Genomic DNA, 111,191 nt, shown 5'->3' on the forward strand with positions numbered 1-111,191 from the left:
TCCGACTCTATCAGATCTTTCCGATCCGATTTCCTCGGTGCTTTCCAGTTCTTCGCTTTCGCGTTTCCCTTTCCGGCGGTTCCGACTCTATCAGAAGCTTTCAGCGTCTGATTCCCAGTCGAAGGGGGATTGTCCTGGGCTTTTCGACTTTCGTCGTCCGGCCTTTCGACATTCACTACGCTAACCGATCTCCGCTGCTACTCATAATCGAGTCTCGCGGAGTCGGATTCGGACGTGCGGGCACGTCGAAATCGTCCCCGCCAGGGGAAGTCGTAGGTAGTGGGTGGCCGCTTCCGGCTGCAGGCGATTGCCGTACCCGGTTCAAGCGACTCGGGCTACATTACGCACCCGGCCGGGACGAGTCAACGTGACCTGCGTCTCGGGACGTGGGCCCGGTAGGGGCTCACGGTGGGGTCGTCCGCTACCCAGAAGCGCCAGGGGTGGACGCCGCCGTCGCCGGCCACTCCGGTCCGCGGGCCGCTGCGTACCTGCTCGGGCAGGACCGGCGTACCCGCGAGGACGCGGATCGCGGTGTCCCCCGTGGCGCAGGCGTCGGTGCCGTCAAGGGAACGGTCGACGTCCAGGGCGGTCGCCAGCCGGGCCGGGCCCTTGGCCAGTTCCTTGTCGTTGCGGGCCGAAACCCGGCGCTCGCGGGCCGGCTCGGCACCCTCGACGATCTCCCCTGCGCGCAGCAGCACACCGCTCGCGGTGCCCTCGGGGCCGCAGACGAGGTTCATGCAGTGCCACATGCCGTAGGTGAAGTAGACGTACACATGGCCGGGCGGGCCGAACATCACCTCGTTGCGGGGGGTGCGGCCCCGGTAGGCGTGCGAGCCGGGGTCGTTCGGGCCGTCGTACGCCTCCACCTCCGTGATGCGGAGGGATATCGGACCGTCGGGGGTCGTACGGACGACGAGGCGGCCGAGGAGGTCGGGGGCGACCTCCAGTACGGGACGGTCGAAGAAGTCCCGTGGCAGTGGCGTACGGTCCGGGGGCGTGATCATGCCCTCCGAGGGTAGTGCAGCCGAACTGTCGTCCCGGCGGAACCGGTCGCGGCCGGCTCGCGTTTGTACGGGTCGAGGGTCCATACGTAAAGGGAGAGTCAATGGCGTTCAAGAAGCTGCTCGCGAGCCTGGGGGCCGGGGGCGCCTCCGTCGAGACGGTGCTGACCGAGGTCAACGTGGTGCCCGGTGGCGTCGTCCAGGGTGAGGTCCGGATTCAGGGCGGCTCGGTCAACCAGAACATCGAGGGCCTGTCCGTGGGCCTCCAGGCGCGGGTCGAGGTGGAGAGCGGCGACCAGGAGTACAAGCAGGACGTCGAGTTCTCCAAGGTGCGGCTCGGCGGTGCCTTCGAGCTGCAGGCCGGTGCGGTGCACGCGGTGCCGTTCGGGCTGGAGATCCCCTGGGAGACCCCCGTCACGGTGATCGACGGGCAGGAGCTGCGCGGGATGCACATCGGGGTGACGACCGAGCTGCAGATCGCCCGTGCGGTGGACTCCTCCGACCTGGACCCGATCCGGGTGCACCCGCTGCCCGCCCAGAAGGCGCTGCTGGACGCCTTCATCCAGCTCGGCTTCCGCTTCAAGAACGCCGACATGGAGCGCGGCCACATCCGGGGCACCCGGCAGAAGCTCCCCTTCTACCAGGAGATCGAGTTCTACCCGCCGTCGCAGTACCGGGGCCTGAACCAGGTCGAGGTCAGCTTCGTGGCGGACGAGAGCGCGATGGACGTCGTGCTGGAGATGGACAAGAAGCCGGGGCTGTTCAGCGAGGGCTCGGACACCTTCCGCTCCTTCCAGGTGGGCCTGCACGACTTCCACGCCACCGACTGGGCCGGTTACCTCAACCAGTGGCTGTCCGAGGTCGGAAGCAAGCGGAACTGGTTCTAGGCTCGGAAGTCACGAACGGAACGATCAGCAGGAGGTATCGACGTGACCGAGCACAAGCGGCGGCCGCTCCCCCATGAGTTCCATCCGCCCGTGCCGTCGTTCACGGTGACGAGTGAGGACATCACCGAGGGCGCGACGCTGAAGGACGCCCAGGTGCAGTCGGAGGGGAACACCTCTCCCGAGCTGAGCTGGTCCGGCTTCCCCGCGGAGACCAAGAGCTTCGCCGTGACCTGCTTCGACCCGGACGCGCCGACCGGCAGCGGATTCTGGCACTGGGTGGTCTTCGACATCCCGGCCTCGGTGACCCAGCTGCCGGCGGGTGCGGGCAGCGGTGACTTCGCCGGGCTGCCCGAGGGTGCCGTCCAGGTGCGCAACGACTACGGCGAGCCGGGGTTCGTCGGCGCCGCCCCGCCGCCCGACGACGGTCCGCACCGTTACGTGTTCACGGTGTACGCGGTGGACGAGGACAAGCTGAGTGTCGGTCCGGACGCCACTCCGGCGGTCGTGGGCTTCAACCTGCGCTTCCACGCGCTGGCGCGTGCCCAGCTCATCGGGGAGTACGAGATCCCCGCGCGGGGCTGAGTGCCCTTTCGGTGTTTGCCCGCCCCTGGTCTTGGAATTGATCAGGGGCGGGCGCTTTTTATTTCGTTGTCCATCTCGATGCGTCCGTCCAGAGTTGATCCAGGTCCGCCGGGGGTGCGGACAGGCGCACGGGAGGTGGGCGGGATGCGTGGCACGTTGGTCCTGAACGCGAGTTTCGAGCCGCTGTCGACGGTGACGGTGAACCGCGCTGTGGTGCTGGTGCTCCAGGACAAGGCGGTGGTGGAGCAGGCGCACACCGGGCTGCGGATGCGCGGCACGGCGGTGGACATGCCGGCGCCGAGGGTGATCCGGCTGTGCAGATACGTAAGGGTGCCGTTCCGAAGACAAGCGCCGTGGTCGCGGCGGGGTGTGCTGGTGCGGGACCGGCACCGCTGCGCGTACTGCGGGCGGACGGCGACCACGGTGGACCACGTGGTGCCGCGGGCGCAGGGGGGTGCGGACTCCTGGCTGAACACGGTGGCGTCCTGCGCGGAGGACAATCACCGCAAGGCGGACCGGACGCCGCAGCAGGCGGGGATGCCGTTGCTGCGGCAGCCGTTCGAACCGACTCCGGCGGACGCGATGCTGCTGGCGCTGGGGTCGGCCGACTTCGCGTCGCTGCCGGAGTGGCTGGCGCCGCCGACGGCCGCGTAGACCGGTGGACGACAGTGGGGCCCGCTTTCCCTGGCCGGGAGAGCGGGCCCCTTGTCGTGCGGGGGTGGGCTCAGTCGATGGTCGGCCGCTCGCGGCGGTCGGTGCCGGTGGCCGTGCCCTTGTTCTGCTGGGGCACCGCGCCGCCGCCCCCGCCGAAGTTGCCGAAGTTGCCCATGGCGCCGGAGAGGCCCTTGAGGGCGTCGCCGATCTCGCTGGGGACGATCCAGAGCTTGTTGGCGTCGCCCTCGGCGATCTTCGGGAGCATCTGGAGGTACTGGTAGGAGAGCAGCTTCTGGTCCGGGTCGCCCGCGTGGATGGCCTCGAAGACGGTGCGTACAGCCTGGGCCTCGCCCTCGGCGCGGAGGGCTGCGGCCTTGGCCTCACCCTCGGCGCGCAGGATCTGGGACTGCTTCTCGCCCTCGGCGGTGAGGATGGCGGCCTGCCGGGTGCCCTCGGCGGTGAGGATGGCGGCGCGCTTGTCGCGGTCGGCGCGCATCTGCTTCTCCATCGAGTCCTGGATGGAGGTGGGCGGTTCGATGGCCTTGAGCTCGACGCGGTTGACGCGGATGCCCCACTTGCCGGTGGCCTCGTCGAGGACGCCGCGCAGGGCCGCGTTGATCTCCTCGCGGGAGGTCAGGGTCCGCTCCAGGTCCATGCCGCCGATGATGTTGCGCAGCGTGGTGACGGTGAGCTGCTCGATCGCCTGGATGTAGCTGGCGACCTCGTAGGTGGCGGCGCGGGCGTCGGTGACCTGGTAGTAGATGACCGTGTCGATGTTGACCACCAGGTTGTCCTGGGTGATCACCGGCTGGGGCGGGAACGGCACGACCTGTTCGCGCAGGTCGATGCGGTTGCGGATGGTGTCGATGAACGGGACGACGATGTTGAGGCCCGCGTTCAGGGTGCGCGTGTAGCGGCCGAAGCGCTCGACGATGGCGGCGCTGGCCTGTGGGATGACCTGGATGGTCTTGATCAGGGCGATGAAGACCAACACCACCAGAATGACCAGGACGATGATGACCGGTTCCATCGTGTTCCCCGTATCCCCTCTCCGCTTCGGTGCGCGCGGCGGATGCCGTGGCCTGTGAAAGATCTTGCCGGTCGAGTCTGACAGACCGTCCGGCAAGTCGTGTGCTGTTCGGTTCAGTTGAGTCGTGCGAGGTCAGATGACGAGCGCGGTGGCCCCGTCGATGTCGACGACGTCCACCTCCTCGCCGACGTCGTAGGCGCGGGCGGTGTCCAGGGCGCGGGCCGACCAGATCTCCCCGGCGAGCTTGACGCGTCCGCCGGTGCCGTCGACCCGTTCGAGGACGACGGCCTGTCTGCCCTTCAACGCGTCGATGCCGGTGGGCAGATGGGGGCGACGGCTGCTGTGGCGGGCCGCGATGGGGCGGACCACCGCGATGAGCGCGACCGAGACGATCACGAAGGTGAGGACCTGGACGACGATGCCGAAGCCGAGTCCGGCCGCGCCCGCGGCGACCACGGCTCCGACGGCGAGCATGCCGAACTCGGGCATGGCCGTGACGACGAGCGGGATTCCGAGGGCCACGGCGACGACGAGCCACCACACCCATGCGTCTATGGCGTTCACCCGGTCATGGTAGGTCCGGGGGCCGGGCCGCCGACAGGGTGCGGACGGACCGGTGGTGGCCGAAAGGGGCGGGTCAGCCCAGCGGGAGACCGCGCGCGGTCCAGCGCTCGCCGGCCTGCTCGACGACGAGCGGGAGGCCGAAGCAGCGGGAGAGGTTGCGGGAGGTCAGCTCCAGCTCGATGGGTCCGGCGGCGAGCACCTTGCCCTGGCGGATCATGAGGACGTGGGTGAAGCCGGGGGCGATCTCCTCGACATGGTGGGTGACCATGATCATGGAGGGAGCGATGGGGTCGCGGGCGAGCCGGCCGAGGCGGCGGACGAGGTCCTCGCGGCCGCCGAGGTCGAGTCCGGCGGCGGGCTCGTCCAGGAGGAGCAGCTCGGGGTCGGTCATCAGGGCGCGGGCGATCAGGGTGCGCTTGCGCTCGCCCTCGGAGAGGGTGCCGAAGCGGCGGTCGAGGAAGTCGCTCATGCCGAGACGGTCGAGGAAGGCGCGGGCGCGCTGCTCGTCGACGTCCTCGTACTCCTCCTGCCAGCCGGCAGTCATGCCGTAGGCGGCGGTGAGGACGGTCTGGAGGACGGTCTGGCGCTTGGGGAGCTTCTCCGCCATGGCGATGCCGGCCATGCCGATACGGGGGCGCAGGTCGAAGACGTCGACCTTGCCGAGGGTGTCGCCGAGGATGGTGGCGGTGCCCGTGGAGGGGAAGAGGTAGCTGGACGCGACGTTCAGGAGGGTGGTCTTGCCGGCGCCGTTGGGGCCGAGGATGACCCAGCGCTCGCCCTCCTTGACCGACCAGGAGACCTGGTCCACCAGAGCCCGGCCCTCACGGACCACGGATACGTCCTGAAGCTCCAGAACATCGCTCATGAGCGGCTTGTCTCCCCTTGCGTTGTGGCCGGTCTCGGCTGTCGCGTACGCCTGTGGCTCGGTCCGCCGCGCCGATGGGCGCAGCCCATATGAAATCTACGCCACGAGTGCCCCGCTCCATTCCATCGGTCCGGTCCTTAGGGTGGGGGCATGCTCACGGAACCGCGTTCAGGACGCCTCGCCGCTTGGGGAAATGCCCTATTGGCCGGACTTGTCTCGCCGGATGACGCCGTACTGGCCGCTGTCGGTGACGACGCGGTGCACCGGGTGGCCGGGCTGCCGGGCGAGAACGGGGTGGTGGGTCTCACGTTGGCGCTGGGCCGGCTGCGGGCGCTCGGGGTGACCGGACTGCGGGTGGCGCTGCCCGCGCCGGGGCATCCGCTGGGGCTGAGCGGTCCGCCGGACTTCAATACGCGCGCGCTGGCCGCCGGGGAGGCGGTGGTGTGCACGGGGGCCGCCTTCGGGCTGGTGCCGGAGGTCGCCGAGGCGGGCCCGGCGGGCGATCGGCACGTGGAGGTGGTGTGGCACGTGCTCCCGGTGCGGGAGGCGCCGCCGGCCGATGTGCCCTCCCTCGGTGAGGCGGAGCGGGAGCTGGCGGAGGCGCTGCGGGAGGCCACCGAGGTGCTGTCCCGGCTGGACGTGGCCGGGTCGGGGCCGGTGGCCGCGGCGGCGATCGACGCGTACCGGGCGCGAGCCGAGCGGGACGGGGAGGTGCTGGCGCCGGGGTATCCGCCGCGTGCGGCACGGGTGCTGGAGCTGGCGGGGCGGGTGGGGCTGCTGGTCTCGCTGGCCCAGGAGCGGGGGCACGGCGGGGCGGTGAGCGCCTCGGAGATGGGAGCCCGTACCGAGGCGCTGCGCCCGGTGGAGCGGACGGCGCGGCGGGCGCGGGTGGCGGCGTACAACTCGGTGGTGGAGGAGCGCGAGCGGCGCTGAGCTCCGGTTCAGTCGGTCATGCCGTGGCGTACGGCCCACAGGGCGGCCTGGGTGCGGTCGGCGAGGTCGAGTTTCATCAGGATGTTGGAGACGTGCGTCTTGACGGTCTTCTCGGAGAGGACCAGGGCGCGGGCTATCTCCCGGTTGGAGCGGCCGTCAGCGATGAGGCCGAGCACCTCGCGTTCCCGGTCGGTGAGCGAACCGCCCCTGCCCTGGCCCGAGTTGGCTTCTTCCTGGGTGAGCAGGGCGTCGGCGACCTCGGGCTGGAGCAGGATGTGCCCGGCGTGCACGGAGCGGATGGCGGCGGCGAGGGCGTCGGGGTCGACGTCCTTGTAGACGTACCCGGCGGCGCCCGCGCGCAGGGCGGGTACGACGGTACGGCGCTCGGTGAAGCTGGTGACGATCAGGACGCGGGCGGGGTTGCCCCGTTCGCGGAGCCTGCGCAGGGCTTCGATGCCGTCGGTGCCCGGCATGAGGACGTCCATCAGGATCACGGCGGGCCGCAGTTCCTCGGCGCGGGCGACCCCCTCGGCACCGTCGGCCGCCTCGCCGACCACCTCGATGTCGTCCTGCACCTCCAGGAACGTGCGCAGGCCGCGGCGGACGACCTGGTGGTCGTCGACGAGCAGCACCCTGATCGGCTCAGCCACCGGGCACCTCCATTTCGATCGCGGTGCCCTTGCCGGGCGCCGATTCCACGGTGAGCGTGCCGCCCGCGCCGTCGGCCCGGTCCCGCATGGAGACGAGGCCGAGGTGGCGGCCGGCCCGGCGGACGGCGGTGGGGTCGAAGCCGCGGCCGTCGTCGGTGACCCGCAGCACGGCTCCCCGGCCGCGCCGTGCCAGGTCGACGTGGACGTTGTCGGCGCCGGAGTGGCGCAGGGCGTTGTGCAGGGCTTCCTGGGCGACGCGCAGCAGGGCTTCCTCCTGGGCGGCGGGCAGGGCGCGCAGACCGTGGCCGGTGAAGGTGACGCGGGCGGTGTGGGCGCGGTCGAGGACCTGGATCTGGGTGCGCAGCGTGGCGAGCAGGCCGTCCTCGTCCAGCGCGGCGGGGCGCAACTCGACCACGGCGGCGCGCAGTTCGTCGGCGGCTTCGGCGGCGAGGGCGGCGACCTGGTGGAGTTCGTCCTTGGCGCGGGCGGGGTCGCGGTCGACGAGGGTGGCGGCGGCCTGGGCGGTCAGGCGCAGGGAGAACAGCTTCTGGCTGACGGCGTCGTGGAGTTCGTGGGCGAGGCGGGAGCGTTCCTCGGCGATGGTCAGCTCGCGACTGCGTTCGTAGAGGCGGGCGTTGGTGAGGGCGATGGCGGCGTGCTGGGCGAGGATGCCGAGCAAGTCCTCGTCCTCGGCCGTGAAGCCGCAACGACCCGGCGACCGGGGGCAGTTCTTGTTGGCGAGGAACAGGGCCCCGATGGTCTCGTCCCCGTCGCGTACGGGCAGGCCCAGGAAGTCGGCGAGTTCGGGGTGGGCGTCCGGCCAGCCCTCGAAGCGGGGGTCGTCGCGCACGTCGCCGAGGCGGACCGGGCGGCCCTCGCGCAGCATCGCGGCGAGGATGCCGTGCTGGCGGGGCAGCGGGCCGATGGCCTTCCACTGGGCGTCGCTGACGCCGTCCACGACGAACTGGGCGAAGCCCCCGTGGTCGTCCGGGACGCCGAGGGCCGCGTACCGGGCGTCGAGCAGTTCGCGGGCGGAGGCGACGATCGTCTTGAGGACGTCGCGCACCTCCAGGTGTCTGCTCATGGCCAGCAGCGCGGCGCTCACCGCGGCGAGACCGGACCGGGGACCTGGGTGCATGCCCTCACGGTACCGGCGTGGCGCGGGAAGGCCGCACGAGGAGGTACAACGCGCGCGCGGGCGGGCGGGCACGCACAGACATCAGGGTGTCCGATGCGTTTGCTAACGCAGAGAAGCGCGTGATGACCTCCGCGTGACATCGGCCCTGTACCGGTGTGAGCCCCCGCATAGGGCGCACATCACTTACGAACGGACATAGGAGACAGAGCACCCCGGTTTGAACGGGGCGGATATGCTGATCTGTCCCGTTTTACGTGGACCTGATCCACTACCCGGCTTCGTACGTCACATCATTGCCAGGGCATTTTGCGGCCGCTAAGAATTGCTCATGTCGCTCAGCGCCGCGGTTCACCCCGCGGCGTTCGTGCTGGAGGAACGGATTTCCCCGGCGGACGCGAGAGCGACCTCCGCGCAAACGAAGAGGTCCATCAAGCCATGCCCAAGAACGCCCTGAATCGTCGTCTCAGTCGCCCGCTCGAGAAGTTCTCCGCGCTGAACAAGCAGCACAAGATCGCCATCGCGGGTGTCAGCACCCTCGGCGCCGCCGCCATCGCCCTGTCCGCCGTTCCCGGCGGTGCCACGACCGTGGCCGGTGGTACCCCGGCCGTGGCCGCCAAGCCGGTGGCCGCCGAGCAGAGCCAGACCCGCGACCTGCACGCCACGCTCAGCAGCCCGCTGACGAGCGACAAGGTCAAGCTCGACGCCATCGCGGCCAAGCAGAAGGCCGCCAAGCAGAAGGCCGCCGACGCCGCGAAGAAGGCCGCCGCCGAGCGCAAGGCCGCCGAGTCGCGCTCCGCCAAGAAGGCCGCCGACCGGTCGGCGAAGCGTCCCCAGATGGAGACCGTCGCCGCGAAGACCTACAAGAACAACCTCGACGGCTGGATCCGCCAGTCGCTCGACATCATGCACGCCAAGGGCATCCCGGGCAGCTACCACGGCCTGCACAAGAACATCATGCGGGAGTCCTCCGGCAACCCCCGCGCCATCAACGGCTGGGACATCAACGCCATCAACGGCGTCCCGTCCAAGGGCCTGCTCCAGGTGATCCCGCCCACGTTCGCCACGTACCACGTGAAGGGCACCTCGAACGACATCTACGACCCGGTCGCCAACATCACCGCCGCCGCCAACTACGCGGCGCACCGGTACGGCTCGATCGACAACGTGAACAGCGCGTACTGAGGTCGGCGCGGACCTCTGAGACGACGCGGAAGGGCGGCACCCGAACGGGGTGCCGCCCTTCACGTGCGTCATCGGACAGCGAGCGCCGCTACTTGCGCATGACCTCGGGCTCGTGCCGCCGCAGGAAGCGCGAGACGAGGAAGCCGCAGGCCACCCCGAGCGCGATCAGCACGACCATGTCCAGACTCCAGGCCGCCGCCGAGTGGTTCCACAGCGGGTCGGTGCTGGTCGGGTCGTCGGTGTTCGGCGCGATGTTGTTGAAGTCCAGCGTGGTGCCGGCCGCGGCCACCGCCCAGCGGGACGGCATCAGGTACGAGAACTCGTTGACACCGGGCGTGCCGTGCAGGGTGAACAGGCAGCCGGTGAACACGACCTGGATGATCGCGAACATCACCAGCAGCGGCATGGTCTTCTCCGCGGTGCGCACCAGCGACGAGATGACCAGGCCGAACATCATCGAGGTGAAGCCCAGCGCCATGATCGGCAGGCACAGCTCGAACAGCGCAGAGCCGCCGAGGACGAGGCCCCGGTCCGGGATCTCCCGGCTGGCGAAGCCGATGAGGCCGACCATGAGGCCCTGGAGCACCGTGACGGCGCCCAGCACGACCACCTTGGACATCAGGTACGCCGAGCGCGACAGGCCGGTCGCGCGCTCGCGCTCGTAGATCACCCGCTCCTTGATCAGCTCGCGGACCGAGTTCGCCGCGCCCGCGAAGCAGGCGCCGACCGCGAGGATCAGCAGGACCGTCGTCGCCGTGCCGTTGGGCACGTGCAGACCGGTTCTGGGGTTGAGCGGGTTGACCAGCAGCCCCTTCTCGTGGTCGATGAGCAGGCTGACCGCGCCGAGCACGGCCGGCAGGATCACCGTCAGCGCCAGGAAGCCCTTGTCGGAGCCGATGACCGCCACGTACCGCCGGACCAGCGTCAGCAGCTGCGAGCCCCAGCTCTGCGGCTTGGGCGGCTTGACCGCCTGCGGCGGGGGCGCGGTGACGGACTGGGCGGCGACCGCGTCGAGGTCGGCGGCGTACATCTGGTAGTGCTGCGAGCCCTTCCAGCGGCCCGCCCAGTCGTAGTCGCGGTAGTTCTCGAAGGCGGAGAAGACGTCGGCCCAGGTGTCGTAGCCGAAGAAGTTCAGCGCCTCCTCGGGCGGGCCGAAGTAGGCCACCGCGCCGCCCGGCGCCATCACCAGCAGCTTGTCGCAGAGCGCCAGCTCGGCGACGGAGTGCGTGACGACCAGGACGGTGCGGCCGTCGTCGGCGAGACCGCGCAGCAACTGCATCACATCGCGGTCCATGCCCGGGTCGAGGCCCGAGGTCGGCTCGTCCAGGAAGATCAGCGAGGGCTTGGTCAGCAGCTCCAGGGCGACCGAGACGCGCTTGCGCTGGCCGCCGGAGAGGGAGGTGACCTTCTTGTCCTTGTGGATGTCGAGCTTCAGCTCGCGCAGCACCTCGTTGATCCGTGCGTCGCGCTCGGCGGGCGTGGTGTCGGCGGGGAAGCGCAGCTTGGCCGCGTACTTCAGCGCCTTCCTGACGCTCAGCTCCTTGTGCAGGATGTCGTCCTGCGGGACCAGGCCGATGCGCTGGCGCAGCTCGGCGAACTGCTTGTACAGGTTCCGGTTGTCGTAGAGCACCTCGCCCTCGTTCGCGGGGCGGTAGCCGGTGAGCGCCTTGAGCAGGGTGGACTTGCCGGAGCCGGACGGGCCGATGACCGCGATCAGGGACTTCTCGGGGGCGCCGAAGGAGACGTCCCGCAGGATCTGCTTGCCGCCGTCGACCGTGACGGTGAGGTGGCGGGCGGAGAAGGACACCTCGCCGGTGTCGACGAACTCCTCCAGGCGGTCGCCGACGATGCGGAAGGCCGAGTGGCCGACACCGACGATGTCGTCCGGGCCGAGGACCGCGGTGCCGCCCTTGGCGATGGGCTGGCCGTTGACGTACGTGCCGTTGTGCGAGCCGAGGTCGCGGATCTCGAAGCGGCCCTCGGAGGTGGTCTGGAACTCGGCGTGGTGCCGGGAGACCTGGAGGTCGGAGACGACGAGGTCGTTGTCGAGCGAACGGCCGATGCGCATCACGTGGCCGAGGGCGAACTGGTGGAACGTGGTCGGGCTGCGGTCCCCGTGGGCCGGCTGCTCCGGCCCGGCGGGGGTGCCGCCCTGCTGGTGCGGGAAGGCCGGGGCCTGCTGCGGGCCGCTGTGCCACTCGGCGCCCTGCGGCTGCGGCTGCGCGGCCTGCGGAACGGCCTGCGTCTGCTGGGCCCACGCGGCGGACTGGGCGGCGTACGGCTCGGCCTGCCGCGCGTCGGCCGCGGTCAGGTTCAGCCGCGGGCCGTCGGTCGCGTTGCCCAGGTGTACGGCCGTGCCGGCGCCCAGTTCCGTCCGGCCGACGCGGTGGCCCTGCACGTACGTGCCGTTGGTGCTGCCGTGGTCCTCGATGACCCAGGTGTGCCCGTCGAAACGGACCGTGGCGTGGCGCCACGACACCCTGGCGTCGTCGAAGACGATGTCACCCTGCGGATCACGTCCGAGGGCATAGGACCGGGACGGCTCCAGCGTCCAGGTCCGTCCGTTTGTTTCCAGTACGAGTTCCGGCACTCCATGCCCCACTGAGTTGTCCCCCGAATTGCCCCCGACACGGGGAGTCTAGGGATGTCGAACATCGTGGGGAACTATTCCAGGCGGGACCGCCCAACTGTTAGTCGGGCGGCCGCGCGCACCGGAGTTGGGGGTCCTATACCGGTGCGGAGGGGTCCAATCGACCGCGAGCGGGGCGGGCCGGGGTGCTGTCCGGGTGGCGGACCTGTCGGGCGGGGGGTCGTGGGGGGCGGATACGGTGGTGGGACCATGAGCGCTTCGCAGATCGTCGCTTCGCGGACCGGTGAGGTCCCCACTCTTCTCGTCAAGGTGTTCGGGAAGGACCGGCCCGGCATCACGGCCGGACTGTTCGACACCCTGGCCGCCTTCCAGGTCGACGTGGTCGACATCGAGCAGGTCGTGACGCGGGGCCGGCTGGTGCTGTGCGCCCTGGTCACGCAGCCGGCGGAGGGGCTGGAGGGCGACCTCCGGTCGACGGTCCACAGCTGGGCCGAGTCGATGAAGATGCAGGCCGAGATCATCTCCGGCCATGGCGACAACCGCCCGCGCGGTGTCGGCCGCTCCCTGGTGACGGTGCTCGGGCACCCGCTGACCGCCGAGTCGACAGCGGCCATAGCGGCGCGGATAGCCCAGGCAGGCGGCAACATCGACCGTATCTTCCGGCTCGCCAAGTACCCGGTGACGGCTGTGGAGTTCGCGGTGTCCGGGGTGGCGACGGAGCCCCTGCGCAGCGCGCTGGCCGCGAGTGCCTCGGCACTCGGTGTCGACATCGCCGTGGTCTCGGCGGGCCTGCACCGGCGGGCGCAGCGGCTCGTGGTGATGGACGTGGACTCGACCCTGATCCAGGACGAGGTCATCGAGCTGTTCGCCGCGCACGCCGGCTGCGAGGCGGAGGTCGCCGCGGTGACCGAGGCGGCGATGCGCGGGGAGCTGGACTTCGAGCAGTCGCTGCACGCGCGGGTGGCCCTGCTGAAGGGGCTGGACGCCTCCGTGGTGGACAAGGTCCGCGAGGAGGTCCGGCTGACGCCGGGCGCGCGGACGCTGATCCGTACGCTGAAGCGGCTCGGCTATCAGGTCGGGGTGGTGTCCGGTGGCTTCACGCAGGTCACGGACGCGCTTCAGGACCGGCTGGGGCTGGACTTCGCGCACGCCAACACGCTGGAGATCGCGGACGGGAAGCTGACCGGCCGGGTCACCGGTGAGGTCGTGGACCGGGCGGGCAAGGCGCGGCTGCTGCGCCGGTTCGCCGCCGAGGCGGGGGTGCCGCTGTCGCAGACGGTGGCGATCGGTGACGGGGCCAATGACCTGGACATGCTGAACGCGGCCGGTCTGGGCGTGGCCTTCAACGCCAAGCCGGTGGTCCGGGAGGCCGCGCACACGGCGGTGAACTTCCCCTTCCTGGACACCGTGCTCTACCTGCTGGGCGTCAGCCGGGAAGAGGTCGAGGCGGCGCAGACGCACGACGAGGACTGAGCCGGACACGCGCGGGGCCCGGAACCGAGGCGGTTCCGGGCCCCGCGCGTGTCCGGGCAGGTCACTCCGAGGGCGCCCAGTAGTCCACCAGCGTCGCCTTGCCCGGCTCCAGGTCCTTCCAGTCGCCGTCGAAGGTCAGCACGGCGAAGGCGGAGGTGGGGAAGCCGCGGCGGTTCATCCGCTCGCCGGCGTCGCCCTCCGCGGTCCCGGCGAGGATCTCGACCAGATGGTGCACGCCGGGGTTGTGGCCGATGAGGATCGCGTCGCGCACGTCGTCCGGCGTCTCGTTCAGCACGGCGATCAGCTCGCCGGGCGAGGCGTTGTAGACCCGGTCCTCGTAGACCGTTTTCGGCCGGTGGTCCAGCTCCGGCACGGCGAGTTTCCACGTCTCGCGGGTGCGTACCGCGGTGGAGCAGACGGCCAGATCGAAGGAGATCCCGGTGTCGGCGAGCCTGCTGCCGGCGACGGGGGCGTCCGTGCGGCCCCGGTCGGCGAGGGGGCGCTCATGGTCCGAAACCTGGGGCCAGTCGGCTTTCGCATGGCGGAAGAGGACGATCCTGCGGGGTTCAGCGACGCTCATGTCACCCAGCTTCGCATGAAACAGGCCACCCGGCGCAGGGAGTTGACATGCGGATTCACCGGTACGAGGAGGCCGGCCCTCAGTGGGCGGCGAGCTGCCGGGCGCGCTCGAGTATGTGCGCGAGCGCGGGGTCGCCGCTCGCCGCGTGCGCGTCGGCGGGGTTCATGATGAGCAGCAGCAGCGCGACGAACGCCAGTACCGGCAGGGCCAGCGCCCACCAGGGCAGCCGGGCACCGGCGGGGTGGGGCCGGGTGTGGGCGGGAACCGGCATGATCGCCTCCGTCGCTCGTGGGACCGCACGGGAATCCTTCTCCCGTACCCCTCGAAGCTACGCGGTCACCGGCCGTCAACCCATCCGGGCTTCCACCCACTTGACCCTGATCCCCGCCCCCTAGGGGATGGGGGGTAAACCCCCGCCGCCGGAGCGGACGCGGGTCAGGAGGGGGCGAGCAGCATCGCGACGATGCCGATGACGACGAAGATGGCGAAGAAGGAGCCGAAGACGATCAGCATCTTCTTCTGGCCGTTCTGGGGGTTCGGATCGAGCACAGGCTGCATGCGGCCAGTCTCCCACCCCCGCCGGGGCCGGAGGCCGCCGCCCCCGGCTTCAGCGCGCCTCGTCCTCCACGATCCGGTCGCGCCCGGCGAGGAACCCGACCGCCATCTGCGGCAGCATCAGCGCCGCCATGAGCGCGATCGGCACGCCCCAGCCCCCGCTGCGCTGGTAGAGCACGCCGACCAGCAGCGGGCCGGGGATGGAGAGCAGGTACCCGGTGCTCTGGGCGAAGGCGGACAGCTGGGCCACGCCCGGCCCGGTGCGGGCCCGCATGCCGACCATGGTGAGCGCGAGCGGGAAGGCGCAGTTGGCCACGCCCAGCAGCACCGCCCAGGCCCAGGCCCCGGCGGCGGGCGCGAGGTACAGCCCGGCGTAGCCGGCGAGGCCGCAGGCGCCGAGGACCAGCACGATGGGCCCCTGGTGGGGCAGCCGGCTCGCCACGCGCGGGATGACGAAGGCCAGCGGGACGCCCATCACCATGGTGACCGCGAGCAGCACGCCCGCCGTACCGGCCGGGACCCCGGCGTCGCGGAAGATCTGCGGCATCCAGCCCATGGTGATGTAGGCGGCGGTGGCCTGGAGGCCGAAGAAGACGGCGAGCGCCCAGGCGGTGCGGCTGCGGGCGATGCGCAGCCGGGGGCCCGCCTCCGCGCCCGGCACCGGCACCGGCGCGGGCACCCGCTCGCGGACCAGCGGCAGCCAGGGCAGCACGGCGATGGCCGCGAGGACCGCCCAGACCGCGAGCCCGGACTGCCAGTGTCCGCCGAGGGCGCCGGTCACCGGCACGGTGACGGCGGCGGCGACGGCGGTGCCGAGGGCCAGCGCCATCGAGTACAGGCCGGTCATGGTGCCGACGCGGTCCGGGAACCAGCGCTTGACGATGACCGGCATCAGCACGTTGCTCACCGCGATGCCCATGAGGGCGAGCGCGCTGGCGGCCAGGAACCCGGCGGTGGAGCCGATGTACGGGCGGATCAGCAGACCGGCGGTGATGGCGGTCATGCCCGCGCAGACCACCGCGCCGGGGCCGAAGCGGCGGGCGAGGCGGGGCGCGGTGGCGCCGAAGAGGGCGAAGCACAGCGGTGGCACGGAGGTGAGCAGTCCGGCGACGCCGCCGCTCATGCCGAGCCCGTCGCGGACCTCCTCCAGGAGCGCGCCCAGGCTGGTGATGGCCGGGCGGAGGTTGAGCGCGGCCAGCACGATGCCGACGATCACCACGCGCACGGCCCAGGCGGGCGGGGCGACGGCGGGCGTCAGGGGGGTGGTTGTCTCGGGGACGGCGGGCTTCCGCGCGGTCCGGGTCTCCTCAGCCATGAGACCCATCATAGAATCATGGGATGATTGGTTGTCCATTCCGGGGCAGGCTCCGTACGGGGCGTCCCGGTCCGGTCCGTTGGTACGGGCCGGAACTCACGTGCCAAGGTGGGCCATGCCTTTGAGCCACCCGCGCCGGTCGGCGCTGTCCGAACAGGTCATCGCGGAGCTGCGTGCGCAGATCACGTCCGGCGAGTGGCCGGTCGGCTCCCGCATCCCCACCGAGCCGGAGCTGGTCGAGCAGCTGGGCGTGGCCCGCAACACCGTCCGCGAGGCGGTACGGGCGCTCGCGCACAACGGTCTGCTGGACATCCGCCAGGGTTCCGGCACCTATGTGGTCGCCACCAGTGAGCTGGCCGGGGTGATGCACCGCAGGTTCGCCGACGCCGACCCCCGGCACATCGCGGAGCTGCGCTCCACGCTGGAGTCGTCGGCGGCGAAGCTGGCGGCGGAGCGGCGTACCGAGAAGGACCTCAAGCAGCTGGACGCGCTGCTGACCCGGCGCGAGGAGGCGTGGGAGGCCGGGGAGGCGGAGGCGTTCGTGGCGGCCGACGCCACCTTCCATCTGGCCGTGGTGTCCGCCTCGCACAACGACGTGATGACGGCGATGTACGCGGACCTCGGCGAGGTGCTGCGGGAGTGGCTGCGCGCGGACGTGGGCACCGAGCTGGAGCAGCGGGCGTACATGGACCACACCCGGCTGGTGGACGCGATCCGCACCGGTGACGCGCGGGCGGCGGCCACCGAGGCGGCCGGCTACCCCTTCCAGTGCCGTCCGGAGCGGGTCAGCCCGCCTTCTGGTGACTGATCCACACCACCCGGATCTCCTTCCAGCACCGCCCGGTCAGCTTCACCGTCAGCGCGGGCCCCGTGGCCACGGGCGCGCTGTCGGTGTCGATGTCCCACCACCGGGCGCACTCGACGTGCAGCCGCACCCGGTCGACGTGCACATACGGGTTGTGGCAGTAGGCCACCACCTCGGACCCGTCCACCTTGGTACGGCAGGACGCCCCGAAGAGGTCGGGGGCGTGCGGCTTGCCGTCACCGGCGCGCGCGACGCCGCCGGGCGGGGCGAGGACGAGTACCGCGGCCGCGGTCGCCGGGGTCAGGCTGCGGGGAAGACGCACGTAGGGGGACCTCCTCGGCCACGGCTGCGGAGGGGACGCGTACTACGAGGGTGCACCGCGGGAGCCGGGGCGGCCCGGCCGGTGATCCGAACGGTGGACGGAGCAGGGAGGAGGTTCACCCCCCTGCCACGGCGGGGGCCTCCCGCTCAGGTCGCGTCGCGGAGCATCGGGGCGTGCGGGGCCGTGACCACGCCGAGAGCCAGGACCGCGGTGGCCGCGAAGGCGGCGGGCAGGTGGTCCGGGGGCAGGAGGACGACCGTCCAGGGGTGGGGCCGGCCGGTGCCGCCGGTGTTGCCGATGAGCATCATCGTGATCACCCAGGCGACGGGGGTGAGGGCCGCCACCTGAAGACCCGCCGTCCGGCGGGCACAGAGCATCAGGCCGGCCAGGAAGGCGGTGTTGCGCCCGGCGGTGTTCGCGGTCGGGGCGTCGAGGAGCACGGCGACGGCGTACGCCACGACGACCGTGGCCAGGACGGTGGCGAGGATCAGCGCCTGGTCGAAGCGGGCCACCGGACGGCTGCCCGACGCCTCGGCGGCGGGGAGCCTGCTGCCGAGGCAGACCGCCAGCCCCATGCAGATCAGGAGCGGGGCGAAGAGCACCAGGGGCCGGGCGGCGTCGCCGCCCAGGGAGGGAAGGTCGACCAGCGTGTCACCGGCCGCCGCGGTCAGCGCGGTGTAGGCCGCGAGAGCGGCGGCGAGGACCGTGATCCATCGCGTTCTCAGCCAGATGCGCATCGGGTCACTCCCCTTCCGCGGCGACGGTCGGCAGGGTCTCCGGAGCGGGGCGGCACCGCTGGAGCAGCGCGACGTTGCGGGTGAACCACGAGAGCTGCTTGGCGGAGGACAGTTTCGTCTCCCTGTCCACCACGGACATCACCCGGGGGTCGGCTGCCAGTTTCTGGCTCCGCTGGCTCTGGATCTCGTCGACGCCCATGCCGGCCTTGACCATGAGCCAGGCGGCGAGCGTGCCCGCGTGGCCGGTGCGGACGTCGGAGGTCTCGGGGCACGGCGGCATCGTCGGCAGCGCCGACGCGGCGATGCTGGCCTTCAGGTCGACGTCGGTCATGTCGCGGTAGAGGAACAGCTTCCAGGTCCGGGCGTCGGTGCGGGCGGCGTCGGAGACGAACGCGAGCTCCTCCGGTGGCCGCATGCCCGCGTCGACCAGGCGCGGTACGACCTCCTTCGCGGCGCCGGACAGCGGCTTCAGGCTGGCGGCCGCTTCGACGGGCACGCAGATCCGGGGTGCGGCGCCCGCGCACACGGGCGGATCGGCGCGGGGGCGCGGCGGCGGGTCACCGTTCCAGTCGCGGACGGGCAGTACGGCCGAGACGGTGAACACGCTCAGACAGACCAGGGATGCGGCGGCCGCGGCGCCGACGCGTACGGCACGGGGGCGGCGCCACCGGGCGATCTCGGCACTGACCAGCACGGCGGCCAGGATGCCCGTGGCCAGCACCATCGGGACGGCGAGCGCCACCGGGTTCATGGTGATGGTGAGGTCGCCGTAGGGGGCGTCCAGCCAACCGGTCAGTTCCCGCAGCCACATCGGGTCGACGACCGTGACCGGCATGACGAGGCACAGGTAGTCGACGACGAGGATCAGCGGGGTCGCCAGGATGCGCGGGAGCAGCATGCCCAGCCCGTAGCCCACGACGGTGTGGACGGCGATGAGGTACCCGGCCATGGCGAGGACGCCCGGGTGCGGCCAGTCGTGTGCCGCGCCGGTCTCCAGGCGCACGGTCAGCAGGCAGGCCACGACCGCCGTCACCCCGAGGGCCACCACGGGCCACAGGGCGCCGAACGCGATCGCGTACCTGCCGCGCACCGGTGCCAGCCGGTGGACGCCCGCCCTTTTCAGCCGCCCGGCCTCCCATGCCGCGAAGGCCGCGCAGGCCGGGGCGTAGAAGGGCAGGGTGTGCCCGACCAGGGCGGTGTTGCCGGCCCAGTAGGCGGGTTCGTTCGCCGCCTCGTGGCTGCTGACCAGCCACACCCATGCGAGGACCAGGGGCGCGACCCAGACGACGCTGGTGGTGCGCAGCGCTGTCGTCACGCGCATGCGGTCTCCTCCTGCACCGTCTGGTAGTACGCGGCTTCCGCCAGACGGCCCGGCGCGGTGCCGGGCGGTGCCATGGCGTGGAACTCGCGCACGGCTCCGGCGAACCGGACGGTCCCGCCGTTGAGGACCACGACGTGGTCGTAGGTGTCCTCCAGGTCGGCGACGTCGTGGGTCGAGAGCAGTACGTGCTGGTCGAGTCCGGCGAGGATCTCGTGGAAGACACGCCGCTGGCGCGGGTCCATGCCGGCCGTCGGCTCGTCCAGGAGGAGGACTTCGGCCTGGTGCACCAGGGACTGCGCGACGCCGACCCGGCGCTGCTGCCCACCGGACAGCCGGTGCACCTTCCGGTCGGCGAAGTCCGCGAGTTCGACCCGCTGGAGCGCACCGAGGGAGGCGTCCCAGGCGTCCCTGCGGTTCATGCCCTTCAGCCAGCCGACATAGGCCACCTGTTCGCGGGCGGTCAGCCGGGGGACCGACTCGATGCGCTGCGGCAGCCACGCGATGCGCCGACGGTACTCGGCGAGGTCACCGCGCCGGCCGGTCCTCCGCCTCCCGTACGCGACGGTGCCGGAATCCGGCAGCAGCACGGAGGCGGCCAGGGACAGGACCGTCGACTTGCCCGCCCCGTTCGGGCCGAGAAACACGGTCCGACCAGTCGGAAAGACGAAGGTGAAGTCGTGGATGACCGGACTGCGGCGTCGATAGCCGAAGGCAGCCGAGTGGAAGCCGATGGGCATGGCGCGTGCTCTCTGACGGGGAAGTGGCCCAGCTTCACCTGTCGTTCACAGCGAGCGAAAGCGGATCGTGGTCGACGTGATCCAGTTGTGATCGACTTCTGGTCGCAACGACCGCGAGGCCCGCGCCCCTTGGAGGGGTGCGGGCCTCGGGTGTGGGCGGGGGGCGTCAGGCGCCGATGGCGTGGAGGCCGCCGTCCACGTGGATGATCTCGCCGGTGGTCTTGGGGAACCAGTCGCTGAGGAGGGCGACGACGCCCTTGCCGGCGGGCTCCGGGTCCTTGAGGTCCCACTCCAGGGGGGAGCGGGAGTCCCAGACCGAGGCCAGGTCGGCGAAGCCGGGGATGGACTTGGCGGCCATGGAGCCGATCGGGCCCGCCGAGATGAGGTTGCAGCGGATGTTCTGCTTGCCCAGGTCGCGCGCCATGTAGCGGTTGGTGGCCTCCAGCGCGGCCTTGGCCGGGCCCATCCAGTCGTACTGCGGCCAGGCGTACTGCGCGTCGAAGGTGAGGCCGACGACCGAGCCGCCGTTCTGCATCAGCGGCAGGCAGGCCATGGTCAGCGACTTCAGGGAGAAGGCGGAGACGTGCATGGCGGTGGCGACCGACTCGAACGGGGTGTTCAGGAAGTTGCCGCCGAGGGCGTCCTGCGGGGCGAAGCCGATGGAGTGGACGATGCCGTCGAGGCCGCCCAGCTCCTCACCGACGATGTCGGCCAGGCGCGCGAGGTGCTCCTCGTTGGTGACGTCCAGCTCGATGACCTTCGCCGGCTTCGGCAGCTTCTTGGCGATGCGCTCGGTCAGCGTGGGCCGCGGGAACGCGGTCAGGATGATCTCGGCGCCCTGCTCCTGGGCCAGCTTGGCGACGTGGAAGGCGATGGAGGACTCCATCAGCACGCCCGTGACCAGGATGCGCTTGCCCTCGAGAATTCCGCTCATGGTGTTCAGTGACCCATTCCCAGTCCGCCGTCAACGGGAATGACGGCTCCAGTGATGTACGAGGCGTCGTCCGAGGCGAGGAACTTCACCGCCGCGGCCACCTCCTCCGGCTCGGCGTACCGGCCGAGCGGTACCTGCGACACGATGCCCGCGCGCTGCTCGTCGGTGAGCGCCTTGGTCATGTCGGTGTCGACGAAGCCGGGGGCGACGACGTTGAAGGTGATGTTGCGCGAGCCCAGCTCACGGGCGAGCGAGCGGGCGAAGCCGACCAGCGCGGCCTTGGACGCGGCGTAGTTCGCCTGTCCCGCCGACCCCAGCAGGCCGACGACCGAGGAGATCAGTACGACGCGGCCCTTCTTGGCCCGCAGCATGCCCCGGTTGGCCCGCTTGACCACCCGGAAGGTGCCGGTGAGGTTGGTGTCGACGACCGAGGTGAAGTCCTCCTCGGACATGCGCATCAGCAGCTGGTCCTTGGTGACACCGGCGTTGGCGATCAGGACCTCGACGGGGCCGTGCCGCTCCTCGATCTCCTTGTACGCCTGCTCGACCTGCTCGGCGTCGGTGATGTCGCACTTGACGGCGAGGAAGCCCGCCGGGGGCTCGCCCGAGCGGTACGTGACGGCGACCTTGTCGCCGGCGTCGGCGAAGGCGCGGGCGATGGCGAGGCCGATGCCCCGGTTGCCTCCGGTGACGAGAACCGAGCGGCTCAACGGATCACCCTTTCATCAGCGGTCTACAACGTTCCGACAATCCGCCCGGACAGCCTGGTGACGGGCCTGACAGGCGGCTTCCCAAGAAACCTATCGGTCCGTCCGCGACCACGGACAATCGGGCACCGACAGTGACACATCCCTGCTCCTGTCGGATTCCTACAGATCAGGACTCCCCCGCCCCGCACTCCGCCCACACCGTCTTGCCGGGGCCGCTGCGGGGACTGGTGCCCCAGCGGGTGGCCACGGCGTCGATCAGGAGCAGCCCCCTGCCTCCCTCGGCGGTGGGATCGTGGGCCGGGAGCGCCGGATAGGCGGGGTGGGTGTCGGAGAGCTCGACGCGTACGATGCCGTCCCGGTGCCAAAGGCGCAGCTCGAAGTCCCTTCCCGGTACGCGGCCGTGCAGGACGGCGTTGGCGGCGAGTTCGGCGACGATCAGGGCGACGGCCTCGGAGAGGGGGGTGCCGTAGGGGTGGCCCCACTCGTCCAACTGGTGCACGGCCAGCATCCGCGCGAGGCGCGCACCCCGCCGGGTGGCGGAGAACCGCTGAGCGAACGTACGTACGGTGACTGCCTCTTGGGCGGGTGACGGCGACATGCGTCCAGCGTGGGGAGTCCCTCCGGGGGCCCAACAGGAACGAAGCCCATACAACTCCGCTTGTATCAGTGCACACTCTGGACTGGGTGGGTTACTCACCGTGACGATGAGCGGATCGGCCGGGTTGAGCGGGGTGCGTGAAAGGTGGGCGGCGATGGTGGCAGAGCACGGGGCGGAAACCTCCGGCAGCCTCAAGATGTTCGGCGCGGTACTGAAGTCACTGCGCGACCAAGGGCACCTGACTCAGGAGGAGTTCGCCCTCCGGATGCAGTATTCGGCGCCCTACATCGCCAAGATCGAGCAGGGGAAGCGGTTTCCTCCGGCGGACCTGCCCGCACGAGTGGCGGGCGTCCTGGGTGAGGACGCGGCGAAAGTCCTCACGGCGGCGGCCAAGACGCTGACGAGGCGGTCGGGGCTGGCGACCTGGTTTCAGCAGTGGGCGGGGATCGAGGAGGAGGCGATCTCGCTGTGGGCTTACGAATGCCGAGTGATTCCGGGGCTGTTACAGCCCGAGGGATACATCCGGGCAGTGTTCGACCAGCAGATCCCGCCCCTGTCCGAGGAGCAGTTCGAGCGGCAGGTGGCGGCTCGGCTGGAGCGGCAGCGAATCCTGGACGAGCGCCCGAACACCGCGTTCTCCTTTCTCATCGAGGAGGCAGTGCTGAGGCGCGGTCTCGGTGGCGTGGAAGTGACGCGAGACGTCGTCGCAAACCTTTTGGAGCAGGGCAGCCGACGGAACGTAGAGATCCTCCTCATGCCACTCCAGCAGGTGGACCACTGCGGTGTCGACGGCCAGATGTACCTCGCCGAACGCGACAGTCACCAGTGGGTCGGCTACATCGAAGGGCATGAGTGCAGCACCCTGCTCACCCAGCCCAAATTGGTGAGTTCCATGCTCCAGCGCTATGGAAAGATGCGCTCACAGGCCCTGAGTCACCTGGCCACCGCGGACGTTCTGAGAGACGTGCAAGGAGCGCTATGAGCACCGAACTGACATGGTTCAAGAGCAGCTACAGCGGCACCGGTGGCGGCAACTGTGTCGAGGTCGCCGTGCGCCCCGGTGCCATCCACATCCGCGACTCCAAAGACAAGCGCATGCGCCCCCTCGCCGTCACGCCGCAGGCATGGGCCGCGTTCGTGGGTCGTATCGTGCCCTCATGCCCGGTCACCTGATTCGCATCGTCTCCCGCAACTCCCCCATGGCGCTCGCCCAAGTCGAGCGGGTCAGAGCGGAGCTGGCCGTGCTCCACCCCGACGTCCGCACCGAGGTACTGCCGGTCACGACCACCGGCGACCGCTGGATGGGGGACCTTGCCCAGGTCGAGGGCAAGGGGGCCTTCACCAAGGAAGTGGACGCCGCTCTGCTGCGCGGCGACGCGGACCTCGCCGTGCACTGCATGAAGGACGTGCCCGGCGACCGCCCCATCCCGGCAGGGACCCGCTTCGCGGGATACCTCGCGCGGGACGACATCCGGGACGCCCTGGTCGACCCGCAGGGCCGCACCCTGGACCAGCTTCCGGCGGGGACCCGCATCGGCACCTCCTCCGTGCGCCGGGTCGCGCAGCTCGCCGCGTCCCACCCGCACCTGGACTGCGTGCCGATCCGGGGCAACGCGAACAAGCGGCTGGAGAAGATGGCGGCCGGGGCGGCGGACGCGCTGATCCTGGCCGCGTCGGGGCTGGAGCGCATCGGGCGGATGGACGCCGTCACCGAGATCCTGACCCTGGAGACCATGCTCCCCCCGATCGGCGCGGGTGTCCTCGCCCTCCAGTGCCGGGAGGACGACACCGAGACCGTCGACATCGTCAGCGACCTGGGCGACCCCGCCACCCACCGGGAGACCACTGCCGAGCGGATGCTGCTGCACGTCCTCCAGGGCCACTGCAACTCCCCCATCGCCGGGTACGCCCGTACCGAGCGCTCGGGTGAACTCTCGCTGCGCGCCGCCGTGTTCACGCCCGACGGCAAGACCGTGCTGCACGCCCACGAATGGGCCGGCCGTCTCGACCCGGCCACGCTCGGCACGTCCGTCGCCGTCGCCCTGCTCCGGCAGGGCGCGCGGGAGCTGATCGACGGCATCGCCCACTGACCCGAGACGGGCCGGGCCCCCGGGCGACGTATCCTCCTGAGCACCCCACCCCCGTGCAGGAGGAGCCCGCCCGTGGCCCGAGACATCGATCCTTCCTTCCTGGCGCTCCCCCTGCGGGCTCTCGCCGACGCGGCTCTCGCCCGTGCGCGCGCCCTCGGGGCCGAGCACGCCGACTTCCGGCTGGAGCGGGTGCGCAGCGCGTCCTGGCGGCTGCGGGACGGACGCCCCTCGGGGTCCTCGGACACCACCGACCTGGGGTACGCGGTCAGGGTCGTGCACGGGGGCAGCTGGGGGTTCGCCTCGGGGGTGGACCTGACGATGGACGGCGCCGCCAAGGTCGCCTCGCAGGCGGTGGCGATGGCCAAGCTGTCCGCGCAGGTGATCAAGGCCGCCGGGTCGGACGAGCGCGTGGAGCTGGCCGACGAGCCCGTGCACGCCGACAAGACGTGGATCTCGTCGTACGACATCGACCCCTTCACCGTGCCCGACGCGGACAAGTCGGCGCTGCTCGCGGAGTGGAGCGGGCGGCTCCTCGCGGCGCAGGGCGTCGACCACGTGGACGCCTCGCTGACCACCGTGCACGAGAACAAGTTCTACGCCGACACCGCCGGGACGGTCACCACCCAGCAGCGGGTCCGGCTGCATCCCGAGCTGACGGCCGTCTCCGTGGACGACTCCAGCGGCGAGTTCGACTCGATGCGCACCCTCGCCCCACCGGCCGGGCGGGGCTGGGAGTACCTGACCGGCACCGGCTGGGACTGGGACGCCGAACTCGAACAGATCCCCGAGCTGCTGGCCGAGAAGATGCGCGCGCCCAGCGTGGAACCGGGCCTGTACGACCTGGTCGTCGACCCCTCCAACCTGTGGCTCACCATCCACGAGTCCGTCGGCCACGCCACCGAGCTGGACCGCGCCCTCGGCTACGAGGCCGCCTACGCGGGCACCTCCTTCGCCACCTTCGACCAGCTCGGCAAGCTCAAGTACGGCTCCGAGCTGATGAACGTCACCGGCGACCGCACCGCCGAACACGGCCTGGCCACCATCGGTTACGACGACGAGGGCGTGGCCGCGCAGTCCTGGGACCTGGTGAAGGACGGCACCCTCACGGCGTATCAACTCGACCGCCGTATCGCGAAGTTGACCGGCTTCGAACGCTCCAACGGGTGTGCCTTCGCGGACTCCCCCGGCCATGTCCCGGTGCAGCGCATGGCCAACGTCTCGCTGCGGCCGGACCCCGCCGGGCTGTCCACCGAGGGGCTGATCGGGGGCGTCGACCGGGGCATCTACGTGGTCGGCGACCGTTCATGGTCAATTGATATGCAAAGGTACAATTTTCAGTTCACCGGCCAGCGCTTCTTCCGCATCGAGAACGGGCGGATCACCGGGCAGCTCAGGGACGTCGCCTACCAGGCCAACACCACCGACTTCTGGGGCTCGATGGCCGCTGTCGGCGGCCCCCAGACCTATGTGCTGGGCGGCGCCTTCAACTGCGGCAAGGCCCAGCCCGGCCAGGTCGCCGCCGTCTCCCACGGCTGCCCCTCCGCCCTGTTCCGGGGCGTCAACATCCTCAACACCACGCAGGAGGCCGGGCGATGAGCTCGCGGACCAGCAAGCCGTACGAGATCGTCGAGCGGGCTCTCGCGCTGTCCCGCGCGGACGGCTGTGTGGTCATCGCGGACGAGGAGTCCAGCGCCAACCTGCGCTGGGCGGGCAACGCGCTCACCACCAACGGCGTGACCCGCGGCCGTACCCTCACCGTGATCGCCACCGTGGACGGGCAGCAGGGCACCGCCTCCGGCGTGGTCTCGCGGTCGGCGGTGACGGCGGCCGAGCTGGAGCCGCTGGTGCGGGCCGCCGAGGCCGCCGCGCGGGCGGCCGGACCCGCCGAGGACGCCCAGCCGCTGGTCAGCGGGGTTCCGGACTCCCCCGACTTCCGCGACGCGCCCGCCGAGACCTCCTCCGCCGTCTTCGCGGACTTCGCCCCGGCGCTCGGCGAGGCGTTCGCCCGCGCGCGGGCCGGCGGCCGGGAGCTGTACGGCTTCGCCAGCCACGAGACCGTCTCCACCTACCTCGGCACCTCCACCGGCCTGCGCCTTCGGCACGACCAGCCGACCGGCACCCTGGAGCTGAACGCCAAGTCCCCGGACCACACCCGCTCGGCGTGGGCCGGCCGCTCCACCCGTGACTTCAAGGACGTCGACCCGGGCGCCCTGGACAGCGAGCTCGCCGAGCGCCTCGGCTGGGCCGAGCGCCGCGTGGACCTGCCGGCCGGGCGGTACGAGACCCTGCTGCCCCCGTCCGCCGTGGCCGACCTGCTGATCTACCAGCTCTGGTCCGCCTCCGGCCGGGACGCCGCCGAGGGACGCACGGTGTTCTCCAAGCCGGGCGGCGGCACCCGTACCGGTGAGCGGCTCAGCGAGCTGCCGCTGACCCTGCGCAGCGACCCCGACGAGCCGGGCCTCGGCTGCGCGCCCTTCGTCGTCGCGCACTCCTCCGGGGGCGACCGCTCGGTCTTCGACAACGGGCTGCCGGTGCGCGCCACCGACTGGATCAAGGACGGTGTCCTGGACCGCCTCACCACCACCCGGCACAGCGCGGCCCTGACCGGGCTGCCGCTCGCCCCGGCGATGGACAACCTGATCCTGGACGGCGGCGGCGACCGCTCGCTCGCGGAGATGGTCGCGGCCACCGAGCGCGGTCTGCTGCTGACCTGCCTCTGGTACATCCGCGAGGTCGACCCGGCGACCCTGCTGCTCACCGGTCTCACCCGCGACGGCGTCTACCTGGTGGAGAACGGCGAGGTCACCGGCCAGGTGAACAACTTCCGGTTCAACGAGTCGCCGGTCGGCGTGCTCGGCCGGGCCGCCGAGGCGGGCCGCACCGAGCAGACCCTGCCCCGCGAGTGGAGCGACTGGTTCACCCGGGCCGCGATGCCCGCGCTCCGCGTCCCGGAATTCAATATGAGCTCTGTCAGCCAGGGCGTATAACCTCGTACTCGGCTGTCATCCGACCGCCGCATGATCATCTAGGAGACACGAGAACCGTGACGGACATCGTCGACGAACTGAAGTGGCGCGGGCTGATCGCCCTCTCCACCGACGAGGACGCATTGCGCAAGGCGTTCGCGGACGGTCCTGTCACGTTCTATTGCGGCTTCGACCCGACCGCGCCCAGCCTGCACCTCGGCAACCTGGTCCAGATCCTCACCATGCGCCGCATCCAGGACGCGGGCCACCGCCCACTGGGCCTGGTCGGCGGTGCCACCGGTCTGATCGGCGACCCCAAGCCCACCGCCGAGCGCACGCTGAACGCGCCGGAGATCGTCGGCCAGTGGGTGGAGCGGCTGCGCGCGCAGATCCAGCCGCTGCTGGACTTCGAGGGTCCGAACGCGGCCGTGATGGTCAACAACCTGGACTGGACCCAGGGGATGTCGGCCATCGAGTTCCTGCGGGACATCGGCAAGCACTTCCGGGTCAACAAGATGATCGCCAAGGAGGCCGTCTCCCGCCGGCTGAACTCCGACGCGGGCATCAGCTACACCGAGTTCAGCTACCAGATCCTCCAGGGCATGGACTTCCTGGAGCTGTACCGGCGCTACGGCTGCACGCTCCAGACCGGCGGCAGCGACCAGTGGGGCAACCTCACCTCGGGCACCGACCTGATCCACCGGGTCGAGCCGGACGCGGTGGTCCACGCGCTGGGCACCCCGCTGATCACCAAGGCGGACGGCACCAAGTTCGGCAAGACCGAGTCGGGCACGATCTGGCTCGACCCGGAGATGACCACGCCGTACGCCTTCTACCAGTTCTGGCTGAACGCGGACGACCGGGACGTCTCCAAGTTCCTGCGGATCTTCAGCTTCAAGTCCCGCGAGGAGATCGCGGAGCTGGAGCGGCTGACCGAGGAGCGTCCGCAGGCGCGTGCGGCGCAGCGCGCGCTGGCGGAGGAGCTGACGACGCTGGTGCACGGCGCCGAGCAGACGGCTTCCGTGGTGGCCGCGTCCAAGGCGCTGTTCGGCCAGGGCGAGCTGTCCGAGCTGGACGAGGCGACGCTCGCCGCCGCGCTCTCCGAGCTGCCGCACATCCAGGTCGCGGAAGCGGGCCCGGTGGTGGACCTGCTCGCCGAGGTGGGTCTCGTGGCCAGCAAGTCGGCCGCGCGGCGCACGGTGAAGGAGGGCGGGGCGTACGTGAACAACGTGAAGGTCGCCGGCGAGGACGCCGTCCCGGCCGCCGAGGAGCTGCTGCACGGGCGCTGGCTGGTGCTGCGCCGGGGCAAGAAGAACCTGGCGGCGGTCGAGGTCACGGGCGCCTGAGGCACGGAGAGAGGGCGGCTTCCCTTCGCCGGGAGGCCGCCCTCGGTCGTACCCGCCGTGTCACACCCGTTCGTCGTACTTGCGCTTGCGGCGCTTGCCGAGCGTCGCGGTGTAGAGCTGGTCGACGAAGAACACGATGATGATCGCGGCGACGAGCTGGAAGATGTGCCTGCTCCAGTCGATGCCGCGTGTCTCCGCCACCCCGAGACCGCGCGCGATGGCGTTGCCCGCGAGGGCGCCCAGGATGCCGCAGATGGTGGTCAGCCACAGGGGGCTGTGCTGCTTGCCGGGGATGATCGCCTTGGCGAGCAGGCCCAGCACGAATCCCACGATGATCGCCCACAGCCAGCCCATGGCGGCCTCCTCGTCCGGTCCGACCTGATCGATCCGCTCGTCCTGGCCAGTCTGGGCGCGCCGTGGCCGCCCCGCATGCCGGAGCCATCCGGACGGTGGACGTTCCCGCAGGCCGGACGGCGCCCCGGTATCGAGCGCGGCGGCCCGGCGGCGTACCGTTGTGGGGTGTCCCGGTCCGGTTCGGGCCCGGACGCGGCTTTCGGGCCGGGGTCGGACCCATGCGGGCGGATGGTGGACTGATGGGCAAGCAGCGTGGCGAGGTTTTCCGGATCACCGGTGCCCGGACCGGCCTGGCCGAGGACGTGCGGGGCCGGCAGCGGCGGTACGTGATCTCGATGTCGATCCGGACGGTGTCCGTGATCCTGGCCGCCTCCCTGTGGAACGTGGAGCGGTACGTCGCCATCGTCGCGCTGGTGCTGGGCGCCGCGCTGCCGTACATCGCGGTGGTGATCGCAAACGCGGGGCGGGAACGGCCGCAGTCGCTGCCGTCGACCTTCGTCGTCACGCCATCCAAGCCGATGATCACACCGCCCCGTGACGAAGAGTCAGCGGATCGGTCGGATTCCGGCCCGGAACAGGCATCGTCGGGGCCGGGGGCGGAGTCGCGGGAGAAACGTTCCGACCGAGCCTGAGCAGCGTGGAAGCGGGAAAAGCGGAAGGCGACTTCCCGCCAAGCTCAGGAAAAGCTCAGTTCAATCATGCTGTTCTTGTGCCGGTCGGCCAGTGGTGCGTGACATACTTCGTACGCGCTCCGCATCCCCCGTCGGAGCGACAGACCGACGCCGGGCAGCTCCCCCCGTGGCTGCTCGGCGTCGCCTTGTTCGCAGCCGTTTCCGCGTGAATTCCCTCCGCTCCCGCCACGGCGATTCCCCTCCGGCCTCCTCCGCGAGACCTTCTGCTCGCCTCTGCGAGAATCTTTCCGTGAGTGAGACACCGATCTGTTCCGCGAAGGGCTGCCGGGCCGACGCCATCTGGGTGCTGGCGTGGAACAACCCGAAGATCCACACCCCGGAGCGGCGCAAGACCTGGATCGCCTGCGAGGAACACCGCGAGCATCTGTCGCAGTTCCTCGGCGTGCGCGGTTTCCTGAAGGACGTGGTCCCGCTCCGGGAGTGGGAGGACTCAGCCGCCGATCGCTGACATGGGGCGGTCCGGCTGGACGAAGGACGGGTCGTCGAGGCCCGCGCCCGCCTTCTTTCCCCACATCGCCTTGCGCCACAGCTCGGCGATCTCCTCGTCCGGTGCGCCGGAGCGCAGCAGGGCGCGCAGGTCGGTCTCCTCGGTGGCGAACAGGCAGGTGCGTATCTGGCCGTCGGCGGTGAGCCGGGTGCGGTCGCAGGCCGCGCAGAACGGACGGGTCACCGAGGCGATCACGCCGACCCGCTGCGGGCCGCCGTCCACCAGCCAGCGCTCGGCCGGGGCCGAACCGCGCTCGCCCTCGCCCTCCGCGGTCAGCTCGAAGCGGGTGCGCAGGGAGGCCAGGATGTCCTGGGCGGTGACCATGCCCTCGCGCTTCCAGCCGTGCTGGGCGTCGAGCGGCATCTGCTCGATGAAGCGGAGTTCGTACTCGTGCTCCAGTGCCCAGGCCAGCAGGTCCGGGGCCTCGTCCGCGTTCAGTCCCGGCATCAGGACCGAGTTGACCTTGACCGGGGTGAGGCCCGCGTCGGAGGCGGCGCTCAGGCCGTCCAGTACGTCCTGGTGGCGGTTGCGCCGGGTGAGGGTCTTGAAGACGTCGGGGCGCAGGGTGTCCAGCGAGACGTTGACCCGGTCGAGTCCGGCCTGCTTCAGGGCGGCGGCGGTGCGTTTGAGGCCGATGCCGTTGGTCGTGATCGACATCCGGGGACGCGGCCGAAGCGCCGCGACGCGCTCCACGATGCCGACCAGGCCGGGCCGGAGCAGGGGCTCGCCGCCGGTGAAGCGGACCTCCTCGATCCCGAGGCGGGTCACCGCGAGGTCGATCAGGCGGACGATCTCGTCGTCCGTGAGCAGATCCGGCTTGGCAAGCCACTGCAGGCCCTCCTCGGGCATGCAGTAGGTGCAGCGCAGATTGCACCGGTCGGTCAGCGAAACCCTCAGGTCGGTGGCCACCCGGCCGTAAGTGTCGATGAGCACGTGGGCCCCCTCCCTCGTCTCGGACCGCTTGTCTCCTGTCACCTGCGAGCCTACGCGAGACCTCGGACATCGACAGCGGCTGGTTTGCGGCCCGGTACGGACGCGGCCGCGCCGCGCGGGGGTCCTGCCCCCGCGCGGCGCGGCCGTGAGGTGTGCCGGGCGGGCGGCTCAGTGCGCCCCGGTGCCGGTCAGGGACCGTACCTCCAGCTCGGCGTACTTCTCCGCGTCCGGGACCTCCTTGGACAGCAGGGTGCCGACCGCTCCCAGCAGGAAGCCGACCGGGATGGAGATGATGCCGGGGTTCTCCAGCGGGAACCAGTGGAAGTCGGCGTCGGGGAACATCGAGGTCGGCCTGCCGGAGACCACCGGGGAGAACAGCACCAGGCCGACCGCGGTGACCAGACCGCCGTAGATCGACCACAGGGCGCCCGAAGTGGTGAACCGCTTCCAGAACAGGCTGTAGAGGATGGTCGGCAGGTTCGCCGACGCGGCGACCGCGAAGGCCAGCGCCACGAGTCCGGCCACGTTCAGGTCGCGGGCGAGGGCGCCCAGCACGATGGAGACGGCGCCGATGCCGACGGTGGCGTACCGGGCGGCGTTGATCTCCTGCTTCTCGGTGGCCTGGCCCCTCTTGATGACGTTGGCGTAGATGTCGTGGGCGAAGGACGAGGAGGAGGCCAGGGTGAGGCCGGCGACGACCGCGAGGATCGTGGCGAAGGCGACGGCGGAGATGCTGGCCAGCAGGATGGCGCCCCAGTTGGAGTCCACTCCCCCGAGGTGCAGGGCGAGCAGGGGGGCCGCGGTGTTGCCCGCCTTGTTGGAGGCGATGATCTCCTCCGGCTTGATCAGCGCGGCGGCGCCGAAGCCCAGGGCGAGGGTCATCAGGTAGAAGGCGCCGATCAGGCCGATGGCCCAGATCACCGACTTCCGGGCCGCCTTGGCGGTGGGCACCGTGTAGAAGCGGATCAGGATGTGCGGCAGGCCCGCGGTGCCCAGGACCAGGGCGATGCCGAGGGAGATGAAGTCCAGCTTGGAGGTGCCGGTGGCGCCGTACTTCAGGCCGGGCTCCAGGAACGCCTTGCCCTTGCCGCTGTTGTCGGCGGCCGAGCCCAGCAGGTCGGAGACGTTGAAGTCGAACTTGAGCAGCACCAGGAAGGTCAGCAGGATGGCGCCCGCGATGAGGAGGACGGCCTTGACCATTTGGACCCAGGTGGTGCCCTTCATGCCGCCGATGGTGACGTACACGATCATCAGGACGCCGACCAGGGCGACGATGCCGATCTTGCCGCTGTCGCTGGTGATGCCGAGCAGCAGGGAGACCAGGACGCCGGCGCCGGCCATCTGGGCGAGCAGGTAGAAGATCGACACCACGATGGTGGAGGTGCCCGCGGCGGTGCGCACCGGGCGCTGGCGCATCCGGTAGGCCAGCACGTCGCCCATGGTGTAGCGGCCGGAGTTGCGCAGCGGCTCGGCGACCAGGAGCAGGGCGACCAGCCAGGCGACCAGGAAGCCGATGGAGTACAGGAAGCCGTCGTAGCCGAAGAGGGCGATGGCGCCCGCGATGCCGAGGAAGGACGCGGCGGACATGTAGTCGCCGGAGACGGCGAGTCCGTTCTGGAAGCCGGTGAACTGGCGGCCGCCCGCGTAGAAGTCGGCGGCGTCCTTGGTCTGGCGGCCCGCCCAGACGGTGATGACCAGGGTCGCGGCGACGAACACCGCGAACAGGGAGATGATCAGACCTCTGTGCTCACTGGCCTCGCCGGCCGCGAGCCAGGTGTGCTGCGCGGCGATCGTGTGCTGAGCGGACATCATGCGCCGCCCTCCATCCGGGACTTGATGGCCTCGGCCCTGGGGTCGAGCTTGGCGGCCGCGTGTCGCGCGTACCACCAGGCGATGAGGAACGTGGTGAGGAACTGGGCGAGGCCCAGCACGAGGGCCACGTTGATGTTCCCGGCGATCTCGGTGCCCATGAAGCCGCCCGCGTAGCAGGAGAGCAGCACGTAGAGCAGGTACCAGGCGATGAAGGCGATCGTCAGGGGGAAGGCGAACGAGCGGTGGGCGCGGCGCAGTTCACCGAACTCCGCGCTCGCCTGCGCCTCGGTGAACTCCTCGGGGGAAGGAAGTGGGTGCTTCGCGGGGGGCGGTGTCTCGGTCGCCACTCAAGGTCTCCTCGCGTCACGGACGGGCGGTTGCCGACCTCACTGGAACGGAGATCACGTTACCGGGCGTCAACGCGTGACTCCCCGTTGTGATCATCCGGGGGGCGCGATCCGGCCGCGCCCCCTAGTTGACGCACACGGGCCGGCGCGGTCTCCGGTTCACACGGGTGCGGGCCTTTCGGAGTTCCGTGCCACCGGGATAGCTTCACCTTGTTCCACCCGTCATGTACCTGCCCGAGCGCCACCCGTGCCTCGGGCGGTTTCGTTTCCGGATGATGTGGAGATCCCATGGCTCATCTGCGCTCCCGGCGCCGGTTCGCGCCGGCCGTCCCGGTCGTGCTGTCGCTGACCGCCTCGCTCGGCTTCCTGCCGACGGCGGCTTCGGCGGCCCCGTCCACGGCCTCGACGACGCGGGCGGCGGAGGGTTCGGCCACCACGTACGACGGCCCGAAGCTGTCCTACGTGGTCAACACGAGAACGGACCATCGCACGATCGAGTCGGTGCGCCGCGCGATAGGACGCAATGGCGGCACCGTCGTGGCCAGTTACGACCGTATCGGCGTGATCGTGGTGCACTCCGCGAACCCCGACTTCGCCACGTCGATCCGCAAGGTGTCCGGTGTCTCCTCGGCCGGGGCCACCCGCAACGCGCCGCTGCCCGCGCAGTCCACCACCGACCTGGGCGCGCCGAAGCCGCTGACGGCGGCGGAGGTGTCCAGGGCCAAGGCGGCGGACGGGCAGGACCCGTTGGAGCCGCTCCAGTGGGACCTGCCCGCCATCAAGGCGGACAAGGCCCATGAGAAGACGCTCGGCAGCAGCAAGGTGACGGTCGCCGTCATCGACACCGGCGTGGACGACACCCACCCGGACATCGCGCCCAACTTCGACCGGGCGGCCTCCGTCAACTGCGTCTCCGGCGCGCCGGACACCACCGACGGCGCCTGGCGGCCGAGCGCGTCGGAGTCCCCGCACGGCACGCATGTCGCGGGTGAGATCGCGGGCGCGAAGAACGGCGTCGGCATCACGGGCGTGGCGCCGGGCGTGAAGGTGTCGGGCATCAAGGTGGGCAACCCGGACGGCTACTTCTACACCGAGGCCGTGGTCTGCGGGTTCGTCTGGGCGGCCGAGCACCACGTGGACGTCACCAACAACAGCTATTACACCGACCCGTGGTACTTCAACTGCACCGGTGACCCGGACCAGAAGGCCCTGGTGGACGCCATCACGCGGGCCACCCGGTACGCGGAGAGCAAGGGCGCGGTCAACGTCGCGGCGGCCGGCAACGAGAACTACGACTTCGCCGCCGACTCGATCACCGACCCCTCCTCCCCCAACGACGGCACGCCCTCGGACCGGACCGTCGACCCGCGCGAGTGCTTCGACATACCCACCCAGCTCCCCGGTGTGGTGACGGTCGCGGCGACCGGCGCGAAGGGCATCAAGTCGTCGTTCTCCAACTACGGCCTGGGCACGATCGACATCGCGGCGCCCGGCGGCGACTCGACCGCCTACCAGACCCCGGCCCCGCCCGCGGTCAGCGGCCTCATCCTGGGCCCGCTGCCCGGCGGCAAGTGGGGCTACATGGCCGGTACGTCGATGGCCTCCCCGCATGTCGCGGGCGTCGCCGCGCTGATCAAGTCGACCCACCCGCACGCCTCCGCCGCCGCGGTCAAGGCACTGCTGTACGCGGAGGCGACGGCCACGCCGTGCACCGACCCGTACGACATCAACAGCGACGGCAAGGTCGACGCGGTGTGCGAGGGCACGAAGAACCGCAACGGCTTCTACGGCTGGGGGATCGCGGACGCGCTGGCGGCGGTGAGCCACTGAGCCCTGGCGCCTCCTTGTCGGGGCAGGGCGGCTCATGCATAGTGCGGCCATGATCGATCCCATGATCAAGTCCGCCTGGGTCGCGCTGGGCGGCGATCGCGCGCTGCTCACCCGGCTGGTCTGCGTCGAGCGGCCGGGGGCCCTGATCGCCCGCCTTCCCGTGCAGCGGCTGGCGCGCGCGTGCGTAGGCACGTGCGCGCTGGCCGCCGCCGAGCTGGGCGCGGTGCGGGCCGGCCTCGGCACCGTGCCGCGCGCCGTGGTGGACGACGGCGCGGTCGCCACCGCCTTCCACAGCGAGCGGGTGCTGCGGATCGACGGCCGCGCCCCGGTCAACTTCGCCCCGTTGTCCCGCTGGTGGCGGGCGGCGTACGGCTGGGTGCGCACCCACGCCAACTACCCGCACCACCGGCAGCGCCTCCTCGGTGCGCTGGGCCTGCCCGACGACGCCGGCCCCGAGGACGTGGAGCGGCTGCTCCTCGAACGCTCCGCCCTGGAGATCGAGGAGGCGGTGTACGCCGCCGGGGGCCTTGCGGTGGCCCTGCGCACCCCCGGACAGTGGGCGGCACATCCGCAGGGTGCCGAGGTGGCCCGGCGGCCACTGGTGGAGCGCGGCCCGCTCGGCGCGCCCTCGGCACGCCGACTCCAGCCTCTGGAAAGGGAGTCGGGCCCCTTGCTGCCCGCCGCCGGGGTACGCGTCCTGGACCTCACCCGCGTCCTCGCCGGGCCCGTCGCCACCCGCACCCTCGCACTGCTCGGCGCCGACGTGCTGCGTGTGGACGCCCCCGGGCTGCCCGAACTGCCCGACCAGCACGCGGACACGGGCTTCGGGAAAAGGTCGGCCACCCTCGAACTCGGCGCCGACGAGACGGCGTTGAACGACCTGCTGGCCTCCGCCGACGTGGTCGTCACCGGCTATCGCCCCGGCGCCCTGGACCGCTTCGGCCTCTCCCCCGAGGCCCTGGCCGAGCGGTGTCCCGGCCTGATCGTCGCCCAGGTCTCGGCGTGGGGCGCGTACGGGCCCTGGGGCGGCCGGCGCGGCTTCGACAGCCTGGTCCAGGTCGCGACCGGTATCGCGGCCACCGAGGGCTCGACCATGGAGCCCGGCGCGCTGCCCGCCCAGGCCCTGGACCACGGCTCGGGCTACCTGCTGGCCGCGGGCGTCCTGCGGGCCCTGGCCGAACGCTCCCGCGACGGCCGGGGCCGCCTGGTGCGGCTCGCGCTCGCCCGTACCGCGCACTGGCTGACCGACGAGGCGGGACGGGACCCGCGTCCGGGCGGCCCGGAGCACGAGGGCCCGGACGCGTGGCTGGCCGAGCGGGACAGCCCGCTCGGCCGGTTGCGGTACGCCCGGCCCCCGGTGTCGTTCACCGGCGGGCCGGCCGACTGGGCCACCCCGCCCGTCCCCTGGGGGTCGAGCCCGGCCGCGTGGAGCTGACCGTTCAGCCGTTGGTGACGAGGACCTTCAGCGCGGTGCGCTCGTCCATCGCCCGGTAGCCGTCCGGGACGCCCTCGATGTCCACGGTCATGTCGAACACCGGGGAGGGGTCGACGGTGCCGTCCAGGACGTCGGGCAGCAGCTCGGGGATGTAGGTGCGGACCGGGGCCACGCCGCCGCGCAGGGCGATGTTGCGGTCGAACATGACGCCGAGGTCCAGCCCGGTGCCGCTGCCGTGGGGAACGCCGACGAAGCCGATGGCGCCGCCGTCACGGGTGATGTTCACGGCGGTGCTCATGGACTGCTCGGTGCCGACCGCCTCGACGACGGCGTGCGCACCCTGGCCGCGGGTCAGCTCGCGGACGGCCGCGACCGCCTCCTCGCCGCGCGCGGCGACGACGTCGGTGGCACCGAAGCGGCGGGCGATGTCGGTGCGCGCCTCGTGGCGGCCGAGGGCGATGATCCGCTCGGCGCCGAGCCGCTTGGCGGCCAGCACCGCGCAGAGGCCGACCGCGCCGTCACCGACGACGGCGACCGTGGCGCCGGGGCGGACGCCCGCCCCGAGGGCGGCGTGGTGGCCGGTGCCGAGCACGTCGGAGAGGGTGAGCAGTGCGGTGAGGAGGTGGTCGTCGGAGGCCGCCTCCTTGGGCAGCTTGACGAGGGTGCCGTCGGCGAACGGCACCCGTACCGCCTCGCCCTGGCCGCCGTCGTAGCCGACGGAGCCCCAGAAGCCGCCGTGCACGCAGGAGGTGGTCAGGCCCTCGGCGCAGTACTCGCAGGTGCCGTCGGACCACATGAAGGGGGCGACCACGAGGTCCCCGCGCCGCAGCGTGCCGACGTCGGAGCCGGTCTCCTCCACCACGCCGAGGAACTCGTGCCCGATCCGCTGCCCCGGCTGCCGGGCCGCCTCGCCGCGGTAGGCCCACAGGTCGCTGCCGCAGATGCAGGCGCGCAGCACGCGCACGACGGCGTCGGTCGGGAGCTGCACGATCGGCTCGGGCACGTCCGTCACCCGCATGTCGAACGGGGCGTGGATGGTGGTGGCGCGCATGACGGGGTCCTTCTCGTACCGGGAGGCGGGGGTGCCCGGAGATGTGCCGAGCGCACCCACGGTACGCCGTCGCGGAGCCGGTCCGCGCCGCGAGGGGGCCCGGACCAGCGGCGACACCGCCAAGGGCGTTTCCCCCGAACGGCCTTGGGGACGCACACCCGTGCGAGGTCCAACCCGGCCGGTGGTGCGGGAGCCCCTGGGCGGCCCGGCTGTCGGCGGTGACCCGTATCCTCATTGACCATGCTCGAAGACCCCGCGACCGCAGTGTCCTCGCCCACCCCGTGGCCGGCCGTGTATCCGAAGGGATACGCGGTCGTCGACGTCGAGACCACCGGGCTGGCCCGCGACGACCGGATCATCTCCGCGGCCGTGTACCGGCTGGACGCGCGCGGTGAGGTCGAGGACCACTGGTACACGCTGGTCAACCCCGAGCGGGACCCCGGCCCGGTGTGGATACACGGGCTGACGAGCGACGTGCTCGAAGGGGCGCCGCTCTTCGCCGAGGTGGCCGAGGAGTTCGCGGCCCGGCTGGCGGACCGCGTACTGGTCGCGCACAACGCGGTCTTCGACTGGCAGATGATCGCGCGGGAGTACGCGCGCGCCCGGCGGGAGCCCCCGGTGCGCCAGCGGCTGTGCACCATCGCGCTCTCCAAGGAGCTGCGTCTGCCGCTGCCCAACTTCAAGCTGGAGTCGCTCGCCGCGCACTTCGGGGTCGTGCAGCAGCGCGCGCACCACGCGCTGGACGACGCGCGGGTGCTGGCGGAGGCGTTCCGGCCGAGCCTCAGGGCGGCCGCCGCGGGCGAGGTGCGGCTGCCGCTGCTGGAGTGCCGTCCGCTCACCGAGTGGTCGGACGCCCCGCTGATCGGCCGTCAGGCGACCGGCGGTTACGGCGGCGGGCGCGGTCCCGGCTGGCGCCCGGCGCGCAAGCGGCCCGCGTGCCCCTACCCCAACCCGGGCCGGTACGAACCGGGCAAACGCCTCAAGCAGGGCATGCGGGTGGCCTTTTCGGGTGACACCTCCACGGAGCGCGAGCTGCTGGAGGACCGGGCCACCGAGGCCGGGCTGCACGTGGCCACCAGCCTCTCCCGGCTGACCAGCCTGCTGGTCACCAACGACCCCGACTCGGGCACCTCCAAGACGGCCAAGGCCCGCCAGTTCGGCACCCCGGTCATCGACGAGGCCGCCTTCGGACAACTGCTGCGCGACGTCGAGGCGGCCGGCTGACAGCCGTACGGACGGGTGATTCCCCGCGATTCGCGCCCGCGCCCGCTCGCCCGGCGGCCGGGTACGGCTCACCCTGAGGCGCATGGCGAGATGCGAAGTTTGCGGCAATGACTACGGAATGACCTTCGAGGTCCACGCACAGGGCGCGGTGCACGTCTTCGACTGCTTCTCCTGTGCCATCCACCGCATGGCACCCATCTGCGAGCACTGCCGGGTGCAGATCATCGGGCAGGGCGTGGAGGTGGAGGGCCACTGGTACTGCGGCGCCCACTGCGCCCGCGCCGAGGGGAAGGCGGGGGTGGTGGACCGGGTCTGACCCGGTACCCGCCCGAATGCGCCCCACGGCCCGGAGGTACCGTCGTGGGGTGCACCGTTACCGCTTCCTGCTCACCCGCCAGTGGGTGATCCTCACCCTCGTCGTGATCGCGCTGATCCCGACGATGATCAGGCTCGGTTTCTGGCAGCACCACCGGTACGAGGAGCGCACCGCCCGCAACGACCTGGTCGCGCGGGCCCTGCACGCCGATCCGGTGCCGGTGGAACGGCTGACCTCACCCGGCCGCGCCGTCACCCACGCCGACAAGTACCGCACGGTCACCGCGACCGGCACCTTCGACACCGCCCACGAGGAGGTCGTCCGGCGCCGCACCAACGCCGACGACGAGGTGGGCTTCCACGTCCTGACCCCGCTGAGGCTGGCCGACGGCCGGGTGCTGCTGGTCAACCGGGGCTGGATTCCGGCGAGCGGCGCCCAGACCGAGTTCCCGAAGGTCCCCGCGCCCCCGGCCGGGAAGGTCACGATCACCGGCCGGCTGAAGGCCGACGAGACCACCGCGGCCAGCGGCATCAAGCAGATCGCCGGCCTCCCGGACCGCCAGGTCATGCTGATCAACAGCGCCGACCAGGCGAAGCGCCTCGGCGCGCAGGTGCTCGGCGGCTATGTGGAGCAGACCGCGCCGGAGCCCAGGGGCGACACCCCGGAGCAGATCTCCAGCCCGGGGAAGGAGGACGCCCCGCTGAACTACGCCTACATGATCCAGTGGTGGCTGTTCGCCGCCGCCGTGCCCGTCGGCTGGTGGTTCCTGGTCCGGCGCGAGCTGCGCGACCGGGTGGCCGCGGCGGAGCAGGAGAGCGCGGCCGAGGCGGAGCCCGCCGCCGTGTGAGCCGGGTGTCACTCCCCCGGCGCACCACCTGATTGGCCGTCAGGCCACACGGGGAATCGCCAATCCGTGAACCCGCGCATCGAGGACTACGCCGTCATCGGCGACGAGCAGACCGCCGCCCTGGTCGGCCGGGACGGCTCGATCGACTGGCTCTGCCTGCCCCGCTTCGACTCCGGCGCCTGCTTCGCCCGGCTGCTGGGCGACGAGGACAACGGCTACTGGCGGATCGCGCCGAAGGGCGCCGGCACCTGCACCCGGCGCGGCTACCGCCCCGACACCCTCGTGCTGGACACCGAGTGGGACACCCCCGAGGGCACCGTGCGCGTCACCGACCTGATGCCGCAGCGCGAGAAGGTCCCGGACGTCGTACGGATCGTGGAGGGCGTCAGCGGCCGGGTCACCGTGCGCAGCAGGCTGCGGCTGCGCTTCGACCACGGCTCCATCGTGCCGTGGATGCGCCGCGCGGACGGTCACCGGGTGGCGGTCGCGGGCCCGGACTCCACCTGGCTGCGCTCCGAGCCGCATGTGCGGACCTGGGGCGAGGACCTGGGCACGCACTCGGAGTTCACCCTGGGCGAGGGCGAGCGGGTGGCGTTCGTGCTCACCTGGCATCCCTCGCACCAGCCGCGCCCCCGGCTGATCGACCCGTACCAGGCGCTCAGCTCCAGCGTCCACGACTGGCGGCGCTGGAGCGGGCGGTGCCGCTACGACGGGCCGTACCGGGACGCCGTGGTGCGCTCGCTGATCACCCTGAAGGCGCTCACCTACCGGCCCACGGGCGGGATCGTCGCGGCGGCCACCACCTCGCTGCCGGAGAAGCTCGGCGGGGTCCGCAACTGGGACTACCGGTACTGCTGGCTGCGCGACTCCACTCTCACCCTGAACGTGCTGCTCGCCGCCGGGTACCACGAGGAGGCGGAGGCGTGGCGCGACTGGCTGCTCAGAGCGGTCGCGGGCAGCCCCGAGGACCTCCAGATCATGTACGGGGTGGCGGGCGAGCGCAGGCTCCCGGAGACCGAGCTGCCCTGGCTCGCCGGGTTCGCGGGCTCGGCGCCGGTCCGTATCGGCAACAGCGCGGTGGACCAGCTCCAGCTCGACGTGTACGGCGAGGTGATGGACTCCCTGTGGCTGGCCCGGAAATCGGGGCTGTCGGCCCGCCCGCACATGTGGGCCCTGCAGTGCGCGCTGATCGACTTCCTCCGGGAGCAGTGGCGGCAGCCGGACGAGGGACTGTGGGAGGTGCGCGGCGGGCGCCGCCAGTTCACGCATTCCAAGGTGATGGCCTGGGTGGCGGCGGACCGCGCGGTACGCACCCTGGAGGAGCACCCCGAGCTGGAGGGCGACCTTGCCGGCTGGCGGGAACTGCGCGACGAGATCCACGCGGAGGTGTGCGCCAAGGGCTACGACCCCGAGCGCAACACCTTCACCCAGTACTACGGCTCCCGCGAGCTGGACGCCTCGCTGCTGCTGATCCCGCGCGTGGGCTTCCTGCCCCCGGACGACCCCAGGGTGATCGGCACGGTCGACGCGATCGCCGCCGACCTGGGCGACAGGGGCCTGGTGCGCCGCTACGACACCGAGGACCCCGAGGGCCCGGTGGTCGACGGGCTGCCCGAGGGCGAGGGCGCCTTCCTCGCCTGCTCCTTCTGGCTGGCCGACGCCCTGCACCTGACCGGCCGCACCGAGGAGGCCCGCGCACTCTTCGAGCGGCTGGCCGGGCTGGCCAACGACGTGGGGCTGCTGGCCGAGGAGTACGACGAGGAGGCCGGCTGCCAGCTCGGCAACTTCCCGCAGGCCTTCAGCCACATCGCGCTGGTGAACACCGCCCTCACACTGTTCGGCACCGAGGAGGCAGGATAGGAGCATGGATCTTGGACTGAAGGACCGGGTGTACATCGTCACCGGCGCGTCGCGGGGCCTGGGCAACGCGGCCGCGCGGCAGCTGGTCGCGGACGGGGCGAAGGTGGTCGTCACCGGCCGGGACGAGCAGCGGGTGGCGGACGCCGCCGCCGAACTGGGCCCGGACGCGCTGGGCGTGGCCGTCGACAACTCCGAGGCGGACGCTCCGGAGCGGCTGATCGCGCTGGCCCGCGAGCGCTTCGGCCGTTTCGACGGCATCCTCGTCAGCGTCGGTGGCCCGCCGCCCGGCTTCGTCGCGGACAACAGCGACCAGCAGTGGCGGGACGCCTTCGAGTCGGTGTTCCTCGGCGCGGTGCGCCTGGCCCGCGCCGCGGCGGCGGAGCTGGAGCCGGGCGGGGTCATCGGCTTCGTGCTGTCGGGCTCGGTCTACGAGCCGATCGCGGGGCTGACCATCTCCAACGGGCTGCGGCCGGGCCTCGCCGGGTTCGCCAAATCCCTCGCCGACGAGCTGGGCCCGCGCGGCATCCGGGTCGTCGGTCTGCTCCCGGCGCGCATCGACACCGACCGGGTGCGCGAGCTGGACTCCCTCTCCGCCGACCCGGTGGCCACCAGGGCGGCCAACGAGTCCCGCATCCCGCTGCGCCGGTACGGGGCGCCGGAGGAGTTCGGGCGGGTGGCCGCGTTCCTGCTGTCCCCGGCCGCGTCCTATCTGACGGGCGTGATGGTGCCCGTCGACGGGGGCATGCGGCACGGGTTCTGAGTCCTTCGCGAAGGCGGACCGTCAGCTCACCCGGTCCGCCTTGTGCCGTACCGCCCGCAGCCGCACCACGGTGGGCAGCGTCTCGATGCCCGTCGAGTCGCGGGCCGCGCCCAGGGGATGTGCGGCGAAGTCGGCCAGGGCGGCGGCCGGGGAGGCGCCGGGTTCCAGCCGGAGCCCGGCGCGCAGCGCGGGGGACGTACGGCGGCCGCTGAGCTGGGCGTCGGCCCCGGCCACGCCCGGCCGGCGGGCCGCATCGTCCGCCACCGCGGACTCCAGCGCACCGCCGCGCACCAGGGCGCCCCTGCCGTCGCCGCTGTCGAGGAGGATCTCGGAGAGCCGGTGCCTGCGCAGCACCGACACCAGCCACCACAGCCCGACGAGGAACAGCACGGCCAGCAGCGCGATCAGCGCGGGCCACCACCAGTCCTGGTCCCGCCACGCGGTGCGCTCGGCCCGGCTGAGCAGCACGTCGTGCCGGCCGGAGTGCGGCCACCAGGAGGGCGGGGGCGCGCCCAGGCCGACGGCCAGCACCGACCCGCCGAGCACGAACAGCACCAGTCCGGCGAGCGCCAGCAGGACGCGGTTGACGGCTCCTGAACGCATGCCGCTCATCCCTTCTTCCCTGGTCCCCTGAGGCGTACCGAAAGCTTGGGGCGCCGGGCCATGCCGAGGTCGGTCACGGCGCCGGCCAGCGCGGTGTCCAGGTCGCTCCGCACCTCGGCGGGGTCCCGGAAGTGCGAGATCACCCGCACGTCGGCCCGGCGGCGGCGCATCCTGACCCGCGCCTCGCGCACCCCGGAGACCTCCACGGCCCGGTCGCGCAGTACCTGGGCGGCCGCGTCACGGGTGAGCGCGGCGCGTACGTCGTAGCGCGGACGGAGCATGGGGAGCAGGTTGCGCAGGCCGGGGGTGACCGCGAGCAGGATCAGCCACAGGCCGAGAGCGGTGACGAAGGCGGCGCCCGCGAGCACCGGGATGTCGTCGAGGGGGCGCTCGGCCAGCTGGCGGGCGAGTTCGCGGCGCCAGTACATCGCCGGGTACCCGGCGCGGACGGCCACGATGTCGTAGAGCAGCAGGCCGGCGCCGCCCAGCGTGAGCAGGGCGACGAGCGCCGAGGGGACGCGGCGGGCGGACCAGAAGCGGCCGCTGCCGCGGGCGTCCGGGGAGAGGGCGGGTTGCCGCTCGGCGCCGGGGTGCTTCTCGGCGTCGGGGTGCCGCTCGGTGTCGGGGTGCTTCTCGGTGTCCACCACGGGCATCGGCCGGGTGGCGTCCTGCGGCGGCTCGCTCATACCGTCCTCCCCTGACGCTCACCGGGCAGCCGCAGCCGCTCCACCTCGACGACCACCTCGGGCACCTCCATGTTCGCCAGCTCGCCCACCCGCTCGGTGACCCGGCGTCGTACGGCCGCGCAGCGCGCGCCGATGTCACCGGGGTACTCCAGCTCCAGCGCCACCCGCACCCGGGCCGTGGCGAAGGGGCTGTCCTCCACCGGGCCGGTGCCGCGTGCCCGGGGACGGACGTTCACCGTGGCGTGCGGCGGGTCGAGATCACGGGGCAGCGGGGCGAGCGCCTCCCGCGCGGCCCGCGCGGCGATCTTGGCGACGACCCGGTCCGCGATCCGGGTGAACCCGCGCTCGCCCGGCGGGGTGCGGTCCCAGACAGCCGGCGCCGCCGCGCCGGTGTCCGTGCTCATCGCGGTCACCGGCGCCAGTCGCGCCGGTCGCCGCCGGTGCGGAACCGGTCGTCACGGGTGCGGTCGTCCCGGCGGCGGAAGAAGTCGCCGAGCTCCAGTTCACCGTCCATGAAGCGGCCGGCGAAGAATCCGACGGCCCCGAGGGCCGCCACCAGCACGAAGGCTCCGAAACCGCCGTAGAACCCGGCGAAGCCCAGCGCCATTCCGGCGATCATGCCGACTGCTGCCATGCTCATCTCTGCAGCGCTCCTTCAAGCGGGTCGGCTCGTCCGACCGAGTGATGTCAGCCGGTCCGGCCTCTTGTACGGGTACCCCCCGGCTCACTGAATACGGGGCTGCTCCGGCTCCACGTCGTCCTCCTCGTCGGGGAGGTGGACGTCGCTGACCGCGATGTTGACCTCGACGACCTCAAGGCTGGTCATCCGCTCCACGGCGGCGATCACGTTCTCCCGGACCGCGCGGGAGACATCGCCGATGGGATAGCCGTACTCCACGACGATCTCCAGGTCGAGAGCGGTCTGCACCTCGCCGACCTCGGCCTTCACACCCCGGGTGACGGCCTTGCCGCCGCCCGGCACCCGGTCGCGCACGGCGCCGAAGGTGCGGGAGAGGCCGCTGCCCATGGCGTGCACGCCCTCCACGTCACGTGCCGCCATTCCAGCGATCTTCTCGACGACCCCGTCCGCGATGGTGGTACGGCCTCTGGTCGCCGGGTCGCCGCCGCCGGACCGGGTCTGCCTGCGGGCCGAGGTCTGCGGCTCGTTGTCGCCGCCGTGGGTTGCCATCTCGCTCATCGCCACTGCTCCCCTTTTCGGTCGTCGTTCTCCGACCACGGTAAGCACGCCTGCGCCGTTGCGCGCCGTGGAGAGGGCAGGGTGGAGGAATGACGGCGGACTGGACACAGGCGGTACGGCAGCGACTGGCGCCCGGCAGACTGCTGCCGCTCGGCGGCAGCCGGGACGGCGCGTGGATGACGGAGCGGGCGGCCACCTCGGTGCTGGCCGGGGCGGCGGCGGCCGAGGTGCCGGGGGCGTGGCTGGGCACGCTGCGGATCGGTCCGGCCGATCCGCGTCAGGTGAGCGAGCCGGTCGTACCGGCTCCGCCGAGCGCGCTGTGGCCGGGGCCCCTCCGGGTGACCGCGGACTTCGCGGCGACCGCCGCCCGGCCGCTGCCGGTGACGGCGGAGCGGCTGCGGGAGGTGCTGACGGCGGCGGCCGGCCGGCTGGGGCTCACGGTGACGGAGGTGGACCTGCGGGTGACGGATCTGCTGGAGCCGCCCGCCGAACCGCCCCCGGTGTCCCGGGCGCAGCGGGCGCCGGACGCCGAGCGGACCACCGACCCCGACGAGGCGGCGGTGGCCGCGGCCGTCCTCACGGTGGCCGGGGTGGCCCGGCTGACGGCGGCCTTCGGCGACCGGGGTCACGCGGTCCGGGTCCAGCGGCGCGAGTCGGACGCGGCCCTGCCGCACCGGCATGTCTACGTGGAGGTCGCCACGGACTCCGCGCACCGGGCCACCGAGGTGGCCCAGCGGGTGCGCGCGGCGGTACGGGACACGCTGGAGGACCGCCCGACGGTGGCGGTCCTGGTGACCGGTGTGGAGTGAGCGCGACCGCGAGGGGGCTGCGGTGCGCTCAGTCCCCGATGCCCGCGAGGTCGCGCAGTCGGCGGGCCTGGGCGGCGCGCTCGGCGACGACCTGCTCGTCGAAGGAACGGCCGACGGCACCGCGCAGCAGCGCCTTGGTCTCCACCACGGCGTCGCGCGGCGCGGCCAGCACTGCGGCGGCGAGGTCGGTCGCGGCGCCGTCGAGTTCGGCGGCGGGCACGGCGACGCTGGCGAGGCCGGAGACGACCGCCTCCTCCGCGTGCACGAAGCGGCCGGTCACACAGATCTCCAGCGCGCGGGCGTAGCCGACGAGGCCGACCAGCGGGTGGGTGCCGGTGAGGTCGGGGACCAGGCCGAGGCTGGTCTCGCGCATGGCGAACTGCACGTCGTCGGCGACGACGCGCAGGTCACAGGCGAGGGCCAGCTGGAAGCCGGCGCCGATGGCGTGTCCCTGCACGGCGGCGATGGACACGATGTCGTTGCGCCGCCACCAGGTGAACGCCTCCTGGAACCCGGCGATGGCGGAGTCGACCCCGGCGTCGTCCCGGCGCGCGAGATCGACGAAGCTCGGCTCGCCCTCGATCCCCTCCGGCGTGAACATCTGGCGGTCCAGTCCGGCGGAGAAGGACTTGCCCTCGCCCCGCAGCACGACGACGCGGACGGAGCCCGGCAGCGCCCGGCCCGCCTCGGCCAGCGCCCGCCACAGAGCGGGGCTCTGCGCGTTGCGCTTGGCCGGGTTGGTCAGGGTCACCGTGGCGAGCGCGTCATCGACGGTGAGCCGTACGCCGTCCTTGTCGAGTACAGGAGCGAGGTCCTGGTCGGGCGAAGCCATGGGGCGCCTCCGGTGGGTGCGGTCATCGCGCGGTGCCGTACGGCACCGCGAAGTGACTGCACAGTAACCACCCGGACGATCAGGGGACCGACCGGGTGGCCACCATCGAAGCCGATGGGCCGCCCGGAGTCAGGACGACGCGGCCTTCTTGCCCCGCGTCGCACCCCCTCGCCCACGGAGCGTGACGCCCGACTCGCTGAGCATCCGGTGCACGAAGCCATACGAGCGACCGGTTTCCTCGGCCAGCGCCCGGATGCTCGCACCGGAGTCGTACTTTTTCTTCAGGTCTGCCGCGAGCTTGTCGCGCGCGGCGCCGGTAACCCGGCTGCCCTTCTTCAGAGTCTCGGCCACCCGGTCCTCCTCATGGGAAGTGCGCTCTGGTCTTCTCATGATCACCCCTTCTCGTCAGGTTGGCCACCCATTCGGCAAGGTCCGTGAGACGAGGTTGTGACGACAGGAGCGGGTCCGCACATACGGAATCAATGATTCCGAAGCGGCGCGCGCGTACCGCCGAACGGGTGGAATCGGGAAGTCCCAGGTCAGCGACGCGAGACGGCCGGTCCCCCGGTACCGCTCGGGTACGGGGGGACCGGCCGGAAAATCCGTGTAGGACACACCTCGGTATGAGGAGATCTCACTCAGATGGTGGATCACCGCTGGGCCGAATGATCGGGCCGAATGATCGCGCCGGGGTCAGGCGAGGGCCACCAGGTCGGCGTAACCGGAGCCCCACAGGTCCTCCACGCCGTCCGGAAGCAGGATGATCCGCTCCGGCTGGAGCGCCTCGACGGCGCCCTCGTCGTGGGTGACCAGGACGACGGCGCCCTTGTAGGTGCGCAGCGCGCCGAGGATCTCCTCGCGGCTGGCGGGGTCGAGGTTGTTGGTGGGCTCGTCCAGCAGCAGCACGTTGGCCGAGGAGACGACCAGGGTGGCCAGCGCGAGGCGGGTCTTCTCGCCGCCGGAGAGGACCCCGGCCGGCTTGTCGACGTCGTCGCCGGAGAAGAGGAACGAGCCGAGCGTCTTGCGGACCTCGACCAGGTCCAGGTCCGGCGCGGCCGAGCGCATGTTCTCCAGGACCGTGCGCTCGGGGTCCAGGGTCTCGTGCTCCTGGGCGTAGTAGCCGAGCTTGAGGCCGTGACCGGGGACGACCGAGCCGGTGTCGGGCTGCTCCGCGCCGCCGAGGAGGCGCAGCAGGGTGGTCTTGCCGGCGCCGTTGAGGCCGAGGATGACGACGCGGGAGCCCTTGTCGATGGCCAGGTCGACGTCGGTGAAGATCTCCAGCGAGCCGTACGACTTCGACAGGCCCTCCGCCATCAGTGGCGTCTTGCCGCAGGGGGCCGGCTCCGGGAAGCGGAGCTTGGCGACCTTGTCGGACTGCCGGACGGCCTCCAGGCCGGAGAGCAGCTTGTCGGCGCGCTTGGCCATGTTCTGCGCGGCGACCGTCTTGGTGGCCTTGGCACGCATCTTGTCGGCCTGCGAGTGCAGGGCGGCGGCCTTCTTCTCGGCGTTCTGCCGCTCGCGCCTGCGGCGCTTCTCGTCGGCCTCGCGCTGCTGCTGGTAGAGCTTCCAGCCCATGTTGTAGACATCGATCTGGGAGCGGTTGGCGTCCAGGTAGAACACCTTGTTGACCACCGTCTCGACCAGGTCGACGTCGTGGGAGATCACGATGAAGCCGCCGCGGTAGGTCTTGAGGTAGTCCCGCAGCCAGACGATCGAGTCGGCGTCGAGGTGGTTGGTCGGCTCGTCGAGCAGCAGGGTGTCGGCGTCCGAGAACAGGATGCGGGCCAGCTCGATACGGCGGCGCTGACCACCGGAGAGGGTGTGCAGCGGCTGGCCGAGCGCGCGGTCGGGCAGGTTGAGCGCGGCGGCGATGGTGGCGGCCTCGGCCTCGGCGGAGTACCCGCCCTTGGTGAGGAACTCGGTCTCCTGGCGCTCGTACTGGCGCAGGGCCTTCTCGCGGGTGGCGCCGGAGCCGTTGGCGATGCGCTGCTCGTTCTCCCGCATCTTGCGGATGAGCACGTCGAGGCCGCGGGCGGAGAGGATGCGGTCGCGGCCGAGGACGTCGAGGTCGCCGGTGCGGGGGTCCTGCGGGAGGTAGCCGACCTCGCCGGAGCGGGTGATGGTGCCGGCGGCCGGGATGCCGTCACCGGCCAGGCACTTGGTGAGGGTGGTCTTGCCCGCGCCGTTGCGGCCGACGAGGCCGATGCGGTCACCCTTGGCGACGCGGAAGGTGGCGTTCTCGATGAGGACGCGCGCACCGGCGCGCAGCTCGATACCGGAGGCGGAGATCACGGACATACTCCTGGGCGTACGTGGTTGACGGATGGGCGGCTGTCGAGGGCGTTCCCGCCGTCTAATGCGCGAGGAGAATGGCCATGGGCCCAGTCTAACGGGGGCGGGCAAGGCCTTTTCCTGCCCCGGGTGGCAGGTGTGCGGGCTTCCGGGGTACAGATGCCGCGTGAGCTGCGAGCCACGGTGCGACGGGGCGGCCGGAAGCTCGCGAAAGCCGATGGAAGCCGACAGAAGGTGACGGGCTGTGCAGTTCGACGACGACGCGAATCTGGACACCTCCGAGGTGCGGGACGTGCGCGGGAGCCGGCTGCCGGGCGGCCGGGCGACGATCGGCGGGGGTGTCGTCGGGCTGGTGGGGCTGCTGCTGGCGCTGTTCCTGGGCGTCGGCCCGGACCAGCTCGGGCTCTCCTCGGGCGGTGACGAGACCTCGTCCCAGCCCTCCTCGGTGAGCGAGGTCCAGCAGTCCTGCCGTACCGGCCGGGACGCGAACAGCCGCGAGGACTGCCGGGTGGTCGCGGTCGTCAACAGCGTGCAGGACTACTGGGCGGGCGAGTTCCGGCAGCAGGGCAAGCGGTACGCCCCGGCGGAGACGTATCTCTTCAGCGGGCAGATCCGTACCGCCTGCGGGGCGGCGACGGCGGCCGTGGGGCCGTTCTACTGCCCGGGTGACCAGCGGGTCTACCTGGACCTGGGCTTCTTCGACGAGCTGCGCACGAAGTTCGGGGCGAGCGGGGGCCCGTTCGCCCAGGCGTACGTGATCGCGCACGAGTACGGCCACCATGTGCAGGACCTGACGGGCACGCTGGGCCGGACCCAGGACGGGACGACGGGCGAGAACAGCAGCTCGGTCCGGGTCGAGCTGCAGGCGGACTGCTATGCCGGGGTGTGGGCGCACCACGCGACGACGGCGCCGGACGCCTCGACGGGCAAGCCGCTGATCACCAGGCTGACCCCGGCGGACATCAAGGACGGCCTGAACGCGGCGGCGGCCGTGGGCGACGACCGCATCCAGCAGGAGTTCCAGGGGAAGGTCACGCCCGAGACCTGGACGCACGGGTCCTCGCTGCAGCGGCAGCAGTGGTTCGACCAGGGCTACCGGACGGGCGATCCGGACCGGTGCGACACGTTCGGCTGAGGCGTTGCCTTACCGGCTGCGAGACTGAAGGGGACGAAGCGGGACGGAACCGTGCACGAGGGAGTGATCGGCATGGCGGACACCGGCGGGCGCCCCAGCGTGTACCCGACGCTGCTGTACGCGGACGCGCGGGCGGCGATCGCGCAGCTCACGCAGGCGCTGGGCTTCACCGAGCTGGCGGTGTACGAGTCGGAGGACGGTACGGTCCTGCACGCCGAGCTGACCCAGGGGAACGGCGCGGTGATGCTGGGGTCCAAGGGACGCGGCGGTGTCTTCGCCGAGGCGATGGGCGGCGGAGGCCCGGCGGGGGTGTACGTGGTGGTGGACGACGTGGACGCCCATCACCGGCGCGCGGTGGAGCACGGGGTGGAGATCCTGATGCCCCCGACGGACCAGGACTACGGCGCGCGGGACTACCTGGCGCGGGACGCCGAGGGCAACCTCTGGAGCTTCGGCACGTACGCCCCCGCGCTGCCTTCCTGAGCGGCGGGGGCGTTCCGGCGGGGGCCGCTCAGCCTCCGGTGTGCACCTGGAAGGCGGCCCGGCGCACGGCCTTGGCGAGGGCGGGGTCGGGGTGGGCGGCGGCGAGCGCGACCAGGACCTGCACGGTGCGGGGGTGTCCCACGGCCCGGACCTCCTCCAGCAGGGCGGGGACGGTGGGCTGGACCGCCGCCTCCAGGTGCCTGACGAGCATGTCGGTCTCACCGTGGTCGGCGACGGCGGCCGCGGTGTCGACCCACAGCCAGGTGGCCTCCTCGCGGGTGAGGACCTCGTGGGCGTCCTCCGGGTCGACGCCGTCGTACTCGGCGAGCCACAGCAGGGCGTAGGGGCGCAGCGCGGGTTCCGCCACGACGGCGCGCACCTCGTGCTCGGCGGGGGCGCCGACCACGCGGAGCGCCTCGAAGGCGAGGCCGCGCAGCAGGGCGTCGTCGCCCCGGGCGGCCTCCAGGAGCTGGCCGACGGCTCCGCCGACCGTGCGGGCGGCGAGCCAGGCGCGGTACTCGGCGCGGGCGGCGTTGGGACGGAGCTGGGCGCAGCCGCGCAGCATGTCCTCGGCGGACTGCTCGATGTTCCCGGCGGGGCTCTGCGCGGCGACGCAGATCTGCTCCAGCTTGACCCAGACCGCCCAGCTTCCCAGGGGGGTGAGGGTGGCGTGGCCGCCGCCGTGGGTGAGCGCGCCGACCGCTGCCAGCGCCTCCACGGCCCAGTCCAGGAGGGGGGCGAGGGGGACGTCCGGCGCGGGTGCGGTGAGGACGGGGGCCTCGACGGCACCGGGGGCGTAGGTGACCTCGCAGCGTTCGGTGCGCAGTTCGGTGACCCGCTGCTGGAGCAGGTCGAGCAACTGCTCCACCGGGACGGGTCCCGCGGAGAGCTGGAGGAAGGAGAGGACCTGGGGCATGGCCGAGACGACCTCGGCGACCGTGGCCGGCTCGTGGCCGTGCGGCTCGGGGCAGGCCAGCGACCAGGCGTCGAAGAGGGCGACCCAGCCGCGCAGGACGGCGCTGTCGTCCCGGTCCCAGGCGCGCAGGCGCCAGCCGGGGCGGGCGCTGTCGCCGTGCACCTCGACCAGGCCGGAGAGGCGGGCGGTGTCCCAGTCGGCGCGGATCTGCGCGGGGGTGAGGCCGAGGTCGGCGGCGGCGCGCTCGGCGGTCGCGTCGGAGAGGGTGGCCTTGCCGTCGGCGGTGGCGGCGTCGCTGCCGGGCCCCAGGGCGAGGTCGGCCCACCGGGCCACCCGGACCGCCCCGGCGAGGACGGTCCGGGCGAGTCTCGCCAGTTCGGCGGGGGCCGGCGTCCCCTCGGGCGGCCGGGGCACGGTGCGGCGCGTGCGCCGCTGGTTCACAGCTCTGGGGGCGGCGGCCAGGGGTCGCGGTCGGACGAGTCGAAGCCTGGAGTCGCGCGGGATACGGGACGTCACGGGTGCAGTCTTCCGGTTGACGGTCCGAAAACCCAAACGGGAAGTCACACGCGGCTACGGAGAGGGCCAGAACCGGGGGCTCCGGCGGGGGCCCGCGGGGCCGAGCCGCTACAGCAGCGGGGTCAGGAAGCGGCGCAGGAGGTCCTCGTACGGGGTGGGGTCCGTGTTCCACATGGCGGCGTGCGGGGCCTTGGGGACGGGGTGGAGGGATATGAGGCCGGGCTGGCGGGCGGCCAGGCGGCGGGAGTCGGCCCAGGGGGCGATCTGGTCGTCGGGGCCGTGGATGATCAGGGTGGGGACCTTGAGGGGTTCGACGCCCACGGCGTGGCGGGCCGTGCGCATGCCGGCCCGGCCCTGGGCGGCGCGTACCGCGAGGGGCAGCAGGGGGCCGGGGACGTGGCGGGCGCGGGCCAAGGCGCGCAGGGTGGTCTCCCAGCCGAGGACGGGCGAGTCGAGGATCAGCCCGGCGATCCGGTCCCGTACCGAGGAGCGTTCGGCGGCGTGCAGTGCCATGGTGGCGCCGGTGGACCAGCCGAGGAGGACGACCCGGCGGGCGCCGTAGCGGACCGCGTACCGGATCGCCGCGTCCACGTCCCGCCACTCGGTCTCGCCGAGGTGGCTCAGGCCGTCCGGGGAGCGCGGGGCGCCGATGTCACCCCGGTAGGCGAGGGCCAGTACGGGCAGTCCGAGCGCGTGCAGCATCCCCATGACGTTGAGGGTCTGCTCGCGGGTGGTGCCGAGACCGTGCACGGCGATGACCCAGGTGTCCCGGGGACCGGGCACGAACCAGGCGGGGAGCGGGCCGAGTTCGCCGGGGATGTCGATGTCGGCGTACTCGAGACCGAGGGCGGACCCGGGGTCGCCCACATACGCGTTGGGGGTGAGCCAGGCGGGGTCGCCGGGGGCGAAGGCGCCGTGGGTGAGGCGTTCGAGACGGCGTACGACGGTGTCCGGGCTCGGCTCCGCCCCCTCCAGCACCTCCCCGACGACCGCGTGCGAGCCGTTGCCCGCGAGGCCGTAGACGCCGGGGCGCCGGGAGGCGAGGTCGCGGGTGAGGGTGATCCGGCCGCCCTGAAGGCCGTGCACGGTGAGCCGGGGTTCGGTGGGCAGCGGGCGGCCGGGCGGCAGCTTCAGCGCGGCGCCGCTGGCCAGCCTTCCGACGGCCACGGACGCGGCGCCCGCGGCCAGCACGGCACCGATCGCGGCGGCGACTACGTGGACTTTGCGCACGCGTCCAGTGTCACGGGACGGGCGCGTCCCGGCCAGTGGAGTCCCCGCGCTCAGCGCTGCCCGTACCCCCGCAGCCGCTCCCCCGCCTCCGCCAGCTCCGCCTCCGTGAGCAGCGACGGGCTCAGCCCCGGCACGGAGGACGCCGCGAGCCAGACACGGCACATCCACTCCAGCTGGGCGGTGCGGTCGTAGGCGCGGTCCAGGGTCTCCCCGTGGGTGAGCGTGCCGTGGTTGCGCAGCAGGCAGCCGGAGCGGTCCTCGAGGGCCCGGAGCACGTGGGCGGCGAGTTCGGGGGTGCCGTAGGGGGCGTAGGGGGCGACCCGTACGGGGCCGCCGAGGGCGCCGGTCAGGTAGTGGACGGCGGGCAGCTCGGTGACCAGGGTGGAGACGGCGGTGGCGTGCACGGCGTGGGTGTGGACGATCGCGCGGGCGCCGGTGGTGCGGTACACCGCGAGGTGCATGGGGAGTTCGCTGGTCGGCACCAGTGACCCGAGCACCTGGCGGCCGGTGAGGTCGACGCCGGTGACGTCGGCCGGGGTGAGCCGGTCGTAGGGCACACCGGAGGGGGTGACCAGCACGGTGTCGCCCACCCGTACGGAGACGTTCCCGGAGGTGCCGACGACCAGCCCGTCGGCCACGGTCCGCCGGGCGGTGGCCACCAGCTCGTCCCAGGCCCGCGCCTCGTCGCCGTCCGCGTCCCGCCGCTGTTCCGCCATGCCGCGATCCTGCCAGGAGGCGGTCGCCCGCGTGCCCGCTTCGACCTCTTCCACGCGCCGCCGAACGGGCGAAACCGGCTGGAAACGCACGAAATAGTCACACTTCTGACGACCTCCCGGCTTTCACTGATCCCTCTTGCCCGCTGGACCACGTCTCGCCGGGGGACCGCATGGCCCGTGACCGCTCATCAACCCGTCGCCGCGCGGGCGTCCTCGCGGCGGCCCTGACGGCCCTCACCCTCACCGGGGCCCTCACCGCCGCCCATGCCCCCGTGGCCACCGGGTCCGACCTGCGCCGGACCCAGCCCAAGGGCCACGACGTCTCCTCGCACCAGCGGAGCGTCGACTGGCACACGGCCCGCGCCGAGGGCGCCCGGTTCGCGTACGTCAAGGCGACCGAGGCCACGACCTACCGCAACCCCTATTTCACCGGCCAGTACAAGGGCGCCCGCCGGGCCGGCCTGATCCGGGGCGCCTACCACTTCGCCCTGCCGAACCGCTCCTCCGGCGCCGCGCAGGCCGCGTACTTCGTCCGGAACGGCGGCGACTGGCGGGCGGACGGGATGACGCTGCCGCCCGCGCTGGACATCGAGTACAACCCGTACGACAAGCACCACAAGTGCTACGGGCTGAGCCGGACGCGGATGGTGCGCTGGATCAGGTCCTTCAGCGACGAGGTGCGCCGGGAGACCGGCCGCCGCCCGGTCATCTACACCACCACCCACTGGTGGACCGCGTGCACCGGGAACAGCCGCGCCTTCGCCGCCGACCACGCGCTGTGGATCGCGAGCCACGACTCCTCCGGCCCCGGCAGGCTGCCCGGCGGCTGGCGGTACTGGACCTTCTGGCAGCACGGCACCAAGGGAAGACTGCCGGGTGACCAGGATCTCTTCGGCGGCTCCACCACCCGGCTGCGGGCCTTCGCGCGCGGGCGCTGAACAGGCCCCGCAAGGCCCCCGCAGGCCCCCGGAATCCGGACCCCCGCTTCCGGCACCGAGGCGTCCGGCCCAGTTCACCTTCCGTTCACCCAGGTTGCCTACGTTCATGCTGCCAACGACTTCGAACGATTGCCTGGGTAAATGGAAAGCTTCTCGCTGATCCTCGCGATAGTGGTGATAACCGCACTCGCGTTCGATTTCACGAACGGTTTCCACGACACCGCCAACGCGATGGCCACCACCATCTCGACCGGCGCTCTCAAGCCCAAGGTCGCGGTGGCCATGTCCGCCGCGCTCAACCTGGTGGGCGCTTTCCTCTCGGTGGAGGTCGCCAACACGATCTCCAAGGGTCTCGTCGACGAGACCGGCATCCGTCCCGAGGTCATCTTCGCGGCCCTGACCGGCGCGATCCTCTGGAACCTGCTGACCTGGCTGGTGGGCCTGCCCTCCAGCTCCTCGCACGCCCTGATGGGCGGCCTGGTCGGTGCCACCGTCGCCTCGGCGGGCTTCGGCGCCGTCCACGGCGAGGTGCTGGTGACCAAGGTCCTGCTCCCGGCGGTGGCCGCGCCGATCGTGGCGGGTCTCGCCACGATGGTCGCCACCCGCCTCTCCTACGGCATCGGCCGGGACGGCGACACCCCGGCGACCCGCAAGGGCTACCGCGCCGGCCAGATCGCCTCGGCCGGCCTGGTCTCGCTGGCGCACGGCACCAACGACGCGCAGAAGACCATGGGCATCATCACCCTCGCGCTGATCGCGGGCGGTGCCCTCTCCCCCGGTTCCAACCCTCCCACCTGGGTGATCCTCTCCGCCGGCCTGGCCATCGCGCTCGGCACCTACATCGGCGGCTGGCGGATCATCCGCACCATGGGCAAGGGGCTGACCGACCTGGAGCCCCGTCAGGGCTTCGCCGCGCAGACCAGCGCCGCGACCGCGATCCTGGCCTCCTCGCACCTCGGCTTCTCGCTCTCCACCACCCACGTCGTCTCCGGCTCGGTGATGGGCGCGGGCCTCGGCCGCAAGGGCGGAGTGGTCCGCTGGTCCACCGCGACCCGGATGTTCGTGGCCTGGGCGCTGACCCTGCCGGCCGCCGCGCTGGTCGGCGCGGGCGCCGAGGCCGTGACCGGCCTGGGCGACTGGGGCACCGGGCTGGTGGCGCTCTTCCTGATCGGCTCCAGCTTCGCCATCTGGAAGATCTCCCGCCGCGAGGTCATCGACCACACCCACGTCACCGCCGAGGAGTACACCGAGCCGGCCGGTGTGGTGACCACCGCGATGGCCATGGTCACCCCGCCCCCCGTGGGCATCGTCGCGGAGGACCTCACGGCCACCATCCCGGCCGCCCCCGCCGAGTCCGCCCCCGCCACCACCGCGCCGTCCGCCCGGGTCTGACCCCCCGGCAACTGGAGGAACATCCCCATGAAGATCGACTGGGCGGCCCTCGGCTCCGTCTTCGGCGTCAGCCTCGTGGCCACGGTGGCCCTGGTGGGCCTGTTCACCCTCGGCGTGAGCGGGCTGGCCCGCCGCGAGCGCGCGGCGGCCACCGGCGGCTCGGCCCCGCTCGCGGTGACCGGCGCCTACGCCTGCTTCGCCGCCTGCGCGGCGGCGGTGGCGTACGGCTTCTACCTGATCGTCGCCTAGGGCCCGTCACTCGGAAGGCCCCCGCCCGGCATGTGCCGCGCGGGGGCCTTCCGCTGTTCCCACCGGTGCCGGTGTGGGGCTCCACACACTCTTCTCCCGCAGGTCACAGGCAGGTTGACGACCCTTCCGGGCACGTGGTGGACTTCGCGGGCCATGTACGGCGACAGCAGAGGAAGCCGGTGCGAATCCGGCGCGGTCCCGCCACTGTCACCGGGGAGAAGTCCCCGGGAGCCAGGAACTCTCGTCGCCGGTCTCGTCGAACCAGGGCGTGGACACCCTGAGTGAGGACTACCGTGATGCCCGGCCGCCGCCCGAGAACCCGCACCAGGAACACCGGCACGCCCACGGCGAGCTAGCCGATGGGCGCCGATCGCTCGTACGCGTACGGTGCCGCCGCCGGCCTCCTCGGTGATCTCCTCCTGGGCGATCCCCAGCGCATGCACCCCGTCGCCGCCTTCGGGCGGGCCGCCGGGCGTGTGGAGCGCGTGCTGTGGCACGACCACCGCGGCTGGGGCGCGCTGCACACCCTGGTGTGCGCCGGCGGGGCCACCGCGCTCGGTGCGCTGGCCGCACGCGCCGTACGTCCTCACCCCGCCGCCTCCGCCGCGCTGACCGCCGCCGCCACCTGGGCCGTCGTGGGCGGTACGTCGCTCGCCCGCGAAGCGTCCGCCGTCGGCCGCGCCCTGGAGCGCGGCGACCTCGCGGCCGCGCGCGCCCGGCTGCCGCACCTGTGCGGCCGGGACCCCGAGGCGCTGGACGCCGACGCGATCGCGCGCGCCGTCGTGGAGTCGGTCGCGGAGAACACCTCCGACGCCGTGGTGGGCGCCCTGGTGTGGGGCGCGGTGGCCGGGGTGCCGGGGCTGCTGGGCTTCCGGGCCGTGAACACGCTGGACGCGATGGTCGGGCACAAGTCGCCCCGGCTGCGCCGCTTCGGCTGGGCCTCCGCCCGGCTGGACGACGCGGCCGGCTGGCCCGGCGCCCGGCTCACCGCCGTACTCGCCGCGCTCGCCGGGGACGACCCGCGCGGGGCGGTACGGGCCTGGCGGGCGGACGCGCACCGGCATCCGAGCCCCAACGCGGGCCCGGTGGAAGCCTCGTTCGCCGGCGCGCTCGGCGTCCGGCTGGGCGGCACCCTCTCCTACGGCGGCCGCATCGAGCACCGGCCCGTGCTCAACGGCACCGGGCGGCCGGTCGAGGTCGCCGACATCGGGCGGGCCGTACGGCTCTCCCGACGGGTCGGTCTGCTCGCGCTCGGCGTCACCGTCGCCGGGCGCCTCATCGGAAGGGGACGGAGCAGGTGAGCGGTGGTCTGCTGGTCGCGGGGACGACGTCCGACGCGGGCAAGAGCGTGGTGACGGCCGGGATCTGCCGGTGGCTGGTCCGGCAGGGCGTCAAGGTGGCGCCGTTCAAGGGGCAGAACATGTCCCTCAACTCCTTCGTGACCCGGGAGGGCGCGGAGATCGGGCGGGCGCAGGCCATGCAGGCGCAGGCGTGCCGGGTCGAGCCGACCGCGCTGATGAACCCCGTGCTGCTCAAGCCCGGCGGCGAGCGCAGCAGCCAGGTGGTGCTGCTGGGGAGGCCGGTGGGTGAGCTGAGTGCGCGCGGCTATCACGGTGGGCGCCAACAGGCTTTGCTGGGAACGGTGCTGGAGTGCCTCGAGGAGTTGCGGGGCACGTATGACGCGGTGATCTGTGAGGGCGCGGGTTCGCCCGCCGAGATCAATCTGCGGCGCACCGACATCGTCAACATGGGCGTCGCGCGGGGCGCGGGGCTGCCCGTCCTCGTGGTCGGCGACATCGACCGGGGCGGGGTGTTCGCCTCCTTCTTCGGCACGGTCGCCCTGCTCTCCCCCGAGGACCAGGCGCTGGTCGCCGGGTTCCTGGTGAACAAGTTCCGGGGCGATGTGACGCTGCTGGAACCGGGCCTGGACATGCTGCGCGACCTCACCGGGCGGCACACCTACGGGGTGCTGCCGTTCCGGCACGGCCTCGGCATCGACGAGGAGGACGGGCTCCGGGTGTCCCTGCGCGGGACCGTGCGGGAGTCGGCCGTCGCTCCGCCGCACGGCGAGGACGTGCTGCGGGTCGCCGTGTGCGCCGTCCCGCTGATGTCCAACTTCACCGACGTGGACGCCCTCGCCGCCGAACCCGGCGTGGTGGTCCGCTTCGTGGACCGGCCCGAGGAACTGGCCGACGCCGACCTCGTGGTGGTGCCGGGCACGCGCGGGACCGTACGGGCGCTGCGATGGCTGCGCGAGCGGGGTCTCGCCGACGCGCTGGCGCGCCGGGCCGCCGAGGGGCGCCCCGTGCTCGGGATCTGCGGCGGCTTCCAGGTGCTCGGCGAGCACATCGAGGACGACGTCGAGTCCCGCGCCGGAAGCGTGCCGGGCCTCGGACTCCTCCCGGTACGGGTGCGGTTCCATCCCGAGAAGACGCTCGCCCGGCCCGTAGGGGAGGCTCTCGGCGAACCCGTCGAGGGGTACGAGATCCACCACGGCGTCGCCGAGGTGCTGGGCGGGACGCCCTTCCTGGACGGCTGCCGCACCGGCCAGGTCTGGGGCACCCACTGGCACGGCTCGCTGGAGTCGGACGGCTTCCGGCGCGCCTTCCTGCGCGAGGTCGCCACCGCCTCCGGGCGCCGCTTCGTCCCGGCCCCCGACACGTCTTTCGCCGCGCTGCGCGAGGAACAGCTCGACCTGCTCGGCGACCTGATCGAACACCACGCGGACACGGACGCGCTCTGGCGGCTCATCGAGTCGGGCGCGCCCGCAGGACTGCCCTTCATTCCACCGGGAGCGCCCGCATGAGCACAGTGTTGCTGCTGTCCACCGCCGACACGGACCTGCTGGCCGCCCGCGCCAGCGGCGCCGACTACCGCATCGGCAACCCGTCCCGCGTCGACGCGGCGGCCGACCTGCCCGCCCTGCTCGACGGCGCTGATCTCGCGGTCGTCCGGCTGCTGGGCGGCAAGCGGGCCTGGGAGGAGGGGCTCGCCGCGCTGAAGGCGTCGGGGGTGCCGACGGTGCTGCTCGGCGGCGAGAGCGTGCCGGACGCCGAGCTGATGGCCGAGTCCACCGCCCCGGCCGGGGTCGTCGCTGAGGCGCTGCGCTATCTGGTCGAGGGCGGCCCGGCCAACCTGCTGGAGCTGTCCCGGTTCCTCTCCGACACCGTCCTGCTGACCGGCGAGGGCTTCGAGGAGCCGCACCGGATGCCGGAGTTCGGAGTCCACGGCACCTACGAGCAGCGGCCCGGCCGACCCACGGTGGGCGTGCTCTTCTACCGGGCCCACGAACTCAGCGGCAACACCGCCTTCGTGGACACCCTGTGCGCGGCCATCGAGGAACGCGGCGCCAACGCCCTGCCGGTGTACTGCGGTTCGCTGCGCGACGCGGACGCCGGGCTGTACGAGCTGCTGGGCCGGACCGACGCCCTGGTCGCCACCGTGCTCGCGGCCGGAGGGGCGCACGCCTCGGCCGCCTCGGCGGGCGGTGACGAGGAGGCGTGGGACATCGGCGCCCTCGCCGACTTGGACGTGCCGGTGCTGCAAGGGCTGTGCCTCACCTCCACGCGGGCCGCCTGGGACGCCTCCGACGCGGCTCTATCCCCCATGGACGCCGCGATGCAGGTCGCCATCCCGGAGTTCGACGGCCGCCTGATCACCGTGCCCTTCTCCTTCAAGGAACCCGGACCCGACGAGGTCCCGGTCTACGTCGCCGACCCCGAGCGGGCGGCCCGGGTCGCCGGGATCGCCGTGCGGCACGCGGCACTCCGGCACAAGCCGAACGCCGAGAAGCGGATCGCGCTGGTCTTCACCGCCTATCCCACCAAGCACTCCCGCGTCGGTAACGCCGTCGGCCTCGACACCCCCGCGTCGGCGGTCCGGGTGCTGGACGCGCTGCGCGACGCCGGGTACGGGGTGAGCGAACACCCGACCGAGGGCGACGAGTTGATCCACCGGCTGATCGCGGCCGGCGGTCACGACGTGGAGTGGCTGACCGAGGAGCAGCTCGCCGCCGCACCGGCGCGGGTGCCGCTCGCGGACTACCGGGCCTGGTTCGACACCCTGGACCCCGAGCTGCGCGCCGCCATGCTGGAGGCGTGGGGCGAGCCGCCGGGCAGCCTGTACGTGGACGGCGACGACATCGTGCTCGCCTCCCTGCGGTTCGGGAACGTCGTCGTGATGATCCAGCCGCCGCGCGGCTTCGGCGAGAACCCCATCGCCATCTACCACGACCCCGACATGCCGCCCTCGCACCACTACCTGGCCGCCTACCGCTGGCTGGAGAACAGTTTCGGCGCCGACGCGGTCGTGCACATGGGCAAGCACGGCACCATGGAGTGGCTGCCGGGCAAGGGCCTCGGCCTCTCGCGCGGCTGCGCCCCGGACGCCGTGCTCGGTGAACTCCCGCTGATCTACCCGTTCATCGTCAACGACCCCGGCGAGGGCACCCAGGCCAAGCGGCGCGGGCACGCCACGGTGGTCGACCACCTGGTGCCGCCGATGGCCCGCGCCGACACCTACGGCGACCTCGCCAAGCTGGAGCAGCTGCTGGACGAGTACGCGCTCGTCTCCGACCTGGACCCGGCCAAGGCGCCGGCCGTGCGCGCCCAGATCTGGACGCTGGTCAAGGCCGCCGAGCTGCACCACGACCTGCGCGTGGACGAGCAGCCGGAGGACGACGACTTCGACTCCTTCGTCATGCACATCGACGGCTACCTCTGCGAGATCAAGGACGTGCAGATCCGCGACGGACTGCACATCCTGGGCGGCGGCCCGGAGGGCGAGCCCCGCGTCAACCTCGTCCTCGCCGTGCTGCGCGCCTCCCAGGTGTGGGGCGGCCAGGCCGATGCCCTGCCGGGACTGCGGGCCGCGCTGGCGCGGCACTTCGGGCTGGTGGAGAAGGAGCTGCTGGCCGAACCGGGCGCCCCGGTGAAGGTGCCGGTGGAGCTGACCGACCTGGCCGAGGGGCCGGCCCGCACCGGGGCCGACGCGGTCGACCTGCTGGAGAAGCTGTGCCGCGGCATCGCCGAGGGCCTGGAGGCGCGGGACTGGGACCGGGCGGCCGTACCGGCGGTGCTGGACGAGGTGCTGGGCTTCGAAGTGGCCGACGCCACGGCCGTGCTGGAGTTCGCCTGTACGGAGGTCGTGCCCCGGCTCGCCCGGACCACCGACGAGATCGGGCACATCCTGCGCGCGCTGGACGGCGGTTACGTCCCGGCGGGGCCCTCCGGGTCGCCCACGCGGGGTCTGGTCAACGTGCTGCCGACCGGCCGCAACTTCTACTCCGTCGACCCCAAGGCGATCCCGTCGCGGCTCAGCTGGGAGGTCGGGCAGTCGCTCGCGGACTCGCTGGTGCAGCGGTACCTGGCCGACACCGGGGAGTACCCCAAGTCCGTGGGGCTCACCGTGTGGGGCACCTCCGCCATGCGGACCCAGGGCGACGACATCGCGGAGATCCTCGCGCTGCTGGGCTGCCGCCCGGTGTGGGACGACGCCTCGCGCCGGGTCACCGGCTTCGAGATCGTGCCGCTCGCCGAGCTGGGGCGCCCGCGCATCGACGTCACCGTCCGCATCTCCGGCTTCTTCCGGGACGCGTTCCCGCACGTGGTCGGGCTGATCGACGACGCGGTGCGCGCGGTGGCCGGGCTGGAGGAGCCGGGCGAGTCCAACTACGTCCGGGCCCATGTGGAGGAGGACACCGCCGAGCACGGTGACCGCCGCCGCGCCACCGCCCGCGTCTTCGGCTCCAAGCCGGGCGCGTACGGCGCGGGCCTGCTGCCCCTGATCGACGCCCGCAACTGGCGCTCCGACGCCGACCTCGCCGAGGTGTACGCGGTCTGGGGCGGCTACGCCTACGGCCGCGGTCTTGACGGGCGAGCGGCGCGGGGGGACATGGAGACGGCCTTCCGGCGGATCGCGGTGGCGGCGAAGAACGTCGACACCAGAGAGCATGACATCGCGGACGCCGACGACTACTTCCAGTACCACGGCGGCATGGTCGCCATGGTCCGCCACCTGACCGGCAGCAGCCCCGAGGCGTACGTGGGCGACTCGGCCGTCCCCGACCAGGTCAGGACCCGCACCCTCGGCGAGGAGACCCACCGCGTCTTCCGCGCCCGCGTGGTCAACCCGCGCTGGATGGCCGCGATGCGCAGGCACGGATACAAGGGCGCCTTCGAGATGGCGGCGACCGTGGACTACCTCTTCGGGTACGACGCCACGGCGGGCGTGGTCGACGACTGGATGTACGAGAAGCTCGCCGGCGAGTACGTATTCGCGCCGGAGAACCGGGACTTCATGAAGCGCTCGAATCCGTGGGCCCTGCGGGGCGTGACGGAGCGACTGCTGGAAGCGGCGGATCGAGGGATGTGGGCCGAGCCGGACCAGGAGACCCTGGACCGGCTCCGCGCGACCTACCTCGAACTTGAGGGAGATCTGGAGGGAGACGAGTGAGCACGCGATTCCCGTTCACCGCGGTGGTCGGGCAGCAGGATCTGCAACTGGCCCTGCTGCTCAACGCCGTCGCGCCGAACATCGGCGGGGTGCTCGTGCGGGGCGAGAAGGGCACCGCCAAGAGCACCGCCGTACGCGCCCTCGCGGCGCTGCTGCCCCAGGTCGAGGTGGTCGCCGGGTGCCGGTTCTCCTGTGATCCGGCCTCCCCCGACCCGACCTGCCCGGACGGGCCGCACACCGGGGCGGTGGCCGGGGCGCGGGACGCGCGGATGGTCGAGCTGCCGGTGGGGGCGTCGGAGGACCGGCTGGTCGGGGCCCTGGACATCGAGCGGGCACTCGCGGAGGGGGTCAAGGCCTTCGAGCCCGGACTGCTCGCCGCCGCCAACCGGGGCATCCTCTACGTCGACGAAGTGAACCTGTTGCACGACCACTTGGTGGACGTGCTGCTGGACGCGGCCGCGATGGGGGCCTCCTACGTCGAGCGCGAGGGTGTCTCCGTACGGCATGCCGCGCGGTTCCTGCTCGTCGGGACGATGAACCCCGAAGAGGGGGAACTGCGGCCGCAGTTGCTCGACCGGTTCGGGCTGACCGTCGAGGTGGCCGCCTCGCGGGAGCCGGATCAGCGGGTGGAGGTCGTGCGGCGCAGGCTGGCGTACGACGACGATCCGACCGCCTTCGCGGCGCGCTGGGCGGACGAGGAGAGCGCCGTACGGCAACGTGTCGTCGCGGCAAGGGAGTTGCTGCCCAAGGTGCGGCTGGGCGACGGGGCGCTGAAGCAGATCGCGGCGACCTGCGCGGCCTTCGAGGTGGACGGCATGCGGGCCGACATCGTGATGGCGCGTACCGCGACCGCGCTGGCCGCGTGGGACGGGCGGAGCGACGTGCTGGCCGAGGACGTGCGGCAGGCCGCGCTGCTGGCGCTGCCGCACCGGCGGCGGCGCAACCCCTTCGACGCCCCGGGTCTGGACGAGGACAAGCTCGACCGGACGCTGGAGGAGTCGGCCGGGGACGACGACGATCCCGGTCCGGACGGTCCCGGTGGCGGCGGGCAGCCGTCGCCGGAGGAGGGGCCGCAGGGCGGGGACGCCGGTGCGCAGGCCGGGACCGGAGAGGACGGGGAGCCGCAGCCGGCCGCCGGCGGTGCGGGTGAGCAGGCGCCGGCGCGGGCGGCGGAGCCGTTCCGCACCAAGGCGCTGACCGTGCCCGGTGTCGGGGCGGGTGCGGCCGGGCGGCGTTCGCGGGCGCGGACCGAGCGCGGGCGGACCACCGGCGCGCTGCGGCCGCGCGGGGCGCTGACCAAGCTGCACCTGGCGGCCACCGTACGGGCGGCGGCGCCGCACCAGCGGGCGCGGGGCCGGTCGGGGCCGGGGCTGGTGCTGCGCCGGGACGATCTGCGGCAGGCGGCGCGGGAGGGGCGCGAGGGGAACCTCGTGCTGTTCGTCGTGGACGCCTCCGGTTCGATGGCGGCGCGGCAGCGGATGAGCGCGGTGAAGGGTGCCGTGCTGTCGCTGCTGCTGGACGCCTACCAGCGGCGGGACAAGGTCGGTCTGGTGACCTTCCGGGGCACGGCCGCCGAGGTGGCGCTGCCCCCGACCTCGTCGGTGGACGCGGCGGCGGCCCGGCTGGAGTCGCTGCCGACGGGTGGCCGTACGCCGCTGGCCGCGGGGCTGCTGAAGGCGCACGACGTGCTGCGGGTGGAGCGGCTGCGGGACCCCTCGCGGCGGGCGCTGCTGGTGGTGGTGACGGACGGCCGGGCGACCGGCGGGCCGGAGCCGGTGGCGCTGGCGGGACGCGCGGCGCGGCTGCTGGGTGCGGAGTCGGTGGCGTCGGTGGTCGTGGACTGCGAGTCGGGGCCGGTGCGGCTGGGGCTCGCGGGACGGCTCGCCGACGAGCTGGGGGGTGCGGCGGTGACGCTGGAGGAGCTGCGGGCGGACGCCATCGCCGGGCTGGTCAGGGATGTGCGGGGGACGACGTCGAGGAGGGCCGCGTAGTGCCGCAGGGGCAGCCGAGTGTGGTGCCGGACGACGGGTTGACGACGCGGCAGCGGCGCAATCGTCCGCTGGTGGTCGTGCACACGGGGATCGGGAAGGGCAAGTCGACGGCCGCGTTCGGGCTGGCGTTGCGGGCCTGGAACCAGGGGTGGCCGATCGGGGTGTTCCAGTTCGTCAAGTCGGCGAAGTGGAAGGTAGGCGAGGAGAACGCGCTGCGCGTGCTCGGTGCCTCCGGCGAGGGCGGGACCGTCGACTGGCACAAGATGGGCGAGGGGTGGTCCTGGGTGCAGCGGGACGCCCAGCTCGACAACGAGGAGAAGGCGCGGGAGGGGTGGGCGCAGGTCAAGCGGGACCTGGCCGCCGAGACGTACCGGCTCTATGTGCTGGACGAGTTCGCGTACCCGATGCACTGGGGGTGGGTGGACACCGAGGAGGTCGTCTCGGTGCTGCGGGAGCGGCCGGGGAATCAGCACGTGGTGATCACCGGGCGTAACGCGCCTGCCGCCCTGGTGGAGTTCGCGGATCTGGTGACCGACATGTCCAAGGTGAAGCACCCCATGGACGCCGGGCAGAAGGGGCAGAGGGGCATCGAGTGGTGATGTCCGTTCCTCGGCTGGTCGTCGCCGCGCCCTCGTCGGGATGCGGGAAGACGACCGTCGCCACGGGGCTGATGGCCGCGTTCGCCGCGCGGGGGCTCGCGGTGTCTCCGCACAAGGTGGGGCCGGACTACATCGATCCCGGCTATCACGCGCTGGCCACCGGGCGGGCGGGGCGGAACCTCGACGCGTATCTGTGCGGGCCGGAGCTGGTCGCTCCGCTGTTCGCGCACGGTTCTGGGGGCTGTGATCTGGCCGTGGTCGAGGGTGTGATGGGGCTGTACGACGGGGCCGCGGGGCAGGGGGAGCTGGCGTCCACGGCGCAGGTCGCCAAGTCGCTGCGGGCGCCGGTGGTGCTGGTGGTGGACGCGTCGTCGCAGTCGCGGTCGGTGGCCGCGCTGGTGCACGGGTTCGCGTCGTGGGACCCGGGGGTGCGGATCGGGGGTGTGATCCTCAACAAGGTGGGGTCCGACCGGCACGAGGCGCTGCTGCGGGAGGCTCTGGACGAGGCGGGAGTGCCGGTGCTGGGCGCGCTGCGGCGGGCTGAGCAGGTGGCCACGCCGTCTCGGCATCTCGGTCTGGTGCCGGTCGCCGAGCGGGGTGCTGCCGCGGTCTCGGCTGTGGCGGCGATGGGGGCGCAGGTTTCCGCCGGGTGCGACTTGGACGCGCTGATGGCGCTGGCCCGGAGTGCGGGTGCGCTGCCGGGTGGCGGGTGGTCTCCGGCTGAGGCCCTTTCTTTGCACACCCACGACCACCCGTCTCGGTTGGCCGGGCGGCGGGATGAGGGGTCCGGGCGGTCGGGCGGGGTGATGGACCGCGGATCTGCCACGCGCGAGCACTCCGTCGGCACCGTCGCCGCGGGTCAGCAACCCGCGCACGCCGCCGCCGGTGGGGCCACTGCGAACGAGCGTCCTGTCGTCGCCGGCGCCGAGAGCTCCTCCGCGAGCGAGCGTCCTGTCGTCGCCGTCGCCGGCGGAGCCGCGTTCACCTTCTCCTACGCCGAGCACGCCGAGTTGCTCGACGCCGCCGGGGCGGAGGTCGTCACCTTTGACCCTCTGCGGGACGAGCGGCTGCCCGAGGGGACTCGGGGGCTCGTCATCGGCGGGGGGTTTCCCGAGGTGTACGCGAGTGAGCTGGGGGCCAACCAGGCGCTGCGCGAGGAGATCGCGGAGCTGGCCCTCTCCGGGGCGCCCGTGGCCGCCGAGTGCGCGGGGCTGCTCTACCTGTGCCGGGAGCTCGACGGGGTCCCCATGTGCGGGGTGCTCGACGCGTCCGCGCGGATGGGCGAGCGGTTGACGCTCGGGTATCGGGACGCCGTGGCCGTGGGGGACAGCGTGCTCGCGGTGGCCGGGACCCGGATGCGGGGGCACGAGTTCCACCGGACCGTGGTCGACCCGGGGGCCGGCCCCGCGCCCGCGTGGGGGGTCGTCTCGCCCGCCCGGCGGGTGGAGGGATTCGTGCGGGGGGGCGTGCACGCGAGTTATCTGCATACGCACTGGGCGTCGGAGCCCGGGGTGGCCCGGAGATTCACGGAGAGGTGCCGGACTTCATGAGCAGCAGGCTGGTCGGGGTCGGAGTGGGTCCCGGGGACCCGGAGCTGGTGACGGTGAAGGGGGTCAACGCGTTGCGGGCCGCCGATGTGGTGGTCGTACCGGTGATGGACACCATGGAGCGGGGCCGGGCGGAGGCGACGGTGCTGCACCACGTGTCCGGGCAGAAGATCGTCCGGGTGGTGTTCGCGCTGAACGAGCGGACGGACCGCGCGCGCCGGGAGGCCGCGTGGGACGCGGCGGGCGCGCGGGTCGCGGAGCTGCTGCGGGAGCACGCGTCCGTGGCGTTCGCGACCATCGGTGACCCCAACGTGTACTCGACCTTCACCTACCTCGCGCAGACGCTCACCGCGCTGGTGCCGGAGCTGGTCGTCGAGACCGTCCCCGGCATCACCGCGATGCAGGACCTCGCGGCCAGGTCGGGCGCGGTCCTGACCGAGGGCACCGAGCCGCTGACGCTGGTCCCGGTGACGGCGGGCACCGCGGCGCTGAAGGAGGCGCTGGCCGGTCCGGGGACCGTGGTGGCGTACAAGTTCGGGCGGCACGCGGCCGAGGTGGCCCGGGCGCTGCGGGAGGCCGGGCGGCTGGAGGACGCGGTGTGGGGGTCGGCGCTGGGCCTGCCGGAGGAGTCCGTACGGCCCGCCGCCGAGCTGGACGGCGACGCGCTGCCGTATCTGTCGACGCTCATAGCGCCGCCCCGGCGCGAGGGCGGCCGGGGCGGGAAGCTGTGAGGGGGTCAGCCGCCGGAGAAGCCGACCACCAGCCAGATGAAGGCCGCGCCCGCGACGGTGCACAGCACGGTGGAGCGGGCGGGGTGGTCGTGGTGGGCCTCGGGGAGGATCTCGGCGGCGGCGAGATAGAGCAGCGCGCCGCCGAAGAGGCCGAGGTAGCCGCCGAGCAGCTTTTCCGGGATGTGCACGAGCATCGTGGACAGCGCGCCCAGCATCGGCGCGCAGGCGTCGGCGAGCAGCATGGCGACGGCCCGGCGGCGGGCGTTGCCGTACAGGCTGGTGATGGTGAAGGTGTTGAAGCCGTCGGCGAAGTCGTGCGCGATCACGGCGAGGGCGACGGACAGGCCCATGCCGTCGCCGATCTGGAAGGCGGCGCCGATGGCGACGCCGTCCATGAAGCTGTGCCCGACCATCGCGGCGGCCGCCGTGAGGCCGACCTCGGGCGCCCGGTGCGTGTGCTCGCCGGCGCCGTGGGCGGCCTGGCGGCCGGCGAGGAGACGTTCCACCAGATGGGCCAGCAGGAATCCGGCGACGAACAGCACGAGCGCCGCGGGTACGCCGAACACTTTGTGACCGGCCGCCTCCAGCGCCTCGGGAAGCAGGTCGAGGCCGACCACGCCCAGCATGAGGCCGCCGGCCAGGCCCAGGACCAGGTGGCGACGGTCGGTCACGCGCTGTGCCGTCCAGCCGCCGGCCAGCGTCATCAGGAACGCGCCGAGCGCGACAAGGACCGCCATAGGCCCTTGCTATCCGATGCGGGCCCCTGTGCGCACATCCTGCGGCCCGCGAACCACATCAGACCCTGACATTCACCACCGTTCCCCAGACCCCTCCCGGACCACGACCACGTGTCCGGGCCACCCCGTAGGAGAGGACCCTTCCCATGGCCGATGCCCCCGCCGGCAAGGTGACGTTCGTCGGTGCCGGGCCCGGTGCCGCCGATCTGCTGACGTTCCGCGCGGCCCGCGCGATCGCGGAGGCGGACGTGGTGATCTGGGCGGCCAGTCTGGTCCGCGCCGAGGTGCTGGAGCACGCCCGCGCGGACGCGGAGGTCCTCGACTCGGCGGCCCTCTCCCTGGAGGACGTGGTGGCCGTGTACCGGCGTGCCCGGGCGGAGGGCCTGAAGGTCGCGCGGGTGCACTCCGGCGACCCCTCGCTGTGGGGCGGCACGCAGGAGCAGGTGGACCGGTGCGCGGAGGTCGGGATCGCCACGGAGATCGTGCCGGGGGTGTCGTCGTTCTCGGCGGTGGCCGCGCTGGCGGGGCGGGAGCTGACCATCCCGGAGGTGGCCCAGTCGGTGATCCTGACCCGGCTCGGCGGCGGCAAGACGCCGATGCCGCCCGGTGAGGAGGTGCGCGAGTTCGCCCGGCACGGCACCACGATGGCGGTGTTCCTGTCGGCGGCGCGCAGCGGCCAGTTGGTGCGGGAGCTGCTGGAGGGCGGCTACCCGACGTCCACCCCGGTGGTGGTCGCCCATCAGGTGACCTGGCCGGAGGAGCTGGTGGTGCGGTGCACGATCGGCACGCTGGAGGAGACGGTCAAGGAGCACCGGCTGTGGAAGCACACCCTGTTCCTGGTCGGCGCCGCGCTGGACGCGCACGGCACCCGCTCGCACCTGTACCACCCCGGCCACTTCCACGGCTTCCGCAAGGCCGACCCGGAGGCGCGGCGGGCGCTGCGTGAGCGGGGGGCGAGCAGTTGATCACCGTCGTCGGCGCGGGGACGGGCGCTCCGCTCCCGCCGGACGCGCTCACCGGGGCGGAGCTGGTGGTCGGCGGGCAGCGCCATCTGGACGCGGCGCCGGTGCCCGAGGGAGCGGCGCGCGTGGTCCTCGGCCCGCTGGCGCCCGCCCTGGACGCGATCGGGAAGTACGTGGCCGAGCGGCGGCCGGTGGTGGTACTGGCCTCGGGTGATCCGGGCTTCTTCGGCATCGTGCGGGTGCTGGCGGAACGCTTCGGCGCCGGGCTGCTCGATGTGCGGCCGGGCGTGTCCTCGGTGGCGGGCGCCTTCGCCCGGCTGGGGCTGACCTGGGACGACGCGGTGGTGGTGAGCGCGCACGGACGGGACCCGCGTACGGCGGTGAACGTGTGCCGGGCGCGCCCGAAGGTGGCGGTGCTGACCGGGCCGGGCTCGGGTCCGGCCGAGCTGGGCGCCCGGCTGGACGGTACGGGCCGGACGCTGGTCGTGGTGAGCGCGCTCGGCGATCCCGAGCGGGAGCGGGTGGAGCGGGTGACGCCCGCCGAGGCCGCCGCGCGGGACTGGGGTCCGGCGGTGAGCGTGGTGCTGTGCCTGGACGGGACGCGGGACGGGGACGGTCCGCGCACGGTCGCCGGTCCGGGTGCCGGGCCCGCGCGATGGGCGCTCGCCGAGGGCGAGTTCGCGCACCGGGACTCGATGATCACGAAGTTCGAGGTGCGGGCGCTGGCGCTCGCCCGGCTCGGGCCGCGCCTGGGCGACCTGGTGTGGGACGTGGGCGCGGGGTCGGGCTCGGTGGCCGTGGAGTGCGCGCGGCTCGGCGCGGCCGTGATCGCCGTGGAGAAGACCGAGGACGGCGCCGGGCGGGTACGGGCCAACGCCCGCGCCCACGGTGTCGACGTGAGCGTGGTGCACGGCACCGCCCCGGAGGCGCTGGCCGGTCTCGACGAGCCCGACGCGGTGTTCGTGGGCGGCGGGGGGCGTGACCTGCCCGCCGTGGTCGGCGTCTGCGCGGAGCGGGCGCGGCGGACGGTCGTGGTGGCCGTGGCCGCGCTGGACCGGGTCGGCCCGGTGCGCGAGGCGCTGACGCGGGCCGGGCTGAGCTGTGACGGTGTGCTGTTGCAGTCCTCGCGGCTGGCGCCGCTGCCGGGTGACGTGACCCGGCTGGCGGCCGGCAACCCCGTTTTCCTGCTGTGGGGCGACCGCCTCCCGGCACGGAGTGAAGGAGGAGTCCAGTGATCGGCCTGATTTCCGCCACCGCGGCGGGGGCGGCGGCCCGCGACCGGCTGGCCGCGGCCTGGCCGGACCGTACGCGGGTGTACGAGGGCCCGGCCGGGGAGGCCGTACGGGCGGCGTTCGCGGAGTGCGACCGGCTGGTGTGCTTCCTGGCCACCGGTGCCACGGTCCGGCTGCTGGCCCCGCTGCTCGGGGACAAGGCCGCCGATCCGGGTGTGGTGTGCGTGGACGAGGGCGGCCGGTTCGCGGTGTCCCTGGTCGGCGGACACGGCGGCGGCGCCAATGAACTGGCGTACGAGGTGGCCGAGTTGCTGGGGGCGGAGCCCGTGGTGACGACGGCGACGGACGCGGTGGGCCTGGCCGGTCTTGACACCCTGGGCCTGCCGGCGGAGGGCGCGGTCGCGGCGGTGTCGCGGGCGCTGCTGGACGGTGAACCGGTGGCGCTGGAGGCCGAGTCGGCCTGGCCGCTGCCGCCGGTGCCCTTCGCCGCCCAGGGCGCGTACACGGTGCGGCTGACCGACCGGGCCGTACGACCGGGCCCGGACGAGGTGCTGTTGCGTCCGCCGTCCCTGGTGGTCGGGGTCGGCGCGTCCAGGGGTGCGCCCGTCGAGGAGGTGCTCGGGCTGATCGAGGAGGCGCTGCGCGAGGCGGGGCTCTCGGTGCGGTCGGTCGCCGAACTCGCCACCGTGGACGCCAAGTCGGAGGAGCCCGGCATCGTGGCAGCCGCGGAACGGCTGGGCGTGCCCCTGGTGGCGTACCCGGCCGGCGAGCTGGCCGCCGTGGCCGTGCCGAACCCCTCCGACGCGCCCCTCGCCGCGGTCGGCACCCCGTCCGTGGCCGAGGCAGCCGCGCTGCGGAGGGGCGGCGAACTCCTCGTGCCCAAGCGGAAGTCGGCCGCCAGCCCCGCCATGGCGACCTGCGCGGTCGTACGGCGTCCCGGCCGGGGGCGGCTCGCGGTGGTCGGGCTCGGGCCCGGCGCCCGCGACCTGCTGACCCCGCGCGCGGCCGCCGAACTCCGGCGCGCCTCGGTGCTGGTGGGCCTGGACCAGTACGTCGACCAGATCCGCGACCTGATCCGGCCCGGCACCCGGGTGCTGGAGTCGGGACTCGGGGCGGAGGAGGAGCGGGCCCGTACGGCGGTCGCGGAGGCCCGGAAGGGGCACGCGGTGGCGCTGATCGGCAGCGGGGACGCGGGCGTGTACGCCATGGCCTCCCCCGCGCTCGCGGAGGCGTCCGACGACATCGACGTGGTCGGCGTACCCGGTGTCACCGCCGCGCTCGCGGCCGGGGCGGTGCTGGGCGCGCCGCTGGGCCACGACCACGTCTCGATCAGCCTCTCCGACCTGCACACCCCGTGGGAGGTCATCGAGCGCCGGGTGCGCGCGGCCGCCGAGGCGGACATCGTGGTGACCTTCTACAACCCCCGTTCGCGCGGCCGGGACTGGCAGCTCCCCAAGGCGCTGGCCGTCCTGAGCGGCCACCGGGAGCCGGAAACGCCGGTCGGTGTGGTGCGCAACGCCTCCCGGCCGGACGAGTCCGCCCGGCTGACCACGCTCGCCGGACTCGACCCGGCGACCGTCGACATGATGACGGTGGTCACCGTCGGCAACACCGCCACCCGCAACATCGCCGGGCGCATGGTGACCCCGCGCGGCTACCGCTGGCAGCACGCCCCGGAGGGAGCCCGGTGAACCGTGTCGTCCACCCCATCGAGCAGGAGTCGTTCCGGCGGCTGCGCGCCCGCCTGGACACCTCCGGCTTCCCGCCGCTGACCCGTGCGGTGGTGGAGCGGGTCATCCACTCCGCCGCCGACCTCGACTACGCCACCGACCTCGTCACGTCCGAGGCCGACCTCCGGCGCGGGCACGCGGCGCTGCACGCCGGGGCGCCGGTCGTCGTGGACGTGGAGATGGTCGCGGCCGGCATCACCCGCCGCGCCACCGTCTGCCGGCTGCGGGAGGCCAGGTCCGGCCCCGGCCTGACCCGTTCGGCGCACGCCGTGCGGCTCGCCCACGAGCAGGTCGGTCCCGGCGCGCTGTGGGTGATCGGCTGCGCGCCGACCGCGCTGGAGGAGCTGCTCACCCTGGACGCCGACCCGGCGCTCGTCATCGGGCTGCCGGTCGGCTTCGTGGGGGCCGCCGAGTCCAAGGAGGCGCTGCGCGCGAGCGGGCTGCCCGCCGTGAGCAACATCTCCGAGAAGGGCGGCTCGGCGGTCGCCGCCGCCGCGCTCAACGCCCTGCTGTACCACCCGACCCACCCCGAGGAGACATCGTGACCACCCAGCCGCCCGCCCTGCTCATCGCCGGACACGGCACCCGTGACGAGGCCGGGGCCGAGGCGTTCCGCGACTTCGTGAAGGAGCTGGGCCGCCGCAACCCCGAACTGCCCGTCGCGGGCGGCTTCATCGAGCTGTCCCCGCCCCCGCTGGCCGAGGCCGTCACCGAGCTGGTGGAGCGGGGCGTACGCCGCTTCGCCGCCGTGCCGCTGATGCTGGTGTCCGCCGGGCACGCCAAGGGCGACATACCGGCCGCGCTGGCCCGCGAGAAGGAGCGCCATCCGGGCGTCACCTACACCTACGGCCGCCCCCTCGGCCCGCACCCCGCCCTGCTGCGGGTGCTGGAGCGCCGGCTGGACGAAACCCTCGCCGGTACCCCCCGCGAGGACGTGACCGTGCTGCTGGTCGGGCGCGGCTCCACCGACCCGGACGCCAACGCCGAGGTGTGCAAGGCGGCCCGGCTGCTGTGGGAGGGGCGCGGATACGCGGGCGTGGAGACGGCGTTCGTGTCGCTGGCGGCGCCGGACGTGCCGAGCGGCCTGGACCGGGTCGCCCGGCTGGGGGCGCGGCGGGTCGTCGTGCTGCCGTACTTCCTGTTCACCGGCATCCTCCCCGACCGGGTACGGCGGCAGACCGAGGAGTGGGCGGCCGCGCACCCGGAGGTGGAGGTGCGCTCGGCAGACGTGATCGGGCCCGAGCCGGAGTTGCTGGACCTGGTGATGGAGCGGTACGCGGAGGCCGTCGACGGTGATCTGCGCATGAACTGCGACTCGTGTGTGTACCGGATCGCGCTGCCGGGCTTCGAGGACAAGGTGGGCCTGCCCCAGCAGCCGCACTTCCACCCGGACGACGACGGCCACGACCACGGACACGGGCACGGGCACCACCACCACGGCGGCCACTCCCCCAGTCATGCGCACTGACAGCGGGCCCGATCTGCGCCACCACGGGGACGCCGAGGTCCGCGACGCGGGTGCGGGCCTGGTGGACCTCGCCGTCAACGTCCGCGCGGACACTCCCCCGCGCTGGCTGCGCGAGGAGATCGCCGCCTCGCTGACCACGCTCGCGGCCTACCCGGACGGGCGGGCCGCGCGGGCGGCGGTGGCGCGGCGGCACGGGCTGCCGGTGGAGCGGGTGCTGCTGACGGCGGGCGCGGCGGAGGCGTTCGTGCTGCTGGCCCGTGCGCTTCGGGTGCGGCGGGCGGTGGTGGTGCATCCGCAGTTCACCGAGCCGGAGGCGGCGCTGAGGGACGCGGGGCACCCGGTGGATCGGGTGCTGCTGAGCGGGCGGGACGGCTTCCGGCTGGACCCGGCCTCGGTGCCCGAGGACGCCGACCTGGTGATCGTGGGCAACCCGACCAACCCGACCTCGGTCCTCCACCCGGCCGAGGCGCTCGCCCGACTGGCGCGGCCGGGGCGGACGCTGGTCGTGGACGAGGCGTTCATGGACGCGGTGCCGGGTGAGCGGGAGGCGCTGGCCGGGCGGACGGACGTGCCCGGCCTGGTCGTGCTGCGCAGCCTCACCAAGACCTGGGGCCTGGCCGGGCTCCGGGTCGGCTACGTCCTCGCGTCCCCGGAGACGGTGACCGCCCTGGAACGCGCCCAGCCCCTGTGGCCGGTGTCCACCCCGGCGCTGACCGCGACCCGCGCCTGCGTGGCGCCCCGCGCCCTCGCCGAGGCGGCCCACGCGGCCCACCGCACGGCCGCCGACCGCGCCCATCTCCTCACCGGCCTGGCGGAGCTGGCGCCGTACGGTGTCAAGGTCACCGGTCCCGCCGAGGCCCCCTTCGTCCTGCTGGAGCTGCCGGACGCGCAGCGGGTACGGCACCGTCTGCGGGAGCTGGGCTACGCGGTGCGGCGCGGCGACACCTTCCCCGGACTGGGCCCGGACTGGCTCCGGGTGGCGGTGCGGGACCGGACGACGACGGCGGGGTTCGTCCGGGCGCTGGGCACGGCGCTGACTCAGGAGGGCTGAGGTGCCCACGGCCGCAGCTTCTCCGGGTTGCGCACCACCCAGATCCGGGTGACGCGGTCACCGTCGCCCTCGAAGGCGGCGACGGTGACCACCGCGCCGTCCCGACGGGCCACCAGGCCGGGCAGGCCGTTGACCGAGCGTTCCAGGAGTTCGAGGCCCGGGGCGCGGTCGGCGATGGCGGCCAGGTAGCGGGCGATGCGCGGGCCGCCCTCGACCGGCCGCAGGACGGTGCCGACCATGCCGCCGCCGTCGGCGGTCATCACGGCGGCCGGGTCGAGGAGGCCGACGAGGGCGGGGATGTCCTTGCTCTCCCACGCCTCCTTCACCCGCCGCACCACATCGGCCCGCACCGGTGCCGGAGCCCGCGCGGCGCTCACCCGCCGCCGCGCGGAGGCGGCCAGTTGCTTGCAGGCCGCCGGGGTCCGGCCGAGCACCTCGGCGATCTCCGCGAACGGGTACCGGAAGACGTCGTGCAGCACGAACGCGACCCGCTCGGCCGGTGTCATCGCCTCCAGCACGACCAGGAACGCCATCGCCACCGACTCGTCCCGCTCGATCAGGTCCGCGGGGTCGTCGTCGCCCGTACCCTCCCACTCGGCGCGGTCGGGCAGCGGCTCCGGCAGCCAGGCGCCGACGTAACGCTCCCGGCGGGCCCGCGCGGAGCCCAGCAGGTCCAGGCAGATCCGGCCGGTCACCGTGGTCAGCCAGGCGCCGGGGAGAAGGACCTTCGCCCGCCTACTGCACGACCCGCCCGTTCAGCACCACCCGGCGCGGCGCCGCGAGCACCCGGACGTCGGCACGCGGGTCGGACTCGTAGACCACCAGGTCCGCCGGGGCGCCCTCCTCCAGGCCGGGACGGCCCAGCCAGGCGCGGGCGGCCCAGGTGGTGGCGGCCAGCGCGTCGACGGGCGGGATGCCGGCGGTGACCAGTTCGGCCACCTCGGCGGCGACCAGCCCGTGCGGCAGCGAGCCGCCCGCGTCGGTGCCGACGTACACCGGGATGCCCGCGTCATAGGCGTCGCGCACCGTGTCGTAGCGCCGCTCATAGAGGCGGCGCATATGTGCCGACCAGCGGGGGTACTTGTCGTCGCCGCCCGCCGCCAGGTCGGGGAAGGTGGCGATGTTGACCAGGGTCGGCACGATGGCGACCCCGCGCTCCGCGAACAGCGGGATCAGCTCGCCGGTGAGGCCGGTGGCGTGCTCGACGCAGTCGATGCCGGACTCCACCAGGTCCCGCAGCGAACTCTCCGCGAAGCAGTGCGCGGTGACCCGCGCGCCCAGCCGGTGGGCCTCCGCGATCCCCGCCTCGACCGCCTCGCGCGGCCAGCAGGGCGCGAGGTCGCCGACGCCCCGGTCGATCCAGTCGCCGACCAGCTTGACCCAGCCGTCCCCGCGCCGCGCCTCCCGGCCGACGTGGGCGACGAGGTCGGCGGGCTCGATCTCGTGGGCGTAGTGACGGATGTAGCGGCGGGTACGGGCGATGTGCCGCCCGGCACGGATGATCTTCGGGAGGTCCGCGCGCTCGTCCACCCAGCGGGTGTCGGAGGGCGAGCCGGCGTCCCGGAGCAGCAGGGCGCCGGCCTCGCGGTCGGTGAGCGCCTGCTTCTCGGCGGTGTCCGCGTCGACCGGGCCCTCCGCGCCGAGGCCGACATGGCAGTGGGCGTCGACCAGGCCGGGCAGCGCCCAGCCCTGGACGGTTCGGATGTCACCGGCGCCGGCGGGGCGGTCATAGGTGATGCGGCCGCCGACCACCCACAGCTCGTCGCGGACGTCGTCGGGCCCGGCCAGGACCCGCCCCTTCACGTGCAGCACCGCGTGATCGCTCATGCACCGCACCTTAGTGAGGCGGCCCCGCGGGCTGAAGCCCCGGCCTACTTCTCCGTCTTGCCGGGTGCGTCCTCCACCTCGGCCATCGCCGGGTCCAGGACGCGGGAGAGGAAGTGCCGGGTCCGCTCGTTCTTCGGGTTGCCGATGACCTCCTCCGGGGTGCCCTGCTCGACGATGACGCCGCCGTCCATGAAGACGACCCGGTCCGCGACCTCGCGGGCGAAGGTCATCTCGTGGGTGACGACCATCATGGTCATGCCCTCCTCGGCGAGCCCCCGCATCACCGCGAGCACGTCACCGACCAGCTCGGGGTCGAGCGCGGAGGTGGGCTCGTCGAAGAGCATCACCTCGGGGCCCATGGCGAGCGAGCGCGCGATGGCCACCCGCTGCTGCTGGCCGCCGGAGAGCGAGGACGGATAGGCGTGCGCCTTGTCGGAGAGCCCGACCCGGGCCAGGTTCTCCGCCGCGACCTTCTCCGCCGCCGCCTTGTCCCGCCCGAGCACCCGGCGCTGGGGCAGCGTGAGGTTCTCGGTGACGTCGAGGTGCGGGAAGAGGTTGAACTGCTGGAACACCATGCCGATGCGCCGGCGTACGGCGTCGATGTCCACGTCCGGGTCGGTCAGCTCGGTGCCGCCGACCACGATGGTGCCCTGCTGGGGTTCCTCCAGCAGGTTGACGCAGCGCAGCAGGGTGGACTTGCCGGAGCCGGACGGCCCGATGACGCAGACCACCTCGCCCTGGCCGATCTCCAGGTCGACACCGCGCAGGACGTGGTTGTCGCCGAAGGACTTGTGCAGCCCCTCGACGCGGATCTCGGGAGTGCTCACCGGATCGCCTCCTGGGACTTGGACTCCATCCGGCGTACGACGAAGCCGAGCGGGATGGTGACCAGCAGATAGCACAGGCCGGCCACGAGGATGGGGGTGGAGTTGGCGGTGGTGCTGGCCAGGTCGTTGCCGAACTTGGACAGCTCGCGCTCCTCCAGCGTGACGCCGAGGAACAGCACCAGCGAGGAGTCCTTGAAGAGCAGGACGAGCTCGTTGGTGAGCGGCGGCAGGATGATGCGGAACGCCTGCGGGATGACGATGGAGATCATGGCCCGCGCGGGCGAGAAGCCCAGCGAACGCGCCGCCTCCATCTGCCCCTTGGGCACCGCCTGGATGCCCGCCCGGATCGTCTCGGCCATGTAGGCGGCCGAGACCAGGCCGAGGGCGACGGCGACCTTGCCGTAGGTGCCGCCCGGATACTGCACGTCCGGGAAGGCCAGCGGCACGCCGACGCCGACGAAGATGAAGATCAGCAGGGCGGGCAGGCCCCGGAAGATCTCGATGTAGATGCCGGCGAGCCAGCGGTACGGCCCCACGGAGGACAGCCGCATCAGGGCGACGACGACGCCCAGCACGAGTCCGACCACGAAGCCGGACAGCGTGTAGAGCACGGTGTTCTTCAGCGCCAGCGTGATGATGTCCGGGAACATCTGCTCGGCGATGGGCAGTTGCGCGAACTGGTTCTTCAGCCGTCCCCAGTCCGCGGAGAACGCGAAGGCGAGGACGGCGGCGACGAAGACGACGTACTGCGCGCCGCGTGAGAGCCTGCGCCGCTGCCTGCGGGTCAGGCCCTTCTTGCGGGGCTGGATGCGGGTGTCCGTGTCGGCCATCGGGTCAGGAGCCCGCGGAGGGGGAGGCGGCGGACGGGTCGTAGGGGCCGATCCACTTCTCGTAGATCTTCTTGTACTCGCCGTCGGACTTGGCGTGGGCCAGCGCCTTGTTGATCGCGGTGCGCAGGGCGGTGTTGCCCTTCTTCACCGTGAAGCCGTACTGCTCGCCGGTGTTGATGTTCTCCACCACCTGGAAGGCGGAGGCGTTGGCCTTGTCCTTCAGCCAGCCCTGGACCACCGGGTAGTCGATGACCACGGCCTGGACCTGCCCGGTGCGCAGGCCGTTGAGGACCGCGTCGGAGGAGTGGAAGGAGACCGGGTCGAGACCCTTGCTCTTGGCGAGGTCCTCACCGGTGGTCTGCGCCTGCGCGCCGAGCTTCTTGCCCTTGAGGTCCGCGAGCGACTTGATGCCGCTCTTCTTGTCGGCCAGCACGGCCTGGGTGGCCTCGAAGTAGGGGTCGGAGAAGTCGACGTTCTTCTTGCGCTCGTCGGTGATCGTCATGCCGGCCGCGGCGAGGTCGCACTGGCCGGAGTTGAGGAAGGCGCCGGTCTTGAAGTTCTCGAACGGCGTGTCCACGATCTTCTGCTTCACCCCCAGATCCTTGGCGACCAGGTCGATCAGGGAGACGTCGAAGCCCTGCACCTTGCCGTCGATCACCGACTGGAACGGCGGGTAGGGCAGGTGGGTGCAGACGGTCAGCGCCCCGGCGTTGGCGAGGTGGACCCCCTTGACGGTGGTCTTCCCGCCCCCGCCGCCCGAGGAGGAGCAGCCGGCGACGAGCGCGATCGCGGCCGTCGCGGTGATGGCTGCCAGCACACGCGGCCGGCGCCGAAGAAGGGTCTTCATGGGGGGAATCTCCCGATCGGGGGAACTGTGGGTTCCGATTATAAGGAGAGGTTTGGGCCTCTCAAATCAAACTGATGGCTTCGCGGCCGTCCAGCCTAAGATGTCGCCGGTCAAAACGGCACGGAGGCCGCCAGTTACCCTCGTCACCGTCGGCCCGCCGGGGCCGGCCCCGTGGACCTCGTGAGCGAAGAAGGCACCCGCCGTGACTCATCCCCTCCTCGACCTGCCCCCGCTGACCGCCGCGCGGTTCGCCGCCATCGAGGACCGGGTGGCCCGGCTGCTGGACACCCGGCAGGACGTGCTGGTCACCCAGGGCGAGGCGCTGCTGCCACTGGAGGGCGCGATCCGCGCGGCCGCCGGTCCGGGCACCGTGGCGCTGAACGTGATCACCGGCCCGTACGGCCAGACCTTCGGGGACTGGCTGCGCGACTCCGGCGCCACCGTGCACGACCTGGCGGTGCCCTTCGACTCGGCGGTCACCGCGGACCAGGTCCGGGCGGCGTTCGCCGAGCACCCGGAGATCGACTTCGTCTCCCTGGTCCACGCGGAGGCGGCCACCGGCAACACCAACCCGGTCGCGGAGATCGGCGAGGCGGTGCGGGAGCAGGGCGCCCTCTTCTACCTGGACGCGGTCGCCTCGGTCGGCGCCGAGCCGGTGCTGCCGGACGCCTGGGGCGTGGACCTGTGTGTGATCGGCGCCCAGAAGGCGATGGGCGGCCCCGCCGGGGTCTCGGCGATCTCGGTGAGCGAGCGGGCCTGGGAGCGGATGGCCGCCAACCCCGACGCGCCGCGCCACTCCTACCTCTCCCTGCTGGACTGGAAGGAGCGCTGGATCGACGGCGGCCGCAAGGCGCTGCCGCACGCCCCGGCGCAGCTGGAGATGCTGGCGCTGGACGCCTGCATGGAGCGGATCGAGGCGGACGGCCTGGACACGGTGATGGCCCGGCACCGCGACCTCGCGCGGGCCACGCGTGCGGGCGCGCTCGCCCTGGGCGGCGGGCTCGAGCCGTATGTGCGCGAGGAGCGGGACGCGGCGCCGGTGGCGACCACGCTGCGGGTGCCGGCGGGCACGGTGGCCTCGGAGCTGGTCGCGCGGGCACTGGAGAGCGACCCGGGGCTGCCGCTGGCCGCCGGTGGCGGGGCGCTGGCCAAGGAGATGATCCGGGTGAACCACTACGGGCCCGACGCCACGCCGCAGGTGGTGCGCCGCGCGCTGGTGGCGCTGGGCACGGCACTGGCCGGACAGGGGCTGGCGGTGGACCCGGAGGCGGCCGTGGCAGCGGTCGAGGCGTTCGCGCTCTGACCTACGGCAGCGACGAGCGGCCCGCGCGATCCCGCGCGGGCCGTTTTCCTTTCCGGCCCCCACTTCAGCCGCTTATCCATATGACGTAAATTCCCCTTGAATTCAGTCGAAGAAGCTCAGCCCTTTTCTCCTGCCCGGTTTTTGCAGAGCTAAACAACTTCGATTTCCAACGGGTTTCCATTCTGTGACACACTCCACACGGGGGGCTTTTTGTCCCGCTTTGACCTAGGTCAAAGCCGACATACCGCCGAGCGGTCCGGGCCCTACCGAGATCACCCCCGTGCATTTCGCAATTCACCTCGCTAAATTCAGGCCGCATGACTTCCGCATCCGCCGACCTGCTCATCGACAGACCCGCGGTCACCGACGGCGCCGCACTCTGGCGTCTCGCCAGGGACTCGAAAACGCTGGACCTGAACTCCTCGTACAGCTATCTGCTGTGGTGCCGTGACTTCGCCGGCACCTCGGCGGTGGCCCGTGGGGCGGACGGGGAGCCGGTCGGGTTCGTCACCGGCTACGTCCGCCCGGACCGCCCGCACACGCTGCTCGTCTGGCAGGTGGCCGTGGACGGCTCCCAGCGGGGCAGGGGCATCGCCGCCGCGCTGCTGGACGGGCTGACCGCGCGGCTCGCCGACGAGCAGGGCGTGACGGATGTGGAGACGACCATCACTCCCGGCAACACCGCCTCCGAGCGGCTGTTCACCTCGTTCGCCGAGCGCCACGGCGCCGGGCTGACCCGCGAGGTGCTGTTTCCCCGGGAGCTGTTCCCCGACGGCCCGCACGACCCCGAAGTGCTGTACCGCATAGGCCCGCTGACCCACGTCCCGGCGCACTGACGTCCCCCGAGGAGCGAATCACCGTGACCATCACCCAGCCCGACCTGAGCGTCTTCGAGACCGTGGAGTCCGAGGTGCGCAGCTACTGCCGCGGCTGGCCCGTCGTGTTCGACCAGGCGCGGGGCAGCAGGATGTACGACGAGGACGGCCACGCCTACCTCGACTTCTTCGCCGGGGCCGGCTCACTCAACTACGGCCACAACAACCCCGTGCTGAAACGGGCGCTGATCGACTATCTGGACCGCGACGGGGTGACCCACGGTCTGGACATGTCGACCACGGCCAAGCGGACCTTCCTCCAGACCTTCCAGGACCTGGTGCTGCGGCCGCGCGACCTGCCGTACAAGGTCATGTTCCCGGGCCCGACGGGGACCAACGCGGTGGAGTCCGCGCTGAAGCTGGCCCGGAAGGTGAAGGGCCGCGAGGCGATCGTGTCCTTCACCAACGCCTTCCACGGCATGTCGCTGGGCTCGCTCGCGGTCACCGGCAACGCCTTCAAGCGGGCCGGCGCCGGCGTCCCGCTGGTGCACGGCACCCCGATGCCCTTCGACAACTACTTCGACGGCACCGTGCCGGACTTCCTGTGGTTCGAGCGGCTGCTGGAGGACCAGGGCTCCGGCCTGAACAAGCCCGCCGCGGTGATCGTGGAGACCGTGCAGGGCGAGGGCGGCATCAACGTGGCCCGGCCCGAGTGGCTGCGCGCGCTGAAGGAGCTGTGCGAGCGGCAGGACATGCTGCTGATCGTCGACGACATCCAGATGGGCTGCGGCCGTACCGGTCCCTTCTTCTCCTTCGAGGAGGCGGGCATCACGCCGGACATCGTCACGGTCTCCAAGTCGATCTCCGGATACGGCCTGCCGATGTCGCTGTGCCTGTTCAAGCCGGAGCTGGACATCTGGGAGCCGGGCGAGCACAACGGCACCTTCCGCGGCAACAACCCGGCGTTCGTCACCGCCACGGCCGCGCTGGAGACGTACTGGGCCGACGGCGCCGCGATGGAGAAGCAGACCCGCACGCGCGGCGAGCAGGTCGAGCGCGAGCTGATCTCCATCACCGAGGAGAACCTGGCCGACGTGAAGGAGTACCGCGGGCGCGGGCTGGTGTGGGGCCTGGAGTTCCACCACGGCGACCGAGCCTCGCGGGTCGCCAAGCGCGCCTTCGAGCTGGGGCTGCTCATCGAGACGTCCGGTCCGCAGGGCGAGGTCGTCAAGCTGCTGCCCGCGCTGACCATCACCCCGGAGGAGCTGGACGAGGGGCTGAGCATCCTCGCCCGCGCCGTCCGCGAGACCGCCTGACACTACGAGGGCCAGACCGCCTGACCCGACAGACCGCCTGACCAGCTAGACCGCCTGACCAGCCAGACCGTCTTACCGGCTGGTGAAGAGGAGGAGACACCGTGATCGTCCGTTCGTTCAGGGACATCGAGGGCACCGACCGGCATGTGAAGGCCAAGTCGGGTACCTGGGAGAGCAAGCGCATCGTGCTCGCCAAGGAGCGGGTCGGCTTCTCCGTGCACGAGACGGTCCTGTACGCCGGGACCGAGACGTCGATGTGGTACGCCAACCACATCGAGGCCGTCGTCTGCACCGAGGGCGAGGCCGAGCTGACCGACCACGAGGACGGGCAGGTGTACACCATCACGCCCGGCACCATGTACCTGCTGAACGGGCACGAGCGCCACACGCTGCGGGTGAAGGAGGACTTCCGCTGCATCTGCGTGTTCAACCCGCCCGTGACCGGCCGGGAGGACCACGACGAGAACGGCGTCTACCCGCTGCTCACCGAGCCCGAGGAGGTGTGAGGACCATGACCACGCTCACCACCACCCCCACCGACCTCTACCCGAGCCGGGGCGCGACCGAGGTCCGCGTTCCGCGCCAGGACCCGGTCGTCTGGGGTTCCCCGGACACGCCGGGCCCGATCCGGGCGGCCGAGCTGGAGGGGTTCGAGCGCGACGGCTTCCTCACCGTCGACCAGCTCATCACCCCCGCCGAGGTGCAGGTCTACCGGCGCGAGCTGGACCGGCTGGTCGGCGACCCGGCGATCCGCGCCGACGAGCGCTCGATCGTGGAGCCGCAGTCCGGGGAGATCCGTTCCGTCTTCGAGGTGCACCGGCTCAGTGAGCTGTTCGCCAACCTCGTGCACGACGAGCGGGTGGTCGGCCGCGCCCGGCAGATCCTCGGCTCGGACGTCTACGTCCACCAGTCGCGGATCAACGTCAAGCCCGGTTTCGGTGCCAGCGGCTTCTACTGGCACTCGGACTTCGAGACCTGGCACGCCGAGGACGGCCTGCCCCACATGCGTACGGTGTCCGTCTCGATCGCGCTGACCGAGAACCACGACACCAACGGCGGCCTCATGATCATGCCGGGGTCGCACAAGACCTACCTGGGCTGCGCGGGCGCCACCCCGAAGGACAACTACAAGAAGTCGCTCCAGATGCAGGACGCGGGCACCCCATCCGACGAGGCGCTGACCGAGATGGCCGGCGAGCACGGCATCCGCCTGTTCACCGGCGCGGCGGGCTCGGCCACCTGGTTCGACTGCAACTGCATGCACGGTTCCGGCGACAACATCACGCCGTTCCCGCGCAGCAACGTCTTCATCGTGTTCAACAGCGTGGAGAACACGGCGGTGGAGCCGTTCGCGGCGCCGGTGCGCCGGCCGGAGTTCATCGGGGCGCGGGACTTCACTCCGGTGCGGTAGCCCCCGCCCGACCCCCTGTCACCGGGCCGGTGCCTCTTCGTGTGGGACGGGAGGCACCGGCCCGGTCATGTCCGGGCTCAGCCGGCCAGCGCGTCCAGCAGGCGGTCGACGTCCGCCTCGGTGTTGTAGAGGTGGAAGGACGCCCGCAGATTGCCCGCCCGGTCGGACACCTCGATGCCGGCGCGGCCCAGCTCCGGCTGGCGGGAGCCGAGGCCCGGCACCGAGACGATCGCGGAGCCCGGGGCGGGCAGCGCCTCGTGGCCCAGCGCGGCGAGCCCGGCCCGGTAGCGGTCGGCCAGCGCCGTGTCGTGCGCGTGGATCTCGGGCACCCCCAGCTCCTCGATCAGCTCCAGGGAGCGGCGCAGCGCGGGGTAGCAGAACAGGGCGGGGCTGAGGTCGAACCGCCGTGCGGAATGGGCGAGTTCGGCGACGGGGCCGTAGCAGCTGTCCCACGGCCGCTCGCCCGCCACCCAGCTGGCCAGCAGCGGGGTGAGGCCGCCGAAGTCCTCCGGGAGGACGAGGAAGGCGACGCCGTGCGGGCCGAGCAGCCACTTGTAGGACACCGACGCGGTGAAGTCCCACTCCCCCGCCTCCATCGGCAGCCACCCGGCCGCCTGGGAGAAGTCGACGTAGGTACGCGCGCCGTGGCCGGCGGCGGCCTCGCGCAGGGCGGGCAGGTCGGCCACCTTGCCGTCGGCGGACTGCGCGGCGCTGACGGCGACGAGCGCGGTGCCGGGACGGACGGATTCGGCGATCCGCTCCACGGGCACCGCGCGCACCTTGAGATCGCCCCGGACGTGGAACGGGGTGGGCACGGAGGCGAAGTCGTCCTCGGCGGTGAGGACTTCGGCGCCGGACGGCAGCGAGGCGGCGATCACCGCGCTGTGGGCGGCGACCGAGGCGCCGAGCGCGACCCGTTCGACCGGGACCCCGGCGAGCCGGGCGTAGGCGGCCCGGCACACCTCCACCTCGTCCCAGAGCGCGGTCAGCGGCTGTCCCTGCGCCCGCAGCAGCGCCGATTCGTGCAGGGCGGTGACGGCGCGGGCGGGCAGCAGGCCGTTGCTGGCGGTGTTGAGGAAGGTGCCGACCGGGGCGAACTCGGCGCGGACGAGGCTCTCGAACGTCTCCGTGGTCTCCATGACTCCACTGTGCGGCGCCCGGGTGCCGTCGTCCATCACGCATCTCTACAGGGTGTCCCCAAGCAACCCTTATGCGTCAGCCCTGCTGGGGCACCGCGCAGCCGTCGGGGCCACAGGTGCCGGCGTCGTCCCCGGTGACCGTCCTGAGCGGGGAGCGGTCGCCCCACGCCTGGGCGAGGGCCTGGGTGAAGACCTCGGCGGGCTGGGCGCCGGAGACGCCGTAGGTGCGGTCGAGGACGAAGAAGGGGACGCCGTTCGCGCCGAGCTGGGCGGCCTCGCGTTCGTCGGCGCGGACCTCGTCGGCGTAGGCGGTGGGGTCGGCGAGGACCGCGCGGGTGGCGTCCGCGTCCAGGCCGGCCTCGGCGGCCAGCTCCACCAGGTGGTCGTCGCCGCCGGTGAACACGGACTGCTCGTCGGCGAAGTTGGCCCGGTAGAGCCGGTCCAGCAGCGCCTCCTGCCTGCCCTGCTCCTTGGCGAAGTGCAGCAGGCGGTGCAGGTCGAAGGTGCTGCCGTGGTCGCGGCCGCGGGTGCGGTAGTCCAGGCCCTCGGCGGCGGCCTGGGCGCCGAGGTTGTCCTCGCCGGCCTCGGCCTGGGCCGCGCTCATGCCGTACTTGCGGGTCAGCATGTCGAGCACCGGCTGTACGTCGCCCTTGGCGCGGCCGGGGTCCAGCTCGAAGGAACGGTGCACGACCTCGACCTCGTCCCGGTGCGGGAACGCGGCGAGCGCCTTCTCGAAGCGTGCCTTGCCGACGTAGCACCAGGGGCAGGCGATGTCGGACCAGATCTCGACGCGCATCTTCAGGGCTCTCTTCCGCTCGTACCGGACGGGGACTCTCTCCGCCCGGTACGTGAACGTTCAAGCAGCTTGGTTCATTCCCCCGGCGGGGTCCAGCGCAGGAACAGGTGGTGGTCGTCCTCGGCGGGCGGCTTCGCCGGGTCGGGGACCCAGCCCTGGCGGGCGTAGAACGCCTGGGCGCGCCGGTTGTCGACGTGCACGTCGAGCACGGCGGCCCGCACGCGGTCGGCCAGCCAGCGCTCGACGCAGGCGGCGTGCAGGGCGGCGCCGAGGCCCGCGCGCCAGTGGTCCGGGGACACATGGAACTGGTACAGCTTCACCGTGTCCACCGGCTCGCCCTCCGGGGTGCGGAAGGAGGCGACGGCGACGATCTCCCCGTCCCGCACCCCGCACAGCACCTGGCCGTCGGGGCGCTCGATGGAGCCCCGCCAGGCATCCGTCCAGTCGAAGTCCGACGGAGGCAGCCCGTCCGGGTAGTACGTCGCACGGGCCCGCGCGTGCAGGGCGGCGATGATCTCGGCCTCCCCCGGCTCGGCCGGACGGATCACCAGGGCGTCCGCTGTCTCGTCACTGATCATGAGGTTCAGGACGTACGGGGCACACGCGCGGTTCCGCCCTCAGCTTCCGTCGCGCAGGTCCGCGGGCCAGGTGGGCCGGAATTCCAGGTGGTCGTAGGTCACCACGCAGCCCTCGCCGAGCGGTGACTGGGTCATGAAGCCGATCAGGGCGGCGCCGGTCTCCTTCTCGTCGCCGAGGGTGAAGAGGCGGACGAAGGTCCAGCGTTCGCCGTCGCGGGAGGCGTGGAACGCCAGCGCCCGGCCGGTGCGGCTCACCCGGAGCCAGACCGAACTGCCGGGCACGGTGAAGGAGTTGGCGTCGTCGGAGTGGCCCCGGGTGACCACCGTGCAGATGGTGGGCACGTCCGGGGAGTTCTCCAGGCAGAGCTTGGCCCAGTTCCGGTCGCCGACGTGGACGTAGAGCACCCCGGCGTCGAAGGCCGCGTTGAAGCCGACCGTGACGCGGGCGATCAGCTGGAAGTCGCCCTCGGGCGAGCCGAGCAGCCGGGGCGCGTCGGCGGCCGGGTCCAGCGCCTCTCCGGTCGGCGTGACGAACCGGTCCTGCCGGGGCCCGGCCCAGCCGGTGAGCACTCCCTTCTCGTACGACCAGTGGCCGTCCGGGCCGTACGTCCGCAAAGGGAAGGGGAGTTCGGGAAGCTCTATGTCCATCGGGCGATTCTCGCAGCCTGTTCGCGTCAGCGTTCGAGCACTCCGTCGTAACGCCGGGGCAGACGCAGCGGGTTGTCGTCCCGCAGCTCGGGCGGGAGCAGGGGCTCGGGGGTGTTCTGGTAGGCGACCGGGCGCAGCCAGCGTTCGACGGCGGTGCCGCCGACCGAGGTCGAGGTGGAGGTGGTGGCGGGGTAGGGGCCGCCATGGTGCTGGGCCGGGGCCACCGCGACCCCGGTCGGCCAGCCGTCGACCAGGACCCGGCCCGCCAGCGGGGTCAGCCGGGCCAGCAGCGCGGCCGCGTCCCCGGCCCCCGCCGCCTCGGCCGGGGAGAGCTGCACGGTCGCGGTGAGACTGCCCGGCAGCCGCTCCAGTACGGCGGTCAGCTCGTCCTCGTCCGCGTAGCGGGCCACCACGGTGACCGGGCCGAAGCACTCCTCCAGCAGCGGTTCGTACGCGTCCTCGGTGAGCCGGGCCGCGGGGACGGTGAGGAAGCCCGCGCCGACCGTGTGGGCTCCGGCCGCGCCCGGCGTGACGGGGGACTCCACCTCGGGCAGGGCCGCGCGTGCGCCGACACCCGCGAGGAAGGCGTCCCGCATGCGGTGGTCGAGCAGTACGCCGGGCTCGGTGTCGCTGACGGCGTCGGTGAGCGCCTTGACGAGGCCGTCGCCGTGGGTCCCGGCGGGCACCAGCACCAGGCCGGGCTTGACGCAGAACTGGCCGACACCGAGGGTCATGGAGGCGGCGAGTCCCGCGCCGATGTCCTGGGCCCGCTCGGCGGCCGCGTCCTCGGTGACCACGACCGGGTTGAGCGAGCCGAGTTCGCCGTGGAACGGGATCGGCACCGGGCGGGCGGCGGCCGCGTCGAACAGGGCCCGGCCGCCGCGCACCGACCCGGTGAAGCCCGCGGCGGCGACCAGGGGGTGCTTGATCAGGTCGACGCCCGCGGTGAAACCGTGCACCAGGCCGACGACGCCCGCGGGCAGCCCGTGCGCGGTGGCGGCCCGGCGCAGCACCTTGGCGACCAGCTCGGACAGCGCCGGGTGGTCGGGGTGGGCCTTGACCACGACGGGGCAGCCCGCCGCGAGCGCGCTCGCGGTGTCGCCGCCCGCGACGGAGAAGGCGAAGGGGAAGTTGGAGGCCGCGTAGACGGCCACCACGCCGAGCGGGATCTTCCAGCGGCGCAGGTCCGGCACGGGCGGGGTGGCGGCCGGGTCGGGATGGTCGATGACGACGTCCAGGAAGCCGCCCTCGTCGACCAGGCCGGCGAAGGCCCGCAACTGGTAAGCGGTGCGGGCGAGTTCGCCGGTGAGCCGGACCGGGCCGAGAGCGCTCTCGGCGTCGGCCACCTCGATCAGCAGCGCGCTCACCGTCTCCAGGCCGGTGGCGGCCTCGCGGAGGAAGGCGGCGCGCACCGCGCGGTCCGCGAGGGCACCGCGCGCGGCGTGCGCCTGGCGGACGGTGGCGTCCACCTCGTCGGCGGTGGCTTCCACCGCGACCTGCTCCCGGTGCTTCCCCGTACGCGGGTCGACACTCCAGACTGGTGCTGCTGTCACCGCGGTTCCCTCCAGACAAGGCCGCACTGCGGGGATTCGGCCATCGGCTCGTTCGATATGCTGAACGCCGTCTCCGATGGTGAATTGAGCTGTTCGGAGACTATAGGGGCGGGGGGCTTGCTCGACAGGGGTCCGGGGCCTTGGGACGACGGCCGAGCGAAGGGTCCAGGAGCGATGACGACAGCCGAGACGGGCGGCGGGGCGCAGGTCAAGTCCGCGGTGCGGACGGTGGAGTTGCTGGAGTACTTCGCGGGGCGGCCCGGCATGCACTCCCTGGCGGACGTGCAGGAGGCCGTCGGCTATCCCAAGTCCAGCCTGTACATGCTGCTGCGGACGCTGGTGGAGCTGGGCTGGGTGGAGACGGACGCGACCGGCACCCGGTACGGCATCGGGGTCCGGGCGCTGCTGGTCGGCACCTCCTACATCGACGGCGACGAGGTGGTCGCGGCGGCCCGGCCGGCGCTGGACCGGCTCGCGGACGACACGACGGAGACCATCCACCTGGCCCGGCTGGACGGCACCAACGTGGTCTACCTCGCCACCCGCCAGTCCCAGCACTACCTGCGCCCCTTCACCCGCGTCGGCCGCAGGCTCCCCGCGCACTCGACGTCGCTGGGCAAGGCACTGCTCGCCACGCACACCGACGACCAGGTACGGGCGCTGCTGCCCGAGAAGCTCCCCGCGCTCACCGAGCACACGGTGACCGACCGGGAGGAGCTGATCGCCGAGCTGCACCGCGTCCGCGAGCAGGGCTATGCCGTGGACCGCGAGGAGAACACCCTCGGCCTGCGCTGCTTCGGCGTCGCCGTGCCCTACCGCACCCCGGCCCGCGACGCCGTGAGCTGCTCGGTCCCGGTGGCCCGGCTGACCCCGGCGCACGAGCAGATGATCAGGGACGCGCTGCTGGACGCGCGGGACCGGCTGACGCTGGCGACGCGGCGGTTGTGAGCGGTCGCCGCGCACACGACACCGGCACGGTCGGCACTGAAAATCTGAACATGTGATGAGAACCGCGTCCCGGAGGGAACGGAACCGGTCGTCCCGGTCGTCTTCCCCTGCGCCATGAACAAGACGATCAGGCGCGCCGCCGTCTTCTCCCTGCTGCTCGTACTCGCCCTGCTGATCCGGGCGACCTGGGTGCAGTTCTACGACGGCAAGGCCCTCGCGGACGCCCCCGAAAACCGCCGGAACGCCATCGGCACCTACTCCCGCCCGCTCGGCGACATCGTCGTGGGCGGCAAAGCGGTCACCGGTTCCGGCCGGGCCGGCGGGAGCGACCTCGCGTACAAACGCACGTACACCGACGGCTCGCTGTACGCGGCGGTCACCGGTTACGCCTCGCAGGCGTACGCCCCCACGCAGCTCGAAGGCGTCTACGCCGACGTGCTCAACGGCACGGACACCCGGCTGCGCACGGTCATGGACACCGTCACCGGACGGCGGGCCGATCCGGGCAACGTGATCACCACGATCGACCCGGCCGTGCAGAAGGCCGGCGCCCGGGCACTGGGCGGCAACAAGGGCGGGGCGGTGGCGATCGACCCGAAGACCGGCAAGATCCTCGCCATGGTCTCGACGCCGTCCTACGACCCCTCGGCGCTGACCGCCGCGAACACGGCGGGGACGGCCTGGCAGAAGCTCACCACCGACACGGAGAAGCCGCTGGTCAACCGGGCGATGCGGCAGCCGCTGCCGCCCGGCTCGACCTTCAAGCTGGTGGTGGCGGCGGCCGCGCTGGAGGACGGGCTGTACCCGGACGTGGACCGGCCCACCGACAGCCCGGTCCCCTACACCCCGCCGGGCACCACCCGCGAGCTGCCCAACGAGAACACCGCGGCGCCCTGCGAGAACGCCTCGATCCGGGTGGCCCTGCAGTACTCCTGCAACAACGTCTTCGGCAAGCTCGCCGTCGACCTGGGGCAGGACAAGGTGCGGGCCATGGCGGAGAAGTTCGGCTTCGACGACGACAAGCTGGACGTCCCGGTGCGGGCCTACCCGAGCGTGTATCCGGCCCATATGGACAAGGCGCTCACCGCGTTGTCGGGCATCGGACAGTACGACGTCACCGCGACGCCGCTCCAGATGGCCATGGTGTCCTCCGCCATAGCGAACGGCGGGGAACTGGTCTCGCCCCATATGGTGTCTCAGCTCACCACGGGCGACGGCGATGTGTTGCAGGACTTCGGGGACGCGGACCGGAAGCGGATCGTCAGCGCCCGTACCGCCGAACAGCTCCAGTCCGCCATGCAGACGGTGGTGCGGGACGGTACCGGGCGGAACGCGCTCATCGACGGGGTGACGGTCGGCGGCAAGACCGGCACCGCCCAGCACGGACCCAACAACAGCGAGACGCCGTACGCCTGGTTCACCGCGTACGGCAAGTCGGACCGCACGGGCCAGGAGGTCGCCGTGGCGGTGATGGTCGAGCAGTCCGGCGCGGCCCGCTCGGAGGTCAGCGGCAACGGGCTCGCGGCTCCGGTGGCCCGGGCGATGATGGCGGCGGCGCTCAAGCGGAGCTGAGCGCCGCCGGGTCGGCGAACCGCGTCAGGAGACGAAGTACGTCGGGTTGGGCAGCTTGTACGTGCGGTCGGCGTAGCCGCCGTCCAGGTCGGAGTACTGGTCGCCGAAGTTGGCGATGATCTCGTACCCGAGGTCCTGCTCGATGTGCTTGCGGGTGCCGCCCTTGTACTGGACGGTGGTGCAGGTCCAGGCACCCGGCGTGGCGCAACCGGCCAGGTAGGCCGGCGGGTTGGCCTTGTCCTTGAGGAACATGTGGCCGGCGTCCAGGTTGACGTCGGCGCCGACCTTCTTCAGGTTCTCCACCGCGCCGGCGCGCTGGGACTCGCTCAGGCCGGAGTTGTAGAACACGGTCACACCCTGGGCGGCGGCGTAGCGCACCAGCTCCGGGCTGCCGAACACCTCGGGGCGGTCGGCGCGGTTCACGTAGTCGTTCCAGGTGGCGGAGTCGTACGTGTAGTTGTAGCGCTTCTCGTAGTCGAGGCTCAGCAGCAGGGTGTCGTCGATGTCGAACACCACGGCCGGCTTCTCGCCCCGGTGGTGGGCCTTGCGCGCCGCCTTGTCGATGTACCGCTTGGCGTCGTCGTCGATCCGCGCCAGGTCCTTGGCGTACGGGCTGGTGGGCGACGCCTGGTACTTGCCCGCACTGTCGGCGGTGGTGCCGTAGTAGGTGTCGATGTCCTTCACCAGGAGCCCGATGTTGTACGGCTCATGCGTGGAGTTCGCCGTCGACTGCCCGGCGGTGGCCGCCCCGGCGCCGTACAGCGCACCCCCGGCGAGCGCACAGGCGGCGGTGGCGGCCGCGATCCGCAGTGATTTATGCATGACAGGTGTTCTACGCGCGTAAGCGCTGCCGCGCGACGGGTGTTGCAGGATCGAGATCAAGCCAAGCCCTGCGGGGCTTGGCGGGGGTGTACACGGCAGGTGGGTCCAGGCGCACGGGGAGTACCCGCGGGCGCAACTCGGCTTCGCGCCGGGCCCTGTTCGGCGGGGACCGGGGCACGCTCCGCGCGGCGGCCGTCATGGCAAGGGCTCCGGAGAAGGCCGACCGGGCTCCTGAGTGTTTCCCCTACGCCCGCCACTGCGGGTCGCGGCCGCTCAGGCCCACCGCCCGGTCGAGGAGAGGAGCCTCCGGGGGGACGTCGATTACCGGGCCGAAGAGGCCGTCACCTCGGTCGGGGTCCTCGGCGGCCGCCAGGAGGAAGCCGTAGGCCGAGGCCAGGGCGGGGAGGTCGGGGGTGTACTCGAGGTCCAGGGCGCGGGACAGGTCCCAGCCGTGGATGACCAGTTCGTCGGCGGCCACGGCGCCCGCGATCTCGCCGGGGAGATCCACTCCGCCGGCGCGGGTCAGGCCGGTCCAGGCGGCGGGGTCGCGCCAGGCGTCGGCCAGTTCGTCCAGCGCCTTGGGGAGGTCCTCGCGCCAGCCGGGGGGCAGGTCGGGGACAGCGGCGTTGGGGTTCGTGTCGGTCGTGGCGCCCAGGTCCTTCCGGGCGGCGTCACGGAAGGCGACGGACAGGTGCAGCAGGTGCCCCAGCAGGTCCCGTACCGGGGTGTCGGGGCACGGCGTCGGTGCCGAGAGCTGCTCATCGCTCACGGTCTCGGCCAGGCGTGCCACGATCCGGGCCTGCGGGCCGAGGTCCAGGGTCGAGTCGGTCATGTCGGTCTCCTAGGGGGTGCGCACCGGGCGTACGAAGGGGAGACCGGCCGGCCGGCCGGAACTCATCGGCACCCGGCCCGCTCACCACCCCGCGAGCCCTTCCCGTACCGCCGCCAGGTCCGCGTCCGAGGCCAGGCCCGCGTGGTACAGCCGCAGCTCGTTCGCCCCCTCCCGCCGCGCACGCGCCGCGTCCGAGGCGAGGCGGGCAGGGTTTCCGCCGAGGCCCGAGACCACCGTCAGGTTGGCCGCCAGGACCGTCCGCTCCCCCGCGTGCTCAGCGAACGCAGCCAGGCGGTGTACGCCGTCCACACAGGGGACGACCACACCGTCCGCCCACGAGAGTATGTGCGCCGGGTCCACCCCCGCGTTCGCGCCGCAGTGGTACGGGACCGGGTCCGCGTGCAGCAGCACCCGGAAACCCTCGGGGGCGGCCTCGCGCACCGCGGTGATCGCCTCCTCCTGGAGCGTGCGGGCCGCCGACTCGCGCCACGCCCGCGCGGCCGCGGCCGGCTCCGCGCCGAGCGCCCGCTCCACGTACTCCCAGCCCCCGTCCCCCGCCCCGCGCCACACCGGCTCCAGCGCGGCCCGGACACGGGCGGCCAACTCCCCCGCGTCCACCCCGTACCCCTCCCCGCAGGCCGGACAGAAGCACAGGGACATCAGGTACTGCCCCGCCTCCCCCAGCCGCACCCCGCCGGTCTTGTCGTGGGCGTGGAGATGCGCGAGGCCGTACCAGCCGAGGGACTCCAGTTCCGTACCGGTGGCGCCGGGGCGCACCGCCGCCTCGGCGGCGAGAGCGGTGAGGTAGGCGCGGACGCCGGGCTGGGCGACGCAGGGGGCCCAGGGGTACCGGTCGCCGTAGGCGTTGACGACGGAGGTGTCCGGATGTTCCGCGCCCAACCGGGAGTTGTGCGCGAGGACGACCCAGCTGTGCACCTCCAGACCGGCGGAGACGAGGGCCGAGGCCGCCTCGCCGAAGGCGTCACCCGGGGCCCAGTCGCCGGCCGGGTGGGGCCGGAGATCGCGGCCGGCCCAGACGTCGCCGGGGGGATACAGCACAGCCGCGTACTCCGCCGTGACGATCCGGTGGCGAGGGTGTCGCGGGGTCAGCGCGCGGGTGGAGTGATAGGCGGCGGCCAAGGTCACCTGCGGGACCCCCAGCGAGGCGATCCGGGCCGGGGCCCCGGGGTCACCGTTGACGTCCCAGGGGTAGACGAACGCCGACGCCCGCACGTGTCCTCCTCCGGCGGCCCGACCGCACCACCAGGCAGCAGGCTGACCGGCGTCCGCATGCGTGAACGCTACGAGCCCCCGCCGAAGCGGTCAAGGCCACGCGCACCCCGTATCCACCAGCCAATTGACGGCTTCTCACCACCCACTTGACCCTCCAGGGCCCCCTCTCTAACTTCACCAGGTATGTGAACGCCCGTCATGGCCGGACCACGCGAGGAGACCCCCATGCCCGCCCCCCGCACCCTCCTGCTCACCGGCGCCGCAGGCGGCCTGGGCACCCTGATGCGCTCCCTGCTCCCGGCCCACGGCTACGACCTCCGCCTCCTCGACGCCCGCCCCGTCCCCGACGTCCCGGACGCCGTCACCGCGGACCTCGCCGACCTGGACGCCCTGCGCGAGGCGGTACGGGGCACGGACGCGGTGCTGCACCTGGCCGGCATCTCCCTGGAGGCCCCGTTCGAGAAGATCCTGAAAGCCAACATCGAGGGCACGTACCACCTTTACGAAGCCGCCCGGCTGGAGGGCGTACGCCGCGTGGTCTTCGCCTCCTCCAACCACGCGGTCGGCGGCACCCGCGTCCCGGCGCCGGGCGCCCCCCGCATCCCGGTGGACACCCCGCACCGCCCGGACACCTTCTACGGCCTCTCCAAGTGCTTCGGGGAGGACCTGGCCCAGCTCTACTGGGACCGGCACGGCATCGAGACCGTGTCCGTCCGCATCGGCTCCTGCTTCCCTGAGCCGACCAGTGTGCGGATGCTCTCGATCTGGCTCAGCCCCGCCGACGCGGCCCGCCTCTTCCACGCGGCCCTGACCGCGGAGGACGTGGGCCACACCGTGGTCTACGGCTCCTCCGCCAACACCCGCCTGTGGTGGGACCTCGCCTCCGCCCGCGCCCTCGGCTACACCCCCGAGGACGACTCCGAGCCGTACGCGGCGAAGCTCATCGCCGAGCAGGGCGCACCGGACCTCGCGAACCCGGCCCACGACCGCCTCGGCGGCCACTTCCTCACCGACCCGCCGATCTGGCCGTACTGACCCCGCCACCGAACGTCCCACGGCCGAAAACGATCGCGGGCGGGCACCAAACGGGCCCGACCGCGGTCGTGTTCGGGCACGCCCCGCGCCCGCTCCCACCCCGGACCCCGCTGCCACGCAGGTCCCGGGGCAGGCACGCCGGGGGGTGACCGGGCACACACGGGCAGGATCGGGCGCCTAACAGACCTGGTCAGCGCCGCGCGTGCGCTGTAGAACTTCCCCCAGGGCCCGAACGGGCATCCCAGCGGGCATCTCGATGACGAGAGCGGGTGACGACATGAACACCAGGACGGCCGAGGAACGCCAACGCGAGATCGTGCGCGCGGCGCGGGCCACCGGTTCCGTGGACGTCACCGCGCTCGCCGACGAGCTGGGCGTGGCCAAGGAGACCATCCGGCGGGACCTGCGGGCGCTGGAGGACCACGGACTGGTCCGCCGCACCCACGGCGGCGCCTACCCGGTGGAGAGCGCCGCCTTCGAGACCACGCTCGCCTTCCGCGCCACCAGCCACGTGCCCGAGAAGCGCAGGATCGCGGCCGCCGCGGCCGAGCTGCTCGGGGACGCGGAGACGGTCTTCGTCGACGAGGGCTTCACCCCCCAGCTCATCGCCGAGGCCCTGCCCACCGGCCGGGCGCTGACCGTGGTGACCGCCTCACTGCCCGTCGCGGGCGCCCTGGCGGAGGCCGAGAACGTGTCGGTCCTGCTGCTGGGCGGCCGGGTGCGGGCGGGCACGCTCGCCACGGTCGACCACTGGACGACCAAGATGCTGGCCGGCTTCGTGGTGGACCTCGCCTACCTCGGCGCCAACGGCATCTCGCGCGAACACGGCCTGACCACGCCCGACCCCGCCGTCAGCGAGGTGAAGGCACAGGCCATCCGGGCCGCCCGGCGCACGGTCTTCGCCGGGGTGCACACCAAGTTCGGGGCCGTGAGCTTCTGCCGGTTCGCGGAGGTCGGCGCGGTGGACGCGATCGTCACGAGCACCCAGCTCCCGGCGGCCGAGGCGCACCGCTACTCCCTCCTGGGGCCACAGGTCATCCGGGTCTGACACCGCACCGCACCACACAGCTTTCCGCACCACCACTTTCCCGAGGGCGTCCGCACGCGCGGCCATGCCCTGCTGTCCCCATACATCCAGGAGCGATCCATGCGCACCCCGAGCCGACGGAGGCCGCGAACCGCATTCGCCATGGCCGCCGCAGGGACGCTGCTCGCCCCGCTTCTCTCCGGCTGCTGGGCCGGCGCGGGCGGGACCGGTTCCGGCGGCGATTCCATCAACGTACTGATGGTCAACAACCCGCAGATGACCGAGTTGCAGAAGCTGACCCGGGCCCACTTCACCAAGGAGACGGGCATCAAGGTCAACTTCACCGTGCTGCCCGAGAACGACGTCCGCGACAAGATCAGCCAGGACTTCGCCAACCAGGCCGGCCAGTACGACGTGGCCACGCTGTCCAACTACGAGATCCCGATCTACGCCCGCAACGGCTGGCTGCACGCGATGGACGGCTATGTGGCGAAGGACCACGCGTACGACGAGCAGGATGTGCTCAAGCCCATGCGCCAGTCGCTCACCGGCGACGACGACAAGCTGTACGGGCAGCCGTTCTACGGCGAGTCGTCCTTCCTCATGTACCGCAAGGACGTCTTCGCGGCCAAGGGCCTGAAGATGCCCGCGCATCCGACCTGGCAGCAGGTGGCCGATCTCGCCGCGAAGGCCGACGGCGCCAGGCCCGGCATGAAGGGCATCTGTCTGCGCGGCCTGCCCGGCTGGGGCGAGGTCATGGCCCCGCTCACCACGGTGGTGAACACCTTCGGCGGCACCTGGTTCGACAAGGACTGGAAGGCCCGGCTGGACTCCCCCGAGTTCACGAAGGCCGTCAAGTTCTATGTGGACCTGGTCCGCGAGCACGGCGAGTCCGGTGCCGCGCAGTCCGGCTTCGCGGAGTGCCTGAACAATATGACCCAGGGCAAGACCGCCATGTGGTACGACGCCACCTCCGCGGCGGGACTCCTGGAGGGCAGCGGCTCCCCGGTCAAGGGCAAGCTCGGCTACGCCCCCGCCCCGGTGGAGCGGACCAAGTCCTCCGGCTGGCTCTACACCTGGGCCTGGGGCATCCAGCACGCCTCCCGCAACCCCGACCAGGCGTGGAAGTTCGTCTCCTGGGCCTCCAGCAAGCGGTACGAGCAGCTGGTCGGCGACACCAGCGGCTGGGCCGACGCCCCCGCGGGCAAGCGCGCCTCCACGTACACCAACCCGGAGTACCGCGAGGAGGCCGCCTCCTTCCAGGAGATGACCAGGGAGGCCATCGAGAACGCCCGGCCCACCGACCCCGGCGTCCAGCCGCGCCCCGCGCCCGGCATCCAGTTCGTCGGCATCCCCGAGTTCACCGACCTCGGCACCAAGGTGTCCCAGCAGATCAGCGCGGCCATCGCCGGCCGGCAGTCGGTCGACTCGGCCCTGCGCAAGTCCCAGCAGCTCGCCGAGCAGATCTCCAAGGAGTACGAGGGACGATGACAGCGACGACAACGGCCCCGCTCGCGGCCGACTCCGCCCCCGCGGTCCGGCGTCCCCCGGCCCGGCTGCGGGCCTGGGCCACCCGCGCCCCGCTCCTGCCCGCCCTGGTCTTCATGATCATCGTGACCCAGCTGCCGTTCGTGGCCACGCTGGTGATCTCGTTCTTCGACTGGAACGCGCTCTACCCCAAGGCCCGCCGCTTCACCTGGTTCGACAACTACCAGCAGGTGCTCACCGACGCCGACCTGCGCCACTCGGTGTGGGTGACCGTGCTGCTCACCGCCTCCGTGGTGGTGGCCAGCCTGGTCCTCGGGCTGGCGCTGGCGCTGCTGCTGGACCGGAAGTTCAAGGGCCGGGGGGTGGTCCGCACCCTGCTGATCGCCCCGTTCCTGGTGGTCCCGGTGGCCGCCGCCCTGCTCTGGAAGCATGTGCTCTACAACCCGGAGTACGGTCTTCTCAATGGGTTGCTGCACTATGTGGGCGGCCCACAGCCGGACTGGGTCTCCGACACCCCGCTGCTCGCGGTGGAGGCCTCGCTGGTGTGGCAGTGGACGCCGTTCATGATGCTGATCCTGCTGGCGGGACTGCAGAGCCGGGACCAGCAGCAGATCGAGGCCGCCCGGGTGGACGGGGCGAGCGACTGGCAGATCTTCCGCCACCTCACCCTCCCGCACCTGCGCCGCTACCTGGAACTGGGCGCCCTGCTGGGTTCCATCTACATCGTGCAGAACTTCGACGCGGTGTTCACGCTCACCTCGGGCGGCCTCGGCACCGCGAACCTGCCGTACACCGTCTACCAGAGCTTCTACCAGGCCCATGAGAACGGCCTCGCCTCGGCGGCGGGTGTCCTCGTCGTCATCGGCTCCATCGTCATCGCCACCTTCGCGCTGCGCGTGGTGTCGTCCCTGTTCCGCGAGGAGGTGTCCCGATGAGTTCCCCCACCGCCGCCGCGCGGCGCACCGGACGAGGCGGGCGCAGTGGGCTCGGGCTGGGCCTGGTGGCCTGGCTGGCCGGCATCGTCTTCTTCCTGCCCATCGCCTGGATGGTCCTGACCTCGTTCCACTCCGAGGCGGACGCGGCCACCAACCCGCCGTCCTTCGCCGCGCCGCTCACCCTGGACGGCTACCGCGAGTTCTTCGGCGCGGCCGGCGGCGCCAGCCCCTGGCCGGCGCTGATCAACTCCACGGTCGCCTCGCTGGCCTCCACCCTGTTCGTGCTGGTGCTGGCCCTCCCCGCGGCGTACGCGCTCTCCATCCGGCCGGTGCGGAAGTGGACCGACGTCCTGTTCTTCTTCCTGTCGACGAAGATGCTCCCGGCCGTGGCGGGCCTGCTGCCGCTGTACCTGTTCGCGAAGAACGCCGGGATGCTGGACAACATCTGGCTGCTGGTCGTCCTCTACACCTCGATGAACCTGCCGATCGCGGTGTGGATGATGCAGTCCTTCCTCGCCGAGGTGCCGGTCGCCGTCATCGAGGCGGCGCGGGTGGACGGGGCGCCGCTGCCGGTGATCCTGGCCCGCGTGGTCGCGCCGATCGCGCTGCCCGGCATCGCGGCGACCTCGTTGATCTGCTTCATCTTCAGCTGGAACGAGCTGCTGTTCGCCCGTGTGCTGACCGGTGTGGTCGCGGAGACCGCGCCCGTCTTCCTGACCGGCTTCATCACCAGCCAGGGCCTGTTCCTGGCCAAGGTGTGCGCCGCGTCGCTCGTCGTCTCCCTGCCGGTACTCGCCGCGGGGTTCGCCGCCCAGGACAAGCTGGTCCAGGGCCTGTCGTTGGGAGCCGTGAAATGAAGGCCGCCGTCATCGAGTCCGTGGGCCGTGCCGTCGTCACCGAGGTCCCCGACCCGACACCGGGTCCGCGCGACGTGGTCGTGGAGGTCGCCGCGTGCGGGATCTGCGGTACGGATCTGCACATCCTGCAGGGCGAGTTCGCACCCGAGCTGCCGATCGTGCCGGGGCACGAGTTCGCGGGCCGGGTGGTCGGGATCGGCAGCCAGGTCCGCGAGGTCGCGGTCGGCGACCAGGTCGCGGTGGACCCGTCCCTGTACTGCTACGAGTGCCGCTTCTGCCGCGACGGCCACAACAACATGTGCGAGCGCTGGGCCGCGATCGGGGTGACCACGGCGGGCGGTGCCGCCCAGTACGCGGTCGCGCCCGTGGCCAACTGCGTGAAGCTGCCCGAGCACGTACGCCCCCAGGACGCGGCCCTCATCGAGCCGCTGTCGTGCGCGGTGCGCGGCTACGACATCCTCAACTCCCGCCTCGGTGCCCATGTCCTGATCTACGGCTCCGGCACGATGGGCCTGATGATGCTGGAGCTGGCCAAGCGCACGGGCGCGGCGAGCGTGGACATGGTCGACATCAACCCGGCCCGGCTGGAGACGGCCAAGCTGCTCGGGGTCTCGGCCGCGGCGGCCGGCGCCGACGAGCTCGACCGGCCGCAGGGCTGGGAGATCGTGATCGACGCGACCGGCAACGCGGCGGCGATCCAGGACGGCCTGGGCCGGGTGGCCAAGGCGGGCACGTACCTCCAGTTCGGCGTGGCCGACTACGCGACGCGGGTGACGATCGACCCGTACCGCATCTACAACCAGGAGATCACCATCACCGGCTCCATGGCGGTGCTGCACAGCTACGAGCGGGCGGCGGAACTGTTCGCGAACGGTGTGCTGGACCCGGACGTCTTCATCAGCGACCGGATCGCCCTGGAGAACTACCCGCAGGCGCTGGAGCAGTTCGCGGCGGGCGTCGGCCGCAAGATCGTCGTCACCCCCTGAGCCGTGTCTTCCCGGCACCCTGACCCGAACGGGGGTCTCGGTGCCGGGTAAGGGAACGGCAAAGTGGGCTCGTTCGTTCACCCGGCATGACCGCTATGACCCCTGGCTCCAACGTCCCGCTTCCGGCCGCCCGTGTGACGGTGGACGTGGCCGCACCGGTGCGGCTGGACGTGTCGGGCCTGCTGCTCACCGCCGACGGCAAGGTGCGCTCCGACGACGACTTCATCTTCTACAACCAGCCGGCCGGCCCCGGCGTGACCTACCGCTCGGGCGGCGGGTCCGCGCCGGACTCCATCACGGTCGACACCGGCGCGGTGCCGCCGGACATCGAGAAGATCGTCGTCACCGCGAGCCCGGACGCGGCGGGCCAGACCTTCCAGGGCATCGAGCCGACGGCGACGATCCGGGACGCGGACGGCGGCGCGGTCGTCGCCTCCTTCACCCCGCCCGGCCTCGGCGCCGAGACGGCCCTGGTGATCGTGGAGATCTACCGGCGCAACGGCCAGTGGAAGGCGCGGGCGGTGGGGCAGGGGTACGCGAACGGGCTGGCGGGAATCGCGACGGACTTCGGCGTGACGGTGGAGGAGCCGCCCCAGCCGGTCGCCGCCCCTCCGGCCGCCCAGGCACCCCCCGCCGCCCAGGCACCGCCGGTCCCCCAGACGCCCCCCGCACCCCAGGCGCCGGCCCCGGGCGCCGGCAAGATCAACCTGGACAAGGGCCGGGTGAACCTCCAGAAGAACCAGACCGTGTCCCTGGTCAAGGGCGGCGCCCCCCTTCTCTCCCGCGTCCAGATGGGCCTCGGCTGGGAGCCCGCCTACCGCGGCAAGGACATCGACCTCGACGCCTCGGTCATCGCCTACGGCCCCCAGCGCAACGCCGTGGACAGCTGCTACTTCGGCAAGCTCTCCATCCTGAACGGCGCCATCAAGCACTCCGGCGACAACCTCACCGGCGAGGGCGGCGGAGACGACGAGGTCATCACGGTCGACCTCGGCCGCATCCCCCCGGAGGTCACCGGCCTGGTCTTCACCGTCAACTCCTTCTCCGGCCAGAAGTTCACGGAGGTCGCCAAGGCGTACTGCCGCCTGATCGACCCCGCCTCCGGCGAGGAACTGGTCCGCTTCGACCTGACCTCGGCGGAGCCTCAGACGGGCGTCCTGATGGCCAAGCTCATCCGCCAGTACTCGGGCGAGTGGGACATGACCGCCCTCGGCGACTTCGTCAAGGCCCGCACGGTCCGGAACATGGTGAAGCCGGGGGGCGCGGCGCTCTGAGCGTGGTCTAGGACGCGCGGCCGGGGCCCGTCGCCGCGACCCCGGCCTCGTAGAGCGCCAGCAGCCGCGCCGTGGTTCCGGCGGCCGCCGCCAGCAGCGGTGGCCGTACCGGGCCCGCCGGGAGGTTCAGGGCGTCGAGGAGGGCCTTCGCCGTCACCGTGCCCGGCAGGTCCGAGGCCATCATCGCCTCGGTCAACGGGGTGACGCGGGACTGGAGTTCGGCGGCCAGGGCCGTGTCGCCCGCGTCGAACGCCGCCAGGATTCCCGCCACCTGTTCCGGCACCGCGTTGGCGACCGTGCTCACACAGCCCGCCGCGCCCACCGCGTACAGGGGAAGGATGTGTTCGTCGCATCCCGCGTAGTACGCCAACTCCGTTTCCGCGAGCACCTTCTGGGTGCCGAGGAAGTCGTAGGAGCAGTCCTTGACGGCGATGATGCGCGGGTGTGACGCCAGGCGGATCATCGTCTCCGGGGCGATGCGGGTGCCCGTGCGGCCGGGGATGTCGTAGAGCATCAGCGGGAGGCCGCTCGCGTCCGCGACCTGGCGGAAGTGGGCCTCGACGGCGGCCTGCTGGGGCCGGCTGTAGTACGGGGTGACGACGAGGGCCGCGTCGGCGCCCGCCTTCTCGGCGGCGAGGGTGAGTTCGACGGTGTGCCGGGTGTCCGCCGTGCCGACGCCCGCGACCAGCGGGACGGCGGGGCCCACCGCGGCGCGGACCGCCGCGATCAGCTCCCGCTTCTCCGTGTCGGTGGTGGTGGGGGACTCGCCCGTGGTGCCGTTCAGGACCAGCCCGTCGCAGCCCCCGGCCACCAGACGGGTGGCCAGGCGGGCCGCCCCGTCCACGTCGAGCGCGCCGGCGGACGTGAACGGGGTGACCATCGCGCAGAGCGTGCGGCCGAAGGGTGCGTTCCGTTGCCTCATGGTCGTAGTCTCGACACCACGACCGTGAAGCTCCACTTAAATCTGCTACGAGATGCAGCTAAGCAGACCTGAAGAGTCAGGGGCGGAAGCGCAGCACCTGCGGGTCGTGGTCGCTGATCTGGTCGTGGAACTCCGAGTTGATGTGCACGCTGTCGTAGGCGAACGAGCCCCGCCGGATCGCCCTGCTGATCAGGATCTGGTCCAGCACCTGCGCGTTGCCCTGGTAGTCGTAGGTGTAACGCTCCCTGCGCGGCAGCGACTTGATCGCCGACCAGAGCTGGCCGTCACCCTCCAGGATCTTCGCGGTGTCGGAGAACTCGAAGTCGTTCATGTCACCGAGCGCGATGACCTCCGCGTCCTTCTGTGCCGCGAGCAGGGACTTCACGAAGGTGTTGACCTCCGTCGCCTGCGCGTGCCGCTGCGTCTCCGAACTGCGGACCACCGGCTGGTACTGCCCGGTCAACGGCTGGTCGCCGCCCTTGGAGTTGAGGTGGTTGGCGATCACGAAGACCGTACGGCCCCGGAACACGAACTCCCCGGCGAGCGGCTTGCGGCTGTTGGCCCAGGCGGCGTTCGCCGGGTCGACGCGGCCGGGCGACACGGTCAGCCGGGCCTTGCCGTTCTCCTTGGCGACGCCGACCGCCGTGGTGGAGTCGCCGCCGGGGCGGTCGGTGAAGGAGACCCGCTCGGGATTGAAGAGGAACACCTGCCGGATGTTGCCGCCCGGCTCACCGCCGTCCTGCTTGTCGACGGGGTCGATGGAGCGCCAGTCGTAACGGGGACCACCCGCGGCCACGATCGCGTCGATCAGCTTGCCGACCGTCGCGCCCGCGCTCACCGTGCCGTCGTCCTTGGCGCCGTTGTCGTCCTGGATCTCCTCCAGGGACACGATGTCGGGCGAGCGCAGGTTGTTCACGATCGCGGAGGCGTGGGCGTCGAAGGTCTTGTCGGACGGGTCGAGGTTCTCGACGTTGTACGTCGCCACGGCCAGCTCACCGGAAGCCTGCTTGCGGGTCGTCTCCCGCTCCAGGCCCCCGCTCTCCAGCGTGCCGAGGGCGCTCGCCACCAGCGTGTAGCCGCCGAACTGGTTGAAGTCCAGCGGTCCGGTGGTGGGGCCGGCGAGGGTGTCGCCGACGTTCGCCTGCGGGAAGTCCGCCGTCGCGCCGAGGGACTGGATCTGGAGGCGGCCGGTGTTCTGGGCGTCGTAGGAGCCGTACAGGGTGCCGCCGCGCTCGGTGCGGTGCTCCTTCGGCTTCACGGTGACCCACAGCTCGCTGTACGGGTCGGTGGCGGTGACCACGCGCGCGTCGCCGACCTGGACGTTCATGCCCTCCAGCGACTCGTAGTAGTCGAGGGCGTAGGTCGCGGGGGCGAGCGGCAGGGCGTTGACCGAGTTGTTCGCGGCCGGGTCGCCGGCCGGGGCGTATCGTTCCGGCACCGCGCGCCTGGTGATCACGACCGGCGCCGGGACCGGGTTGCCGGTGGAGAGGGTGGTGACGACGGGCTTGGTGATCTCGGTGACCGACTGGTTGCCGGAGGCGGTGCCGCCGGGCACGTACTCCGAGACGGTTCCCGTGACGGTCACCGAGTCGCCCACCGCGGCCTTCGGCGTGGAGCTGGTGAAGACGAAGACGCCCTCGCTGGTGGCCGGGTCGGCGTCCGGGTTCGGGTCCTGGAGCCAGAAGCCCTTGGACGAACCGTAGGCGCGCACGGCGGTGACCACACCGGGCACGTCGGCGACCTGCTTGCCGGCGTACGGCGAGAGGCGGGTGGTGCCCTGGATGTCGTGGACGCGCACCGAGTCGGCGTGCGCGGGCGAGGTGGCGACGACGGCGGACGCGGCGCCGCACACGGCGGCGACGGTGAGCGCGGCGAGACGCGCGGAAGTCCTGCTCGGCAAGGGGATTTCCTCCGGGAACGTGACGGAACGCCGGGACGGCAACGCACAGCAGCGTGCAGGGCTCGTCGCCCTCAGTGACACGCGTAGAGCCGAGTGAACAGTCGTTCCCCCACCTCTACGCGCGTCAATCTCCTGCCTCGCGCGGGGAGTTGTCAAGGTTTCGGCCACGTACGAGGGGCAGTGGCGACCGGAATCGGGCGGTGCGCGGGCAAAGCCGTCTACGCTGAGGGGTTGAGTGCTTTCCCGGTCCGAGGAGAACCAGCCGATGTCAGACAGCTCCCCCCTGCCGCCCGTACGGCTGCGTCCCGAAGCGGAGCTGGCGCGTGCCGCGCTGTCCACCCCGCTGCTCTCCCGCGCCGCCCGGCTGGCCCGCTGGGCGGGCCCCGACACCCGCGTCGACGGCGGCGGGAGCCTCGTCGAGGAGCAGTTGCCCGCCGCCGCGGAACTGCTCGGCCTGACCGGGGACGACGCCGCCGCGAACGCCGCCGAGGCCTGGGGCGTTGCGGTGGACACCGGCCTGGTCGAGATCACCGACGAGGAGGCCGGGACCGTGGCCCCCGGCGCGGACCTGGCCCTGCTGACCGGCGCCCCGCAGGACGTGCTGACGATCTGGCTGGCCGCGCTGGACACGGTGGTCGCGGACGCCGGGGTGCCGGACCTGGAGCAGCTGGCCGCCGCGCTGGAGGAGGGCGGCGAGGTCGATTTCTCGACGTTCGACTGGGACCCCGAGGGCGAGGCGGAGCTGCTCGACGGCGTGCTCGGCAACCTCTACCTGCTGACCGTCGGTGAGGACGGACCCGGCGAGAGCGCGGTGCCGCTGCCCGCGCTGGCCGCCTCCACCATCGTCCCCGACGACCTGGAGGAACCCAGCAACGACGTCCTGGAGCAGGTCTCCGAGGCGATGATGAAGCTGGACGACCAGTTCCGGCTGCTGGAGCCGATCGGCCTGGTGGAGTACCGGCCGGTGGACGAGGAGCTGATGGCCGGCACGGAGGAGGAGCCCGCCGAGCCGGTCGACGAGGACGACATCGCCCGCTACGGCATGGTCCGGCTGACCCCGCTCGGGCTGTACGGGCTGCGGGCGCGGCTGCTGGAGGCCGGGTTCGAGGCGCCGGCCGTGGGCGAGCTGGCCGACAAGGGCGCGGACGCGCTGCTCGACGGCACCGCCGGGTACGGGGAGTTCGCCGCGCGCGCGGAGACCGAGCAGTGGCTCGGGCAGCGCGAACCCCTCGCCGCCGCGCGGGAGTTGCTGGCGGCCGCGCGGGGTGCGGATGCCGGGGCGCCACTGCGGCGGCTGCGCTGCCAGCAGGCGCTGTCCCTGGTCGGCATGGTGGCCGAGCCCGCGCTGCGGGAGGTGCTGGACGATCCGGAGCTGGGCGGTCTGGCCCGGGTCTGGCTGAGTGAGCGGGGCGCGCCGGACGTGCCCGCGCCCTCGCAGGACCTGGTGTTCTGGCTGACCGTCGACACGATCGCCGCGCAGCTCCAGGCGGAGGGCAACTCCGAGGAGCTGCAGGCGCTGGTGGAGGGCCTGGCGGAGCAGCACAGCGGGTTCTTCTCGGCCGCGTGGCGGGTGGAGCACCCGGCTACGGCGGACGTGCTGGAGGCGATGGGGCGGCTGCACCCGGACAAGCGGGTGGCCAAGGAGGCACGGAAGGCGGCGTTCAAGGCGAGGTCGCAGCAGCAGGGGAACTGACGGGCCCGTTCGCCGGGGTGTACGGCAGCGGTGCCCTGCGCGCGGCCCGGTGTTCAGCTGCCGTTCAGCGGCGGGCGGGAGTGTTTCGGCCGAACGAGGCCCGCCACCCTCGCCCTCCGCCACGGGCGTCCCGACCGTCACAGGAGACACCATGTCACTCACCCGCAGGGACTTCGCCAGGACGACGGCGGTCACCGGTGCCGGGGTCGTGCTCGCGGGCAGCGTCGGCGCCCTCGCCACCGCCCCGCAGGCCCTCGCGGCCGCGGACCTCGACGGTGCCCGGGACGCCCACGGCCACCCCGGCATCGGGTACGGCCCGCTGATCCCCGACCCGGACGGCATCCTCGCGCTGCCCGAGGGCTTCTCGTACCGGGTGGTGACGTACAGCGGCCGTACCCGGCTGGAGTCGGGCGAGCCGACCCCCTCGAACCACGACGGTACGGCGGCCTTCGCCGGCCCGCGCGGTGCGGTGCTGCTGGTGAACAACCATGAGCTGAAGGGGCCGCGCGCGAACTGGGAGCACCCGGTGCCGCTCGCCGAGGACCTGGTGTACGACCCTGCCGCCTCGGGTGGCTGCACGGTGGTGGAGGTCCGCCGCGACCATGTCGCCGAGTGGGTGGGCATCGCCGGTACCTCCACCAACTGCGCGGGCGGCAGCACTCCGTGGGGCACCTGGCTGACCTGCGAGGAGACCGAGGACCGGGCCGGACAGAACGGCATGACCAAGGACCACGGCTACGTCTTCGAGGTCGACCCCGCCGACCGCCGCGCCAACCGCGCTCCCAAGCCGCTGAAGGCGCTGGGCCGTTACGCCCACGAGGCGGTGGTGGTCGACCCGAAGCGGGGCCACCTCTTCCTCACCGAGGACGCCTCCGGCCCCAACGGCCTGTTCTACCGCTGGACTCCGCCGGAGGGCTTCCACCACGGCCGGGGCCGGCTGCGCACCCTCGCCGACGACGCGGGCGTCCTCCAGGCGTTCCGCTGCTTCGACTCCGGCGGCCGTTTCGTGGACGACCTCTCGCGCGCTACGCGCACCGGCACGGTGTACGGAGTGGACTGGGCCGACGTCCCGGACCGGGACGCGCGCACGGTGCCGGTCCGCAAGCAGTTCACCGACGCTCAGGTGACGCGGGCCCGCAAGCTGGAGGGCATGTGGTGGGGGGACGGCGGGGTGTACGTCGTCTCGTCCTACGCCCGCGAGGAGAGCCCGGTACAGCACGACGGCCAGGTCTGGTTCTACGACCCCCGGCGGCGGACGCTGACCCTGAAGGTGCTCCTCGGGGTCAACCCGGACCCCTCCGCCGACGGCTCCTTCGACGGGCCGGACAACATCACCGTCTCCCCCTACGGGGGCCTGGTCATCGCCGAGGACGGCGAGGGCGTACAGCACCTCTTCGGCGCGACCGACGGCGGCCGTACGTACCCGATCGCCCGCAACGAGCTCAACCTCGGCACCGAGTCGGCCCCCGAGTACAGCGAGTTCACCGGCGTGACCTTCTCCCCCGACGGCCACACCCTCTTCGCCAACATCCAGGACCCGGGCGTCATGCTGGCGATCACGGGTCCGTGGAAGCGGCAGCGCCGGGACTAAACTCCGGGGGCAGCCCCCCGCCGAAGGAAGTGCCCGCATGTCCTACCCCCGGCCCATGCGGGCGGACGCCCGGCGCAACCGTGAACGCCTGCTGACCGCGGCGGCGTCGGCGTTCGCCGAACACGGTGAGGGCGCGTCCCTGGACGACATCGCCCGGCGTGCCGGAGTCGGCTCCGGCACGCTCTACCGCCACTTCCCCACGCGCCGGGCCCTGCTGGAGGCGGTGTACTCGGCCCGCGTCGACGCCTTGGGCGAGCGCGGCGAGGAGTTGTCCCGCGCCCTGCCCCCGGGCGAGGCGCTGGCGGAGTGGCTCCACGAGGTCTGCGTGGCGACGATCCAGGTCCGGGGCCTGAAGTCCCTCCTGGGCTCGGCGGCGTCCGACGCGCCCATGACGGCCTGCGGCACGGTGGTGAACGGCACGGCGACCCGCCTGGTCCGGTCCGCCCAGGAGGAGGGCACCCTCCGCCCCGACATCACCCCGGCCGAACTCCTGCGTCTCACGCACGGCATCGCGTCGGCGGCGGAGCTGGGCGGCGGGGAGGCGCGGGACATCGGGCGGTACCTGGGGTGGCTGCTGGACGGGATTCGCGTCACCGGAGATTGAGGGCACGGCGGGCCGCGGCGATGACATTCTGTGCTTCGGTGCCGTACACCGCCGACTCGTGGAGGGTGTGCCAGACCTTCGAGTACAGGGCGATGTTGTCGGCATCGTCCAACCACATCTCGGCGTGCCAGTCCTCCGCGACGACCACCCGCTCATCAAGGACCCAGAAGCCGTTGGCGGGCACGATCTTGACGGAGGCCGCGAAGGGGATGACGCCCAGCTCGACCGTGTCCATGCCGATCATGCCGGTCAGGCGGTCGAGCTGGGCGGCCAGCACGGAGGGCGGGCAGATCAGCGAGCGCAACGCGGCTTCCCAGATCAGGACGTGAAGCGTGCGGCCGGGCCGGTACAGCCACTCCTGCCGCCGCACTCGGGAGCGCACGGCGGCCTCGATGTCATTGGCGAAGCCCAGCAGTTCGGCGTACCGCCGGATGACGTGATGGGCGTACTCGGGGGTCTGCAAAAGGCCGGGGATCACCGACTCTTCCCAGATCCACATTTCCGAGGTCCGCTCGATCTCCGCGCTCAGCCCCTCGTGCATGGGCTTGAAGCCATTTGCCAGCGCCCTGCGCCATGACCTGATGTGAGATTCGAAGCCCGCCAGCCGCGCCGCAAGCTCGGCGTACACCTCGGGTTGCTCGGTCGCGTCGGCCCACGCCCTCAGATCCTCGGGGGTGGCCGTCTGCTTGCCGTTCTCCAGCTTGCTGACCTTGGAGCCCTGCCATCCGAGGCGCTGGGCAAGTTGCTGACCGGTGAGCCGGCCACCAGGGCATGAGAAGCGCAGCTCACGCAGCCGCGTCCCCAGGGCCGCCCTGGCTTGCTGGTAGTCAGTGCTCACCGGTCACACGCGCTATCCGACCGCAGCCACCTGCGCGGCGAACTCGTCCAGCGTGGCGACGTGGTGCATCGCCGCGTCACGCACGATGCAGTACCGGACGACCTCGGCGGGTTCGGTGATCAGCTCGATGTTAGTGATGTTGTCGGCGTCGTCGAAGTGCAGCAGCGCGACGAGCCGCGAGTCGAAGATCCAGAAGTCCTCGGCAGGCAGGTCGGTCGCGTCCTCGCGCCACAGGTAGCGGATGTCCTCGCCCACCGCCGCGTTGTGTCGGGCGTAGTCGAGCAGGAACAGTTGCTCGGTGGTGGGGGGTTTGTCCGCGACGCGCACGCGGCCGACCGTCTTGCCCGCCTCGGTCTGTGCCTTGATGTTGACGAACCAGGGTTCGCTGAAGTCGCACGGCGACGAGCCGGTGGCCAGGAACGCCTGGAAGTCGGGGTCCTCACGGTCCGAGGCGTAACCACGCCGGGTCTCCAGCCGCCAGGCGGTGTGCTTAAAGGTCTCGAAGAGACGGCGGAAGGTGGCCCGGTCCACGAATTCGGGCACCCGCTCCATCTCCTTCGGCCCCCAGTTCACGAGCAGTTCGCGCGGCACGGCCACCGCCGCATCGCCGGGCCCGAAGTGCCGGAGCTGCGCGAGGTCTTCAGGGTCAGTGACGGGCGTGCCCTGAACGATGACTTCACCGGTGCCCTCGTCAGTGTGCAGGGCGGGACATCCATCGACCTTGCTGTCTGTGCCGGTGAAGCGTAACTGACGGGCCATGGGCGCTCTCCGTTTCGGGGGATGTGGTCCACAGCATGGCCGGGGCACGCTCTCGTCACTACGGGTTCAGGCGGTGCGGAAGAGAAAACACCAGCAATGTTCGCGACCTGTCGAGCAAACCCAAGAAAACAGCGTACCGCCCGCCAACCTCCCAGTCCTAGCGTCCGGTTCATGGCAATCGAGGAAGAGCAGGACCCGTTCACGGCGGTAGAGACCCTCAAAACAGCCCTGGCCGGCGCAGGCATCGTCCTCCCCTCCCTCGCGGTCGACATCGCCTCACCGGCACTGAAGCTCGTGGAACTGGGACGCGTACGCGCCGACGTGGCCGCCCGCCTGGCCGACGCCCTACGAAAAGGCGGCCAGCAGTGAGCGAAAGAGTTCCGACAACACTCTGCACGGGCAAGCTCCCCTACCCTGCCGGAACCCTGGTGATGGACCGCATCTCAGAGCGCACGGGCCACCTGGTCTACGTCCTGGAGGAGCGCACCAAGGAGAAGTACAAACTCGTCAGCAGCCAGGCATTCATGCGCCCGGTCGGTGGCGGCATCGAGTGGGACGTGCCCTTGGACCGCATCAGGCCGGTGGTCGAGTAGCAGACTCCAACAGCGCCCCGACGTCGACTCGTTGACGTCGGGGCGCTTCCGTGTGCCGTGCGCTATCATCGGCGCTAGTGAGCGAAATGCTCCGCGCACCTGTGCGCCCCGGCTGCGAAACGGGAAGGCAGGGCAAGCCAGCCTAAGTGACTGGGCCTCGGTGCAACTAGGTCGCCGAGCCGACGATGTCAGTCAAGATCCCGGGTTGGCGGGTAGGGCAAGACCGCACGACTGTACAAACCCGGGTCAGCAATGACCCACCCGAGAACATTTGCGCGCCGCATCAGCGTAGGTGTCTCGGTCCCGACCGAAAGGGACGGATCGAGGCTGCCTATGCCACCGATTCCGACCCATGACAGGGAAGGTAAGGATCGGTGGACGGC

Annotated in this window: 111 protein-coding genes, 2 pseudogenes and 1 riboswitch (1 of these 114 running past the window's edge); of the genes and pseudogenes, 61 read left to right on the forward strand and 52 right to left on the reverse strand. The window is 72.3% G+C overall.

Going from position 1 to position 111,191, the window contains the following annotated elements; translation table 11 throughout:
• Positions 1-362: 362 nt before the first annotated feature.
• Entirely contained in the window at positions 363-1,004 is a 642-nt protein-coding gene (locus EV284_RS31060; protein WP_130340082.1) for a DNA-3-methyladenine glycosylase, read from the reverse strand.
• A 101-nt stretch (positions 1,005-1,105) separates the two neighbouring features.
• On the opposite strand from EV284_RS31060, the gene EV284_RS31065 reads away from it, so the two are divergent.
• The 3 genes from EV284_RS31065 to EV284_RS31075 all read left to right on the forward strand — a co-directional run bounded on the left by EV284_RS31065 (position 1,106) and on the right by EV284_RS31075 (position 3,124).
• Positions 1,106-1,888, forward strand: a complete 783-nt coding sequence (locus EV284_RS31065; protein ID WP_130340084.1) for a sporulation protein — start codon at positions 1,106-1,108, stop codon at positions 1,886-1,888.
• A gap of 42 nt (positions 1,889-1,930) precedes the next feature.
• A complete protein-coding gene (locus EV284_RS31070; protein WP_130340086.1) occupies positions 1,931-2,470 on the forward strand; it encodes a YbhB/YbcL family Raf kinase inhibitor-like protein in 540 nt (179 codons plus the stop codon).
• A 144-nt stretch (positions 2,471-2,614) separates the two neighbouring features.
• On the forward strand, positions 2,615-3,124 hold the full coding sequence (locus EV284_RS31075) for an HNH endonuclease (RefSeq protein ID WP_130340088.1): 510 nt from the start codon (positions 2,615-2,617) through the stop codon (positions 3,122-3,124).
• 70 nt (positions 3,125-3,194) lie between these two features.
• Here the strand turns inward: EV284_RS31075 and EV284_RS31080 are convergent, their stop codons facing one another.
• From EV284_RS31080 to EV284_RS31090, 3 genes are all read right to left on the reverse strand, one after another.
• Positions 3,195-4,154, reverse strand: a complete 960-nt coding sequence (locus EV284_RS31080; protein WP_130340090.1) for an SPFH domain-containing protein — start codon at positions 4,152-4,154, stop codon at positions 3,195-3,197.
• A 132-nt stretch (positions 4,155-4,286) separates the two neighbouring features.
• Positions 4,287-4,718: an NfeD family protein gene (locus EV284_RS31085; RefSeq protein WP_130340092.1), complete on the reverse strand. Its 432-nt coding sequence runs from the start codon at positions 4,716-4,718 to the stop codon at positions 4,287-4,289.
• 73 nt (positions 4,719-4,791) lie between these two features.
• Positions 4,792-5,583: an ABC transporter ATP-binding protein gene (locus EV284_RS31090; RefSeq protein WP_130340094.1), complete on the reverse strand. Its 792-nt coding sequence runs from the start codon at positions 5,581-5,583 to the stop codon at positions 4,792-4,794.
• A 150-nt stretch (positions 5,584-5,733) separates the two neighbouring features.
• Between EV284_RS31090 and EV284_RS31095 the strand changes: the two genes are divergently transcribed.
• The gene (locus tag EV284_RS31095) at positions 5,734-6,516 is read left to right on the forward strand and encodes a hypothetical protein (protein ID WP_130340096.1); all 783 of its coding nucleotides are present in this window, start codon (positions 5,734-5,736) and stop codon (positions 6,514-6,516) included.
• 8 nt (positions 6,517-6,524) lie between these two features.
• On the opposite strand, the gene EV284_RS31100 is transcribed toward EV284_RS31095, so the two are convergent.
• Both EV284_RS31100 and EV284_RS31105 read right to left on the reverse strand, forming a co-directional pair.
• On the reverse strand, positions 6,525-7,166 hold the full coding sequence (locus tag EV284_RS31100) for a response regulator transcription factor (protein ID WP_130340098.1): 642 nt from the start codon (positions 7,164-7,166) through the stop codon (positions 6,525-6,527).
• A complete protein-coding gene (locus tag EV284_RS31105) occupies positions 7,159-8,304 on the reverse strand; it encodes a GAF domain-containing sensor histidine kinase (RefSeq protein WP_130340100.1) in 1,146 nt (381 codons plus the stop codon). The genes EV284_RS31100 and EV284_RS31105 overlap by 8 nt, the downstream gene beginning before the upstream one ends.
• 435 nt (positions 8,305-8,739) lie before the next feature.
• Here EV284_RS31105 and EV284_RS31110 point away from each other — a divergent pair, with 435 nt between their 5' ends.
• On the forward strand, positions 8,740-9,486 hold the full coding sequence (locus EV284_RS31110; protein WP_130340102.1) for a transglycosylase SLT domain-containing protein: 747 nt from the start codon (positions 8,740-8,742) through the stop codon (positions 9,484-9,486).
• Between the two features lie 88 nt (positions 9,487-9,574).
• Here the strand turns inward: EV284_RS31110 and EV284_RS31115 are convergent, their stop codons facing one another.
• Positions 9,575-12,076, reverse strand: a complete 2,502-nt coding sequence (locus EV284_RS31115; protein WP_130340104.1) for an FHA domain-containing protein — start codon at positions 12,074-12,076, stop codon at positions 9,575-9,577.
• A gap of 249 nt (positions 12,077-12,325) precedes the next feature.
• Between EV284_RS31115 and serB the strand changes: the two genes are divergently transcribed.
• Entirely contained in the window at positions 12,326-13,549 is a 1,224-nt protein-coding gene (serB, locus tag EV284_RS31120) for a phosphoserine phosphatase SerB (RefSeq protein WP_130340106.1), read from the forward strand.
• Between the two features lie 61 nt (positions 13,550-13,610).
• Here serB and EV284_RS31125 read toward each other — a convergent pair whose 3' ends face one another.
• From EV284_RS31125 to EV284_RS31135, 4 genes are all read right to left on the reverse strand, one after another.
• Complete coding sequence (locus EV284_RS31125; RefSeq protein WP_130340108.1) at positions 13,611-14,129, reverse strand: histidine phosphatase family protein; 519 nt, start codon at positions 14,127-14,129, stop codon at positions 13,611-13,613.
• A 79-nt stretch (positions 14,130-14,208) separates the two neighbouring features.
• Entirely contained in the window at positions 14,209-14,400 is a 192-nt protein-coding gene (locus EV284_RS31130; RefSeq protein ID WP_130340110.1) for a hypothetical protein, read from the reverse strand.
• Between the two features lie 164 nt (positions 14,401-14,564).
• Positions 14,565-14,687, reverse strand: coding sequence for an SGM_5486 family transporter-associated protein (locus EV284_RS33620; protein WP_267881280.1), 123 nt, complete (start codon positions 14,685-14,687; stop codon positions 14,565-14,567).
• Positions 14,688-14,736: 49 nt separating this feature from the next.
• A complete protein-coding gene (locus EV284_RS31135; protein ID WP_130340112.1) occupies positions 14,737-16,011 on the reverse strand; it encodes an MFS transporter in 1,275 nt (424 codons plus the stop codon).
• 103 nt (positions 16,012-16,114) lie between these two features.
• On the opposite strand from EV284_RS31135, the gene EV284_RS31140 reads away from it, so the two are divergent.
• The gene (locus tag EV284_RS31140; protein ID WP_130340114.1) at positions 16,115-16,807 is read left to right on the forward strand and encodes a FadR/GntR family transcriptional regulator; all 693 of its coding nucleotides are present in this window, start codon (positions 16,115-16,117) and stop codon (positions 16,805-16,807) included.
• On the opposite strand, the gene EV284_RS31145 is transcribed toward EV284_RS31140, so the two are convergent.
• The 7 genes from EV284_RS31145 to EV284_RS31175 form a co-directional block, all read right to left on the reverse strand.
• Positions 16,785-17,126 carry a hypothetical protein gene (locus EV284_RS31145; RefSeq protein WP_130340116.1) on the reverse strand — a complete coding sequence of 114 codons (342 nt, stop codon included), beginning with the start codon at positions 17,124-17,126 and terminating at the stop codon, positions 16,785-16,787. The genes EV284_RS31140 and EV284_RS31145 overlap by 23 nt on opposite strands.
• Positions 17,127-17,272: 146 nt before the next feature.
• Entirely contained in the window at positions 17,273-17,863 is a 591-nt protein-coding gene (locus EV284_RS31150; RefSeq protein ID WP_130340118.1) for a hypothetical protein, read from the reverse strand.
• Positions 17,864-17,867: 4 nt separating this feature from the next.
• Entirely contained in the window at positions 17,868-19,184 is a 1,317-nt protein-coding gene (locus EV284_RS31155; protein ID WP_130340120.1) for a hypothetical protein, read from the reverse strand.
• On the reverse strand, positions 19,175-19,921 hold the full coding sequence (locus EV284_RS31160; protein ID WP_130340122.1) for an ATP-binding cassette domain-containing protein: 747 nt from the start codon (positions 19,919-19,921) through the stop codon (positions 19,175-19,177). The genes EV284_RS31155 and EV284_RS31160 overlap by 10 nt, the downstream gene beginning before the upstream one ends.
• A 166-nt stretch (positions 19,922-20,087) precedes the next feature.
• The gene (fabI, locus tag EV284_RS31165; protein ID WP_130340124.1) at positions 20,088-20,855 is read right to left on the reverse strand and encodes an enoyl-ACP reductase FabI; all 768 of its coding nucleotides are present in this window, start codon (positions 20,853-20,855) and stop codon (positions 20,088-20,090) included.
• A 5-nt stretch (positions 20,856-20,860) separates the two neighbouring features.
• On the reverse strand, positions 20,861-21,565 hold the full coding sequence (fabG, locus tag EV284_RS31170; RefSeq protein ID WP_130340126.1) for a 3-oxoacyl-[acyl-carrier-protein] reductase: 705 nt from the start codon (positions 21,563-21,565) through the stop codon (positions 20,861-20,863).
• Positions 21,566-21,731: 166 nt separating this feature from the next.
• Positions 21,732-22,163 carry an ATP-binding protein gene (locus EV284_RS31175; RefSeq protein WP_130340128.1) on the reverse strand — a complete coding sequence of 144 codons (432 nt, stop codon included), beginning with the start codon at positions 22,161-22,163 and terminating at the stop codon, positions 21,732-21,734.
• Between the two features lie 154 nt (positions 22,164-22,317).
• On the opposite strand from EV284_RS31175, the gene EV284_RS31180 reads away from it, so the two are divergent.
• The 6 genes from EV284_RS31180 (at position 22,318) to tyrS (ending at position 28,565) form a co-directional block, all read left to right on the forward strand.
• The gene (locus tag EV284_RS31180; protein ID WP_130340130.1) at positions 22,318-23,145 is read left to right on the forward strand and encodes a Scr1 family TA system antitoxin-like transcriptional regulator; all 828 of its coding nucleotides are present in this window, start codon (positions 22,318-22,320) and stop codon (positions 23,143-23,145) included.
• Complete coding sequence (locus EV284_RS31185) at positions 23,142-23,336, forward strand: DUF397 domain-containing protein (protein WP_130340132.1); 195 nt, start codon at positions 23,142-23,144, stop codon at positions 23,334-23,336. The genes EV284_RS31180 and EV284_RS31185 overlap by 4 nt, the downstream gene beginning before the upstream one ends.
• Positions 23,321-24,253: a hydroxymethylbilane synthase gene (gene hemC, locus EV284_RS31190; RefSeq protein WP_130340134.1), complete on the forward strand. Its 933-nt coding sequence runs from the start codon at positions 23,321-23,323 to the stop codon at positions 24,251-24,253. Before EV284_RS31185 ends, hemC begins: the two co-directional genes overlap by 16 nt.
• 72 nt (positions 24,254-24,325) lie before the next feature.
• Positions 24,326-25,849 carry a TldD/PmbA family protein gene (locus EV284_RS31195; RefSeq protein WP_130340136.1) on the forward strand — a complete coding sequence of 508 codons (1,524 nt, stop codon included), beginning with the start codon at positions 24,326-24,328 and terminating at the stop codon, positions 25,847-25,849.
• Positions 25,846-27,240, forward strand: coding sequence for a TldD/PmbA family protein (locus tag EV284_RS31200; RefSeq protein WP_130340138.1), 1,395 nt, complete (start codon positions 25,846-25,848; stop codon positions 27,238-27,240). Before EV284_RS31195 ends, EV284_RS31200 begins: the two co-directional genes overlap by 4 nt.
• Positions 27,241-27,296: 56 nt before the next feature.
• Entirely contained in the window at positions 27,297-28,565 is a 1,269-nt protein-coding gene (gene tyrS / locus EV284_RS31205; protein WP_130340140.1) for a tyrosine--tRNA ligase, read from the forward strand.
• A 60-nt stretch (positions 28,566-28,625) separates the two neighbouring features.
• On the opposite strand, the gene EV284_RS31210 is transcribed toward tyrS, so the two are convergent.
• Complete coding sequence (locus EV284_RS31210) at positions 28,626-28,919, reverse strand: GlsB/YeaQ/YmgE family stress response membrane protein (protein WP_130340142.1); 294 nt, start codon at positions 28,917-28,919, stop codon at positions 28,626-28,628.
• A gap of 239 nt (positions 28,920-29,158) precedes the next feature.
• Between EV284_RS31210 and EV284_RS31215 the strand changes: the two genes are divergently transcribed.
• Both EV284_RS31215 and EV284_RS31220 read left to right on the forward strand, forming a co-directional pair.
• Positions 29,159-29,551, forward strand: a complete 393-nt coding sequence (locus EV284_RS31215; protein ID WP_130340144.1) for a DUF3099 domain-containing protein — start codon at positions 29,159-29,161, stop codon at positions 29,549-29,551.
• 289 nt (positions 29,552-29,840) lie between these two features.
• Positions 29,841-30,059, forward strand: a complete 219-nt coding sequence (locus EV284_RS31220) for a hypothetical protein (RefSeq protein ID WP_130340146.1) — start codon at positions 29,841-29,843, stop codon at positions 30,057-30,059.
• On the opposite strand, the gene moaA is transcribed toward EV284_RS31220, so the two are convergent.
• The 3 genes from moaA to EV284_RS31235 form a co-directional block, all read right to left on the reverse strand.
• Positions 30,042-31,031: a GTP 3',8-cyclase MoaA gene (gene moaA, locus EV284_RS31225; RefSeq protein WP_242625878.1), complete on the reverse strand. Its 990-nt coding sequence runs from the start codon at positions 31,029-31,031 to the stop codon at positions 30,042-30,044. The two genes, EV284_RS31220 and moaA, sit on opposite strands and share 18 nt — an antisense overlap.
• A 168-nt stretch (positions 31,032-31,199) precedes the next feature.
• Positions 31,200-32,843, reverse strand: coding sequence for a cation acetate symporter (locus EV284_RS31230; RefSeq protein ID WP_130340150.1), 1,644 nt, complete (start codon positions 32,841-32,843; stop codon positions 31,200-31,202).
• Positions 32,840-33,190, reverse strand: a complete 351-nt coding sequence (locus EV284_RS31235; protein WP_130340152.1) for a DUF485 domain-containing protein — start codon at positions 33,188-33,190, stop codon at positions 32,840-32,842. The genes EV284_RS31230 and EV284_RS31235 overlap by 4 nt, the downstream gene beginning before the upstream one ends.
• 288 nt (positions 33,191-33,478) lie before the next feature.
• On the opposite strand from EV284_RS31235, the gene EV284_RS31240 reads away from it, so the two are divergent.
• The gene (locus EV284_RS31240) at positions 33,479-35,020 is read left to right on the forward strand and encodes a S8 family serine peptidase (protein WP_130340154.1); all 1,542 of its coding nucleotides are present in this window, start codon (positions 33,479-33,481) and stop codon (positions 35,018-35,020) included.
• 49 nt (positions 35,021-35,069) lie between these two features.
• Complete coding sequence (locus EV284_RS31245) at positions 35,070-36,455, forward strand: CoA transferase (RefSeq protein ID WP_207229181.1); 1,386 nt, start codon at positions 35,070-35,072, stop codon at positions 36,453-36,455.
• A gap of 4 nt (positions 36,456-36,459) precedes the next feature.
• Here the strand turns inward: EV284_RS31245 and EV284_RS31250 are convergent, their stop codons facing one another.
• The gene (locus tag EV284_RS31250; protein ID WP_130340156.1) at positions 36,460-37,506 is read right to left on the reverse strand and encodes a zinc-dependent alcohol dehydrogenase family protein; all 1,047 of its coding nucleotides are present in this window, start codon (positions 37,504-37,506) and stop codon (positions 36,460-36,462) included.
• A 240-nt stretch (positions 37,507-37,746) separates the two neighbouring features.
• Between EV284_RS31250 and EV284_RS31255 the strand changes: the two genes are divergently transcribed.
• The 5 genes from EV284_RS31255 to EV284_RS31275 all read left to right on the forward strand — a co-directional run bounded on the left by EV284_RS31255 (position 37,747) and on the right by EV284_RS31275 (position 42,513).
• On the forward strand, positions 37,747-38,730 hold the full coding sequence (locus EV284_RS31255; RefSeq protein WP_130340158.1) for a DEDDh family exonuclease: 984 nt from the start codon (positions 37,747-37,749) through the stop codon (positions 38,728-38,730).
• An 82-nt stretch (positions 38,731-38,812) separates the two neighbouring features.
• Positions 38,813-39,046, forward strand: coding sequence for a hypothetical protein (locus EV284_RS31260; protein WP_078858611.1), 234 nt, complete (start codon positions 38,813-38,815; stop codon positions 39,044-39,046).
• A gap of 16 nt (positions 39,047-39,062) precedes the next feature.
• A complete protein-coding gene (locus tag EV284_RS31265) occupies positions 39,063-39,893 on the forward strand; it encodes an SURF1 family protein (protein ID WP_165425693.1) in 831 nt (276 codons plus the stop codon).
• A gap of 66 nt (positions 39,894-39,959) precedes the next feature.
• Positions 39,960-41,753, forward strand: coding sequence for a glycoside hydrolase family 15 protein (locus EV284_RS31270; protein WP_130340162.1), 1,794 nt, complete (start codon positions 39,960-39,962; stop codon positions 41,751-41,753).
• A 4-nt stretch (positions 41,754-41,757) separates the two neighbouring features.
• Positions 41,758-42,513 (forward strand): SDR family oxidoreductase, encoded by a 756-nt coding sequence (locus EV284_RS31275; RefSeq protein WP_130340164.1) that lies wholly within the window; start codon positions 41,758-41,760, stop codon positions 42,511-42,513.
• Between the two features lie 21 nt (positions 42,514-42,534).
• On the opposite strand, the gene amaP is transcribed toward EV284_RS31275, so the two are convergent.
• The 5 genes from amaP to EV284_RS31300 all read right to left on the reverse strand — a co-directional run bounded on the left by amaP (position 42,535) and on the right by EV284_RS31300 (position 45,000).
• A complete protein-coding gene (gene amaP / locus EV284_RS31280; protein WP_130340166.1) occupies positions 42,535-43,116 on the reverse strand; it encodes an alkaline shock response membrane anchor protein AmaP in 582 nt (193 codons plus the stop codon).
• Positions 43,117-43,121: 5 nt separating this feature from the next.
• Positions 43,122-43,802: a DUF6286 domain-containing protein gene (locus EV284_RS31285; RefSeq protein ID WP_130340168.1), complete on the reverse strand. Its 681-nt coding sequence runs from the start codon at positions 43,800-43,802 to the stop codon at positions 43,122-43,124.
• Positions 43,799-44,206 carry a hypothetical protein gene (locus EV284_RS31290; protein ID WP_130340170.1) on the reverse strand — a complete coding sequence of 136 codons (408 nt, stop codon included), beginning with the start codon at positions 44,204-44,206 and terminating at the stop codon, positions 43,799-43,801. The genes EV284_RS31285 and EV284_RS31290 overlap by 4 nt, the downstream gene beginning before the upstream one ends.
• A 5-nt stretch (positions 44,207-44,211) precedes the next feature.
• Positions 44,212-44,442 carry a hypothetical protein gene (locus tag EV284_RS31295; RefSeq protein ID WP_130340172.1) on the reverse strand — a complete coding sequence of 77 codons (231 nt, stop codon included), beginning with the start codon at positions 44,440-44,442 and terminating at the stop codon, positions 44,212-44,214.
• Between the two features lie 84 nt (positions 44,443-44,526).
• A complete protein-coding gene (locus tag EV284_RS31300; protein WP_130340174.1) occupies positions 44,527-45,000 on the reverse strand; it encodes an Asp23/Gls24 family envelope stress response protein in 474 nt (157 codons plus the stop codon).
• An 89-nt stretch (positions 45,001-45,089) separates the two neighbouring features.
• Here EV284_RS31300 and EV284_RS31305 point away from each other — a divergent pair, with 89 nt between their 5' ends.
• Entirely contained in the window at positions 45,090-45,809 is a 720-nt protein-coding gene (locus tag EV284_RS31305) for a nucleopolyhedrovirus P10 family protein (RefSeq protein ID WP_130340176.1), read from the forward strand.
• Positions 45,810-45,837: 28 nt separating this feature from the next.
• Here EV284_RS31305 and EV284_RS31310 read toward each other — a convergent pair whose 3' ends face one another.
• The 3 genes from EV284_RS31310 to abc-f all read right to left on the reverse strand — a co-directional run bounded on the left by EV284_RS31310 (position 45,838) and on the right by abc-f (position 48,933).
• Positions 45,838-46,641: an enoyl-CoA hydratase/isomerase family protein gene (locus EV284_RS31310; RefSeq protein ID WP_130340178.1), complete on the reverse strand. Its 804-nt coding sequence runs from the start codon at positions 46,639-46,641 to the stop codon at positions 45,838-45,840.
• 129 nt (positions 46,642-46,770) lie between these two features.
• A complete protein-coding gene (locus EV284_RS31315) occupies positions 46,771-46,992 on the reverse strand; it encodes a helix-turn-helix domain-containing protein (RefSeq protein ID WP_004002281.1) in 222 nt (73 codons plus the stop codon).
• 342 nt (positions 46,993-47,334) lie between these two features.
• Entirely contained in the window at positions 47,335-48,933 is a 1,599-nt protein-coding gene (abc-f, locus tag EV284_RS31325) for a ribosomal protection-like ABC-F family protein (protein ID WP_130340327.1), read from the reverse strand.
• Between the two features lie 244 nt (positions 48,934-49,177).
• Between abc-f and EV284_RS31330 the strand changes: the two genes are divergently transcribed.
• Entirely contained in the window at positions 49,178-50,068 is an 891-nt protein-coding gene (locus EV284_RS31330) for a neutral zinc metallopeptidase (RefSeq protein ID WP_130340182.1), read from the forward strand.
• Positions 50,069-50,140: 72 nt separating this feature from the next.
• Complete coding sequence (locus EV284_RS31335; protein WP_207229182.1) at positions 50,141-50,551, forward strand: VOC family protein; 411 nt, start codon at positions 50,141-50,143, stop codon at positions 50,549-50,551.
• A 28-nt stretch (positions 50,552-50,579) separates the two neighbouring features.
• Here EV284_RS31335 and EV284_RS31340 read toward each other — a convergent pair whose 3' ends face one another.
• The 3 genes from EV284_RS31340 to EV284_RS31350 all read right to left on the reverse strand — a co-directional run bounded on the left by EV284_RS31340 (position 50,580) and on the right by EV284_RS31350 (position 53,929).
• Positions 50,580-51,983 carry a hypothetical protein gene (locus EV284_RS31340; RefSeq protein WP_207229183.1) on the reverse strand — a complete coding sequence of 468 codons (1,404 nt, stop codon included), beginning with the start codon at positions 51,981-51,983 and terminating at the stop codon, positions 50,580-50,582.
• Positions 51,984-52,091: 108 nt separating this feature from the next.
• A complete protein-coding gene (locus EV284_RS31345) occupies positions 52,092-53,213 on the reverse strand; it encodes an alpha/beta hydrolase (protein ID WP_130340188.1) in 1,122 nt (373 codons plus the stop codon).
• 50 nt (positions 53,214-53,263) lie between these two features.
• Positions 53,264-53,929, reverse strand: coding sequence for a class II aldolase/adducin family protein (locus EV284_RS31350; protein ID WP_130340190.1), 666 nt, complete (start codon positions 53,927-53,929; stop codon positions 53,264-53,266).
• A gap of 170 nt (positions 53,930-54,099) precedes the next feature.
• Here EV284_RS31350 and EV284_RS31355 point away from each other — a divergent pair, with 170 nt between their 5' ends.
• From EV284_RS31355 to cobI, 10 genes and pseudogenes are all read left to right on the forward strand, one after another.
• On the forward strand, positions 54,100-54,867 hold the full coding sequence (locus tag EV284_RS31355) for a lysozyme (protein WP_130340192.1): 768 nt from the start codon (positions 54,100-54,102) through the stop codon (positions 54,865-54,867).
• A gap of 141 nt (positions 54,868-55,008) precedes the next feature.
• The gene (locus EV284_RS31360; protein WP_130340194.1) at positions 55,009-56,259 is read left to right on the forward strand and encodes an inorganic phosphate transporter; all 1,251 of its coding nucleotides are present in this window, start codon (positions 55,009-55,011) and stop codon (positions 56,257-56,259) included.
• A 27-nt stretch (positions 56,260-56,286) separates the two neighbouring features.
• Complete coding sequence (locus tag EV284_RS31365) at positions 56,287-56,508, forward strand: hypothetical protein (RefSeq protein WP_130340196.1); 222 nt, start codon at positions 56,287-56,289, stop codon at positions 56,506-56,508.
• Between the two features lie 129 nt (positions 56,509-56,637).
• Positions 56,638-56,770, forward strand: a riboswitch (cobalamin riboswitch).
• A 97-nt stretch (positions 56,771-56,867) separates the two neighbouring features.
• Positions 56,868-57,809, forward strand: coding sequence for a cobalamin biosynthesis protein (locus EV284_RS31370; protein WP_130340198.1), 942 nt, complete (start codon positions 56,868-56,870; stop codon positions 57,807-57,809).
• Positions 57,806-59,314: a cobyric acid synthase gene (locus EV284_RS31375; protein WP_130340199.1), complete on the forward strand. Its 1,509-nt coding sequence runs from the start codon at positions 57,806-57,808 to the stop codon at positions 59,312-59,314. The genes EV284_RS31370 and EV284_RS31375 overlap by 4 nt, the downstream gene beginning before the upstream one ends.
• Positions 59,311-62,961, forward strand: coding sequence for a cobaltochelatase subunit CobN (cobN, locus tag EV284_RS31380; protein ID WP_130340201.1), 3,651 nt, complete (start codon positions 59,311-59,313; stop codon positions 62,959-62,961). The genes EV284_RS31375 and cobN overlap by 4 nt, the downstream gene beginning before the upstream one ends.
• On the forward strand, positions 62,958-64,952 hold the full coding sequence (locus tag EV284_RS31385; RefSeq protein WP_130340203.1) for a putative cobaltochelatase: 1,995 nt from the start codon (positions 62,958-62,960) through the stop codon (positions 64,950-64,952). Before cobN ends, EV284_RS31385 begins: the two co-directional genes overlap by 4 nt.
• Positions 64,952-65,551 carry a cob(I)yrinic acid a,c-diamide adenosyltransferase gene (cobO, locus tag EV284_RS31390; protein WP_086694413.1) on the forward strand — a complete coding sequence of 200 codons (600 nt, stop codon included), beginning with the start codon at positions 64,952-64,954 and terminating at the stop codon, positions 65,549-65,551. The genes EV284_RS31385 and cobO overlap by 1 nt, the downstream gene beginning before the upstream one ends.
• Positions 65,552-65,553: 2 nt before the next feature.
• A pseudogene (locus EV284_RS31395) lies at positions 65,554-67,101 on the forward strand (cobyrinate a,c-diamide synthase); the annotation flags it as partial.
• Positions 67,098-67,829: a precorrin-2 C(20)-methyltransferase gene (cobI, locus tag EV284_RS31400; protein WP_130340207.1), complete on the forward strand. Its 732-nt coding sequence runs from the start codon at positions 67,098-67,100 to the stop codon at positions 67,827-67,829. The pseudogene EV284_RS31395 and the gene cobI, both read left to right, overlap by 4 nt.
• A gap of 5 nt (positions 67,830-67,834) precedes the next feature.
• On the opposite strand, the gene EV284_RS31405 is transcribed toward cobI, so the two are convergent.
• A complete protein-coding gene (locus EV284_RS31405) occupies positions 67,835-68,566 on the reverse strand; it encodes a ZIP family metal transporter (RefSeq protein ID WP_130340209.1) in 732 nt (243 codons plus the stop codon).
• A 146-nt stretch (positions 68,567-68,712) separates the two neighbouring features.
• Between EV284_RS31405 and cobM the strand changes: the two genes are divergently transcribed.
• The 6 genes from cobM to cobC are packed head-to-tail and all read left to right on the forward strand — an operon-like array spanning position 68,713 to position 75,009.
• A complete protein-coding gene (gene cobM / locus EV284_RS31410) occupies positions 68,713-69,531 on the forward strand; it encodes a precorrin-4 C(11)-methyltransferase (protein ID WP_130340211.1) in 819 nt (272 codons plus the stop codon).
• Entirely contained in the window at positions 69,528-70,763 is a 1,236-nt protein-coding gene (cbiE, locus tag EV284_RS31415) for a precorrin-6y C5,15-methyltransferase (decarboxylating) subunit CbiE (protein WP_130340213.1), read from the forward strand. The genes cobM and cbiE overlap by 4 nt, the downstream gene beginning before the upstream one ends.
• Positions 70,760-72,451 (forward strand): precorrin-3B C(17)-methyltransferase, encoded by a 1,692-nt coding sequence (gene cobJ / locus EV284_RS31420; protein WP_130340215.1) that lies wholly within the window; start codon positions 70,760-70,762, stop codon positions 72,449-72,451. The genes cbiE and cobJ overlap by 4 nt, the downstream gene beginning before the upstream one ends.
• The gene (locus EV284_RS31425) at positions 72,448-73,035 is read left to right on the forward strand and encodes a precorrin-8X methylmutase (RefSeq protein ID WP_130340217.1); all 588 of its coding nucleotides are present in this window, start codon (positions 72,448-72,450) and stop codon (positions 73,033-73,035) included. The genes cobJ and EV284_RS31425 overlap by 4 nt, the downstream gene beginning before the upstream one ends.
• Positions 73,032-73,958, forward strand: a complete 927-nt coding sequence (locus EV284_RS31430) for a sirohydrochlorin chelatase (RefSeq protein WP_130340218.1) — start codon at positions 73,032-73,034, stop codon at positions 73,956-73,958. The genes EV284_RS31425 and EV284_RS31430 overlap by 4 nt, the downstream gene beginning before the upstream one ends.
• Positions 73,948-75,009 carry an Rv2231c family pyridoxal phosphate-dependent protein CobC gene (gene cobC / locus EV284_RS31435; protein ID WP_130340220.1) on the forward strand — a complete coding sequence of 354 codons (1,062 nt, stop codon included), beginning with the start codon at positions 73,948-73,950 and terminating at the stop codon, positions 75,007-75,009. Before EV284_RS31430 ends, cobC begins: the two co-directional genes overlap by 11 nt.
• On the opposite strand, the pseudogene EV284_RS31440 reads toward cobC, so the two are convergent.
• The 5 genes and pseudogenes from EV284_RS31440 to EV284_RS31460 form a co-directional block, all read right to left on the reverse strand.
• Positions 74,997-75,749: pseudogene (locus EV284_RS31440) on the reverse strand (sigma factor-like helix-turn-helix DNA-binding protein); the annotation flags it as partial. The gene cobC and the pseudogene EV284_RS31440 overlap by 13 nt on opposite strands.
• Positions 75,745-76,836: an amidohydrolase family protein gene (locus EV284_RS31445; protein WP_130340224.1), complete on the reverse strand. Its 1,092-nt coding sequence runs from the start codon at positions 76,834-76,836 to the stop codon at positions 75,745-75,747. The gene EV284_RS31445 and the pseudogene EV284_RS31440, both read right to left, overlap by 5 nt.
• Before the next feature lie 44 nt (positions 76,837-76,880).
• Positions 76,881-77,663, reverse strand: a complete 783-nt coding sequence (locus tag EV284_RS31450) for an amino acid ABC transporter ATP-binding protein (RefSeq protein WP_130340226.1) — start codon at positions 77,661-77,663, stop codon at positions 76,881-76,883.
• The gene (locus EV284_RS31455) at positions 77,660-78,493 is read right to left on the reverse strand and encodes an amino acid ABC transporter permease (protein WP_130340228.1); all 834 of its coding nucleotides are present in this window, start codon (positions 78,491-78,493) and stop codon (positions 77,660-77,662) included. The genes EV284_RS31450 and EV284_RS31455 overlap by 4 nt, the downstream gene beginning before the upstream one ends.
• 4 nt (positions 78,494-78,497) lie before the next feature.
• On the reverse strand, positions 78,498-79,340 hold the full coding sequence (locus EV284_RS31460) for a basic amino acid ABC transporter substrate-binding protein (RefSeq protein ID WP_130340230.1): 843 nt from the start codon (positions 79,338-79,340) through the stop codon (positions 78,498-78,500).
• 202 nt (positions 79,341-79,542) lie between these two features.
• On the opposite strand from EV284_RS31460, the gene EV284_RS31465 reads away from it, so the two are divergent.
• The 5 genes from EV284_RS31465 to thpD all read left to right on the forward strand — a co-directional run bounded on the left by EV284_RS31465 (position 79,543) and on the right by thpD (position 84,185).
• Positions 79,543-80,643, forward strand: coding sequence for an aminotransferase class V-fold PLP-dependent enzyme (locus tag EV284_RS31465; RefSeq protein ID WP_130340232.1), 1,101 nt, complete (start codon positions 79,543-79,545; stop codon positions 80,641-80,643).
• Between the two features lie 317 nt (positions 80,644-80,960).
• Complete coding sequence (ectA, locus tag EV284_RS31470) at positions 80,961-81,479, forward strand: diaminobutyrate acetyltransferase (RefSeq protein WP_130340234.1); 519 nt, start codon at positions 80,961-80,963, stop codon at positions 81,477-81,479.
• Positions 81,480-81,502: 23 nt separating this feature from the next.
• Positions 81,503-82,774, forward strand: coding sequence for a diaminobutyrate--2-oxoglutarate transaminase (gene ectB, locus EV284_RS31475; RefSeq protein WP_130340236.1), 1,272 nt, complete (start codon positions 81,503-81,505; stop codon positions 82,772-82,774).
• A 101-nt stretch (positions 82,775-82,875) separates the two neighbouring features.
• Positions 82,876-83,280: an ectoine synthase gene (locus tag EV284_RS31480; RefSeq protein ID WP_130340238.1), complete on the forward strand. Its 405-nt coding sequence runs from the start codon at positions 82,876-82,878 to the stop codon at positions 83,278-83,280.
• 5 nt (positions 83,281-83,285) lie between these two features.
• Positions 83,286-84,185: an ectoine hydroxylase gene (thpD, locus tag EV284_RS31485; RefSeq protein ID WP_130340240.1), complete on the forward strand. Its 900-nt coding sequence runs from the start codon at positions 83,286-83,288 to the stop codon at positions 84,183-84,185.
• A 77-nt stretch (positions 84,186-84,262) separates the two neighbouring features.
• Here the strand turns inward: thpD and EV284_RS31490 are convergent, their stop codons facing one another.
• The 5 genes from EV284_RS31490 to EV284_RS31510 all read right to left on the reverse strand — a co-directional run bounded on the left by EV284_RS31490 (position 84,263) and on the right by EV284_RS31510 (position 88,899).
• Entirely contained in the window at positions 84,263-85,324 is a 1,062-nt protein-coding gene (locus tag EV284_RS31490) for an aminotransferase class V-fold PLP-dependent enzyme (protein ID WP_130340242.1), read from the reverse strand.
• Positions 85,325-85,400: 76 nt separating this feature from the next.
• The gene (locus EV284_RS31495) at positions 85,401-86,120 is read right to left on the reverse strand and encodes a DsbA family oxidoreductase (RefSeq protein WP_130340244.1); all 720 of its coding nucleotides are present in this window, start codon (positions 86,118-86,120) and stop codon (positions 85,401-85,403) included.
• 74 nt (positions 86,121-86,194) lie between these two features.
• The gene (locus tag EV284_RS31500) at positions 86,195-86,698 is read right to left on the reverse strand and encodes a GNAT family N-acetyltransferase (RefSeq protein ID WP_207229184.1); all 504 of its coding nucleotides are present in this window, start codon (positions 86,696-86,698) and stop codon (positions 86,195-86,197) included.
• A 39-nt stretch (positions 86,699-86,737) separates the two neighbouring features.
• Entirely contained in the window at positions 86,738-87,346 is a 609-nt protein-coding gene (locus tag EV284_RS31505) for a DUF1349 domain-containing protein (RefSeq protein WP_130340246.1), read from the reverse strand.
• Positions 87,347-87,372: 26 nt separating this feature from the next.
• Positions 87,373-88,899: an aldehyde dehydrogenase (NADP(+)) gene (locus EV284_RS31510; protein WP_130340248.1), complete on the reverse strand. Its 1,527-nt coding sequence runs from the start codon at positions 88,897-88,899 to the stop codon at positions 87,373-87,375.
• Positions 88,900-89,073: 174 nt separating this feature from the next.
• On the opposite strand from EV284_RS31510, the gene EV284_RS31515 reads away from it, so the two are divergent.
• Entirely contained in the window at positions 89,074-89,847 is a 774-nt protein-coding gene (locus tag EV284_RS31515; protein ID WP_130340250.1) for an IclR family transcriptional regulator, read from the forward strand.
• Between the two features lie 114 nt (positions 89,848-89,961).
• Entirely contained in the window at positions 89,962-91,419 is a 1,458-nt protein-coding gene (locus EV284_RS31520) for a penicillin-binding transpeptidase domain-containing protein (RefSeq protein WP_130340252.1), read from the forward strand.
• 24 nt (positions 91,420-91,443) lie between these two features.
• Here EV284_RS31520 and EV284_RS31525 read toward each other — a convergent pair whose 3' ends face one another.
• The 3 genes from EV284_RS31525 to EV284_RS31535 form a co-directional block, all read right to left on the reverse strand.
• Positions 91,444-92,241 (reverse strand): HAD family acid phosphatase, encoded by a 798-nt coding sequence (locus EV284_RS31525; protein ID WP_130340254.1) that lies wholly within the window; start codon positions 92,239-92,241, stop codon positions 91,444-91,446.
• A 244-nt stretch (positions 92,242-92,485) separates the two neighbouring features.
• On the reverse strand, positions 92,486-93,073 hold the full coding sequence (locus EV284_RS31530) for a TIGR03086 family metal-binding protein (protein WP_130340256.1): 588 nt from the start codon (positions 93,071-93,073) through the stop codon (positions 92,486-92,488).
• Between the two features lie 81 nt (positions 93,074-93,154).
• Positions 93,155-94,306: a hypothetical protein gene (locus tag EV284_RS31535; protein WP_130340258.1), complete on the reverse strand. Its 1,152-nt coding sequence runs from the start codon at positions 94,304-94,306 to the stop codon at positions 93,155-93,157.
• A 225-nt stretch (positions 94,307-94,531) separates the two neighbouring features.
• Between EV284_RS31535 and EV284_RS31540 the strand changes: the two genes are divergently transcribed.
• The 7 genes from EV284_RS31540 (at position 94,532) to EV284_RS31570 (ending at position 101,908) form a co-directional block, all read left to right on the forward strand.
• On the forward strand, positions 94,532-95,341 hold the full coding sequence (locus EV284_RS31540; RefSeq protein ID WP_130340260.1) for an NAD(P)-dependent oxidoreductase: 810 nt from the start codon (positions 94,532-94,534) through the stop codon (positions 95,339-95,341).
• A gap of 277 nt (positions 95,342-95,618) precedes the next feature.
• A complete protein-coding gene (locus tag EV284_RS31545) occupies positions 95,619-96,389 on the forward strand; it encodes a DeoR/GlpR family DNA-binding transcription regulator (RefSeq protein ID WP_037775373.1) in 771 nt (256 codons plus the stop codon).
• A gap of 99 nt (positions 96,390-96,488) precedes the next feature.
• Positions 96,489-97,859, forward strand: coding sequence for a sugar ABC transporter substrate-binding protein (locus EV284_RS31550; RefSeq protein WP_130340262.1), 1,371 nt, complete (start codon positions 96,489-96,491; stop codon positions 97,857-97,859).
• Complete coding sequence (locus EV284_RS31555) at positions 97,856-98,791, forward strand: sugar ABC transporter permease (RefSeq protein WP_130340264.1); 936 nt, start codon at positions 97,856-97,858, stop codon at positions 98,789-98,791. The genes EV284_RS31550 and EV284_RS31555 overlap by 4 nt, the downstream gene beginning before the upstream one ends.
• Positions 98,788-99,648, forward strand: coding sequence for a carbohydrate ABC transporter permease (locus EV284_RS31560; RefSeq protein WP_130340266.1), 861 nt, complete (start codon positions 98,788-98,790; stop codon positions 99,646-99,648). Before EV284_RS31555 ends, EV284_RS31560 begins: the two co-directional genes overlap by 4 nt.
• On the forward strand, positions 99,645-100,634 hold the full coding sequence (locus tag EV284_RS31565) for a zinc-dependent alcohol dehydrogenase family protein (protein ID WP_130340268.1): 990 nt from the start codon (positions 99,645-99,647) through the stop codon (positions 100,632-100,634). Before EV284_RS31560 ends, EV284_RS31565 begins: the two co-directional genes overlap by 4 nt.
• A gap of 95 nt (positions 100,635-100,729) precedes the next feature.
• Entirely contained in the window at positions 100,730-101,908 is a 1,179-nt protein-coding gene (locus EV284_RS31570) for a TerD family protein (RefSeq protein WP_130340331.1), read from the forward strand.
• A gap of 7 nt (positions 101,909-101,915) precedes the next feature.
• Here the strand turns inward: EV284_RS31570 and dapA are convergent, their stop codons facing one another.
• Complete coding sequence (gene dapA, locus EV284_RS31575; protein WP_130340270.1) at positions 101,916-102,830, reverse strand: 4-hydroxy-tetrahydrodipicolinate synthase; 915 nt, start codon at positions 102,828-102,830, stop codon at positions 101,916-101,918.
• Between the two features lie 76 nt (positions 102,831-102,906).
• Positions 102,907-104,730 carry an endonuclease/exonuclease/phosphatase family protein gene (locus EV284_RS31580; RefSeq protein WP_130340272.1) on the reverse strand — a complete coding sequence of 608 codons (1,824 nt, stop codon included), beginning with the start codon at positions 104,728-104,730 and terminating at the stop codon, positions 102,907-102,909.
• 265 nt (positions 104,731-104,995) lie between these two features.
• On the opposite strand from EV284_RS31580, the gene EV284_RS31585 reads away from it, so the two are divergent.
• The 3 genes from EV284_RS31585 (at position 104,996) to EV284_RS31595 (ending at position 108,618) form a co-directional block, all read left to right on the forward strand.
• Complete coding sequence (locus EV284_RS31585) at positions 104,996-106,423, forward strand: hypothetical protein (RefSeq protein WP_130340274.1); 1,428 nt, start codon at positions 104,996-104,998, stop codon at positions 106,421-106,423.
• Between the two features lie 151 nt (positions 106,424-106,574).
• A complete protein-coding gene (locus EV284_RS31590) occupies positions 106,575-108,014 on the forward strand; it encodes an alkaline phosphatase PhoX (RefSeq protein ID WP_130340276.1) in 1,440 nt (479 codons plus the stop codon).
• 37 nt (positions 108,015-108,051) lie between these two features.
• A complete protein-coding gene (locus EV284_RS31595; RefSeq protein WP_130340278.1) occupies positions 108,052-108,618 on the forward strand; it encodes a TetR/AcrR family transcriptional regulator in 567 nt (188 codons plus the stop codon).
• Here the strand turns inward: EV284_RS31595 and EV284_RS31600 are convergent.
• Together EV284_RS31600 and EV284_RS31605 are read right to left on the reverse strand one after the other, a co-directional pair.
• Entirely contained in the window at positions 108,605-109,456 is an 852-nt protein-coding gene (locus EV284_RS31600; protein WP_130340280.1) for a helix-turn-helix transcriptional regulator, read from the reverse strand. The genes EV284_RS31595 and EV284_RS31600 overlap by 14 nt on opposite strands.
• Positions 109,457-109,468: 12 nt before the next feature.
• Positions 109,469-110,215 (reverse strand): DUF6879 family protein, encoded by a 747-nt coding sequence (locus tag EV284_RS31605; protein WP_130340282.1) that lies wholly within the window; start codon positions 110,213-110,215, stop codon positions 109,469-109,471.
• A 171-nt stretch (positions 110,216-110,386) separates the two neighbouring features.
• Between EV284_RS31605 and EV284_RS31610 the strand changes: the two genes are divergently transcribed.
• From EV284_RS31610 to EV284_RS31620, 3 genes are all read left to right on the forward strand, one after another.
• Entirely contained in the window at positions 110,387-110,584 is a 198-nt protein-coding gene (locus EV284_RS31610) for a hypothetical protein (protein ID WP_130340284.1), read from the forward strand.
• 62 nt (positions 110,585-110,646) lie between these two features.
• Positions 110,647-110,808, forward strand: a complete 162-nt coding sequence (locus EV284_RS31615; protein WP_242625879.1) for a hypothetical protein — start codon at positions 110,647-110,649, stop codon at positions 110,806-110,808.
• A gap of 374 nt (positions 110,809-111,182) precedes the next feature.
• Positions 111,183-111,191 carry the 5' end (the start) of a hypothetical protein gene (locus EV284_RS31620; protein ID WP_130340288.1) on the forward strand. Its footprint extends 189 nt past the window's final position, so only the first 9 of its 198 coding nucleotides appear in the window; it begins with the start codon at positions 111,183-111,185; the stop codon falls past the right edge of the window.

The sequence above is a fragment of the Streptomyces sp. BK022 genome (assembly GCF_004217355.1).
Lineage (GTDB): Bacteria > Actinomycetota > Actinomycetes > Streptomycetales > Streptomycetaceae > Streptomyces > Streptomyces griseoluteus.

Bases quoted from the DNA above. Each gene is read 5' to 3' on its own strand.
- EV284_RS31240 (WP_130340154.1), top strand. From the start codon at position 33,479: ATGGCTCATCTGCGCTCCCGGCGCCGGTTCGCGCCGGCCGTCCCGGTC.
- EV284_RS31560 (WP_130340266.1), top strand. From the start codon at position 98,788: ATGAGTTCCCCCACCGCCGCCGCGCGGCGCACCGGACGAGGCGGGCGC.
- EV284_RS31295 (WP_130340172.1), bottom strand. From the start codon at position 44,442: ATGAGCATGGCAGCAGTCGGCATGATCGCCGGAATGGCGCTGGGCTTC.
- EV284_RS31250 (WP_130340156.1), bottom strand. From the start codon at position 37,506: ATGCGCGCCACCACCATCCACGCCCCGTTCGACATGCGGGTGACGGAC.
- EV284_RS31230 (WP_130340150.1), bottom strand. From the start codon at position 32,843: ATGATGTCCGCTCAGCACACGATCGCCGCGCAGCACACCTGGCTCGCG.
- EV284_RS31445 (WP_130340224.1), bottom strand. From the start codon at position 76,836: ATGAGCGATCACGCGGTGCTGCACGTGAAGGGGCGGGTCCTGGCCGGG.
- EV284_RS31405 (WP_130340209.1), bottom strand. From the start codon at position 68,566: ATGGCGGTCCTTGTCGCGCTCGGCGCGTTCCTGATGACGCTGGCCGGC.
- EV284_RS31080 (WP_130340090.1), bottom strand. From the start codon at position 4,154: ATGGAACCGGTCATCATCGTCCTGGTCATTCTGGTGGTGTTGGTCTTC.
- EV284_RS31590 (WP_130340276.1), top strand. From the start codon at position 106,575: ATGTCACTCACCCGCAGGGACTTCGCCAGGACGACGGCGGTCACCGGT.
- ectA (WP_130340234.1), top strand. From the start codon at position 80,961: ATGACTTCCGCATCCGCCGACCTGCTCATCGACAGACCCGCGGTCACC.
- hemC (WP_130340134.1), top strand. From the start codon at position 23,321: ATGCCCGGTCACCTGATTCGCATCGTCTCCCGCAACTCCCCCATGGCG.
- EV284_RS31150 (WP_130340118.1), bottom strand. From the start codon at position 17,863: ATGCGCATCTGGCTGAGAACGCGATGGATCACGGTCCTCGCCGCCGCT.
- EV284_RS31140 (WP_130340114.1), top strand. From the start codon at position 16,115: ATGCCTTTGAGCCACCCGCGCCGGTCGGCGCTGTCCGAACAGGTCATC.
- EV284_RS31360 (WP_130340194.1), top strand. From the start codon at position 55,009: ATGGAAAGCTTCTCGCTGATCCTCGCGATAGTGGTGATAACCGCACTC.
- EV284_RS31155 (WP_130340120.1), bottom strand. From the start codon at position 19,184: ATGCGCGTGACGACAGCGCTGCGCACCACCAGCGTCGTCTGGGTCGCG.
- EV284_RS31335 (WP_207229182.1), top strand. From the start codon at position 50,141: ATGGCGGACACCGGCGGGCGCCCCAGCGTGTACCCGACGCTGCTGTAC.
- EV284_RS31505 (WP_130340246.1), bottom strand. From the start codon at position 87,346: ATGGACATAGAGCTTCCCGAACTCCCCTTCCCTTTGCGGACGTACGGC.
- EV284_RS31515 (WP_130340250.1), top strand. From the start codon at position 89,074: ATGACGACAGCCGAGACGGGCGGCGGGGCGCAGGTCAAGTCCGCGGTG.
- fabI (WP_130340124.1), bottom strand. From the start codon at position 20,855: ATGAGCGGAATTCTCGAGGGCAAGCGCATCCTGGTCACGGGCGTGCTG.
- EV284_RS31305 (WP_130340176.1), top strand. From the start codon at position 45,090: ATGACGGCGGACTGGACACAGGCGGTACGGCAGCGACTGGCGCCCGGC.
- EV284_RS31565 (WP_130340268.1), top strand. From the start codon at position 99,645: ATGAAGGCCGCCGTCATCGAGTCCGTGGGCCGTGCCGTCGTCACCGAG.
- EV284_RS31585 (WP_130340274.1), top strand. From the start codon at position 104,996: ATGTCAGACAGCTCCCCCCTGCCGCCCGTACGGCTGCGTCCCGAAGCG.
- EV284_RS31200 (WP_130340138.1), top strand. From the start codon at position 25,846: ATGAGCTCGCGGACCAGCAAGCCGTACGAGATCGTCGAGCGGGCTCTC.
- EV284_RS31215 (WP_130340144.1), top strand. From the start codon at position 29,159: ATGGGCAAGCAGCGTGGCGAGGTTTTCCGGATCACCGGTGCCCGGACC.
- cobN (WP_130340201.1), top strand. From the start codon at position 59,311: ATGAGCACAGTGTTGCTGCTGTCCACCGCCGACACGGACCTGCTGGCC.
- EV284_RS31180 (WP_130340130.1), top strand. From the start codon at position 22,318: ATGGTGGCAGAGCACGGGGCGGAAACCTCCGGCAGCCTCAAGATGTTC.
- cobI (WP_130340207.1), top strand. From the start codon at position 67,098: ATGAGCAGCAGGCTGGTCGGGGTCGGAGTGGGTCCCGGGGACCCGGAG.
- EV284_RS31605 (WP_130340282.1), bottom strand. From the start codon at position 110,215: ATGGCCCGTCAGTTACGCTTCACCGGCACAGACAGCAAGGTCGATGGA.
- EV284_RS31160 (WP_130340122.1), bottom strand. From the start codon at position 19,921: ATGCCCATCGGCTTCCACTCGGCTGCCTTCGGCTATCGACGCCGCAGT.
- EV284_RS31130 (WP_130340110.1), bottom strand. From the start codon at position 14,400: ATGCCGGTTCCCGCCCACACCCGGCCCCACCCCGCCGGTGCCCGGCTG.
- EV284_RS31490 (WP_130340242.1), bottom strand. From the start codon at position 85,324: ATGGAGACCACGGAGACGTTCGAGAGCCTCGTCCGCGCCGAGTTCGCC.
- serB (WP_130340106.1), top strand. From the start codon at position 12,326: ATGAGCGCTTCGCAGATCGTCGCTTCGCGGACCGGTGAGGTCCCCACT.
- EV284_RS31500 (WP_207229184.1), bottom strand. From the start codon at position 86,698: ATGATCAGTGACGAGACAGCGGACGCCCTGGTGATCCGTCCGGCCGAG.
- EV284_RS31460 (WP_130340230.1), bottom strand. From the start codon at position 79,340: ATGAAGACCCTTCTTCGGCGCCGGCCGCGTGTGCTGGCAGCCATCACC.
- EV284_RS31520 (WP_130340252.1), top strand. From the start codon at position 89,962: ATGAACAAGACGATCAGGCGCGCCGCCGTCTTCTCCCTGCTGCTCGTA.
- EV284_RS31540 (WP_130340260.1), top strand. From the start codon at position 94,532: ATGCCCGCCCCCCGCACCCTCCTGCTCACCGGCGCCGCAGGCGGCCTG.
- EV284_RS31570 (WP_130340331.1), top strand. From the start codon at position 100,730: ATGACCCCTGGCTCCAACGTCCCGCTTCCGGCCGCCCGTGTGACGGTG.
- EV284_RS31550 (WP_130340262.1), top strand. From the start codon at position 96,489: ATGCGCACCCCGAGCCGACGGAGGCCGCGAACCGCATTCGCCATGGCC.
- EV284_RS31355 (WP_130340192.1), top strand. From the start codon at position 54,100: ATGGCCCGTGACCGCTCATCAACCCGTCGCCGCGCGGGCGTCCTCGCG.
- EV284_RS31495 (WP_130340244.1), bottom strand. From the start codon at position 86,120: ATGCGCGTCGAGATCTGGTCCGACATCGCCTGCCCCTGGTGCTACGTC.
- EV284_RS31300 (WP_130340174.1), bottom strand. From the start codon at position 45,000: ATGAGCGAGATGGCAACCCACGGCGGCGACAACGAGCCGCAGACCTCG.
- EV284_RS31210 (WP_130340142.1), bottom strand. From the start codon at position 28,919: ATGGGCTGGCTGTGGGCGATCATCGTGGGATTCGTGCTGGGCCTGCTC.
- EV284_RS31545 (WP_037775373.1), top strand. From the start codon at position 95,619: ATGAACACCAGGACGGCCGAGGAACGCCAACGCGAGATCGTGCGCGCG.
- EV284_RS31265 (WP_165425693.1), top strand. From the start codon at position 39,063: ATGCGCCCCACGGCCCGGAGGTACCGTCGTGGGGTGCACCGTTACCGC.
- EV284_RS31185 (WP_130340132.1), top strand. From the start codon at position 23,142: ATGAGCACCGAACTGACATGGTTCAAGAGCAGCTACAGCGGCACCGGT.
- EV284_RS31255 (WP_130340158.1), top strand. From the start codon at position 37,747: ATGCTCGAAGACCCCGCGACCGCAGTGTCCTCGCCCACCCCGTGGCCG.
- EV284_RS31245 (WP_207229181.1), top strand. From the start codon at position 35,070: ATGATCGATCCCATGATCAAGTCCGCCTGGGTCGCGCTGGGCGGCGAT.
- EV284_RS31105 (WP_130340100.1), bottom strand. From the start codon at position 8,304: ATGCACCCAGGTCCCCGGTCCGGTCTCGCCGCGGTGAGCGCCGCGCTG.
- EV284_RS31350 (WP_130340190.1), bottom strand. From the start codon at position 53,929: ATGGCGGAACAGCGGCGGGACGCGGACGGCGACGAGGCGCGGGCCTGG.
- amaP (WP_130340166.1), bottom strand. From the start codon at position 43,116: ATGCGTTCAGGAGCCGTCAACCGCGTCCTGCTGGCGCTCGCCGGACTG.
- EV284_RS31125 (WP_130340108.1), bottom strand. From the start codon at position 14,129: ATGAGCGTCGCTGAACCCCGCAGGATCGTCCTCTTCCGCCATGCGAAA.
- EV284_RS31175 (WP_130340128.1), bottom strand. From the start codon at position 22,163: ATGTCGCCGTCACCCGCCCAAGAGGCAGTCACCGTACGTACGTTCGCT.
- EV284_RS31095 (WP_130340096.1), top strand. From the start codon at position 5,734: ATGCTCACGGAACCGCGTTCAGGACGCCTCGCCGCTTGGGGAAATGCC.
- EV284_RS31310 (WP_130340178.1), bottom strand. From the start codon at position 46,641: ATGGCTTCGCCCGACCAGGACCTCGCTCCTGTACTCGACAAGGACGGC.
- EV284_RS31370 (WP_130340198.1), top strand. From the start codon at position 56,868: ATGGGCGCCGATCGCTCGTACGCGTACGGTGCCGCCGCCGGCCTCCTC.
- EV284_RS31555 (WP_130340264.1), top strand. From the start codon at position 97,856: ATGACAGCGACGACAACGGCCCCGCTCGCGGCCGACTCCGCCCCCGCG.
- EV284_RS33620 (WP_267881280.1), bottom strand. From the start codon at position 14,687: ATGCAGCCTGTGCTCGATCCGAACCCCCAGAACGGCCAGAAGAAGATG.
- EV284_RS31290 (WP_130340170.1), bottom strand. From the start codon at position 44,206: ATGAGCACGGACACCGGCGCGGCGGCGCCGGCTGTCTGGGACCGCACC.
- EV284_RS31075 (WP_130340088.1), top strand. From the start codon at position 2,615: ATGCGTGGCACGTTGGTCCTGAACGCGAGTTTCGAGCCGCTGTCGACG.
- EV284_RS31275 (WP_130340164.1), top strand. From the start codon at position 41,758: ATGGATCTTGGACTGAAGGACCGGGTGTACATCGTCACCGGCGCGTCG.
- EV284_RS31365 (WP_130340196.1), top strand. From the start codon at position 56,287: ATGAAGATCGACTGGGCGGCCCTCGGCTCCGTCTTCGGCGTCAGCCTC.
- thpD (WP_130340240.1), top strand. From the start codon at position 83,286: ATGACCACGCTCACCACCACCCCCACCGACCTCTACCCGAGCCGGGGC.
- EV284_RS31595 (WP_130340278.1), top strand. From the start codon at position 108,052: ATGTCCTACCCCCGGCCCATGCGGGCGGACGCCCGGCGCAACCGTGAA.
- EV284_RS31615 (WP_242625879.1), top strand. From the start codon at position 110,647: ATGGACCGCATCTCAGAGCGCACGGGCCACCTGGTCTACGTCCTGGAG.
- dapA (WP_130340270.1), bottom strand. From the start codon at position 102,830: ATGAGGCAACGGAACGCACCCTTCGGCCGCACGCTCTGCGCGATGGTC.
- cobC (WP_130340220.1), top strand. From the start codon at position 73,948: ATGCGCACTGACAGCGGGCCCGATCTGCGCCACCACGGGGACGCCGAG.
- EV284_RS31060 (WP_130340082.1), bottom strand. From the start codon at position 1,004: ATGATCACGCCCCCGGACCGTACGCCACTGCCACGGGACTTCTTCGAC.
- EV284_RS31110 (WP_130340102.1), top strand. From the start codon at position 8,740: ATGCCCAAGAACGCCCTGAATCGTCGTCTCAGTCGCCCGCTCGAGAAG.
- EV284_RS31455 (WP_130340228.1), bottom strand. From the start codon at position 78,493: ATGGCCGACACGGACACCCGCATCCAGCCCCGCAAGAAGGGCCTGACC.
- EV284_RS31135 (WP_130340112.1), bottom strand. From the start codon at position 16,011: ATGATGGGTCTCATGGCTGAGGAGACCCGGACCGCGCGGAAGCCCGCC.
- EV284_RS31530 (WP_130340256.1), bottom strand. From the start codon at position 93,073: ATGACCGACTCGACCCTGGACCTCGGCCCGCAGGCCCGGATCGTGGCA.
- EV284_RS31065 (WP_130340084.1), top strand. From the start codon at position 1,106: ATGGCGTTCAAGAAGCTGCTCGCGAGCCTGGGGGCCGGGGGCGCCTCC.
- EV284_RS31090 (WP_130340094.1), bottom strand. From the start codon at position 5,583: ATGAGCGATGTTCTGGAGCTTCAGGACGTATCCGTGGTCCGTGAGGGC.
- EV284_RS31525 (WP_130340254.1), bottom strand. From the start codon at position 92,241: ATGCATAAATCACTGCGGATCGCGGCCGCCACCGCCGCCTGTGCGCTC.
- EV284_RS31285 (WP_130340168.1), bottom strand. From the start codon at position 43,802: ATGAGCGAGCCGCCGCAGGACGCCACCCGGCCGATGCCCGTGGTGGAC.
- EV284_RS31260 (WP_078858611.1), top strand. From the start codon at position 38,813: ATGGCGAGATGCGAAGTTTGCGGCAATGACTACGGAATGACCTTCGAG.
- EV284_RS31610 (WP_130340284.1), top strand. From the start codon at position 110,387: ATGGCAATCGAGGAAGAGCAGGACCCGTTCACGGCGGTAGAGACCCTC.
- cobM (WP_130340211.1), top strand. From the start codon at position 68,713: ATGGCCGATGCCCCCGCCGGCAAGGTGACGTTCGTCGGTGCCGGGCCC.